We start from the raw sequence: 110,876 nt of genomic DNA on the forward strand, positions 1-110,876 counted from the left end.
GCTTCGTCCCAAGAGTCTTGAGCTGAGCAACATCTGCACCCCAAATAGCCATTCGAAAAAACTCCTTAGTTCACCGGACCCGAAACTCTCGGCATCCCCAGCGGCCCCCGGCTGATCCGGAAGATCCAATGCCTCGAACCTACCCTGCCTCGCAAAAAACTGTCGATGGGCAGGCCTCCCCATTGGGTTACTTGCCGAAGCTGCGCAGCCGCAGCGAGTTGGCCACCACCAGCACGGAGCTGGCCGCCATCGCCGCGCCGGCGATCATTGGGTTGAGCAGGCCCAGCGCAGCAACCGGAATGCCGATGGCGTTGTAGAAGAAGGCCCAGAACAGGTTCGTCTTGATCGTGGCCAGGGTCCGGCGGGACAGCTCGATGGCCTGCGCGACCTGCCCCAGATCGTTGCCCATCACGGTCAGGTCCGCGGCTTCGATGGCGACGTCGGTGCCGGAGCCCATTGCGATGCCCAGATCCGCCTGGGCCAGCGCTGCGGCGTCGTTCACGCCGTCGCCGGCCATGGCCACCGTGGCGCCGCCGGCCTGCAGCCTCCGCACGGCGTCGACCTTGCCCTCCGGCAGGACCCCCGCGAAGACGTCCTCCGGCGGGATGCCGACGGCGGCGGCCACCTGGCCGGCCACCGCGGCGTTGTCGCCGGTCAGCAGGATGGGCCGCAGCCCCAGCTCCCGAAGCCGGGCGATTGCCGCAGCGGAGCCGGGCTTCAGCGTGTCGCGCAGGCTCACGATGCCGGCCGGTTCGCCGTCCACGGCCACCCAAATGGCGGTGGCCCCGGACTGCTCGGCGGCGGACAAGGCTTCGCGCTGCGCTCCGGAGACCGCAACGCCGTTCCCCTGCAGCCAGCCGGACCGGCCCACCGTAACGAGGCGGCCTTCCACGCTGCCGCGGACACCGCCGCCCGGGGCCGAGTGGAAGCCGACGACGGCGGGCAGCCGCGCGTCGTCGCCGCGCCCACGCTCCGCGCTGAGCGCCGCTGCCGCGATGGCCCGGGCGACGGGGTGTTCGGACGCGGCCTCCGCTGCGCCGGCGAGCCGCAGGACCTCGTTTTCGCTGAACGGGGCGAACGCGCTGGTGCCGGCGACGGCAAGGTGCCCGGTGGTGACGGTGCCGGTCTTGTCCAGCAGGATGGTGTCCACGGTGCGGGTGTCCTCGAGCACCTGCGGGCCCTTGATCAGGATGCCCAGCTGGGCGCCGCGGCCTGTGCCAGTGAGCAGGCCGACCGGGGTGGCGAGCCCCAGGGCGCACGGGCACGCGATCACCAGCACCGCGACGGCCGCCGTGAAGGCGGCGCGAAGCTCGGCGTCGCTGACCTCCGGCCCGGCCAAGAGCAGCCACGCACCGAAGGTGAGCGCGGCGATGGCGAGGACCACGGGGACGAAGACGGCGCTGATGCGGTCTGCGAGCCGGGCGATCGGGGCCTTCCCCGACTGCGCCTGGGAGACCAGCCGGCCCATCTGGGCCAGGGTGGTGTCGGCGCCGACCCGCGTGGCGCGGACCAGGATCCGGCCGGAGGTGTTGATGGTGGCCCCCGTGACGGGGCTGTCCGGACCGACTTCAACCGGCACCGATTCCCCCGTCACCAGGGAGGCGTCAACGGCGGAGGCGCCCTCGATGACCACGCCGTCGGTTGGGATCTTCTCGCCCGGGCGGACCACGACGACGTCCCCGACCCGGAGCCGGTCCGCGGGCACCGGGAACTCGGTGCCGTCGCGGAGCACGGTGGCATCCTTGGCGCCCAGATCCAGCAGGGCCTTGAGCGCGTCACCGGCCTTGCGCTTGGCGTTCGCCTCCAGGTAGCGGCCGAGCAGCAGGAAGGTCGTGACGACCGAGGCGACCTCGAAGTACAGGCCGGCCGAACCCATGCCCTCCATGCCCGGGTGCTCGGTCAGGCGGGGATCGGCCAGGAGCTGCCAGGCCGAGAAGATATAGGCAGCCGATACGCCGATCGACACCAGCGTGTCCATGGTGGATGACAGGTGCCGGGCGTTCACTGCCGCGGCCCGGTGGAACGGCCACGCCGCCCAGCTGACCACCGGCAACGCCAGCGCGGCGGCAACCCAGCCCCAGTTCGGGAACTGGACGGCCGGGAGCATCGAGAGCACGAAAACCGGGACGGTGAGGGCGGCCGCGACAACCAGCCGGGGCTTCAGCGTCGCCGCAGGTCCTGCGGCAGCCTCCTCGGCCGGGGAGGCAGGCTCCCGCAGGGTCCGCACCGTGGCCTTGTAACCGGCGGCGTTCACTGTCGCAGCGATCTGCTCGTCTGAGATGTTGGCCGGGACGGTGACCCGGGCGGACTCCAGCGGGAGGTTAACCGAAGCCTGCACGCCGTCGAGCTTTCCCAGCTTGCGCTCGACCCGGCCGACGCAGGAGGCGCAGGTCATGCCCTCGATGTCGAGTTCAATCACCCGGCTTCCGGACTGGTCCAGCAGTTGCGCGTTGCTCACGGTATGTTCTCCTCGGTCGTGTTCGGTGAAGTCCTGCTCAGGTCCTGCTTCCGGGAGGCCGCCCGGCGCCGGGCTCAGGCCTCGTTCGCGACCACCAGGTAGCCCGCCTCGGCGACCGCTTCGCCGATTTCGGCGGGCGAGAGTGCCTTGTCGGAGGTGATGGTGACGGTGGAGATCCCGCCCGCGTTGAGGTCGACGTCGACGCTTTCGACGCCCGCCAGCGCTTCAAGTTCTTCGGAGACGGAGGACACGCAGTGCCCGCAGGTCATCCCGGATACCTCGACGGTGGTGGAAACGGTGCTCATGGCTTGCTCCTTGGTGGGGGACTGGTTTACCAGTCCGGTCGTGTTGTGGGAGGTGTGGTGAGTGGTGTTGCCGCTACCGCAGCAGGCGCCCGATGGCATCGGTGGCCTCCTTCACTTTGAAGTCGATGGCTTCGGCGCGAAGTTCCGGATCCGGTTCCGCGGCCGCCCCGACCACGCAGTGGCCGATGTGTTCTTCCACCAGACCGAGGCTGACGGCGTGCAGGGCCTTGGTGACGGCGGCGACCTGGGTCAGGATGTCGATGCAGTACTTGTCCTCATCGACCATCCGGGCAATGCCGCGGACCTGGCCCTCGATCCGCTTGAGCCGCTTGAGGTAGGCGTCCTTGTTGGCGGTGTAGCCGTGCTGCTGGGGCAGTGCGCCCTCCAGGGGTGCCACGCTGGAGGCTTCGGACTCGTTCATCCCATCAAGTTATACCCCCCAGGGGTATCTGGCAAGTACCCTCCGGGGGTACCGTGCCGGGAAAGGGAATTCTGTCCGGAAATTAAAGAGCTCCGGAGTGCGTTATTGGGGGATACGCACTCCGGAGCAGCTATGGGGTAGGGGTTTCCCGCCTACGAATACAACCTTACTTGGCAGTAGAGACCATGCGCCAGCACCTCGAATAACTACTTTCGCTTTATTTTCCCGGGCCGGTCAGGAGCCGCGGCGGGGCCTGCCCGCCCCGCTGGATCGCACCGGGACGATGAGGACCGGGCGGTCCTGATGATGGCTGAGCCAGGCGGCCACCGATCCGTTGAGTGCAGCAGTGAGCCGGTGCCCGAGTCCGGGTTCGGGAGTACCGACGATGATCATGGCCGCACCGGCGTCCGCCGCCAGCCGGCCGAGCGCCCGGGCGGGATCCCCGGCCAGGGTCCGCAGGTTCCATTCCACCCCCGGGACATCGCAGACGGCGGCGATCTCGGACCGCAGCCGCTCGGTGGCTGCCCGGATCTCCGCATTGTCGGCCTCCGGGTGGAGCGAGAGCCGGTGCGCGGACCGGGCCGGATCCCACTCCACGAGGTAGCTGGCCTCGTCCACGTAGGCACAGACCAGCGGGGCGGAAAGGCTTCTCGCCAGTGTCACCGCCGTTTCAAGCACCTCCGGGGGCTGGCCCGGGAGGACGCCGACAACCAGAGGTGCTGGGCTCATGCGCTCTGCGGGCATACCCAATTCTTGCCCCGGCTCTTCCGGCCCGGCTAGGGCCTTCCTCCCTTGATCGACTCCGGCGCCGGGCCTACGGTTGGAGGACACGGGAAGGGCGGCAGCGGTGGAAATCTTCATGTGGTGGCTGGACCTGGATCTTGCCAGCAAGGAATGGCTGCGCGGCAACCTGCGGGCCGAGGAGTTACCGCTCCCGGTGCTGCAGGGCATCGCCGAGGCCGGCGGCCCGCATCCGGACAAGGCCACCGGCGTCCTGAGCGCCGCGGACTGGGACTTCGTCGAAACCCAGTCTGAATTCGTCGATTGACCCCCGAAAAACCATTGCGGCGGCCGGGCCGCGGTGGTTGCATGTAGGGCATGGCTACCGCAGAAAGTTATGTCCTGGCGATCGGCACCAAGAAAGGGCTCTGGCTGGCCAGCAGCCCGGACCGGCAAAACTGGTCCCTCTCCGGACCGCATTTCCTGATGAGCGAGATCCCTAGCATCGGAATCGACACGCGCGAAGGCCGGACCCGCATCCTCGTCGGGGTCCGCTCGGAACACTGGGGACCCACCGTCTTCCACTCTGACGACCTTGGCGAAACCTGGAACGAGCCGGAAAACGGAGCCATCCGCTTTCCCGAGGACACCGACGCCGCGCTGGAGCGCGTCTGGCAGATCCACCCCGACGCGGAGTCGCGCCCCGGCGTCGTCTGGGCCGGGTGCGAGCCGATCTCGGTCTGGAAATCCACCGACGGCGGCGAACACTTCGAGCTCAACCGCGGCCTCTGGGACCACCCGCACCGCAGTGAATGGGGGGCCGGCTACGGCGGGGCGGCGGCACATTCGATCGTCGTCAACCCGGACGGGGAGAAGGTGCACGTCGCCATGAGCACCGGCGGTGTCTACCGCTCGCTCGACGGCGGGACGTCCTGGGAGCCGCGGAACAAGGGGATCTCGGCTTACTTCATGCCCGATCCCAACCCCGAATTCGGCCAGTGCGTCCACAAGATTGCCGCCGACGCCGCGGTGGACGGGCGCCTGTACGCGCAGAACCACCACGGCGTCTACCGCAGCGATGACGACGCCGAGAACTGGGAATCGATTGCCGAGGGCTTGCCGGCGGACTTCGGCTTTGTCATGCTGACGCACCCGCGCCGCGCGGGCACAGCCTGGGTCATCCCGCTGAAGGCCGACGGCGAACGGATCCCGCCCGGCGGAAAGCTTGCCGTGCACCGGACCGACGACGCCGGCGCGAGCTGGAAGCGGCTGGACGCCGGCCTGCCCGGGGCAGAGTTCAATTCCGTGCTCCGCGACGCGGCCTGCGTCGACGCCGCCGAACCCGCCGGAGTCTATTTTGGGACCCGCGGCGGCAGCGTCTACGCCAGCGCCGACGAAGGCGAACACTTCACCGAGGTCGCCTCGCACCTGCCCGACGTGCTGTGCGTGCGGGCCGCGGCTGTTGTCGGCGCCCCGGCGCCTGCGGCGCGCGTTGCCGCGGCTTCCGCTTGAGGCTAACTGTGCCTGAGATCAGTGTGCTGCTTCCCAGCGTCCTCCAACCGCTGGCCGGCGGGCAGTCCATCCTGACTGCGCCCGCGGACGGGGCCGTAACGGTCCAATGGGTGCTGGATACTGTGGCCGGGGACTTCCCCGCCCTGTCCCGGCGGCTGCGGGACGAAACCGGAGCCGTCCGCCGCTACGTGAATATATACGTCAACGGGAATGAAATCCGGCGGCTGCAGGGCCTCGGCACGGAAGTGGCGCCCGGCCAGGAGGTCCTGATCATCCAGTCCGTCGCCGGCGGCTAGCTCGTTAGGCCACGCGCCAGAGGGTGCACTCGTCGGCGTTGACCGCCTTGCGCGTGCCCGATTGCCGGTCCAGGATCCAGACGACGCCGATCCCCGGCGCCGTTTCCTGCACGCTGCCGCGGCGGATCACGACGTCGTCGTAGTTGGGGCCGACGCGCAGGCGGGCCTCGATCTCGTCGCCGCGGTGCAACTGATCGAGGGCGCGGATGCGGGTGGTCTGGGCTTTGGCTTCCTTCAACATGGCGGGCCTCCTGGACTGGAGCTGGTGCCTGCTCTTGCCGGCACTTCCAGTGTCCTGCGCCATTGTTGCCGCTGCGTTTCGGCCCGGTAAGCGGTGGGTTAGTTTTCCGGGCCGTCCTGATTTCCGCGCCAGGGCCGCCGGCCCAGGCGCACGCAGGCTCTGTCGTGGAAATCCGCACGAAGGCCGGCCGCTAGCCCCCGACTGGCCGCTAGCCCCCGGCTGGCCGCCCGGGGGTCGACGTCGGCGGCCGGCCCGGACAGAATGGGCCGTATGCGACTGCCGCTGATGCCCCCGATCGCGCCGATGCTGGCGAAAGCCGTAAGCGCCCTGCCGGAGGGTTCGATGAGTTTTGAGCCCAAGTGGGACGGATTCCGTTCCATCATCTTCCGCGACGGCGACGAGGTGGAGATCGGCAGCCGCAACGGCAAACCCCTGACCCGGTACTTCCCGGAGCTCGTGGAGTCACTCAAGGCAAACCTCCCGCCGCGCTGCGTTCTCGACGGCGAGATCGTCCTGGTCGGCGCCGCGGGGGACCGCCTGGACTTCGATGCCCTCCAGCAGCGGATCCACCCGGCCGCGAGCCGCGTCCGGCTGCTCGCCGCCCAGACCCCCGCAAGTTTCGTTGCTTTCGACCTGCTGGCCCTCGACGACGAGGATCTCACCGGCCGGCCCTTCGGGGAGCGCCGGGCGGCCCTCGAGCGGGTACTCGCGGACAGCTCCGCGCCGGTGCACTTGACCGCCGCCACCGCGGACCGGGACACCGCGGCGAGGTGGTTCCGGCAGTTCGAAGGCGCCGGCCTGGACGGGATCGTGGCCAAGGCGCTGGACTCCAGCTACCAGCCGGACAAGCGCACCATGTTCAAGGTCAAGCACGAACGCACCGCTGACTGTGTCCTCGCCGGTTACCGGGTGCACACCTCCGGCCCGGACCGGATCGGTTCGCTGCTGCTGGGGCTCTACGACGACGACGGCGTGCTCGCCAACGTGGGTGTGGTGGGTGCGTTCCCGATGCAGCGCCGCAAGGAGCTGTTCGAGGAACTCCAGCCACTCGTCACCGATTTTGCCGACCACCCGTGGGCGTGGGCCAGGCAGGAGGAGGGGGCCCGGACGCCGCGCAACGCCGAGGGAAGCCGGTGGAGCGGGGGCAAGGACCTGGGCTTCACGCCCCTGCGCCCGGAGCGGGTGGTGGAAGTGAAATATGACCACATGGAGGGCGCGCGTTTCCGGCACACCACCCAGTTCGTCCGCTGGCGGCCGGACCGGGAGCCGGGGTCCTGCACCTACGCCCAGCTGGAGGAGCCGGTCAGCTACGACCTGGCCGCCGTGCTCGGCGCCGGCCAGGGCTGAACTCCCGCCGTCGGGCGGTCCACACGACGCTCCCGCCCGGTTCTTCCGCCCGCAACACCGCCGACACGCGGAAAAGCCCGGCGTGTTCACCGAACACGCCGGGATTTTCCAATAAGAACTGGGCGGGAGCGTCGCGGATGCCCTTGCCCGTCGGGGGCCTTAGCGTAGGCCGAGCTCCTTGGTGGGAACCTTGAAGGTTTCCTTGGCGGTCAGCGCGGAGATGGCGGCGATGGCGCAGATGATCCCGGTGAAGATGGTGATCTGAACCCAGCCACCGGGCTTGATGCCGCCCATGGCCGCCACGATTGCCGGGGCGAAGCCTGCCATCAGGAAGCCGAGCTGGGTGCCGATCGCCAGGCCGGAGAAGCGGACCCTGGTGCTGAACATTTCGGCGTAGAAGGACGGCCAGACGGCGTTGGAGGCCGCGTAGCCGAAGGAGAAGAAGCCGATTGCGGCCAGGAACATCAGCGGGACGCTGCCGGATTCGAGGCTGAGCAGGAATACCGGGGTCAGCAGCGCGCTGGAGAGAGCGCCGTAGATGAAGACCGGCTTGCGTCCGATCCGGTCGGCCAGCTTGCCGAAGAGCGGCTGGGTACCGAGTGCCACGAGGTTGGCGCCCACGACCAGCCACAGCGTGACGGTGCCGTCCACGTTGGCGACATTCTTCGCGTAGCTGATGGCCAGGGTACCGAACACGGTGGAGACGGCGGCGATGAAGGCGCATGCGACAACGCGGAGCACGTCGCGCCAGTGGTGCTTCAGCAGGTCGGCGACCGGGAGCTTGGAAATCTGGGCGCTCTTCTGGGCCTCCTCGAAGGCCGGCGGCTCGTGCAGGGTGCGGCGGATGAAGAAAGCAACCACGACGACGACGGCGCTGAGCCAGAACGGGATGCGCCAGCCGATGCCGTACTTGACCTCGTCAGGCAGGGCAAGGACGGGGATAAAGACGAGGGCGGCAAGGATCTGGCCGCCCTGGGTGCCGGTCAGGGTCCAGGAGGTGAAGAACGAACGGCGGTTGTCCGGTGCGTGCTCCAGGGTCATGGAGGAGGCGCCGGCCTGCTCACCGGCGGCGGAGAGGCCCTGGCAGAGCCGGGCAATCACCAACAGCACGGGGGCCCACCAGCCGACGGTCTTGAAGTCCGGCAGGCAGCCGATCACAAAGGTGGAGGCGCCCATCAGCAGCAGCGTGAACATCAGGACCTTCCGGCGGCCCACCCGGTCACCGAAGTGGCCCAGGATGACGGCGCCGACGGGACGGGCCACATAGGCGAAGCCGAAGGTCGCGAAGGACATGATGGCGGCGTTGGCGTCCGCGTCCGGGAAGAAGACCTTCGGAAAAATCAGGGCGGCGGCGGACCCGAAAATGAAGAAGTCGTAGTACTCGACGGCGCTGCCCAGGAAGCTGGCGAGGGCCGCCTTCTTAGGCGTCCCGGCCGGTGCGGCAGTGCCCGGCGTCGTAGACGGGAGTGTCTGGCTCATGGTGTTCCTTTAATGTGACGACGTTGTCGCGGATGGATCGGGAGGGTCCTGCCGGCCGGTGGCTTCAAGTGTGCGGCAGCCGGTGGACCGAGGAAAGACCCGGACTAGTAGCCACATGGTGGGAGCTACTTGTGCGATGTAGCAAGCATGGCTGTGAGCGCGGTCACTTGTCAAGAAAAATAATCACGATCTAGCAATAGCTCTCACTATGTGAGAACATCGATGCATGAGTGTGAATCAAGACACAGAGCCGGACCTCGCTGCCGGGGCCCCCGATGAAGAGACCGCGAAGCCTGCGCGCCCGGCCAGGGAGGACTCGCGCACCGATATGGTGGGCAAGGCTCTGGGCCTGCTGGTCCTGCTCGGCGATGAACCCCGCGGAGCCAGTGCCGCGGAGCTCTCGCGCCGGGCGGAACTGCCCTTCAGCACCACGTACCGCCTGCTCGGTTCGCTGACCAGGGACGGCTTTGTGGACTACGAGCCGGACGGCCGCCGCTATCATCTGGGCCTGCGCGTCTTCCAGCTCGGCCAGCGGGTATCCAACCACCATGGCTTCGCCGGCACGGCGCTTCCCATCCTGCGGCGCGTCACCGAGGAGACCGGCGAGGCCACCATCCTTTCGGTGCGTGACGGAAACCACCACCTCACCGTCAACAAGGTCGACGGTCCGCAGACCTTCCGCGTCACCTCCGATCCGGGCCACCTCGGCGCGCTGCACACTACCTCGGTGGGCAAGGCGCTGGTTGCGTTTGCCGACGATGCCACCCGGGACCGTCTGGTGCAGGACCTCGAACTGGAGCCCCTGACGGAACTCTCCATCACGGACCGGGATGCGTTCCGGGCCGAAATCGAGCTGGTCCGGAAGCGGGGCTACGCCACCATGGACGAGGAAAACGAGCTGGGCATGCGCGCCGTCGCCGTCCCGGTCTTCAACTCCCAAGGCCATGCCTTCGCCTCGCTGGCCACCGCTGTGCCCGTCTTCCGGATGAGCATGGAGGCCCTTGTGGCCCTCGTGCCGCTGCTCCAATCCGCCGCGGCCGAGCTCTCTGCCCGGCTGCCCCAGCAGTGAAGAAATATATGTTCGTAATAAGAACATCAGTGCAATATGTGAACACTTGCGGTAATGTAATCCCTACCACCCGGCCTGCCGCCCACATTGCGGCCGCCGAGTGCCGTTGTCAAAGGAGCTAGACGGATGAGCAATCGAGCAGAGTCCTTCCTCGTGGGCCTCGTAGGCGATGGCGTGACGCCGTCCCTCACGCCCCCCATGCATGAACGCGAAGGCGATGTGCAGGGCCTCCGGTATCTTTACCGCCCCATTGACCTCACCGAACTGGGCCTCCCCGGCCAGGCCGTCGGGGAACTCCTGACCGGCGCCCAGCGGCTCGGCTTCAACGGATTGAACATCACCCACCCGTGCAAGCAGTTGGTGCTGGAACACCTCGACGAGATCTCGCCGGACGCCCGGCGCCTCGGTGCCGTCAACACCGTGACCATCCGCGACGGCCGCTTCATCGGCCACAACACCGATTTCTCCGGCTTTGCCTCCGCCCTCGCCTCCGGCCTGCCCGGGGCGAAGCTGGACCGCGTCGTGCAGCTCGGCGCCGGCGGCGCCGGGTCCGCTGTCGCCTACGCACTGTTGACTGCCGGGGTCCGGCGGCTGGACCTCGTGGACACCGACGCGGCCCGCTGCGCGGACCGGGCGGCCGAACTGGCCGGGTTCTTCCCGCACAGCCAGGTCACGGCCCGGACGACGGCGGAGCTTCCCGGGCTCATGCCGCTCGCCGACGGGCTGGTGCACTGCACCCCGGTGGGCATGGCCGCCCACCCCGGTGTCCCGCTGGACATGTCCCTGCTGGAACCCCGGCACTGGGTCGCGGACATCGTCTACCGGCCGATCGAGACCGAACTGGTCCGCGAAGCCCGCGCCAAGGGCTGCGAGGTGCTCGACGGCGGCCGGATGGCCGTGGGCCAGGCAGCCGACGCGTTCCGGATTTTCACCGGCCTCGAAGCGGACGCGGACCGGATGCGGGCCCACTTCCTGGAGCTCGTGGCTGCCGAGGAGGTGGCCGCCTGATGCGCACCGGAATCGCCACCGTCTGCCTCTCCGGCACCCTGAAGGAGAAGATGCACGCCTGCGCCGTCGCCGGGTTCGACGGGATCGAGATCTTCGAGCAGGACCTCGTGACGTCCTCGCTGAGCCCGGAGGAGATCCGATCGATGGCCGCGGACCTGGGCCTCGGCCTCGACCTGTACCAGCCGTTCCGCGACTTCGACAGCGTGCCGGAGGAGCTGCTCGCCGCCAACCTGCGCCGGGCGGAGGCCAAGTTCCGGCTGATGTCCCGGCTGGGCATGGACACCATCCTGGTCTGCTCCAACGTGGCCACCGCCAGCATCGACGACGACGAGCTCCGCGCCGGGCAGCTGTCCCGGCTCGCCTCGCTCGCCGGCGAGCACGGTGTGAAGGTCGCCTACGAGGCCCTGGCATGGGGCAAATACGTCAACGACTACGAGCACGCCCACCGCCTCGTGGAACTGGTGGACCACCCGAACCTGGGCACCTGCCTCGACTCGTTCCACATCCTGTCCCGGGACTGGGACACGGCCCCGATCGAGCGGTTCAACCCCGAGAAGATTTTCTTCGTCCAGGTGGCGGACGCCCCGAAGCTGTCCATGGACGTGCTGTCCTGGAGCCGGCACTACCGGGTCTTCCCGGGCGAGGGGCAGTTCGAGCTCGCCAAGTTCATGGGCCATGTGGTCCGTGCCGGCTACTCCGGCCCGGTCTCGCTGGAGGTGTTCAACGACGTCTTCCGGCAGTCCGACGTCGAGCGCACTGCGGTGGATGCCATGCGTTCGCTGATCTGGCTCGAGGAACAAAGCGCACAGTGGCTGGAGGCGCACCCCTCGGCGCCAGAGGCGGCCGAAACGGCCGCCGGGACCGCCGGCCGCCGTCGTCATCCGATGGAACTGGCCACGCTGCCGCAGGTGGCCGAACCGGCGGGCTTCAACTTCGCCGAGGTGCGGGCCGCCGACACCGCCGCCCTGGAGACCCTGCTGGGCCAGCTCGGCTTCGCGTTCAACGGCCGGCACCGGACCAAGAATGTGCAATTGTGGACCATGGGCCACGCGCGCGTGATCATCAACGAGGAAGCCCCCGCCGCGGCGGAGACCGCCATTGCCGCGGTCGGCTTCGACGTCGACTCACCCGTGATCGCCGCCGCCAGGGCGCAGCAGCTCAAGGCCCCCGCAGTGCCGCGCAAGAGCCAGGCGAACGAGGAAATCTTCCAGGGCTTCGCCGCCCCGGACTCCACCGAAATCTTCCTGTGCCAGGGCAGTCCGGACGGGACCGCCGCCTGGGTCAACGAGTTCGGCACGCCCGCCGGAACTGGAAACGGCACTGGAGACGGCGCTGCCGGCGCAGCCGCAGGCAGGGCTGCGGGGCCGCAGGCCGTGATCGACCACGTCAACCTCGCCCAGCCGTGGCAGCACTTCGACGAGGCCGTGCTCTTCTACACCAGCGCCCTGGCCCTCGAGCCGCAGCCGTACGCCGAAGTGGCCAGTCCCACCGGGCTGGTCCGCTCCCAGGTGATGACCACCCGGGACCGCGGAGTGCGGCTGGTGCTGAACCTGGCCCCGCTGCACCAGCAGGAGGGCGGCCAGGACGCAGCCGGCGGCGCACCCACCGGAATCCAGCGCCGGACCTACCAGGAACACATCGCGTTCGCGGTGGATGACCTTGTGGCCGCGGCCCGGGCCGCCCGCGGCCGCGGCCTGGACTTCCTGCGCATCCCGGCGAACTACTACGAGGACCTGGACGCGCGTTTCGACCTGGATCCGGGGTTCCTCGCCACCCTCCGCGAGCTGAACCTGCTCTACGACCGTGACGCCGACGGCGAATTCCTGCACTTCTACACCGCGACCGTCGGCAGCGTGTTCTTCGAAATGGTGGAACGCCGCGGCTCCTACGACGGCTACGGGGCCCCCAACGCCCCGGTCCGGCATGCCGTGCAGTACGACCATCTGCACCAGCTCAAACTCACCGCCTGACCGCTCCCGGCCAGGTTCGACCCACCCCAACGAAAGGAGGCTGCTGTGCCTGAAGAAATCAACCTCGAAATTTTCAACGCGGACCCGATCACCGAAGACGTGTCCGACGCAGCACCCGAGGCCACACCGCAGGCCGCCGCGCAGGCTGTTCCGGCCCTGGACACTGCCGCGGAATCGCAGCAGATCCTCAGCGACGAGATGAAGGCACTGGGCGACGCCTACGCGCAGGCCCGCCTCAACGGCGCCGCGGCGGAAACCCAGCCGCGGCTGGACTACCCCCCGTACCGCAGCAGCATCCTCCGGCACCCGACCAAGAGCCTGCAGCACGCGGACCCCGAGACCATTGAGCTGTACTCGCCGGCCTTCGGACACATGGACGTGCACGCCCTCGAATCCGACCTCACCATCCAGCACAACGGCGAACCGATGGGCGAGCGGATCATCGTCTCCGGCCGGGTGCTCGACGGCGACGGCCGGCCGGTGGCGGGCCAGCTGGTGGAAATCTGGCAGGCCAACTCCTCGGGCCGCTACATCCACAAGCGCGACCAGCACCCGGCCCCGCTCGACCCGAACTTCACCGGCGTCGGCCGCTGCATCACGGGCGCGGACGGGTCCTACAGCTTCACCACGATCAAGCCCGGCGCTTACCCGTGGAAGAACCACCTGAACGCCTGGCGGCCGGCCCACATCCACTTCTCCCTCTTCGGCCAGGAGTTCACGCAGCGGATCGTCACGCAGATGTACTTCCCCGGCGACCCGCTCTTCGCCCTGGACCCGATCTACCAGTCGATCGTGGACCAGGACGCGCGGGACCGCCTGGTCGCCAGCTACAACCATGATCAGACCAAGCCGGAGTGGGCGCTGGCCTACAACTGGGACATTGTCCTGACCGGTTCGAAGCGGACCTGGACCGAGAACGAGGCGCTGGGCGCAGAAGGAGACGACCATGAGTAAATTGACCCCCACACCCGGCCAGACGGTGGGCCCGTTCTACGGCTACGCACTGCCCTACGCGAAGGACCGGGAGCTGCTGGCCCCCGGGTCCGCCGGCTCGATCCGCCTGCAGGGCACCGTGTTCGACGGCGCCGGCCATCCGGTCCCGGACGCCATCCTGGAGATCTGGCAGGCCGACGCCGAGGGCCAGGTCCCGCAGCGCACCGGCTCCCTGGTCCGTGACGGCTACACCTTCACCGGCTTCGGCCGCAGTGCCGTCGGCAACACCGGCGTCTTCACCTTCACCACCGTCAACCCGGGCCCCACCGCGCCCGGCGCCGCACCGTTCATCTCCGTGGTCGTGTTCGCCCGCGGCCTGATGAACCGGCTCTTCACCCGCGTCTACCTGCCGGAGAACGAGGAGGCCCTCGCCGCCGACCCGCTGCTGTCCGCCCTGGAGCCGGCACGCCGCCGCACCCTGATCGCCCGGCGCGATCCCGACGGCGGCCTCAGCTGGGACATCCGGCTGCAGGGCGAGGGCGAGACGGTGTTCCTCGATTTTGAAGGCGACGGCGCTGAAGCCAGTAGCATCGAGGATGCCGGCGTTCAGGACGCTTCGCAGTGACGATTCCCAACGGTGACGCAGCTGCCGGCCGGGACGGCGATTTCGGCCTGCTAAGCCCCGTGTCGGCGTCGCCCCGGGTGGCGGCGCTGACCGGGGACCGCGCGGTGCTCGCCGCCATCCTCCGGGTCGAAGCCGGCTGGGCCGCGGTCCTCGAGGAAGCGTCCCTGGCCCCGGCCGGGTCCGCCGCCCTCGTGGCGGAGGCCGCCGACGTCGGACGCTACGACATCGCTTCAATCGCCGTCCGAGCCCAGGGCGGCGCCAATCCGGTGATCCCGCTGCTTGCCGACCTCCGCAAGCAGGTCACGGCCCTCGACACGGCCGGCATCGGCGCCGGACGCGCCGTGCACACCTCGCTGACCAGCCAGGACGTGCTCGACTCCGCCCTGATGCTGCTGGCAGCCGGAACCGTTGGGGAACTGCTCACCGACGTCAAACGCACGACGGCGGCCCTCGCCGCCCTCGCGGAGCGGCACCAGCAGACGCTGTGCGTGGGCCGGAGCCTGACCCAGCACTCGCTGCCGTTCAGCTTCGGGCTCAAAGCCGCGCAGTGGTTCCACGGGCTCGCCGCTGCCGCGCGCCGGCTCGAGGCACTGGAGCTGCCGGTGCAGACCGGGGGAGCCGCCGGAACCCTGGCGGCCGGCACCGTGCTGACCGAAGGCTCGGCCCTCGCGCCGCTCGACCTGGCCGACCGCCTGGCCGCCCGGCTGGGACTGGCCGCTGCCCCGGCGCCCTGGCACACCAACCGGCTCGCGGTCACCGCGCTCGGCGACGCCCTGGCAGCCGTGACGGACGCCGCTGGCAAAATCGCCGCCGACGTGCTCTTCCTGAGCCGCCCGGAGGTGGCCGAACTCGCCGAACCGCGGGCCGCGGGCCGGGGAGGCTCCTCGGCCATGCCACAAAAGCAAAACCCGGTGCTGTCCGTGCTGGTCCGCAGCGCCGCGCTGCAGGCACCGGCGCTGGCGGCGCAGCTGCACCTCGCGGCGGCCAATTTCAACGACGAACGTGCCGACGGCGCCTGGCACAGCGAGTGGCCCGCGCTGCGTTCCCTGCTCCGGCTGGGCCTGGGCGCCGCCGGACAGCTCCGCGAACTGGCCGAGGGCCTGCAGGTCTTCCCGTCGGCGATGCGCCGGAACCTGGACCTGTCCGGCCCGCTGCTGCTCTCCGAGGCGGTGACTGCCGCCGTCGGCCCGCTGCTGGGCGCGGACGGCCCACGACGGCTCCAGGACGTGGTGGACCAGACCCTGCAGGCGCCGGCGGCCGAACAGCCAAGCACCTACCGCAAGCTGCTCCGCGCGGCCGTCCCGGCCGAACTGCTCTCCGACGAGCGGCTTGAGGAGTTGCTGGACCCGGCCAACTACCTCGGCCAGGCCGCCGAAATCTCACGACGCATCCTCGCGGCGTGGCCCGACTTCGCTGCGGCCCTGCCCCCTCATATCGAACCGAACCAAGCGACCGAAGAGAACGGAGCCCACCGTGGCTAGACCAACCGTCAAGGCCGTACTGCTCTCGCCCGTGCGCGAGCTCGGCGATAAGCCCCTCCTCGTGGTGGGCCCGTCGCTGGGCACCTCCACGCTGCTCTGGAGCCAGGCCGGCGCACTGCTAGGCAACGACGTCGACGTCGTCGCCTGGGACCTGCCCGGCCACGGCGTCTCCCCGGCCGCCGCCGAATCCTTTTCCGTCGCCGAACTGGCCGACGCCGTCATCGAACTGGTCGACTCGATCGCGCCCGGCGCGCGGTTCCACTACGCCGGAGTCTCCCTCGGCGGGGCCACTGGCCTGCAGCTGGGCATCAGGCACGGCGAACGGCTCAAGAGCCTGTCCGTGCAGTGCAGCGGCGCGAAGATCGGCACCCCGGAAGGCTGGCTGGAACGGGCCGAAACCGTCCGCAACCAGGGCACCGGAGTGATGATCGAGGGCTCCGCCCAGCGCTGGTTCGCGCAGGGCTTCATGGAGCGTCAGCCCGAGCTCAGCAGCCGACTGCTGCACACCCTGCGGGACGCGGACCGGTTCAGCTACGCCTTCTGCTGCGAGGCCCTGGCCGGCTTCGACGTGCGGGACGAACTCGGCAGCATCCGGGTCCCCACCCAGGCCCTGGCCGGCGCCGAGGACACCGTCGCCCCTCCCTCGTTCGCCGAGGAGATCGCCGCCGGCATCACCGCCGGCGGGGGCACGGCCAGCGCCGCGACGCTGGAGGGCGTATCCCACCTGGCACCCTTCGAGGCCCCGGGGCACGTGGCCGAACTGCTGCGCAGCCTGATCAGCTGGACCGAATCCCGCGGAGCCGCAAAGTGACCGGCCCCAGGCCCGGCGGCCCGCAGGCCGGCCCGGAACGGAACGGCGTCGTGCAGCCGGACGCCACCAGCCAGGAGATCTACGACGGCGGCATGAAGGTCCGCCGCGAGGTGCTCGGCGCGGCCCACGTGGACCGGGCCAACGCCAACAAGGATTCCTTCACCGAGGACTTCCAGGACATGATCACCCGGATCGCCTGGGGCGGGATCTGGACCAGGCCCGGGATCAGCCGCCAGATGCGCTCCGCCGTCACCATCACCGCGATGGTGGCCCACGGCCACTGGGAAGAACTCGCGATGCACATCCGTGCCGCCATCACCAACGGCCTGAGCAGGGACGAGATCAAGGAAATTTTGCTGCAGACCGCCATCTACTGCGGCGTTCCCTCCGCCAACACCGCCTTCAAGACCGCGCAGCAGGTCTTCCACTCCATGGACGAGGCCGCCCCACCCAACTAGCTCGCAATAGTTGTCGTTTTGAGGGCTGAAAACGACAACAACTGCCAGCTACTTGGGCCCCACCGAGAATTCAGAGGAAATCATGATTCAGGCTTTTGTTTACGACGCCGTGCGGACCCCGTTCGGCAAGTTCGGCGGCGGACTTGCCGGCGTGCGCCCGGATGATCTGGCCGCGCACGTGATCGGCGAGGCGGTCAAGCGCGCCCCGGGCCTGGACGCGGCGCGGATCGACGAGGTGGTGTTCGGCAACGCGAACGGCGCCGGCGAGGAAAACCGCAACGTGGCCCGGATGGGCACCCTGCTGGCCGGGTTGCCGGTCTCGGTCCCGGGGACCACGGTCAACCGGCTGTGCGGTTCCTCGCTGGATGCGGCGATCATCGCGTCCCGGCAGATCAACACCGGGGACGCGGAGCTGATGCTGGTCGGCGGGGTCGAATCGATGTCGCGGGCGCCGTGGGTGCTGCCGAAGACCGAGAAGCCCTACCCGGCCGGGGATCTGACCCTGGTCTCCACCACGCTGGGCTGGCGGCTGGTGAACAAGGACATGCGCCCGGACTGGACCATCTCGCTGGGCGAGGCGACCGAACGGCTGGCCGAGAAATACGGGATCACCCGCGAGGCGCAGGATGAGTTCGCGGCGGCCTCGCACAACCTGGCCGCCGCGGCCTGGGACGAGGGTTTCTACGACCGGCTCGTCACCGCGGTCCCGGGCACGGACCTGGTCCGGGACGAGGGCATCCGGCCCGGATCCTCGGCGGAGAAGCTCGCCTCGCTCAAGACCGTGTTCCGGAGTGAGGCCGGGACCGTGACGGCCGGGAACGCGTCGCCGCTTTCGGACGGCGCCTCCGCGGCGTGGCTCGGGTCCGAGGACGCCGCCGGGCTCCTGGGCCTGGAGCCGCTGGCCCGGATCGCCGGGCGCGGCGTGCATGCGAACGATCCGCAGTTCTTCGGCTACGCCCCGGTGGAGGCCGCGAACAAGGCCCTCGCCAAGGCCGGGATCGGCTGGGACCAGGTCGGCGCCGTCGAGCTCAACGAGGCGTTCGCCGCGCAGTCCCTGGCCTGCATCAACGCCTGGGGCATCGACCCCGCAATCGTGAACCGGCACGGCGGGGCGATCGCGATGGGCCACCCGCTCGGCGCCTCCGGCGGACGCATCCTCGGCACCCTGGCCCGGTCCCTGCAGGCCTCCGGCGAACGCTGGGGCGTCGCCGCGATCTGCATCGGCGTCGGCCAGGGCCTCGCCGTCGTCCTCGAAAACATGACCGTTGCCGGAACCAACACAGGAAAGGCCTAAGGGAATGCTCAACTTCGTAGATACCGTCGGCGAGGCCGTCGCCGGGATCCAGGACGGTTCCACCGTGATGATCGGCGGTTTCGGCAACGCCGGGCAGCCGTTCGAACTCATTGACGCCCTGATGGACTGCGGGGCCACGGACCTCACAGTGGTCAACAACAACGCCGGCCAGGGCGACCAGGGCCTTGCGCTGCTGATCAAGGAGGGGCGGGTGAAGAAGATGATCTGCTCCTTCCCGCGTCAGTCCGACTCCTGGCACTTCGACGCCAAGTTCAGGGCCGGGGAGATCGAACTTGAACTCGTGCCGCAGGGCAACCTGGCCGAACGGATCCGCGCCGCCGGCGCCGGGATCGGCGGCTTCTTCACCCCCACGGGCTACGGCACCATGCTGGCCGAGGGCAAGGAAACCCGCTTCCTGGACGGAAAATGGCAAGTGTTCGAGACCCCCATCCACGCCGACGTCGCGCTCATCAAGGCGCTCACGGCCGACGGCAAGGGCAACCTCGTCTACCGCAAGACGGCCCGCAACTTCGGCCCGATCATGGCCGCCGCGGCCAAGCACAGCATCGTCCAGGTCTCCGAGATCGTCCCGACGGGCGGCCTGGACCCGGAGGTCATCGTGACCCCCGGAATTTACGTCAACAGCATCGTGAAGGTGGCCTGATGAGCAGCGCGACGAGTATCCAGACGTCCGACAAGCCGCTGGGCCGCGACGACCTCGCCCGCCTGGTGGCCCGGGACATCAGCCCCGGCTCCTTTGTGAACCTCGGCATCGGCCAGCCCACGCTGGTGTCCAACTATCTCGAACCGGAGCAGAACATCACGCTCCACACCGAGAACGGCATGCTCGGCATGGGCCCGGAAGCCACCGGCGACCAGATCGACGGCGACCTCATCAACGCGGGCAAGATCCCCGTGACCGAACTGCCCGGCGCCTCCTACTTCCACCACGCCGACTCCTTCGCGATCATGCGCGGCGGCCACCTGGACATCTGTGTGCTGGGCGCCTTCCAGGTCTCCGCAACCGGTGACCTCGCCAACTGGCACACCGGCGCACCGGACGCGATTCCCGCCGTCGGCGGCGCCATGGACTTGGCGACCGGAGCCAAGGACGTCTTCGTGATGATGACGCTGCTGACCCGCGAGGGTGTGTCCAAGCTGGTGGAGTCCTGCAGCTACCCGCTGACCGGGATCGGCTGCGTCACGCGGGTCTACACCGACAAAGCCGTCTTCCTGACCGGCCCCGACGGCGTCCAGGTCCGGGAGACCTTCGGCTGCACCCTCGAGGAACTGCAAGCGCTCGTGCCGGTGCCGCTCGCCGCCGCCGCCTCAGCCTGACCACCCACGTGCGAACGAACGCTTGGTGCCCGGCCGGAGAGCCGTTTCGGGGCCTCAAGTGTACGTTCGCGCGTATAAAGTGATGCGTGATCGAGAGGCGTGAAATGACTGAGGCAGCAAAGGCCACCCGTGCCGACGGGGCGCCCGCAGCCAGCGACCAGTACGTGCAGTCGCTGGCGAGGGGACTGGCGGTGATCCGGTCCTTCGACGCGGAGCACCCGCTGATGACCCTGACCGAGGTCGCGGCCCGGACCGACCTCACCCGTGCCACTGCGCGGCGTTTCCTGCACACGCTCGTCGAGCTCGGCTACGTCCGGACCGACGGCAAGGCGTTCGCGCTGACCGCCAAGGTGCTGCAGCTCGGTTACGCCTACCTCTCCGGGCTGTCGCTGCCGCAAATCGCCCAGCCGCACCTGGAGGAGCTGTCCCTGAAGCTCGGGGAGTCGACGTCGGCCGCCGTGCTGGACGGGACGGACATCGCCTACATTGCCCGGGTGGCGACGCGGCGGATCATGACCGTCGGCATTACCGTGGGAACCCGCTTTCCGGCCTACGCCACCTCCATGGGCCGGGTCCTGCTGGCCGCCCTGCCGCCCGCGGAGCTCCAGGAATACCTGGACGCGGCCCGGATCCGGCCGCTCACCCCGCGCGCCATCGGCACCCGCGAAGAACTGCTGGCGGAGCTGGCCACCGTCCGGGCCCAGGGCTGGTGCCTGCTGAACCAGGAACTGGAGCTCGGGCTGATGTCCCTGGCGGCGCCGATCTACGACGGGCCGGACAAGGTGGTCGCCGCCATTAACGTCTCCCTGCAGGCGCAGGCCGTTGCGGCGCAGCCGGACCCGGAGGCGTACTTGGATTCGGTGCGCGAGGCCGCCGTCGCCACCGCGGAACTCATCTCCGCGGACCTCTCCGCCGGACGCTGACGCTGCCGGACGCTGACTGGTCCTAGCTTCGGCGGGACTGGGCGAACAGTTGCCGCAGCGTGAAGAAGCAGCCCAGGGCGCTGAACAACAACGCCATCAGGAACTCGCCCTTTAGGCCCTCGACCAGGTGCGTGTTGTTGGCGAAACTGTAGCCCAGCAGGTCCCAGGCCTGCGGTTCGAACAGCAGTGCCAGCGGTGAGCCTCCAAGGTAGTCGGCCAGATCCAGCCAAATGGTGCCGAGGAACGAGAGCAGCACCGTCGCCACTGTCACGGCCACGACAACCCAGGCGCCGCGCCTCGTCATGGCGCCGCCGCTGCCCACGGTGCTGCCGGCGACATACAGCCGGGCGGCGCCGGCCGCCGTCACGAAGGCCACAATCGAGGCCATCCAGCCAAGCTTCCACAGGATCAGCCACAGTCCGACGCCGACCGGGATCACGGCCAGGGCAAAGACTGCGCCCCGCACCGAGTGTTCCAGGGACTCCGTCCGGATCCGGGGAAGGGGCAGCGGTGGCAGCTGCGCCTGCCGGCGTTCGGAGGAATCCGGCCAAGGGGCCCCGTCCGGCCAGCGCTGACTGTAAGACGGCTCGGCCCTGCCGAAGGATTCGGATTCTTTTCTGGCGTCAGAATTTGCGCGCTCTGTCATCATTCCCCCAAATGAGATGAGTGTCCCGGCCCACTGTATGCCGGTAAATCCCGCTTAGTCTGGCACACAAAGGGAGGGAATTGATGATTTGAGCGGCTTTATTTCCGCCCGGGCGTCAGCCGGCGGACTCCGCCGTCGTCGACACCGTGATCGTGACCCCCGCCGCGTCGTCACGGATTCTGAGGTGCAGCGGCCGGTCCACGAGGCTGGCGTGCATGTCTTCGCTGTCTTCCGGGGCAAGTTGCTCCGCCAGCCGGGTCAGGGCCAGCGCCATCGCCCGGCCCCAGTCGTGCGGATCCCTGCTTGAGGCTTCGGCTTCGGCTGAGTAGTTTTCCTCTGGTTCGGTCATGTGGCCGCCTTCCGCGCCTGGAACGCGGCCACCCCGGCGGTTCCGGGACGGCATCCGGCCAGGCCGGCACGCTTCAGTTCCTAAACATGGCCAGTGTAGTGACCCGCCGGACAGCGCGTCCATGATTCGCTGCCATGGCGCGCAAGTTATGCCGCCCCACCCCGATAAGATTTCCTTGCGGGGCCTATCCCGCCACATGCCCGAAGGACGCCATGCCCCAGACCAATGCCGCCCAAGACAATGCCGCCCAGGACAGTTCCGTGCAGCCCAAGCGCGCCGCCGTGATCATCAACCCCATGAAGTCCTCCGGCGAGGATTTCAAGGCTGCGTTCTACCGGCTCTGCGAGACGCAGGGCTGGAAGGAGCCCCTCTGGCTCGAAACCACGGCCGAGGACACCGGACTGGGCCAGGCGCGTGAAGCGCTCGAAGCGGGGGTCGACGTCGTGATTGCCGCCGGAGGTGACGGAACCGTCCGCTGCGTGGCCGAGGTCCTCGCCGGCACCGGCACGCCGATGGGCCTGGTCCCGATGGGCACCGGCAACCTGCTGGCCCGCAATATCGGCGTCGACATCACTGACCCCGTGGCCGCCAGCTACGACATCCTGAACGGCTCAGACATCAAGGTCGACGTGGTGAAGGCAAGCCTGGACCACGCCCGGGACGAACAGCTTTTCCTGGTCATGGCCGGCCTTGGCTACGACGCGGCGATCATGGCGAACACCGTGGACGAACTCAAGGACCGGGTGGGCTGGCTCGCCTACGTCGAGGCCGGCATCCGGCACCTGCCCGGCAAACCGGTGAAGGCGCAGATCAGCATCGACGGGCAGCACCCGGTCCGGCGCCGGATCCGCAGCGTGATGGTGGGAAACTGCGGCCAGATCACGGGAGGAGTGGAAGTATTCCCCGACGCCAAAATCGATGACAACATTCTCGACGTCGTGGTTCTGGCCCCGAAAGGCAAGCTCGGCTGGTTCAGCGTGCTCGCCGGCATGTTCGGCCGCAAGAACGCCAAGAACAAGTCGGTCGAGTATTTCGCCGGCAAATCCGCGGAAATCACCCTCGACCATGAGCAGGAATTCCAGCTCGACGGCGACCACATTGGCAAGGCCAAGCACCTCAAGGTCGCGGTGGAGCACGAGGCGCTGACCATCCGGATGACGAAGGCGGCCTAACCGTTCCGGGCCCGGGACCCGGAGCTACCGCCAGGTAGTATCCGGGCCGTGCCAGGCCGTTGGGTGAAGGCCTCGGCGGGTTCGGCCGGCCGGTGCGGCCGCCCGAATTAGCGGCTGTGTTTCCCCGAGAGCTCGACCGTGCGACCGCCGGGGAGTTCGGATGTGTCTTCGCCGCGGTCGGGATGCCCGGCGGTCCCGCCGTCGGCGTCGGGATGCCCGGCGGTCCCGCCGGTGCCGGCCAGCCCGGCCAGCAGGTCGCGGATCTCCGCCAGCAGTGCGGTGTCGGCCGGGACCGGGTTCTCCTCCGGCTCCGCGGCGGCCAGCCGGTGCTTGACCATCCTGTTGATCCGGTTCATCGGAGCCACAAAGATGAAGTACACCACCGCCGCGGTGATGAGGAAAGTCACGAATGCCGTGAGGACGGCACCGATATTGACGAAGGTCTTCGCATTTCCGGGCCAGACGTAAAAACCGAGCCCCTGGGTTTCGACGCCGCCGGCTGCCGCGATGATCGGGTTCACGATGTTCGTGGTGAACGCCGTGACCAGGGCGGTGAACGCCGTACCGACGACGACGGCGATGGACAGTTCGATCACGTTGCCGCGCAGGATGAAGTCCTTGAATCCTTTGAGCATGGGTCCTCCGGAAGATGCCGTGTGGGTGGTTCAACCGATAGACGCTACCACCATGCCGATCCCCCGCTTGTTCCGTTGAATGGAATTCGAAGCCTGCCGGCCGCGGTTGCCGGCGTACGATTCAGCTGGATGCCAGTGCCGCCGTCGTTCTCAACCGACTGCAAAGGAAGACCCATTCCACCTGTGAAACCCGCGACATTGTTCGGCGAGATGTTCACCATGGCTCCAGCCAACAAGGACCACCAAGCCGCGGTCCGTTGCGCCGTCGGCGTCTTCGTCCCGCTGATCACCCTCGTGCTGCTGGGCCGGCTGGATCTGGCCATCTTCGCCTCCTTTGGGGCCTTCGCCGGGATCTACGGCCGGAACGAGCCCCACGGCCGCCGCTTCGTGCTGCAGTTGCGCGCCGGCACCCTCATGCTCGCGGTGATCCTGCTCGGCGCCTTGGCGGCCCGCGCCGGGGCGGCGTTGGCGCTCACGCCGTCGGGCACCGTCTGGCTGCAGGTCCTCGCGACCACAGTGGTGGCCGGCGGCTGCTCCCTGATCGTCGCCTGGTGGCGGCTCCGCCCGGCAGGATCGCTTTTCCACATTTTCGCCTTCGCTGCCATCGCCTCCATCCCCAGCCAGCCACCGCTCTGGCAGGGCATGCTGGTGGCCGTCCTGACCGTCGCGCTCTCGCTCCTGATCGGCTTGTCCGCCCGGGTCGCCCCGAGCCGCCGGAAGCCGTGGTCGTGGCCCCGGCCGGTCCGGCTGACCACAGCGGAGCGCCGCGTTGCCAAGCTCGAAGCCGTGGGCTACCTCGTGGCGGCCGGCCTGGCCGGCACCCTCGCGACCCTGGCCGGCGAATGGCTCGGCTTCGGCCACAACTACTGGGCCATGGTGGCCGCCGTCGTGCCGCTCGTGGGGCACAGCACGCGTCACCGCGTCAGCCGCGGCGTTCAGCGCATCATCGGCACCGCGCTCGGGCTGGTGCTGCTGGCCGCCATCCTGCTGCTGCAGCCGGCCCCCTGGCAGACCGTGCTGGTGATTGCCGCCTGCCAGTTCGGCGCCGAGATGTTCATCGCCCGCCAGTACATGCTGGCCCAGGTCTTCGTCACCCCGCTGGCGCTGATCTCGACCCTGCTGGTGGCGCCCGTGCCCGCGGGGACCCTGCTGGGCGACCGGTTCCTGGAGACGGTCATCGGAGCCGCCGTCGGCGTCGCCGTCGTGCTGGCGCCGGCCCTCTGGTGCCGGGTGGCCGCCGGCCACCGTTCAATGGAAGACTGATCCCAGGCAGTCAACAATTCGGGGAAGCGGGAAGCGTGGCCAATTCCGGGTCGGGGGACTCCGTGGTGGACCGCGTGGTGCGCCTGATCGAGGCCTTCCCCGAGGGCTCTGCCGCCCTGCAGCTCTCCGAACTCGCGGACCGGGCCGGCCTGCCCCTGACCACCGCCCACCGATTGGTCCGGCAGCTGGCCGGGCACGGGCTCCTGGAGCTCGGCAGCGGGGGGTCGGTCCGGCTGGGGCTGCGGCTGTGGGAGCTGGTCAACCGCAATTCGCCGACCCTGGCCCTGCGGCAGGCGGCGATGCCGTTCATGGAGGACATCCAGCAGGTGCTCAACCAGAACGTGAACCTGGCTGTCCTGGACGGCTGGGACGCCTTGTTCGTGGAGCGTCTGTCGCGCCGCGGCTCGGTCGCCAACCGGGCGAAAGTCGCCGGGCGGATGCCGGTGCACCTGTCCTCGGCCGGGCTGGTGTTGATGGCCCACCAGCCGGCCTCGGTGCAGGCGGCATACCTGCGCCAGTTCAACGACCCCGCAGGCAGGCTCCGCGCCGGGGACCTCCGCTCGCTCCTGGCCGAGGCCGCCGAGGAAGGCTACGCCCAGCTGGCCGGCGTCGTGGACCCCGACACCTGGGGGATCGCCGTCCCGGTGCGGGACGCGAGGAAGCGGACCGTCGCTGCCCTCGGCGTCGTGGTTCCGCTGCGGGAGATGCGGCTGCAGGCGCTGGTGCCGGCGCTGCAGACCGCGGCGCGGGGCATCGGACGCCGGCTCGGGGACTCCCGCGCGGCGGCCGAATTCCGTTCAACGGAAGACCTGTAACGCAGATCACTGCTCCGGGCGCACACTGTTAGCCAGAAGACCGATCCGGTCCGGACCCGCGGCGTGCGGCCGACAGCTTGGCACGCCGCTCCGGGCCCCGCAACGAAGCGAGGACAACATGGCAGCCCGAAAAGTCATCACCACCCAGGTGGCCATCGTGGGCGGGGGCCCAGCCGGGCTCATGCTCTCCCACCTGCTGGCCAAAGAGGGCATCGAGTCCACCGTGGTCGAACTGCGCAGCCGGCGCGAAATCTCGGAAACCGTCCGTGCCGGCATCCTCGAGCACGGCACCGTCAACCTCCTCGTGGACACCGACGTCTCCGATCGCGTGCTGCGCGACGGCGACCGGCACGACGGGATCGAGCTGCGGTTCAACGGGGAAAGCCACCGCATCGACTTCCAGGAGCTGGTTGGCGAGTCGGTCTGGCTCTACCCGCAAACCGACGTCTTCATGGACCTCGCCGCGCGCCGGGAGGCCGACGGCGGCGACGTCCGGTACAGCGTCACGGACACCAGCGTCCATGACATCGAGGGTTCGCCGAAGGTGTGGTTCACGGACGCGGACGGCACCGAGTTCGAGCTTCAGGCCGACTTCATTGCGGGCGCGGACGGCTCGCGCAGCCACTGCCGTGTCCAGATTCCCGAGGCTGACCGTAAGTGGTACTTCCACGAGTACCCCTTTGCCTGGTTCGGCATCCTGGCCGAGGCGCCGCGCAGCTCCGACGAGCTGATCTATGCCAACTCGGAGAACGGCTTCGCCCTGATCAGCCAGCGGACCGAGACGGTGCAGCGGATGTACTTCCAGTGCGACCCCGGGGAGGACGTCAACAACTGGGACGACGAGCGGATCTGGGAGGCGTTCCGCAGCCGCGTGAACGGCAACGGCTTCGAGCTCAAGGAGGGCCCGGTCATCGACAAGACGGTCCTGAAGTTCCGCAGCTTCGTGCACGCCCCGATGCGGCACGGCAAGCTGTTCCTGGCCGGGGACGCCGCCCACACCGTCCCGCCCACCGGAGCCAAGGGCCTGAACCTGGCCATCCACGACGTCAAGGTGCTGTTCGAAGGCCTGGACAGCTTCTACAAGACCGGCTCCACGAAGCTCCTTGACCTGTACAGCGACCGCGCCCTGGACCGGGTCTGGAAAGCGCAGCACTTCTCCTACTGGATGACCTCCATGCTGCACACCCCGACCGGAGCCGACGACTTCGCCCGCGCCCGCCAGCTCGGCGAACTCAATTCGGTGGTGTCCTCGCGGCACGGCCGCGCTTACCTTGCCGAGGCCTACACGGGCTGGCCGGCAGGGAACTAGGACGTCCTCCGGGACTCCGGCAGCTCCGCATCTTTCCATCGACAGCACCCCGGGCCAGGACTAGCCTTTAACCGTCCCAGCATGACCCGACAAGGACGACGGAGAGGTGTCCGATCATGGGAAACGCAGAGAATGTTGAACTGGTCCGGCGGGGGTACGAGGCCTTCAACGCAGGGGATATGGCGACCCTCAGCGAGCTGTTCGCGGAGGACGCAGTCTGGCACGTGGCCGGAAGCGGCGTGCTATCGGGGACGAAACAGGGCCGCGACGCCATCCTGGCGTATTTCGGCGAACTGGGAGCGCGCACGCAGGGAAATTTCCAAGCCAAGGTCCAGGACATCGTGGGCGGGGAAAGCCACACGGTCGCGATCCAGCAAACCCACGGGGAGGGCAACGGCAAGACCCTGGACATGGGCACCGTCATCACTTTCGTGGTCCGCGACGGCAAGATCGCCGAGGGCCGGGAGTACTTCGAGGACACGGCCAAGTCCGACGATTTCTGGACCTGACGGTCCGGGCCCGGCGGCCCTGGCAACGCAGGCACTGACAGCGCATGCGGCACGCAGCGACGCGCGGCCTCACGCCATGGCGGTGTGCGCGGCGCTGTGCGAATCGATCGGCTTCGCGTAGCAGTACGAGTGCTCCACGCCGATGTATGGGCCGAAGTTGGGCACGGCCACAAAGCCCGAGTTCTGGTAGAACTGCCGCCCGTCGGTCTGCGCCGACCCCGCCTCAGCGGTCAGGGTGGTGACGCCGAGGGCATGGGCGTGCCCCTCCAGCGCCGCCAGGATGGAACTGGCCACGCCCGAACCTCGCGTGTACGGCAGCACGTAGAGCCGCTTGATCTCGGCGGTGTGCTCGTCCAGCAGGCGCAACCCGCCGCAGCCCACCGGCTGGCCCGACGCCTTGTCGTGCGCCACCAGGAACACCGCGGTGTCGACTTCCGACGGCGGTGGCCCGGACTCGTGCCCGCGGTGGCCGAAGCGGGCGTCCAGTTCCGCCTGCTGGGCTGCCCGCAGGTCGGCTCCCACCGGGTTGGACCAGGGGACCTGCCGGATGTTGAGCCGCGGGTTGGTCTGCATCGCTGCCTCGATTCGCCGAAGGGTTATGCAGACCAAGGCTATGGAGCGGCGGTTTCCGTGGTGTTTCGGCCACGTAAGGGCTTTGAGAACTCGGTTTCCGCGATTTCGACGAGTCCGCGCACATTCGGCGTCCGGAAACGCCCGTCCGGCAGGGAAACGTCTAAGCGGACGGTTCGGCGGGGCGGCCGGTGGGGTCCTCCGCCGTCGGGTCCGCCAGGGCCAGTCCGCCCACCGGGCTGTCGTCCCAGTGGATCAGCCGCCAGCCGGCGTCGGGATCGCCTTCCAGCGCCACGATGCCGGTGTTGGCGAGCACGTGCCGCGCGGCGAACTCCGCCTCGACATTGGCGGCACGCAGGCCGGTCCAGACCCGGATCGCGGCGCCGTGGCTGACGACGGCGACGGCGGCGTCCCCGGCGGCGGAGGCAGCGGCGGCGATCCTCGCGATCGAGTCGTCGTAGCGTTCGAAGAAGTCGTGGCCGCTGGGGCCGGAGGGCATCCGCCGGTCCAGTTCGCCCGCCGTCCAGGCGAACACTGTGCCGAGGTAGCGCAGGTGGGATTCGCGGTCGGTGAGCTTCTCCAGCGCCCCGGCTTCGATTTCCCGCAGCCCTCCCAGCACCTCAATCTCCAGCCCGCGGGTGGTGGCGAGCGGTGCGGCCGTGAGCTGGGTGCGGACCAGGGTGGACGCGTAGAGCAGTCCGATCTTTTCGTTCGCCAGGGAGCGGGCCAGCGCGGCCGCCTGGCGTTCGCCCAGCTCGGTCAGTCCGGGGCCCGGATGGGCGGTGTCCAGCTGTCCCAGGACGTTGCCCGGGGTCTGGCCGTGACGGATCAGCAGAAGCCTCATGGCAGCGATTTTACCGGCTGGGCCGGGGCCCGGCGCGGCCCCGCTTGCCGCCCGAGATTCCGGCGGTCAAGGGATCCGGACCGTGGCCTGGATCGGGGCGTGGTCGCTGGGGTACCGGTCGTCCAGCCGGAAGGTGTTGACCGCGGCCTCCGCGACCTGGATCTCCGGCGTGACGGCGATCCAGTCGATGCGGCTTTCGCCGATGACCGGGTCCTTGTAGTTCGGGAACGTCCCGTACTCCGGAGTCAGCCGCTGCTTGGCCGCGGTCCAGGAGTCCCGGAAGGTGCCGCTCCCAACCAGGGTGCTGTACGCGCCGGAGGCACCGGCGTCGGCATTGAAGTCGCCCATCAGCACGGTCGGCAGCCCCGGCTCGAAGCGTGTTGCGTGCTCCACGATGGCCTCGGCGCTGCGCAGCTGCGCGTTCTCGGACTCGTGGTCGAAGTGGGTGTTGACCACCATCAGCTCACGTCCGGTGTGGTTGTCTTCGAACCGGCCCCAGGTGGCGATCCGGGTGACGTGGTTGCCCCACGTCGCCGAGCCGGCCACCGTGGGCGTGTCAGAGAGCCAGAACTGGTCCCACGTCCGCAGCTTCAGGCGGCGGGCGTCGTAAAAGATGCAGGAGTGCTCGCCCCGGCGGCCACCTTCGCGGCCGTGGCCGATCATCCGGTAATGGTCCGGAAGGGCCTCGCCGATCACGGCCAGCTGGTGCTCCAGGCCCTCCTGGATGCCCAGCACCTCGGGCAGCTCCTCGGCTAGTACGGCCTGCAACGCCGGAACGCGCTCCGGCCAGTAGTCGGCCTGGCCCGGCAACGTCGCCGCGATGTCGCAGCGGATGTTGAAGCTCATCAGGCTCAAGGCAGCCGGGTCGGCCGCGGCGTCAGCAGCCGCGCCGGCTCCTGGGCCGGGGTCGGCGTCGGGACCGGCCGCTGGGCCGGGGTCGGTCAGAACGGTCCGTGCTGTCGACGGTGCGTCGCTCGGCAAGGGGTCTCCTCGGGTCGGTAACAGCCCCAGCTTCCTTTCTGAAGCTGGCCAGTCCTCGACGGCCGCGTAAACGGCGGCCTGCCGGAAGGTGAATTCGGGGCGAGCACGGCTAGGCCAGGTGGTCGACCAGCTTGTCCGCGATGCCGGTGTACTTGCCCGGGGTGAGCGCCAGGAGGCGGGCTTCGGCATCGGCTGACAGGCCCAGGCCCTGGACGAATTCCCGCATCCGGGCGGCGTCCACCCGCTGGCCGCGGGTCAGGTCCTTGAGCCGCTCGTACGGGTTTTCCATGCCCGCGACGCCGGCGATCGCCTCGGCCCGCATGACCATCTGGATCGCCTCGCCGAGGACCTCCCAGTTGGTGTCCAGGTCCCTGGCGAGCACGTCCTCCGCCACGTCCAGGCGGTCCAGTCCCTTGGCCACGTTGGAGATGGCCAGCAGGGAGTGGCCGAAGGCCACGCCGATGTTTCGCTGCGAGGAGGAGTCGGTGAGGTCTCGCTGCCAGCGGGAGGTGACCAGCGTGGAGCCCAGTACGTCCAGCAGGCCCGAGGAGATTTCCAGGTTGGCCTCGGCGTTCTCGAAGCGGATCGGGTTGACCTTGTGCGGCATCGTGGAGGATCCGGTGGCTCCGGCAACCGGGACCTGCGCGAAGTAGCCGATCGAGATGTAGCTCCAGATATCGGTGCACACGTTGTGCAGGATCCGGTTGAAGCGCGCGACGTCGGCGTACAGCTCGGCCTGCCAGTCGTGGCTTTCGATCTGCGTGGTCAGCGGGTTCCAGCCCAGGTCCAGGCCTTCTACGAAGCTCTTGGCGACCTGCTCCCAGTCCGCCCCCGGCACGGAGGCGACGTGGGCGGCGTAGGTGCCGGTCGCGCCGTTGATCTTGCCGAGGTACTCGGTCCGGGCAATGCGGTCCAACTGGCGGGTCAGCCGGTGGGCGATCACGGCCAGTTCCTTGCCGAGCGTGGTGGGGGTGGCGGGCTGGCCGTGCGTGCGGGACAGCATCGGGACCGCGCGGTTGGCCTCGGCCATCGCGCTGATCTGCGCGACCAGCTTGCGGGCCGCGGGCAGCCAGACGTCCTCCACGGCGCCCTTGACGCCGAGCGCGTAAGAGAGGTTGTTGATGTCTTCCGAGGTGCAGCCGAAGTGCACCATGGCGGTCAGGTGCTCGATTCCGATGCCCGGCAGTCGGCGGCCGATGTAGTACTCCACGGCCTTGACATCGTGCACGGTGACGGCCTCGATTTCGGCCAGTTCGGCGACCGACGCGGCGTCGAACTCGGTGACGATGGCCCGCAGCTGCTCCTGCTGCCCCGCGCTCAGCGGTCCGGCCCCCGGCAGGACGTTGTTGTTGGTCAGGTGGATCAACCACTCAACCTCGACGGCGACCCGGTCACGGTTGAGCGCGGCCTCGGAGAGGTAGTCCACCAGCGGCGCGACCGCCGACTGGTAGCGGCCGTCGAGCGGGCCGAGCGCGATCTGGTGGTCGGACGCGGCGAGGGCCAGGCGTCCGGACGGCGTGCGGGTCTCAGCTGTGGCGGCAGTTTCAGGCATGGTCCGATTCTTTCACGAAGTGCCGCCGGGCCTTAAGCGGGCAGTTCCTTATGACATTTCCCCCCGCGGACGGGACCGTTCCGCCCCCTGCGCGGACGGCTGCTTTTCCACATAGCTGTCCCGGCCGCTTCCGGCGCCGCTGGCCGGCCCCTAGCGTCGAACCCGGGACTGAACTGCGAATGAAAGGGGCCCGGACCATGAGCGGCACGTTGACAGCGGCGGAGGCGGCGGCGTGCGCCTCACGCAGCTACGAGGTCCAGCAGCTAGCTGCCAGGGTCGCGTCATGTGCGGACCAGGGCGGTGCCGCCTTGGCCGCACTGAGCCGGCTGGAACTCCACGGCTGGCAGTCCCCGGCCGGCCGCGCCTACCGCTCTACGCTGTCGCTTCAGTCCGCAGCCTTGCGGCGGGGCCGGGACGGGCTGCAGGACGCGGCAGCGGTGGTCCTGCGGCACGCCCAGAACGTGACGCTTTCGTCGGGACGGCCGGGGTACTGATGGCGGAGGCGACCCCGGCGGGCTCCGGAGGCGTCCCCCGCCCCTCCGCGCCGCCCCCGGACGGGATGCTCCGGATCCGTGGCGGGATCGGCGGCCTCAGCTTCCAGTTCGAGGAACTGCTGGCGGGCGCGGCGGCCCTGGATGGGGTGGTGCGCCAGCTCTACGCCCTGGAGGCGGAGGCCGACGGCGTCCGCCGCGCTCTGTTCGACTACCAGCCCGACTCTTACCGCAGCGGCAGCGACGCCATCATCGCGGTGGGGGAGGCCGGCCGTGACGTCAGCCGCGTCAGGGCCGAATTGGAACACATCGCCGCCCAGGTCCGGGCCAGCCACCGGGAGTACGAATTCACCGAAGCCCGGAACGCCTTGCTGCTTCGGATGGGGCTCTCCGCCCCCGGGTACGGCTCCCCGCAAAGTCTCTTCGCGCTTCCCGGGATCCGCGACCAGGTCGAACACGGCGTGGCCATGGCTCCGCGCAGCCTGGCGCTCCTGTTGGGCCTGCCCGTTCCCCTGGCCGGGGCCGTCGGCGCGCTCAGCGGGCCCACTGACGTCCGGCGCGCAATCCGGGACCTGGCGGCCGCGCCGGGACTGGGGTTCCTGAAACCGCGGCCGGTCACAGTGATCGGCAGCGAAACAGCCGCCGCGGACGTGGACCTCTCCCCGGCGGGCCTGTTGCGGCGGGCGGACGCGGTGGGCCGGAACAGCGGCGACATTGAAGTCATCCGGGTCGAGGGCGGCAACCGGCGCGCTTGGGTGGTCATCATCCCGGGAACCCAGCTCGGCGGGCTGCCCGCGGGAACCAACCCCTTCGATACGTCAGGCATCGCCGAGGGGCTCGGCTACGATTCGCAGGCAACCACAGCGGCCATCAGGCAGGCACTGCGCGAGGCCGGTGTGGAGGCGGGCGAGCAGCTCGCCGTCGTCGGCTACAGCCAGGGCGGCATCCACGCCATGAACCTCAGCAGGGACAAAGCCTTCCTGGCCGAATTCGACCTGAAGTTCGTACTGACCGCCGGTTCCCCGGTGGGCGGCATCACCCCTGAGCCGGGCATCGGCAGCCTGCACCTGGAGCACCAGCACGACTGGGTGCCGGGAGCCGACGGACTGGCCAATGCGGACACCAGGGACCGCGTGACCGTGACCTTGACCAATGACCTGGTCATGCCGCCGCCGCAGGATTTCGGTCTCGGTCCCGGCCATCGGCTGGAAAACTACACGGCCGGCGCGGAGGCGGTCGCGGCGAGCCGGGATCCCTCGCTGCGGGCATCCACCGCCGCACTGGCCGCCGTGGTCGGTGCCCGCGGCATCGCAACGGTGAACCGATTTTCCCTGCGGCGCGAACCGCAGCCGGCGCAGGGCGTGGTCACGGCTCCGGGGCCCAACCGCTCGACCGGCGTATTGCCCTCAGCCCGCGTCGCGACGGACGCACGACCCGCTGCGGCCCCGGCTGCGGCGGGGATGTCCGGCTAGGGACTGGGCCGGGAGTGCCGGCGGGAGTGTCCGCGGAGGGCCGGCTAGCGGCGCCGGCCGCCCGGGAGCCGCCCGGCGACGAGGGACACCACGGTGATGATGATGGCTGCGAAGACCGCGGTCCAGAAGAAGGAGTCGATGGTGAAGTGCACCGGCGTGTAAGAGCTCAGCCAGGAGGTGAGGTACAGCATCGCGGCGTTGATGACGATCGTGAACAGCCCCAGCGTGAGGATGGTCAGTGGCAGCGACAGCAGGCTGACCAGCGGCTTGACGAGGGCGTTGACGAGGCCGAAGATCAGCCCGATAAACAGGTACGCCAGGATGATCCCGATCGTGTCCGTGCCCTGCGTGACGCCGCTATTGGCCACGGCCCCGGTGGTGGCGGACGTGGAAATATCCAGCCCGGGGAGGATCCAGCTGGCGATCCAGAGGGCCAGAGCATTGACGATGACCCGCACGAAGAGTGAGCGCATGGCCCCATGCTGTCACATCACCGGTCGTACCGGCAGGAGGGCGAAGTAGGCTAAGACGCATGACTTCATCAGACAACCAGGCCGGAGGGATCCGCCCGCGGCCGGTAGTAGACCTCCTTCCCCGTTACGCAGCCGGAAAACCGCCGGTCCCGGTCGAGGGGCTAGTGAGCTACAAGCTTTCCTCCAACGAGAACCCGCTGGCTCCGATCCCTGCAGTGCAGCAGGCCATCGCGGCGCAGACCGACTTCAACCGCTACCCGGACCCGTTGAGCAGCAAGCTGCGCGGTGCGCTCGCGGGCTTCCTGGACGTCCCCGCCGAGGACATCGTGACCGGCGCCGGCAGCCTCGGTGCGCTCAACCAGCTGCTGGCCACCTTTGCCGGCCAGAACGACGACGGCAAGGCCGACGAGGTCATCTACGCCTGGCGTTCCTTCGAGGCGTATCCCATCAGCGTGGGCCTGGCCGGCGCCGAGAGCGTGCAGATCCCGCTGACGGCCGACGGCCGGCACGACCTGGACGCGATGGCTGCCGCGGTGACGGCCCGCACCCGGATGATCCTGCTGTGCACCCCGAACAACCCCACCGGCCCCATTCTCATGACCGAGGAGACCGAGCGGTTCCTCAAGACCGTCCCCTCGGACATCGTGGTGGTCATCGACGAGGCCTACCAGGAGTTCGTCCGGGCCGAGGATGCCGTCGACGGCATCGAGATGTACCGCAAGTACCCGAACGTCGTCGTCCTGAGGACCTTCTCCAAGGCGCACGGCCTGGCCGGACTGCGCGTGGGTTACAGCGTGTCCCAGCCGGACCTCACCCAGCACCTGCGCGTCACCGCGACGCCCTTCGCGGTTTCCCAAATCGCCGAGGCGGCGGCTGTCGCCTCGCTGCAGCACTTTGGCGAGGTTGTAGAAAGGGTACAAAGCCTGGTCGATGAGCGGGACCGCGTGACCGAGGGCCTGCGTGAGCTCGGCTGGTTCGTACCGGACGCCCAGGGCAACTTCGTCTGGCTTAATCTGGGTACCAACAGTGCGGAATTTGCCGCACTGGCGGGGGAGCGGGCACTGTCGGTCCGGGCCTTCGGCAACGAGGGGGTGCGGGTGAGCATCGGCGAGGCCGAAGCCAACACCCGTTTCCTCGAATTGTGTGCGATCTATACAAAACCCCCACAGCGTTCCTAGCGCTTAACACGAAGTCCGCCGAAGGTACGCTGCGGATAAAGTAGGGACGAGTAAGCCAAAATATATGCCGGACCTGGAATGCATGCCCGGTCCGGCATATATCCCAGCGATTGCGGCGCATTCGGATGCGGCAGGCAAGGAGACGGTATGGGCGCCACACATCTGCCCTCTACCGAGTTCGACGGAACCGACGTGGATGACCAGCTCGAGGCGCAGGCCGAGGCGGTGCTGGGCGACCCCGCTGTCCCGATGGTCCAGCTGCTGGGTCCGGACGGCACCCTGGGTTCGGATCCGGTGTTTTCCGAGTACGCCGCGCGGCTCGACGCCGGGAAGCTCCGCGGTTTCTACGCGGACATGGCAAAGATCCGCCGTTTCGACGTCGAGGCCACCGCGCTGCAGCGGCAGGGCCAGCTGGCCCTGTGGGTCCCGCTCACCGGCCAGGAAGCGGCGCAAATCGGGTCCGGCCGGGCGAGCCAGCCGCAGGATTACATCTTCCCGACCTACCGGGAGCACGGGGTCGCGCTGACCCGCAACGTCGACCTGGCCGAGCTGCTGCGGCAGTTCCGCGGGGTGTCCAACGGCGGCTGGAACCCCAAGGACACCAACTTCCACCTCTACACGCTGGTCCTCGCCGCCCAGACGCCGCACGCGGTCGGTTACGCAATGGGCATCCAGCGCGACCAGAAGCTCGCCGCGGCCCAAAAGGCAGCCGGGGAGGCGCCGGCCGGTTCACAGGCGCCCAAGGCCGCCGTTGTGGTCTATTTCGGCGACGGTGCCAGCTCCGAGGGCGATGTCCACGAGTCCATGGTCTTCGCCGCCTCCTACAACGCCCCCGTGGTGTTCTTCTGCCAGAACAACCACTGGGCCATCTCGGTTCCCACCGCCGTCCAGACCCGCATTCCGCTCTCCAACCGCGCCAAGGGCTACGGCTTCCCGGGCATCCGGGTGGACGGCAACGACGTGATCGCGGTCCACGCCGTCACCGAGTGGGCCCTCGAACGCGCCCGCGAAGGCAAGAGCCCGGTGCTGATCGAGGCCTTCACCTACCGCGTCGGCGCGCACACCACCGCCGACGATCCGACGAAGTACCGCGGCTCGGATGAAGAGGCGCAATGGCGGGCGAAGGATCCGCTGGAGCGGCTCGAGAAGTACCTGCGCGCCGAAGGCCTCGCCGACGACGCCTTCTTCGAGCAGGTCAAGGCCGACGGCGACGAGCTGGCGGCGTACGTCCGCAGCACCATCCACGACCTGGGAACCCCGGACATCCGGACAGCCTTCGCCAACACCTACGCCGAGGCACACCCCCTGGTGGCCGAGGAGCTGGCGTGGTTTGAGGAATACAGTGCGGGCTTCGCCGACGAGGCAGACGGAGCCGAGGCAGGCGCTGCCGGGTCCGAAACGGCCGCGGCACACACAGAGGGGGCGGTGCGCCGATGACCACCATGACCATTGCCAAGGCCATCAACGAGGGCCTGCGCGCGACGCTGAGCAGCAACCCCCGGACCCTGCTGATGGGCGAGGACATCGGCCCGCTCGGCGGCGTCTACCGAGTCACCGACGGCCTGATCGGGGAGTTCGGCGCCGACCGCGTCGTGGACACCCCGCTCGCCGAGTCCGGCATCATCGGCACCGCGATCGGCCTGGCGCTCAGCGGCTACCTGCCGGTCTGCGAGATCCAGTTCGACGGCTTCGTCTTTCCCGGCTTCAACCAGATCACCACGCAGCTGGCGAAGATGCATTCGCGCAGCAACGGCAACCTCACCGTCCCCGTCGTCATCCGGATCCCCTACGGCGGCGGCATCGGCTCGATTGAACACCATTCCGAGTCCCCCGAGGCGCTGTTCGCCCATACCGCCGGGCTGCGCATCATCACCCCGTCCAACCCGCACGACGCCTACTGGATGATCCAGCAGGCGGTCGACTGCCTGGACCCCGTGATCGTCTTCGAGCCGAAGCGGCGCTACTGGCTCAAGGGCGAGGTCGACACCGGCTCCCCGGGCCAGTCCGCGGACCCGTTCAGGGCCCATGTGCTGCGTGAGGGGTCGGACGCTACCGTCGTGGCCTATGGCCCGCTGGTTCCCGTGGCCCTCGCGGCCGCCTCCGCGGCGGCCGAGGACGGCCACAGCGTCGAGGTGATCGACCTGCGTTCCATTTCGCCGATCGATTTCGACACCGTCACGGCCTCGGTCCGGAAAACGGGCCGGCTGATCGTGGCGCATGAGGCGCCGACCTTCGGCGGTATCGGCGGCGAGATCGCGGCGCGGGTCAGCGAGCGGGCCTTCCATTCCCTCGAAGCCCCGGTCATCCGCGTCGGCGGCTTCCACATGCCCTACCCGGTCGCCAAGGTGGAGGAAGACTACCTGCCGGACATCGACCGCATCCTTGAGGCGCTGGAACGCGCCCTCGCCTACTGACGGGGACCTCCATGACCGTGAACAAGTTCAACCTTCCTGACGTGGGCGAGGGCCTGACCGAGGCCGAAATCGTGTCCTGGAAGGTCAAGGCCGGTGACACCGTGGCCGTCAACGACGTGCTGTGCGAAATCGAGACCGCCAAGTCCCTCGTGGAGCTTCCTTCCCCCTACGCCGGAACTGTCACCGAGCTGTTAGTCCCGGAGGGCGTGACGGTCGACGTCGGAACGCCGATCATCAGCGTTTCCGACGCCGCCGCGCCGGCCGGGACCCCGGCGGTTGCCGCCGCTGCCACAACAACTCCGGCGGCTACTCCTGCTGCCGCTGCGCCGGCGCCCGAGGCGCCGATGTACGGAAAGCTGGAGCAGGACGCGTCCGACACCGCCGAGCCGGCCGGGCCCCCGGCCGGCGGCCCGCTGGTCGGTTCCGGTCCGAAGGCCGACGCCGTCAAACGGCGCCGCCGGATCTCCGCGCCGGTTGCGGCGGCCTCCGCCCCCGCCGTCGAACGGGCCGGGATCGAGGCGCACGACATCTGGATCAGCCCGTCCGCGGCCACCCAGGCTGAACCGCCCGTCGCGGCGGAAGCCGAAGCTGTCGACCAGCGCCCGACGCTGGGCGGGGCCATCACCGGCCTCGTCAACCGTGTCCTGGCCAAACCCCCGGTCCGGAAGATTGCCCGCGACCTCGGCATCGACCTGGCCGACGTCGTTCCCACCGGCGCGCGCGGCGAAGTGACCCGTGAGGACCTCGTCAGCTATCAGGCCCAGCGCGACGCCGAGCTGGACCAGGCGGATTCGTTCTGGGGCAAGACCGGCCGCCCCCAGGAGCAGCGGATCGAGCGCATTCCGGTCAAGGGCGTCCGCAAGGCCACCGCACGGGCGATGGTCGAGTCCGCCTTCGCGGCCCCGCATGTGAGCATCTTCGTGGACGTGGACGCCAGCCGCACCATGGAGTTCGTCAAGCGGCTCAAGGCTTCCCGCGATTTCGAGGGCATCAAGGTTTCGCCGCTGCTGATCCTCGCCAAAGCCGTCATCTGGGCCGCGGCGCGGAACCCCAGCGTCAACGCGAGCTGGGTGGATGCCGAGGACGGCAGCGACTCAGCCGAGATCCACGTTAAGCACTTCATGAACCTCGGCATCGCGGCCGCGACCCCGCGCGGGCTGATGGTGCCCAACATCAAGAACGCCCAGGATCTCTCGCTGAAGGAACTGGCGCTGGCCCTCAATGAGCTGGCCACCACCGCCCGGGCGGGCAAGACCCAGCCGGCGCAGATGCAGGGCGGCACCCTCACGGTCACCAATATCGGCGCCCTGGGCATCGACACCGGAACGCCGATCATCAATCCCGGCGAGGTGGCGATCGTGGCTTTCGGCACCATCAAGCAGAAGCCCTGGGTGCTCGACGGCGAGGTGATCCCGCGCTGGATCACCACGCTCGGCGGTTCGTTCGACCACCGGGTGGTGGATGGAGACCTGTCGGCCCGCTTCATGGCCGACGTCGCAGCCATCCTCGAAGAGCCCGCACTACTGCTGGACTGAGCTGGGCGGCCGCCGGTCCGGCCGCCGCTCCGGGGCGCTGGCCGCCGACGCTCCAGCCCAGTTGTTCCCGGCCAGTTCCTGGCCAGTACCCGGCCGGGCGGCGGGATCCCGCGGTTCTCCGGCGCCGGCGCGGACCCCGCTGCAGTGGAGATGCCCAAGAACCGGGCGGGAACGCGGGGTCCGGGCGTGTTGCGCCTAGTTCGACCCGTAGGCGGCGAAGGTCGAGAGCAGCTCGGTCATGCCCGGGTCGCTGCCCCAGCCGGCAACGGCGGCCGCTGCGGCAAACACCACGCCGGCGAAACCGAAACTGCCGGCCGTGACCGCGCCCAGGAACTTCCAGTCCTCGCGCAGGATGCTCCGGACCGTATCGGGCATCCGCAGCGCCGGGGAGATCAAATTGGGGGCGCTGTCCACCGAGCCGTCGTCGAGGTACGCGACCACCCGGCCGGCGGCACGGTCGACCCGCATCGTGCTGATGTGGTTTCCATGGCGGGCCAGCAGAATGTCGTGGCCGACGAGCTGGCGGCGCTGAAGAACAGGCATGGTTTCTCCCCGGGAGGTGGCGGATAGGTCTGTCCGCACCATCGGGGGCACCTCCAATTTTACCGCCGCGCGCCGCGCCGTCGCCGGTAATTCCGGGTGAGGCTGCCCACGACAGAGGGTGACCGCGGTCAAATCCAGGCGAATCCTGTCCCGGAACCGCGCGGCGGCACTAGAGTGGCACCAGCCGCCGCCGAGCCGGCGAACGCCGATCAAAGGAGATTTTGCGTGTTCTCGAGCCCGTTCCCCGCTGTAGAAATTCCCGACGTCAGCCTTTACGAGTACCTCTTCGGCGGCCTGGAGGAGGCGGACCTGGACCGGGTCGCCGTCGTCGACGGCAGCAGCGGAGCCGAAACCAGCTACCGCGAGCTGCGCGACCGGATCAACGCCCTCGCGGGCGCCGTCGCCGCCCAGGGGCTGGGCATCCACGGCGTCGCCGCCATCCTATGCCCGAACATCCCGGCGTTCACTGTCGTGTTCCACGGCCTGCTGCGGGCCGGCGCCACCGTCACTCCCGTCAATTCGCTGTACACGGCCGATGAGATCGCGAAACAACTCACCGACGCCGGAGCCAGCTGGCTCTTTACGATCTCGGCCCTGCTGCCCGCCGCCCGGGAAGCGGCCGGCCAGGTGGGCATCCCCGCGGAGCGGCTGGTGGTGCTCGACGGCGCCGAGGGTCACCCCTCGCTGACGGAGCTGCTCGCCAGCGGCGCACCCGCCCCGGATGTCAGCTTCGACCCTGCCACCCACCTCGCCGTGCTGCCGTACTCCTCGGGCACCACCGGACGGCCCAAGGGCGTGATGCTGAGCCACCGCAACCTCGTGGCGAACGTGGAACAGTCGCGCGGGCTGCTCAAGGTCCGGCCGGACGACCGGCTGCTGGCACTGCTGCCGTTCTTCCACATCTACGGACTCACGGTGCTGCTGAACCTGGCCCTCCGGGAACGCGCAAGGCTGGTCACCATCCCGAAGTTCGACCTCGCGGAATTCCTGCGGATGGTCCAGGACCACAAGTGCAGCTATCTCTTCATTGCCCCGCCGGTTGCCGTGGCACTGTCCAAGCACCCGCTGGTGGCGGAATACGACCTCAGCTCCGTGCACACCACGTTGTCCGGCGCGGCGCCGCTGGACGGCGAACTGGGGGCGCGGCTGGCCGAGCGGCTGGGCTGCCGGGTGCTCCAGGGTTACGGCATGACCGAGATGAGTCCCGTTTCCCACCTGATCCCGGTCGACGCGACGGAGGTTCCGGTCAGCTCGGTGGGCTACACCGTCCCCAACATGGACTGCCGGCTGGTGGATCCGGCCACGGGCGAGGAAATCGAGGTCCCCGCGGAGGGAACCAGCGCCCCGGGCCACCTGCTGTGCCGGGGGCCCAACGTGATGCTCGGTTACCTGAACCGGCCGGATGAGACGGCTGACACCCTCGACGCGGACGGCTTCCTGCACACCGGGGACATCGCCACGGTGCGGGCGGACGGCGTGGTGTCGATCGTGGACCGGCTCAAGGAATTGATCAAGTACAAGGGGTACCAGATTGCGCCGGCCGAGCTTGAGGCGCTGCTGCTTACCCACCCCGGCATCGCCGACGCCGCCGTGGTCGGAACCGCCGACGCCGACGGCCAGGAGGTGCCGATGGCTTTCGTGGTGCGCCAGCCGAACGCCGAGGGCGAGCTGCTGGACGAAGCCGGGGTGCAGGAATTCGTAGCCGCCCGGGTGGCGCCGTTCAAGAAGATCCGGCGCGTGGAATTCATCGAGGCGGTGCCGAAGTCCTCGTCCGGCAAGATCCTGCGCCGGATGCTGAAGGCAGTGGATGCCTAGGACAGCAAAGCCGGCGCAGCAGCCCTAGGGCTGCTGCGCCGGCATCTGCAGTTGCGCCGCTACTCGGGGCTGTCGGTCTTGGCGATGTAGACGTCGCAGGGGGCGCCGTGGGCCACGCTGTTGGCAACGCTGCCGAGGACGCGCCCCAGGCCGCGCATCCGGCGGTTGCCGACCACGATCATCTGCGCGTCGGAACGTTCCGCCTCGTGGATCAGCGCTTCCGCGGGCTTGCCCCGGGCTGCCGCGTAGGTGACGTTGATCCCGGCCGTCCGGAGACTGTCGGCTACACCCTTGGCCACCTTCTCGGCGTCGTCGGCGTCGGAAACAATCCACCGGTCGCTGCCGCTGCCGAACACCTCGGTCCGGTCGCTATCGAACGCGCTGACCACGTGCAGCGTCGCGCCGAGCGAGACAGCCAGGTCCCGGGCCGTTTGGGCCGCCTTCAGGGCAGTCTCGCTGCCATCGACGCCGACAACGATGATTCCGGTCATAGGGGACTCCTCTGGTCAGGCATGAATACGTCAGGCGCCGTTCAGTCAACAGCAATAGTTCAGGCTACAACGCCGCGACTGCTTCCCGCAGTACCGGCGCCAGACGCCGGACGCCTTCCTCGATTGCGTCCGGCGGCACCGCACTGAAAGCGAGCCGCAACTTGTTGGAGGGCTCGTCCGAGTGGGTAAATGCTGCACCGGGAATGAACACCACTCCGGCATCGATGGCCTTCTGCAACAGCGGGTAGGTGTCGATGCCCTCGGGCAGCGTGACCCAAATGAAGAAGCCGCCCTGCGGGCGTGTCCAGTTCAGCCCCTCGGGCATGTACTTCTCGAGGGCTGCGAGCATGGCCTTGCACCGCTCCTGGTACAGCCCGCGGTAGGTGGCAATCTGGCCGCGCCAGTCGTAGTCGCGCAGGTACGCGGAGACCAGCATCTGGTTGAGCGTCGGCGGGCACAGGGTGACGGCTTCCGAGGCGAGGTAGTAGCGGCGCTGCAGGTGCGCCGGGACCAGGGCCCAGCCGATCCGCAGTCCCGGGGCGAAGATCTTGGAGAAGGAGCCCATGTAGATCACATCGTCCGGGTTGCCGGCCCGCAGCGGGGTCAGCGGTTGGCCGTCGAAGCGCAGCAGGCCGTACGGATTGTCCTCCAGGACCAGAATATTCGCGTTGCGGCATATATCGACTACCTGCTGCCGGCGTTCGGCGGCGAGCGTGATACCGGACGGATTGTTGAAGCTTGGGATCGTGTAGAGGAATTTGACGTTCTTGCCCGCGGTCTGCAGGGCCGCGATCCTGGCCTCGAGGAGGTCCGGGATGATCCCGTGCTCGTCCATCGGCACCGTGGCCACCTCGACCTGGTAGGCCTCGAAGGTGTTCAATGCACCGACGTAGGTGGGATCCTCCACGAGGACGACGTCGCCCGGGTTGCAGAAGACCTTGGTCGCGACGTCCTGGGCGGACTGCGAGCCTGCGGTGATGACGACGTTTTCGGGCTTCGCGTCGAGGATCCCCTCGGCGGCCATGACCTCGCAGATCTGCGCGCGGAGCTCTTCGGTACCCTGCCCGCCGCCGTACTGCAACGCCGTCAGGCCGTGTTCGGCGATGATTTTCGCGGCGGACTGGCCCAGCCGCTCCAGTGGAAGGGACTGGAGGTAGGGGCTGCCGCCGGCGAGGGAGACCAGGCCCGGACGCAGGGAGATGTCGAAGACGTCCCGGACGGCCGACTGCTTGATATTTGCTGCGCGCTCCGAGAAAAGCCTCTCGTGGCGGTGGGCGGACGTAGCCGCACGTTCGATTGCGTCAATTGCCTCGGCCGGAAGGAGCTCTGCGGCGGCATCAAGTGTTTCGTGGGTCACAATCCTAGGATACAGGCCCGCGTTGTCACGGGGAAAACTTTTGTTCACAAGAACGGCAAGGGGATCCCGGACACAGGACACCCCCGGCAGTGGGGGGGCGCTGCCGGGGGTGTCGGTCTGTGATGAGCCTGCTTAGGCGGCGTCGGCGGTACGGGCTTCGGCCAAGGCTTCGAACACGCCCTTGATCTGCTCCACGACCTCGGCGTCGTCCTTCGGGTGGACCTCGGCGAAGCGGACCATCGAACCGGGGACGGCAAGCTTGACGTCTTCGAGCACCTTGGCACCGGCGATGCCGACGGCCTTTCGGGCCTCGTCCTGGGCCCAGACGCCGCCGTACTGGCCGAACGCGGTGCCGACGACGGCGGTGGGCTTGCCGCTCAGGGCGCCGGCGCCGAAGGGCCGGGAGAGCCAGTCGATGGCGTTCTTCAGCGGTGCGGGAACGGTGCCGTTGTATTCCGGGGTGACCAGGAGCAGGGTGTCGGCGTCGTTTGCGGCGGCACGCAGCGCTGCGGCGGCGGCGGGAACCTGGCCCTCGACGTCGATGTCCTCGTTGTAGAACGGAATGTTGCCGAGGCTCTCGTGGATGACGACGTCGACCTGCTCGGGAGCGTTGAGCTGGATGGCTTCGGCCAGCTGGGCATTCGTGGAGCCGGCGCGCAGGCTGCCGACCAGGGTGAGAACGGTGTTGGTAATCATGTGAACTCCTTGAAACGCGCCGCGGAGATTCCGGCGGCTGGATGGTCGCGGAGGCTTTGATGGCCTTCACCAAAGCTAAACGGACTGCGGTCCGCTTATTATTCCCCCGGGGCTAGACTGGGCGTTGTGAGCCTCATCCCAATTCGGCCCGGCGGGCAAGCAGACGACCCTCCGGCCCACCCCGGCAATCGTCCCGGCGTCCGGGGCGCGGCCGAGTCTGAACGCCGGGATGCCGCCCGCAACCGTGAATTGTTGCTCCGGGCCGCCCGGGAATTGATTGAGGAGTGCGGGGCGGACGGCCTCACCATGGCGTCCCTGGCCGGGCGCGCCGGCGTGGGCAAGGGGACCGTCTTCCGGCGCTTCGGCAGTCGGGCGGGACTCATGATGAGCCTGCTCAGTGATGCCGAGGCGCAGTTCCAGGGCCGGTTCATGTTCGGGCCGCCGCCGCTGGGGCCCGGTGCGCCGCCCCTGGAACGGCTGATTGCCTGTGGCGCGGAACGGATTGCCTGGGTGCTGGAATTTGGTGAGCTCGCCCGCGCCGCGGATGCGTCCGCCCACAACCGGTTCGATGTGCCCGCCGCCGTGCTCTGGCACCGGCATCTGGAACTGCTGCTGCGCGAAGCCGGGGTCAGTGCGGATCCCTGGCTGATGGCGGGCGCCCTGAGCGTGACCCTCGAGCCGGAGCGCATCCTGCATGCGGTGCGGGTCCACGGGGTCGCCCCGGACCGGCTGGTTGAGTCCTGGCGGGAGCTGGCCACCCGGGTGGTGCGCGGCGCGTAGGCTAGCCGACCCGCGCGGAGACTGCCAAGTCAAATCAATTCAAATGAGTTATTCATAACGATCTGGTAGTGGGCATACCGTTTCGCCCCCTTTCGCGCGCCTCCCCGCAATTTCTATGTGGTAGTTTCCTCTGGAATGTGACCCGCAACATAGCCCGGCTGGGCTGGCCGCAAGGCCTGCGGGGGGCCAGGCACCCGCTGGCCGAGATCCCGGATCGGCAGCGGACACCCCGCTGCCTTATGGGGGGACGACGGAAGGAACCACGCTGTGAATGTTGTAACGACCCCGGCCTGCGGACAGGCTGGTCCAGCCCGTCCGGTGGCCTCCGGAACCGCGCAGACCACGGCGATCCTGAACTAGCCCCATGCTCCGATACCTTGCCAAACGTGCCGTCACGTATGCATTCATGATTTTCCTGACCACCAGCGCCGGGTATTTCCTGGCGGTCACCAGCCTGCAGCCGGCGCTGCTGGAGCAGGAAAAAATTCCGCGCCCCACGCCGGAACAGGTTGCCAACTCCTTCCGACTCAAAGGACTGGACCCTGCCCTGAGCCCTTGGGAACGCTACGTGGACTGGCTCACCGGAATCGTCACGCGCTGGGACTGGGGACGCAGCCCCAACGGCGCCTTCGTGAACGCCGAGTTCGGCGACCGGGTCTGGATCTCCACCCGGCTGTTCCTGGCTTCGATCATCCTCACCCTGATCATCGGCGTCGCCCTCGGCGTCTACACCGCGGCCCGGCAGTACAAGTTCTCCGATCGCGCGATCACCTCGTACAGCTACCTCGTGTACATCGTGCCGGCCCCGATCGCCTACTTCCTGGTCCAGCTCGGCGCCATCAACATCAACGAAACCGTGGGCGACCGGATCTTTTTCGTCACCGGCATCTCCACACCCGGGCTGGACGGTGACGGCTGGGTGCAGTTCGTCGACATGATGGCCCACTACGCCGTGCCGACCTTCGCCATCACGATCGTGGGCTGGGGCGCCTACCAGATCGCCCAGCGCCAGTACCTGCTGGACAACGTCAACGCCGACTTCGTCCGCACCGCCCGGGCCAAGGGCCTCACCCGCAACCAGGCCATCAGCCGGCATGCCCTGCGGGTCTCGTTCATCCCGGTGGCGCAGAGCATCGCCTTCACCATCCCGGCCATCTTCGCCGGCGGCTTCTTCGCCGAGAAGATCTTCGCCTGGCACGGCGTCGGCTCCTGGAGCATCGACGCGATCGCGCTGCAGGATGTCAACGCGGCCACGGCGACACTCGCCTACGGCTCCGTGATCTTCGCGATCGGGGCGATCCTCGCCGACTTCGCCACCACCCTTGTCGACCCGAGAGTGCGGGTGCAGTAGCCATGACGAACTTGAACGCCATCGATCCGGCCGCCGTCGCGGAAGAAGCCAAGATCAAGAACAACGACGTCGTGATCGCGAAGTCGCGGATCATCGTGCGGCGCTTCCTGCGCAACAAGACCGCCGTGACCGGCCTGGCGATCTTCGTCCTGCTCACCGTGCTGTCCCTGATCGGCGGGATTTTCTCCAGCTGGGACAAGGAGACGATCGACCCCTTCAACATCGGCATGGGCCCTTCCTCGGAGCACCTGCTGGGCACCTCCCAGGCCGGCATCGACCTGTACGCCCTGACCGTGGAAGGGACCCGGGTCTCGATCCTGATCGGCCTGGTCGTCGGCCTCGTGTCAGTGCTGATCGCCGCGGTGTACGGCTGCACCATGGCCTACTTCGGCGGCAAGGTCGACAAGGTGATGCTGTTCATCCTGGAAGCCCTGATCATGATGCCGGCCCTCCTGGTCGTGGCCGTGGCCACGAGCGGCGGCGGCAACGGGCTGCAGCAGAACCTCCCCAGCTGGCTGCTGCTGATCATCGTCCTGCTGATCTTCAACTGGATGGGCACCGCCCGCCTGATCCGCTCGCTCTCGATGTCGCTCATGCAGCGCGACTTCGTCAAAGCCGCCCAGTACATGGGCATCCCCGCGCGCCGCATCGTCTGGCGCCACCTCGTGCCGAATATCGGTTCGCTGCTGGTCCTGGACATCACCCGCGGCGTGACCGGCGCCATCCTCGCCGAGGTCGCGTTCTCCTTCATCGGCATCGGCATCAAGGTCCCGGATGTGAGCCTGGGCGTGCTGATCGGCCAGGCGACCTCCCAGGTCTCCACTTTCCCGTGGATGTTCTGGGTGCCGCTGACCGTGATGTTCCTGCTGACCGGTTCGCTCGCCATGATGAACGACGGTCTCCGTGACGCGTTCGATCCCAGCTCCAGCTCCATTGGCAGCGCCAAGAAAAAGAAGAAGACCTCATGAGCAGCGATACCACCGCCACCGACCTCAGCACCGCCGAACGGCTGCACGTGGCCGGCCTGCACACCGCCGGCGGGCACTACGCAGATGCGCCGGCGGGTGCCGTGCTCTCCGTCCGCGACCTCAACGTCCGCTTCAACACCGAGAACGGCGTGGTGCACGCTGTGCGCGGCATCGACTTCGACCTGATGCCGGGAAAGACCCTCGGGATCGTCGGCGAATCCGGCTCGGGCAAGTCCGTCACCTCGATGGCCATCATGGGCCTGCTGCCGGATACCGCCGAGGTCACCGGCTCCGTCCGGCTCAAGGGCCAGGAACTGTTGGGGCTCAGCGACAAGGCCATGTGCCGCTACCGCGGCAACGAGCTGGCCATGGTCTTCCAGGACCCGTTGTCCTCGCTGACCCCGGTCTACACCGTAGGCAACCAGATCATCGAGGCGCTCACGGTGCACAACCCGACCATGAGCAAGCAGGCCAAGGAGGCCCGCGCCGTCGAACTCCTGGGCATGGTGGGCATTCCCAGCCCCAAGGACCGGCTCAAGGCCTTCCCGCACGAATTCTCCGGCGGTATGCGCCAGCGGGTGATGATCGCCATCGCGATTGCCAACAACCCGCGCGTTCTGATCGCGGATGAGCCGACGACGGCGCTCGACGTCACCATCCAGGCGCAGGTGCTCGAGGTGCTGCACACCGCGCAGGAGGAAACCGGCGCCGCCGTCGTGATGATCACGCACGACCTGGGCGTCGTGGCCGGAATGGCCGACGACATCATGGTGATGTACGCCGGCAAGCCGGTGGAGACCGGCAGCGTCGACGACATCTACTACAACCCCAGGATGCCCTACACCATGGGGCTGCTGGGCGCCGTTCCCCGCGTCGACGTGGCCGAGAAGACCTCGCTGGTGCCGATCGAGGGCATCCCGCCGAACCTCATCCACGCGCCCACCGGCTGCTCCTTCGCCCCGCGCTGCCCGCTGGTCAGCGAGGCCTGCCTGCAGGGCGAACCCGAGCTCTGGCCGGTCAGCGGCACCGGCGACGGCACCCTGGAGCACAAGGCCGCCTGCATCAAAACCGATTCCCTTGCCACCGAGGTGGACGTCCACGAAATCTTCCACGCCCCCGCGGTGCCCGTCTCCCGGTTCGACGCGGTGCCCCGGGCCGAGCGCAAGGCTGTCCTGGAGCTCAAGGACGTCAAGAAGCACTTCCCGCTGATGAAGGGCGCCCTGCTCAAGCGCCGGATCGGCACGGTCAAGGCCGTGGACGGTCTGAGCTTCGACATCCGCGAGGGCGAATGCTTCTCGATCGTGGGCGAGTCCGGCTGCGGCAAGACCACCACGCTGCTGGAAATCATGGAATTCCACCGCGACCAGGACGGCGAGGTGACCATCGGCGGCCTGAGCAACAAAGCCGCCTCGGACGCCAAGACCAAGGCCGCCATGCGCAAGGAACTCCAGATGGTGTTCCAGGACCCCACCGGCGCCCTGGATCCGCGCTTCACCGTCTACGAGGTGCTGGCCGAGCCGCTGGAGAACTCCGGGATGGCCAAGCCTGCGATCCGGAAGCGGATCATGGAGCTGATGGAGCTCGTGGGCCTCCAGCCGGACCACGTCAACCGCTTCCCGAACCAGTTCTCCGGCGGCCAGCGCCAGCGCATCGGCATCGCCCGCGCCCTGGCGGTGAACCCCAAACTCGTGGTCCTGGACGAGCCGGTGTCCGCGCTGGATGTCTCCGTCCAGGCCGGCGTCATCAACCTGCTCGACCAACTCCGCGCCGAACTCGGGCTGAGCTACCTGATGGTGGCCCACGACCTGTCCGTGGTGCGCCACATCTCCAACCGTGTGGCCGTGATGTACCTAGGCAAAATCGTGGAAATCGGGGACGTCGACAGCGTCTTCGACAACCCGCGCCACCCCTACACCCGCGCCCTGCTCTCCGCCATCCCGGTGCCGGACCCGCAGCTGGAGCGCACCCGCGAACGCATTATCCTGCAGGGCGACCTGCCGTCGCCGCTCGATGCGCCGAAGGGCTGCAACTTCGCCACCCGCTGCCCGGTCTTCGCCGCACTCCCGGCCGCCAAGCAGGAAAAGTGCCTGACCCTGGAGCCGCCGCTGGAAACCGCGACGGCGCCTGCCCCGGCCACCGGCCCCCGGACCGACGCCTCGCCGTCGGCCTCCACAGACCAGCAATTCGCCTGTTTCTACCCGGACGGCGAACTGGACGCGGACATGTTGGTTGTCCACGAGTCCCTCTGACGCACCAAACCGCACCTGAACCACAACTCGCACCAAAAATGAAGGGGATCATTATGAAGAATCTGACCAAGATCGGCGGGGTGGCCGCCGTAGTGGCAGCCCTCGCGCTGACCGGATGCGGCGGAGGCGGCGCCACCACGACCGCCGAGAGCGCCAAGGCCCAGGACGCCAACGGCGACCTCAACAAGCTCGTCAGCGTCAACGCCAAGAAGGCCGACGAACTGAAGCAGGGCGGCACCGTGACCCTGCCGGTCGGCAACATCGGCCCGGACTTCAACGGCTTCTCCAATGCGGGTAACTCCGCGGACAACACCGAGCTGCACTACCCGATCGACGAAGCCGGTTACGTGGGCTGCTGGAAGCTCGACTTCGACGGCACCGCGAACCTGAACAAAAACTTCTGCGAAGACTTCAAGAGTGAGGTCAAGGATGGCAAGCAGACCATCACCATCAAGATCAACCCGAAGGCCGTGTACAACGATGGCACCCCCATCAACGCCGCTACCTTCGTCAACACCTGGAAGATGCTCAACGGCAAGAACAAGGACGTGGACATTGTCTCGTCCGGTGCCTACGAGTTCATCGACTCCGTCAAGGCCGGCAGCAGCGACAAGGAAGTCATTGCCACCACCACCCAGCCGGTCTACCCGCTGAGCGACATCTTCGGCGGCTTCATCCCGCAGACCGTCAACACGCCGGAGCTCTTCAACACCGGGTTCTCCGGCCAGATGCACCCCGAGTGGATGGCCGGCCCGTTCAAGGTCGACAAGTTCGACTCCGCGGCGAAGACCGTCACCATGGTCCCGAACGACAAGTGGTGGGGCGAAAAGCCGGTCCTGGAAAAGGTGGTCTTCCGCCAGCTCGAGGCCAGCGCCGAGATCGCAGCGTTCAAGAACGGCGAGATCGACATGGCTGACGGCCGCACGCTGACCAAGTACAAGCAGCTCGAAGGCTCCAAAAACTCCGAGGTCCGCCGCGGCCAGCGTCTGTTCGCCGGCGGCCTGAACCTCAACGCCCTGAAGGCCCCGCTGACCGACGTCGCCGTCCGCAAGGCGATCTTCACCGCCGTCGACCGCCCGGCCATCCGCGCCGTGCGCTTCGGTGGCTTGAACTGGGAAGAGGAAAGCTCAGGATCGATGATGCTGATGCCGTTCTCCAAGTACTACCAGGACAACTACCCGGTCAAGGATGTTGGCGCCGACGCGGCGAAGAAGGCCCTGACCGAGGCCGGCTACGCCCCCAACGCCAAGGGCATCATGGAGAAGGCCGGAAAGCCCGTCTCCTTCAAGATCACCAACTTCGGTGACGACCCCACCTCGCTCGCCACCGTTCAGACCCTGCAGAAGCAGCTCCAGGCCGCCGGCATGGACGTCGGCATCGACCAGCGCGGCGACGCCGACTTCGGCAAGGTTGTGGGCAGCCGCGACTTCCAGCTCACCATCAGCGGCTACACCGTAGGCTCGGACGCAACCTCGGGTGTGAAGCAGTTCTACGATTCCAAGACCAACGAAAACCAGCTCGGCGACGCCGAACTGGACAAGGAAATCAAGGACCTCGCTTCCATCCAGGACGATGCCCAGCGCAACAAGGCCGCCATGGAGGTCGAGAAGAAGCACATGGCGAAGTACTTCTCCATGGGCGTCATCATGAACGGCCCGCAGATCTACTTCGCACGCACGGGCCTTGCCAACTATGGCGCGTCCCTGTTCCAGACCCCGGACTGGAGCCTCGTCGGCTGGCAGAAGTAAGCCTTCCCTTCCGACGCTCCCTCACCTAGGGCAGCAATCCAGGCGACCCTCCCCACTCTGCGGGGGAGGGTCGCCTGCGTTGTTGCCGGGCCTGAGGGAGCCTCGGGCGGGCGGGTAACGTGGACGCATGGCACCTTCCTCCCCGCCCATCCGCACCGCAGTCGCCGGCTTCGGCCTCTCCGGCAGCGTGTTCCATGCGCCGCTGATCGCGGCCAACCCGGCTTTTTCCCTCGACGTCATTGCCACCTCCGACGCGGGCCGGAAGGCGACGGCCGCCGCGGCCTACCCGGCGGCCAGGATCGTCGATACCCCGGCCGCCGTCCTCGAACTCGCCGGCGGGCTGGACCTGCTGGTGCTGGGGACGCCGCCGGCCACCCACTACCCGCTGGCCAAAGCCGCGCTGGAGGCGGGCCTCGACGTCGTCGTTGACAAGCCCTTCACGGTGCGCAGCGCCGAGGGCCGGGAGCTGATGGACCTGGCCGCACGGCTGGGCCGCGTACTCACCGCCTTCCAGAACCGGCGCTGGGACGGCGATTTCCTGACCGTGCGCGCCCTGCTGGAGAGCGGCGTCCTGGGCACGGTCACGCGCTTCGAATCACGCTTCGAGCGCTGGGCGCCGAAGGTCACGAAAGCGTGGAAGGCGGCGGCCACCCCCGACGACGGCGGCGGGGTGCTGTTCGACCTCGGCACGCACCTGCTGGACCAGGCGCTCGCGCTCTTCGGCCCTGCCGCCGTGATCCACGCGGAACTGGCGGCCCGGCGGCCCGGGGAACGGGCGGACGACGACGTTTTCGTGGCCCTGCGGCATGATTCCGGGGTGACGAGCCACCTCTCGATGAACCTGCTGTGCGCCCAGCAGGGGCCGCGCTACCGCCTGTTGGGCAGCGACGGCGGCTTCACCAAACACGGCGTGGACCCGCAGGAGCCTTATCTCGCCGCCGGCGGGAGTCCGCTCGACGCAGCCTACGGCGTGGAGGACCGCGAGTGGGCCGGCCTGCTGGGCCGCGACGGCCACCTGGACCGCCTGCCCACCGAACGCGGCGCGTACCCGGAGTTTTACCGGATCCTCGCCGAGAAAATCATCGACGGCGGCACGTCCTCGGCTCTGCCGCTCCCGGTGGATCCCGCCGACGCCGTCGAAGTGCTGCGGCTGATCGAACAGGCCCGGGAGCTCGTTTAAACACCCATCGACTGCTCCGATAACGCCGTTTGGGGGGTCCAAAAGGGCGTTTACGGAGCAGCCGATGCCGGTGGAACTTACGCGGAGACCAGCTCGTGCCAGTCCGCGACCAGGGGCAGGTTGTGCGCCTCGGAGACCGAGCGGTGCGCAACCTGGCCGGCGGCGATGTTGAGGCCGGCAGCGAGGGCGGCGTCGCGCTCAAATGCGGCCTTGACGCCCAGGTTGGCCAGCGAAACCGCGTAGCGCAGCGTGACGTTGGTCAGGGCGTAGGTGGAGGTGTTCGGCACGGCGCCGGGCATGTTGGCGACGCAGTAGAAGATCGTGTTGTGGACCTTGTACGTCGGTTCCTGGTGTGTGGTGGGGTGCGTGTCCTCGAAGCAGCCGCCCTGGTCCACGGCGATGTCCACCAGCACGGAGCCGGGCTTCATCCGGGAGACGAGCTCGTTGGTGACCAGCTTCGGGGCCTTGGCGCCGGGGATCAGCACGGAACCGATCACGAGGTCGGCGTCGACCACGGACTTCTCGATCTCGTAGGCGTTGGAGGCGACCGTCTTCAGGCGGCCCTGGTACTGGGCGTCGAGTTCGCGCAGCCGGTTGATGTTGATATCCAGGATGGTGACGTCGGCGCCGAGGCCCAGGGCCATGGCGGCGGCGTTGGTGCCGGCCACGCCGGCGCCCAGGACTACGACCTTGGCCGGGCGGACGCCCGGGACGCCGCCGAGCAGCACGCCCTTGCCGCCGGCCGGAGCCATCAGCGAGGTGGCGCCGACCTGCACGGACAGGCGGCCGGCAACCTCGGACATCGGGGCCAGCAGCGGCAGCGTACGGCCTTCCTGCACGGTCTCGTAGGCGATGGCGGTGACGCCGGAGTTGATGAGCTCCTGCGTCAGTTCCGGCTCGGCGGCCAGGTGCAGGTAGGTGAAGAGGATCAGGCCCTTGCGGAACCGGTGGTATTCGGCCTTGACCGGCTCCTTGACCTTCATGACCATGTCGGCGCGGGACCACACGTCGTCCGCTTCGGCGACGATCTCGGCACCGGCAATGGCGTATTCCTCGTCCGTGATGCCGGAGCCCAGGCCTGCGCCGCGCTCGACCAGGACGGTGTGGCCGTGGTGGCGGAATTCGTGCACGCCGGCGGCCGTGATGGCGACGCGGAATTCGTTGTTCTTGATCTCTTTGGGGACGCCGATGATCATTTTTGGGCTCCAGTGGTGGTGGCCGCGCGGGCCGGGTGTGCGGGGGAAGTCGTGATTCCAGAATAGAACCGGCTGTGAGGCAGGCGACAGGGCCGCCGGTCCCGCCCCACGCCGCACCCGCGTGTTTCCGGGAATTTCCAAAAGCTCGGCTCGACAACTGTCGAGTCAGGGAACGTCAGGTGTCGCCTCTTGTCCGTCGCCGTTCCGTTCGGCCCCGGGACCCGCGGGGCAGTAATGTGGCAGCATGCAGCAGCAGGACGTAGAGCAGCTCGTGGAGCGGGTGGCCCAGCGGCTCGGGCGCGGGCTCTCGCTCGAAGACCTCGACGGCGTCCTGCTCGCCTACAGCTCCAACCAGTCGCACGCGGACCGGGTCCGGGTGAACTTCCTGCTCAGCAAGCGCGTCGCGGCGGACGTCAGCGCCTGGCAGCTCTCGCACGGCATCGCGACGGCGGTGCGGCCCGTCGTCGTGCCGGCCAACGAGGAACTGGGCATGCTGGGGCGCGTCTGTGTCCCGTTGCTGGTCCGCGGATTCCGGGTGGGCTACCTCTGGGTCCAGCTCGACGCCGCGGAGCCCACCGCGGGCACCGTCCTGGCCCAGTTGCCGGAGGTGGCGCGCGAGCTGGAGGAGCTCTCCGCCCTGCTGCTGGACTCGAACACGGCCGAATCCGAGTTCCGCCGCCGGCGCGAACAGGAGTTCCTCGCCGCCTGCCGGGGCGAGGCGAACGCCGTCGCCGCCGTCGCGGGCTGGAAGGAAGTGCAGGGCCGCGGGCCGTGGCAGCTGGTGACCGTCCTCGACGCCGACGGCTGGGCGGAGGGTTCGGACCCGATCGCTTCCACACTGATCCACAGGTCCGCTGCGCTGCAGGCCACCATCGGTGTGGACGCGGCACTGTTCAGCGCGGGGACCGAGACACACGCCGTCGTGCTGTTCAAGGAATCCACCGGACGGGCCAACCACGCCCAGGTGCTGGTCCACTACCAGCTGGAACTGGCCAAGCGCGCGGGCCGACCGGTCCGCCGGATCATCCTCGGCACCTCCGAGGGCTTCTCCCGGCCGCGGGAACTGGCCGAGGCGTACCGGCAGTCCCGGCAGGCGGCGCAGGCCGCGGCCGTGGACCCCCAGCTGGGCGAGCTGGTGGACTGCCGTGCCACCGGTCTCTACCAGTTGCTGGCCTCGGCCGGCGGCGGGGCCGGAGCCTGGGCGGATGCGGGCTCGGTGTACTTCCGGATGCTGGAGGACCACGACCGGAACGGTGAACTGCTGCCGGTGCTGGAGCTTTTCTACGATAACGACAGTTCGGTCCAGGAGGTGGCGGCCAAGCTGCACCTGCACCGGAGCAGCATCTACAACCGGCTCGGCAGGATCCGCCAGGTGCTGGGCGTTGACCCGCTCAAGGGAATGGTCCGGCTGGAACTGCACGCGGCGCTGAAGGCGCGGCGCTGGGCCCAAAGGCCAAGGATCTAGGCTGCCCCGGCTAGCGGTCGTCGCGGAGGGCGGAGTCTTGCTCGCTGTCGGGGCGGGAGGCCAGCGGCCGCGCCGCCTCCCGAAGCGCATCGGGCGCAGTCTCCCGCGCTGTGCGCCTCCGGCGCGATATCCGGCTGTCCATCCACAGGGCGACGGCCACGAACGCGACGCAGCTGGCCATGAACGCCGCGGTGTTGTTCAGCCCCATCACCGTTCCGAGGATGCCGGTGAGCACCATGGCGGCGATGCCGGCCAGGATGTGCCACCCTCTGAACTTACCCACAATTCAAGCGTAACCCCGGCCTCTGCCGCGTTTCCGCGCCGGGACGGGATCGTTGTTTGATCCTTATCACGCCGTCACGAAGCATCCGCGCCGCCGCTGTCATTGCTGTCAGCTGAGTCGCCGACGGCCTCGGGTGCCGCATTTTCCGCGGCGGTTTTCTTCTTTTGCGTCTCCAGCCACGCCATGATGTCGGCCAGCCGGATCCGCCGGTGCGTGCCGCGGTACTCGACCGGGATCTCGCCGCGGTCCGTCATGTTCCGCAGGTACGTGTGCGAGATGCCCGCCAGCTCCGCCGCCTTCGACGTGGTCAGCATCTCCTCCACGCTGCTGACGGTGACCGACTCGCCCCGGCTGAAGCGGCCCAGCAGGTCGACGACGGCGTCCCTTGCCGCGGGCGGCAGGCGGTGCACGGTGCCGTCGACGAAGACCGTGATGTCGTTGCTGCCGTTGAGCGCGTACTTGAGTTTTTGTGCGTCTTCGGCAGGAAGCCCGGCGGTCACCCGGGGAGCAATCAGTGTCATGGAGTGCATCCTAGCGCCCCGGGTAGGGCCTCACGTTCCGGTTACAGACCCAGTTCTTCCAGCACCGGCAGCTTGGCCCGGACCCAGGCGCGCGCCTCTGTGGCGCTCGGGGCGGAAAGTGCCAGCTTGGCCAGCTCCTGCGCCTCGGCCAGGGTCACGGTCTTCAGCACCGCTGCCACGGCCGCGATGGAACGCGCCGTCATCGACAGGGTCGTGACGCCCAGCCCGGTCAGCACGACGGCGAGGGCAGGATCCGCCGCGGCCTCACCGCAGACGCCCACCGGTTTGCCGTGGCCTTCGGCGGCGGAACCTTCGACCGTCAGGCCCACGAGCCGGAGCACGGCCGGCTGCCACGGGGTGTTCAGCGCGGCGAGCGGGCCCAGCTGCCGGTCCGCGGCCATGGCGTACTGGGTCAGGTCGTTGGTGCCCAGGCTCGCGAAAGACACTTCCCGCAGGATGGCCTCCGCGGTCAGCGCCGCGGACGGCACCTCCACCATGACGCCGGGGGTCTTGATCCCGGCGGCAGCGCACAGGGACGCGAATCGTGCGGCTTCCTCCGCCGTCGAAATCATCGGTGCCATCACCCAGACGTCCGCCTCGGATTCCTGCTCCGCCAGGGCGATGGCCTGCAACTGGCGTTCCAGCACTCCCGGGGTGGTGAAGTCGGTCCGGTAACCGCGGACGCCAAGGGCCGGGTTGGGCTCGGTGGCGTCGGTCAGGAACGGGAGCGGCTTGTCCGCGCCGGCGTCGAGGGTGCGGAGCACCACTTTCTTGCCGGGGAAGGCGTCGAAGACGCCCTTGTAGGCGGCGGCCTGCTCCTCCACGGTGGGTTCGGTATCCCGTTCGAGGAAGCAGAACTCGGTCCGGAACAGGCCCACGCCCTGGGCGTTGAGCCCGGCCGCGGCCACGGCATCCTTCGCCCCGCCCACGTTGGCCAAGAGCGGCACGAGGTGGCCGTCCGCCGTCGCACCGGTACCGTCAAAGTCCGCCAATAGCGACGCGGTCGCGGCCCAATGCTCCGCGGCGGCGCGCTGGGCGTCGTCCGGTTCAGCCGTGATGGTCCCGGCGGCCCCGTCGACGTAGACCTCCGTGCCGTCCGGCAAGGCGTCGACGCCGGCGGCAGCGACGACGGCGGGCAGGCCGAGGGAGCGGGCGATGATCGCGGTGTGCGACTGCGGGCCGCCGCCGGCGGTCAGCAGTGCGAGCACCTTTTCGGGATCGAGCGTGGCCGTGTCCGCCGGCGCCAGGTCCTCCGCAATCAGGATGAACGGGGTGGCGGCGGAGGGGATGCCCGGGGCGGGCACGCCACGCAGCTCGGCCACGATCCGCGCCCGCACGTCCAGGACGTCGGTGGCCCGCTCAGCCATGTAGCCGCCGAGGTTGTGCAGCATCTCCGAGACGGACGCGCCGGCTTCCCAGATGGCGCGCTGGTTGGAGGTCCCGCGGCCAATCAGCTTGGCGGCGGACTTCAGCAGCATGGTGTCGGTCGCCATCAGCGCGGTGGCCTCCAGCACGGCCTTGCCGTCGCCGCTGACCGTCTCGGACCGCGCCTTGAGCTCGTCGTGCACGGCCTTCGCCGCCGCCTTCAGGGCCGCCGTGGCCTCCTCGGGGGAGACGCCGGCCGGAAGCTGTTCGCCCGCCGGCGGCTCACTGACCGGCCTCGGCATCTGCCGGATGGTGCCGATGATCCGGCCGGGGCTGACGCCTACTCCTTGGAAGTTCTGCACTGAAAGTCCTCATTCTCTGCCGTGAGCCAGTAAGTCAGTCCAGGTGCCGCCACTGAACCGCTAGATCCTAGATTTCCTGCGGCTGTCCACTACGTCAACCGGCAACTTGCGGTACCTGAAAAAAGTGTATGTGATGCACTTCATATAGCGTTGCTATAGGTGCTAGGGTAGCGGTTATGAGTATCGAAGGCCAGCTACCGCCCAAAATCCGGCTGCTGCGTGCAGCTGCGGGATTGCTGGCCAAGTCCGGGGGAGCCGCGGTTTCCACGCGCCAGATCACGCAGCTGGCGGGGGTGACTGCCCCCACCCTGTATCACCACTTCGGTGACAAGGAGGGGCTTTTCGACGCCGTTGTGGCGGCAGGATTCGAGGAGTACGTGGCCGGCGAGCGAGACTTCGCTCCGTCCGGGCAGCCGCTGGAGGACATCCGGCGGATGTGGGACCAGCACGTGCAATTCGGGCTGAAGCAGCCGGAACTGTACCTCGTCATGTTCGGCAACATCCGCCCCGAGAGCCGTCCCGCCGTTGTGGCTGACGCCGAGGCGCTCATGGAGGAAATGCTGAACAAGGCCGCGGTCGCCGGCCAGCTCAACGTCCCGCCCCGGGAGGCGGCGAGGAGCATCCTGGCTGCGAACGTGGGCGTGACCCTCATGCTGATCACGGAGAAGGCACCGGAGCGCAACCTCGAGCTCTCCGCCATGACCCGCGACGCGATGATCTTCGCGGTCTCCACGGAACAGGCCCGGCAAGCCGGGCCGGAAGACTCCGGGAAGTCCCCGGTAGTGGTAGCGGCCATCGCCCTGAATGCGGCGCTGCAGGCCTCGCACTCGGACCAGCTGTCCAGCTCTGAACTCAAGCTCTTTCTCGAATGGCTCCACCGGATCTCCACCAGTTCCACCAGCTAGCTCGTCGAAAATATCGGACAATCCTGCGGTGCAGCAGGAATCACGGTTAGGAAATCACATGGCAACAGAGACCGTTGCGAAACCCCGGACCAGTATCAGGGTCGGTGTGCAGAAATTTGGCACCTTCCTGTCCGGAATGATCATGCCCAACATCGGCGCCTTCATCGCCTGGGGCATCATTACCGCCTTCTTCATCCCGGCGGGCTTCACCCCCAACGCCGACCTGGCCAAGCTGGTCGGCCCGATGATCACCTACCTGCTGCCGCTCCTGATCGGCTACACCGGCGGCCGCATGGTCTACGGCGTGCGCGGCGGCGTGGTCGGCGCGGCGGCCACCATGGGCGTGATCGTCGGAACGGACATCCCGATGTTCATCGGCGCCATGATCATGGGGCCGCTGACGGCGTGGATCATGGAGAAGATCGAAAGCCTCTGGGAGAACAAGGTCAAGCCCGGCTTCGAGATGCTGATCGACAACTTCACCGCGGGCATCGTCGCCGCCGTCATGGCCATCTTCGGCATGCTGGTGATTGGCCCGGTGGTGAAGGCCTTCAGCAACGGCGCCAGCGCCGTCGTCGAGTTCCTGGTCAACAACGGCCTGCTGCCCTTCACGAGCATCTTCATCGAGCCCGCGAAGGTATTGTTCCTGAACAACGCCGTGAACCACGGGATCCTGACCCCGCTGGGCACCGAACAGGCGCTCGCCCAGGGCAAGTCCATCCTGTTCCTGCTTGAGGCCAATCCCGGCCCGGGCGTGGGCGTCCTGCTCGCTTACATGATCTTCGGCAAGGGCATGGCCAAGGCTTCGGCCCCCGGCGCCGCCCTGATCCAGTTCGTCGGCGGCATCCACGAAATCTACTTCCCGTACGTGCTGATGAAGCCGATCATCATCCTCGCCGCGATCGGCGGCGGCATGACCGGCATCTTCACCCTCGTCCTGACCGGTGCGGGCCTGCGCTCCCCGGCCGCCCCGGGAAGCATCCTCGCGGTCTTCGCCGCGACCCCGCCGGACAGCTACTTCGGCGTGGCCTTGTCCGTGCTGCTGGCCGCGACCGTGTCCTTCCTGATTGCCTCCGTCATCCTCAAGTCCAGCAAGGACGTCGAGGGTGACGAACTTGGCGCCGCGACCACCCGGATGGAAGCCATGAAGGGCAAGAAGAGCTCCGTCTCCTCCGCCCTCGTGGGCGGCGGTGCGGGCGCCGGCGGCGTCGCGGTGCTGGCCGGTCCGGTCAAGAACATCGTCTTCGCTTGCGACGCCGGCATGGGCTCGAGCGCCATGGGCGCCTCGGTGCTCCGCAACAAGATCAAGGCCGCCGGCTACCCGGATGTCAAGGTCACCAACTCCGCGATCGCGAACCTGAGCGACACCTACGATGTCGTCATCACGCACCAGGACCTGACCGAACGGGCCAAGCCCGCGACGTCCAGCGCCGTCCACGTCTCGGTGGACAACTTCATGAACTCGCCGCGGTACGACGAGATCGTGGAACTGGTCCGGACCAGCAACGCGCCGGCCGACGCCTCCGGTGCGATGGCGGATGCGGGAACGGGTGTGGCCGTGGCAACGGCATCCGCACCGGAAGCGGAGCCCGAAGCCGGGCCGTCCGGCATCCTGGTGGCCGACAGCGTGATCCTCAGCGGAACGGCAACCACCCGTGACGCTGCGATCGACGAGGCGGGCCGGCTGCTGCTGGACCGCGGCGCCGTCGACGCCGGCTACCTCGACGCCATGCATGAGCGCGAGGAATCCGTCTCGACCTACATGGGCAGCTACCTCGCGATCCCGCACGGCACCAACGCCGCCAAGGACCACATCATGAAGTCCGCGGTCTCGGTGATCCGCTACCCGAACGGCATCGACTGGAACGGCAAAGAGGTCAAGTTCGTCGTCGGCGTCGCCGGCATCAACAACGAGCACCTCCAGATCCTCTCCTCGATCGCCAGGGTCTTCACCAACAAGGCACAGGTCGCGCAGCTGGAGGCGGCCACCACCGTCGACGAAGTGCTCGACCTGTTCGGAAAGGTAAATTCCTAGTGAAGGCTGTTCATTTCGGAGCCGGAAACATCGGCCGTGGATTCGTCGGACTGCTGCTGCACGAGGCCGGGTATGAGGTGGTGTTCGCGGATGTCGCGGATGCCCTCATCACCCAGCTCGCCGCGGCGGACAGCTACCAGGTCCACGAGGTGGGGGACAGCCCGGCCGTGCGCACGGTGGACAACTTCCGCGCGCTGAACTCCGGCACCCAGGAAGCCGACGTCGTCGCGGAAATCGCGACGGCGGACATCGTCACCACCGCGGTGGGCCCGCACATCCTCAAGTTCGTGGCACCCGTGATCGCCAAGGGGATCGCGGCCCGGCCGGCCGGGCTGGCGCCGCTGCAGGTGATGGCGTGCGAGAACGCGATCAACGCGACCGACATCCTGAAGTCCGAAATTTCCGCCCAATGGGATCCGGCCGCCGGTTCGCTGGATGCCGCCGCCGTGTTCGCCAACACGGCGGTGGACCGGATCGTGCCCAACCAGGAGGCCGGGCAGGGCCTGGACGTCACAGTGGAGACGTTCTATGAGTGGGTCATCGACCGGACCCCGTTCGCGGGGAAGGAACCAGCCATTCCGGGGGCGACCTTCGTGGACGACCTGGCGCCCTACATCGAGCGGAAGCTCTTCACCGTGAACACCGGGCACGCCTCGGCCGCGTACTTCGGCTTCGAAGCCGGGCTGTCCAAGATCTCCGAGGCCATGGCGGACCAGGACGTCGCCGCCGATGTGCGCGCAGTGCTCGACGAGACCAAGGAACTGCTGGTGGCCAAGCACGGCTTCAACCGCGAGGAGCAGGAAGCCTACGTGCAGAAGATCCTCGGCCGGTTCTCCAACCCGCACCTTCCGGACACCGTGAACCGGGTGGGGCGGGCACCGCTGCGCAAGCTCAGCCGGCACGAGCGCTTCATCGGTCCCGCTGCGGAGTTGGCCGAGCGCGGGATTGTCCCCGAGGCACTGCTCGGTGCGATCGCCGCCGCGCTGCGCTTCAACGACCCGGCCGACGCCGAGGCCGTGGAGCTGGCGCAGATCCTGAACTCCTCCACCCCGGAGGACGCCACGACGAAGATCACCGGCCTGGACTCGGGGCATCCGCTGTTCCCGGCCGTCTGTGCCCTCGTCGAGGAAGCCAAGGCCGCCGTCTAGCCGGACGCTTCCTCACCTTTCGCGGAAAAACAACGGGCCCTCCCTCACACCAGGTGAGGGAGGGCCCGTCGTTTAGGCCGTGGATCTGCGCGGGCGTCGCCCCAGGACCGGCAGGCCCGGCAGGACCGGCAGGAGCTGCGGAAGCGTCAGACGCGGCTGGCGGCGGCGGTTTCGCCGTCGGCCATCGCCTTCCATTCGGCCACGCGCGCCTGGTGCAGCGGCGAGCGGCGGACGACGGCGAACGCGGCACCCAGGACCGCGAACCAGAGCGGAGTGACCAGCAGGGCCACAAGGGTGTCCGGCTGCGTGGTCAGCGCCCAGACCAGGAACGCGAAGAACGCAAACACGACCCACACCATGGGAATGCCGCCGGGCATCTTGAACGTCGAGGCCGCGTGGAGTTCCGGCCGGCGCTTCCGGAACACGAGGTAGCTGGCCAGGATGATGCTCCAGACAAACATGAAGCAGACGGCGGACACGGTGGTGACCATGTCGAAGGCCACGCCCACGTCCTTGCCCGCATACAGCAGCGCGACGCCGGCCAGCAGCAGCACGCAGGACAGGAACAGCGCGTTCTGCGGGACCTTGCGGCTGGAGAGGCGGCCGAAGAGCCTGGGGGCGTCGCCGTCGTTGGCCAGGCCGTAGACCATCCGGGAGGTGGAGTAGATGCCGGAGTTGGCCGAGGACATCGCGGAAGTCAGCACCACGAGGTTCACCACCGTGGCGGCCATGCCGAGCCCGGCGAGGGAGAACATGGCGATGAACGGGCTCTGGCCCGCCTTGAAGCCGGTCCACGGGGTGACGGACATCAAGATGATGAGGGCGCCGACGTAGAACAGCATGACGCGCAGCGGGATCGCGTTGATGGCGCGGGGCAGGTTGTGCTCCGGGTTCTTGGTTTCGGCCGCGGCGGTACCCACCAGCTCGATGCCCACGAAGGCGAAAACAGCGATCTGGAAACCGGCCACGAAGCCCATGAACTCCTTGGGGAACAGGCCGCCATGGCTCCACAGGTTACTGAAGCCCGCGGTGCCGGCGTTGGAATGGAAGCCGGTGAAGATCATAACCAAGCCCACAGCGATCAGCGCCACGATGGCCACGATCTTGATCAGGGCGAACCAGAATTCCGTCTCACCGAAGGCCTTGACGGTCGGAAGGTTCAGCAGGAGCAGGATGATGATGGTCGCGATCCCCGGGACCCACAGCTGGATGCCGGGCCAGAGCTGCTCGGCGTAGCCGGCAATCGCGATCACGTCCGCCACCCCCGTGACCACCCAGCAGAACCAGTAGGTCCAGCCGGTGAAGAACCCGGCCCAGGGGCCCAGCAGGTCGCCGGCGAAGTCGCTGAAGGACTTGTAGTTCAGGTTGGACAGCAGCAGCTGGCCCATGGCGCGCATGACGAAGAACAGCATGAAGCCGATGATCATGTACACGAAGATCACGGACGGTCCGGCCACGGAAATGGTCTTGCCGGAGCCCATGAAGAGGCCGGTGCCAATGGCGCCGCCGATGGCCAGGAGCTGGATGTGCCGGTTGCTCAACGAGCGTGCAAGGTGGGGCTCGGTGTCCCGGCTGGAGGCAGTTCTCTGCTCCGCGGTTGTCTGTTCGGGCATGTCAACAATCCTTCGTGTGGTCCGCCGCATTGGTGACGGCGGTTACAAATCAGCCTTTCTAAGGTACAGCTTCGAAGGCCGGGCCCCCTGCCGAACGTTTCATCGTTGCGTCATGGCAAGCTGGGCGGGTGACTACAAATTCGGCGGACCAGGCCGCCCTGCTAACATTCGGCGTCGACGGCGGGACGTTCCGGCTGCGCCCCGCCGCCCGCGCGGACCTGCCCGCCATTCTCCGGCTGCTCGCCGACGACCAGCTGGGCTCCTCGCGCGAGGATGCTGCGGATCTGGCGCCGTACCAGACGGCCTTCGACGCGATCGACGCCGATCCGGCCCACCTGCTGCTGGTGGGGGAACTGACACCGGAGCGCGGCGCCGGGCCCCGGGTGGTGGCGACCTTCCAGCTCAGCTTCTTGCCCGGGCTGTCCCGGCGCGGGTCGTGGCGTGCCCAGCTCGAGGCCGTGCGGGTCGCCGGCGAACTGCGGGGCCAGGGCGTCGGCGCCGCGATGGTGCAGTGGGCGCTCGGGGAGTCGCGGCGGCGTGGCTGTTCCCTGGTGCAGCTCACCACGGATAAGTCGCGGACAGCGGCGCACCGATTCTACGAGCGGCTGGGGTTCGCGACCAGCCATGAGGGCATGAAGCTGCTGCTCTAGCGGCCGCGCCGGCGGCAGCCGCACCGTTGACTCTTAGGCCGCCTAACTGTTAGGCTCCCTAAGTATGAGTGAACACCCGCTGCCGGATCCCGTACTGCTCGCCCTCTCCCGGGATTTCCGGGAAGCCCTGCGCCACAGCATCTACCTGGTCCGGCGCTTGGACGCCGACGGCGAACTCAGCGCCGCCCAGCTCAGCACTCTCAAGATGCTGCTGGACAGCTCCGAAGACAGCGCCGGGGCCAACGGCGTGCGGGTGGGTGAGATTGCCCGCAACCTCGGGGTCAAGGTTCCCAGCGCCACCGAGCAGATCATCAAGCTCGAACGGGCCGGGCTGGTCCGGCGTGAGGCGGATCCGGCCGACTCCCGGGCCGTCCGCGTCAAGCTCACCGCCGAGGGCCACGCCGCCGTCGAATCGGCCAACACCCGCCGCAACGCGGTCATGGCAGGGATCCTCGGCTCACTCACCGATGCGGAACGGCAGGCCCTCGCGGCCGCCATCCCGGTGATCGGCAAGATCAACGAGAGCCTGCAGCCCTGACAGCCAGGCCACTGCCTGCCAGGAACAACGACAGCAAGAACCCACAACCTTAGGAGCGCCCTCCATGGACGGCCAGCTCACGGCCCCCGCGCCGGAAGCAACATCAACCCTTGGGGCCGAAAAAGCCTCGCTACTCAAGCAGCCCAAGGCGGTCTGGGCCACGGCCCTGGCGGCGGTGTTCGCGTTCATGGGCATCGGGCTGGTGGATCCCATCCTGCCCGCCATCGCCAAGAACCTTGACGCCACCCCCAGCCAGGTGTCCCTGCTGTTCACCAGCTACTTCATGGTCACCGCCATCGCCATGCTGATCACCGGCTTCGTCTCCTCCCGGATCGGCGGCAAGCGCACGCTGCTGGCCGGCCTCGCCATCATCGTGGTGTTCGCCTCGCTGTCCGGCCTCTCCGGCAGCGTGACCGAACTTGTCGGCTTCCGTGCCGGCTGGGGGCTGGGCAATGCCCTCTTCGTCGCCACCGCCCTGGCCGTGATCGTCGGCGTCGCCAGCGGCGGCGCCGGGACCGCCATCATCCTCTACGAGGCGGCGCTGGGCCTGGGCATTTCACTCGGCCCGCTGCTGGGCGCCTTGCTCGGGGGGTGGCAGTGGCGTGCCCCGTTCTTCGGCACCGCCGTCCTGATGGCCTCGGCCTTCATCGCCCTGATCGCCCTGCTGCCCAAGACCCCGCTGCCGGAACGGAAGGTCCGGCTCCGGGACCCGCTGCTGGCGCTGGGCCACAAGGGCCTGCGGACGACGGCGGCCAGCGGGCTGTTCTACAACTACGGCTTCTTCACCATCCTCGCCTTCACCCCGTTCATCCTGGGGATGGACGCCTACGGGATCGGCGGCGTGTTCTTCGGCTGGGGTGTCGCCGTCGCCGTCTTCTCGGTGTTTGTCGCCCCCGCGCTGCAGCGGCGCTTCGGGGCTGTCCGCGTGCTGAGCGGCACGCTGGCGCTGCTGCTCCTGGACCTGGCCGGCCTCGGCCTGGCCGCGGGGCACTCGGTGCCCGCCGTCGTCGTCCTCGTGGTGGCCTCCGGCGCCCTGCTGGGGATCAACAACACGATCTACACCGAGCTGGCCATGGGCGTCTCCGACTCGCCGCGGCCCGTGGCCTCGGCCGGGTACAACTTCGTGCGCTGGATGGGCGGCGCACTGGCGCCGTTCGCCGCGGCGCAGCTGGGTGAACACTTCGGGCCCCAGGTTCCGTTCTTCGCCGCGGCGGTCGCCATGGCGCTGGCGATCGCGGTGGTCCTCGGCGGGCGGCGGTACTTGAGCACGCACGAGCCGCACCTGGTCTAACCCGCCGGACCTACAGTTGAGGCCCATGTTCCGCGGAACATGGGCCTCAACTTTTTGTTCGTGCAATGCCGCGGGGGCTACTTCTTGGCGGAACCCTTCGGCACGAACAGCGTCTCCGCGTGCTCCAGCGCCATGCCGTTGGTTTCCGGCACCTTGAACATCACGAAGAAGAACGACGCCGCCGCGAACAAGGCGTACATGGCGTAGGTCAGCGGCAGCGAGGCTGCCGCCATCACGGGGAAGCTCAGCGTGATGGCGAAGTTCGCGATCCACTGGGCGGCCGCGGCCAGGCCCAGGGCGCGGGCGCGGATCCGGGACGGGAAGATTTCACCCAGCAGCACCCAGACCAGCGGGCCCCAGGAGGCGCCGAAGCTGATCACGAAGACGTTGGCGGCCACCAGGGCGGCGGGGCCCCAGGCGCCCGGGAGCGTGATCGCATCGCCGGATCCGGTGGCGGATCCGAAGGCGAAGGCCATGGTCGCCAGCGAGACGGCCATGCCGATGGAACCCGCCAGCATGATGGGGCGGCGGCCGATCCGGTCCACCAGTGCGATGGCGACCAGGGTGACCAGGATGTTGGTGATCGCGGTCGCCACGGAAATCGTGAGCGAGTCCTTCTCCTGGAAGCCCACAGCTTTCCAGAGCGTCGTGGAGTAGTAGAAGATCACGTTGATGCCGACGAACTGCTGCAGCACCGACAGGATGATGCCGATCCACACCACCGGCTGCAGGCCAAGCGCCTTGCCGCGCAGGGAGCCCTTCTGGCCGGCGAGCTTGTCCTCCTCGATGGCCTTCTTGATGTCACGCAGGTGGCGGTCGGTGTCCTCGTCCGGCGCGATGGATTCGAAGACCTTGAGGGCGTCCTCGTCCTTGCCCTTGAACACGAGGAACCGCGGCGATTCGGGAAGCGTGAAGGCGATCCAGCCGTAGACGACGGCCGGGACGGCGCCGGCAATGAACATCCAGCGCCAGGCCTCGATGCCGAACCACAGGTTCTGGTCGGCGCCGCCGGCGAAGTTGGCGAACACGGCGTCGGAGAGCAGCGCCGCGAAGATACCGGTGGTGATGGCGAGCTGCTGCAGCGACGCCAGCCGGCCGCGCACGTGGCGGGGTGAAATCTCGGAGATGTAGGCCGGGGCGATCACCGAGGCGAGGCCGATTCCCAGGCCCCCGACGAGGCGCCAGAAGATCAGGTCCCAGACGCCGAACGCGAAGCCGGTGCCGAAAGCGCTGACCAGGAACAGCAGCGCGCCGAGCTTCATGGCGGGGATGCGGCCGTAACGGTCCGCGACCTTGCCGGCCAGGTAGGCGCCGGCCGCGCAGCCAAGCAGGGCGACGGCGACGGCGAACCCGGTCACGGCCTCGCTGAGCGCGAATTCTTCCTTGATGGCGTCGACTGCGCCGTTGACAACCGAGGAATCGAAGCCGAAGAGGAAGCCGCCAACGGCGCCCGCCACGGCCAGCCAAATGACCCGCTTGGGGATCTTGGCGACGGTCTGGTCTTGGGTGGTGGTCATGTGGCTCCCTCGGCAATTCGTGGTCAGCGGCTCACGCCGCAGCTACCCAGTCTGACACCGGGGATGCCGCGATGCACGTCACAGGACGGGAAAATGAGAGCAAGCTTACAATTCCTGAGGAGATGCGCCGCGCGGCCCACCGGCGGCGTCACGCCGGACCCACTTTCGACGTCGGCGGCCCTGGAAGGCCGCGTCCCGGCGGCCAAAAGCGTGGGCAGGCAGTCCAAAAGACTGCCTGCCCTGACGTGCTGCGGCGTGTGCCCTAGTGCGCGGGGACGGCCTCCTTGGCGGCGGCCTTCGGGTCCGTGAGCTTCTTGTTCGGCAGCGCGAAGCTGATCAGGAAGGCGACGCCGGTGAGCACGGCGGCGGTGAGCATGACGGCGTCGATCGACTGGGCGAATCCTTCGGTGATCGGCCGTGTCAGGCTGGCGTTCGCGGTGTGCAGCCAGCTTGTGTCGTTCAGCGAGTCGTTGCTGGCGCCGTTCTTGAAGAACTCGTAAAGCTTGGCGTTCGCGGGGTCGGCGGCAACGGCCGGGTCCTTGAGCACTTTGAGGTAGTCCGCGTTCTGCGCGGCGGCTTTCATGCCGGTGGCGATCTTGTCCGCCGCGAGGCTGAACAGCATCGAAATGAACACCGCGGTCCCCACGGCACCGCCCATGGAGCGGAAGAACGCGGCGGAGGAGGTGCCCACGCCCATGTCCTTGGCCGGAACGGAGACCTGCATGGCGAGGGTGAGCGGCTGCATGCAGAAGCCCAGGCCCAGGCCAAAGAACACAGCAATCGCGCCGGGGACCCAGAGCGGCGTATCCACGCCCAGCGAGAGTCCCATAACGACGGCGGCCGCGGTCAACACGGCGGTGCCCAGGATCGGGAAGATCCGGTAGGTGCCGGACGCCGAAATGGTCCGGCCGGCCGTGATGGACCCGGTGAGGATGCCCACCGTGAAGGTGATCATCATGAGCCCGGCCTCGGTGGGGGTGAGGCCCTTGACCAGCTGGAGGTACATCGGCAGCATCGCGATCGCACCGAACATGCCGACGCCGATGATGAAGTTCAGCAGCGAGGAGAGCCCGAAGGTGATGTTCTGGAACAGCCGGAGGGGGATCAGGGCGTAGTCGCCGGCGCGCTTCTCGGCCAGCAGGAACGCGACGATGCCGATGATGCCGAGTCCATAGCAGAGGAAGGCCCCGGTGGAGCTCCAGCCCCAGGTCCGGCCCTGTTCGGCGACGAGCAGCAACGGCACAATCGCCAGGGTGATGGCGGCGGCGCCCCAGTAGTCGATCTTCTGCTTCAGGTGCTTGGCCGGCAGGTGCAGGTACAGGAAGACGACGGCGAGGGCGGCCAGGCCGATCGGGATGTTGATGAAGAAGACCCAGCGCCAGCCGTCAAAGCCCAGGATGTTGGCGGAACCGGCAAAGGCGCCGCCGATCACCGGGCCCAGCACGGAGGAGATGCCGAAGACGGACATGAAGTAGCCCTGGAACTTGGCGCGGTCCTTCAGCGCCACGATGTCGCCGATGATGGTCAGCGCGAGGGCCAGCAGGCCGCCGGCGCCCATGCCCTGGATGCCGCGGGCGATCGCGAGCTCGGTCATCGAGTGGACCGAGCCGGCGTAGAGCGAGCCGGCCAGGAAGATCAGGATCGCGGCGAGGTAGAGCGGCCGCCGTCCGAAGATGTCGCTGAGCTTGCCGTAAAGCGGCGTGCTGACGGTGGAGGTGATCAGGTACGCCGTCGTTGCCCAGGCCTGCAGCGAGAGGCCGTCCAGGTCGTTGGCGATGGTGTAGATCGACGTGGACACGATCGTCTGGTCCAGGGAGGACAGGAACATGCCGAGCATGAGGCCCACCATGACGGTGATGGTCTGACGGTGCGTCAAGACCTCTCCGGGCAGGCGTGAGGACGTGGTTTTGGACATAACCGCTCCAAGGGGAAGTTTTTTGGGGTCAAGCAGGAAGGTTGCTTTCAGTAACTATCTTAGGGCCTGCTTTGTTCCCGCCCGCACCGGCTCCTTGGGCGTTGCCGTCCAGTTCCCGCCCACCCGCTCAGCGTTCCAGCAGGATGCCGTCCGGGTCGCACCAGATCAGCTGGCCGGGCCGGACGGCGACGCCGTCGATGTCCAGCTCGACGTCGGCCTCCCCGGCGCCTGCCTTGGCGCTCTTGCGCGGGTTGCTGCCGAGCGCCTTAACCCCGAGCGGCAGGCCGGCGACCGCCACCCGGTCCCGGATGGCACCGTTGATCACGACGCCGGCCCAGCCGTTCTCCACGGCGCTCGCCGCGATCAAATCCCCCATCAGCGCGGTGCGCAGCGAGCCGCCGCCGTCGACCACCAGCACGGCGCCGTTGCCCGGCGTGCCCAGCATGGCCTTGACCAGGGCGTTGTCCTCGAAGCAGCGGATGGTCCGGACCGGTCCGCTGAAGTGGGTGTGGCCGCCGAGCGACTGGAACTGCAAGGAGATGGAGTCCAGCTCCTCGCCACGCTCGTCGTAGAGGTCGGCGGTGTTGACGGGATTTGAGGGCTGGTCTGGCACTGGTTCTCCTTGGCTGCGTGAATAAGCGGTGGGCGTTGCTGCCCACGATAGTCTGGGCCCACACTGATCATCAGCTTCAGTCACCAGTTCCGGGGGGAACCACATGAGCCTGTCCAATGCCGCGGCACCGGCCCTTGCCGAGCCGGAACGCCGTGTCCGCCCGGTCTGGACGGCGGGTGTGGTCTTGGTCAACGTGGGCATTAATGCGGCCTTCTTCGGCCCGCTGCAGGTGCTGCTCGGCCAGCAGGCGGCGGCCTTCAACGAGGGCGAAAAGGAGGCAATCCTGGCCCTCGTGACCGGGGCGGGGGCGGCCGTCTCGCTCGTGGCCAACCCGTTGTTCGGCGCCTTGAGCGACCGGACGGTTGCGCGCCGCGGCCGCCGCGTGCCGTGGGTCCTCTTCGGTGCCATTCTTGGCGCGGCCGCCCTCACGGCGCTCGCCGGCGCCCCGAATGTCGCCGTCATGACCATTCTCTGGTGCCTCGTGCAGGCCGGCTGCAACGGAGCCTACGCCGCCATCACCGCCGCCATCCCGGACCGGGTGCCGGTACCGCAGCGCGGCACCGTGGGCGGGCTCGCCGCAATGGGCCAGACCGTGGGCATCCTGATCGGCGCCGTGATCGCCGCCGTCGTCTCCGGCAACTTCGCGCTCGGCTACGCGTTCTGCGCCGTGGCGCTGCTGGCCGGCGTCGGACTGTATTTCTTCCAGAACGACGACGTCGCGCTGCCGCGGCACGGCCGCCCGCCGTTCAAGCTGGGCGAATTTGCCAGGAGTTTCTGGATCTCCCCGGCCCGATACCCGGATTTCGCCTGGGCCTGGCTCACCCGCCTGCTCGTGAACATCGGCAACCACATGGTGACGCTGTACCTGCTGTTCTTCCTCACCGACGCCGTGCGCCTGCCCCAGACGCAGGGCATCGAGGCGGAGTTCGGCGTCCTGATCCTCACCGGCCTGTACGCGGTCATGGTGATCATCACGAGTGTGATCGGCGGCCGGCTCAGTGACCGGATGGGCCGGCGCAAGCCGCTCGTTATCCTCTCCTCGGCCGTCATCGCGGCGGCCGCGCTGATCCTCGCCTTCGCACCGACCTGGCCGGGGGCGCTGATCGGCGCCTCGGTGCTGGGCATCGGCTTCGGCTCCTACCTCGCCGTGGACTTCGCCCTGATTACCGAGGTGCTGCCGACGGCGCTGAACCGAGGCAAGGACCTGGGGGTCATCAACATCGCCAATTCGCTGCCGCAGGTGATCGCGCCGCTTATCGCCTACCCCTTCGTGGCGCTCTGGGGAGGGTACGTTTCGCTGTACGTCGCGGCCGCGGTGATCGGCCTGCTCGGCGCTGTCTTCGTGGTCAAGATCAAGGGCGTGGACTAGGCGTTCCGGGGGTCCGTGTGACTGGCAAACGGCCCCACACCGTGCCGTATAGTGGACGGGATCGCCGAGGCAGTGCTGTGGACTAACCCTCCCGGCTGCCGAGAAAAACGACCCCGGAACGCTGCTGATGCCTGAATTTCCTTCAGATCTTCCACCAATGGCCCCGCCGCCCACCCTGCCCCGGCAGCGCCTGCGCTATGCGCGGATCCTCGACGTCGCAGCCGGCTTTGCCCGCAAGGGACTCGACTCCGTGGTTCTCTCCGAGGTGGCAGCCAGGGCGGACGTACCGCTGGGCACCCTGTACCGCTATTTCCCCTCCTCGGCGCAGCTGATGCTGGCCCTGTACCGCAAGCAGCTCGGCGAGCTGCACCTTGGCGAATGGCCGGCGGGGACCAGGGTGCCGGTGCACGCCCTGGTGGGCGCGGTGATGGAAATCTTCCACATGCGCCTCATGCAGCCTGCAGTGGAGCAATGCCTGACCCGCGCGGTCTACGCGAAGGACACGGACACCACCCGCCTGCTGCGGGACATTGACGCGACGGCGGAGAAAGCAGTGACCGCGGTCAGCGGCGACCCCGCCGTCTCGCGGGTCCTGCTGCTCACCGTCACCGGCCTGGTGCAGTCCGTCCGCTGCCGCCGGCTCTCGCTCTTCGAGGCCGAAGAGGACCTGAAGAAGGCCTGCTCCCTGCTGTCCCGGGGGCGCCAGGCCGCCCAGCCGGTCTAGACCAGTTACCGGAATGTGTCCGGCCGAATCTCCGGCCGGCGACCGCGTTGCTTACCATGGCAGAACCGGAGCGGCGCGAGCGCCAGCACTTCCGGAGCTTCACCCGCAGGCCCGCCACCCCGGGGCCGCCGCCGGAGTTCCGCCAGACCATCTCGGGCACCCTGTGCCCCAGCAGCCAAGTGCCGTATGCCCACGGTGAGCCCCAGGAGACAACGACGTGTCCATTGAAACGACCATTCCCGCCGAACCCACTGCCCCCGAAGGGGCCGCAGAAGCGCCGGTAGCGGCGCTTAGCGACGAGGAGATCTTCGCCTCCCACCAGGGCGGCAAGCTCTCGATTTCCAGCACCGTCCCGCTCGCCAGCAAGCGCGATCTGTCCATCGCCTACACGCCCGGCGTCGCCCAAGTTAGCCGCGCCATCGCAGCCAACCCGGAACTGGCCAAGACCCTCACCTGGGCCCAGCGCCTCGTGGTCGTGGTCAGCGACGGCACCGCAGTGCTCGGACTTGGCAACATCGGCGCCAGCGCCTCGCTGCCCGTCATGGAAGGCAAGTCCGCCCTCTTCAAGGCGTTCGGCGACCTCGACTCCATCCCGCTTGTCCTCAACACGACCGACGTCGACGAGATCGTCGAGACTCTGGTCCGGCTGCGTCCCAGCTTCGGCGCGGTTAATCTTGAGGACGTTTCGGCGCCGCGCTGCTTCGAACTCGAGGAAAAGCTGATCGAAGCCCTCGACTGCCCTGTCATGCACGATGACCAGCACGGCACCGCCGTCGTCGTCCTCGCCGCGCTGACCGGTGCCGCGAAGGTGACGGCCCGCGAGCTCAAGGGACTCCGCGTGGTGGTTTCCGGTGCCGGCGCGGCCGGGATTGCCGTCGCCGAAATCCTGCTGACCGCCGGCATCGACGACGTCGTGCTGCTGGACTCCCGCGGCGTGATCAACCGGGACCGCGCGGACATCGCCGCGGACCCGGCCAGCAAGAAGGCCCAGCTGGCCGTCCGCAGCAACCCCCGCGGCGTCTCCGGCGGCCCCGGCGAGGCGCTCCTCGGCGCGGACGTGTTCATCGGCGTCTCCTCCTCCCGGCTGGACGAGGAGCACTTGAAGCTGATGAACCACAGTTCGATCGTTTTTGCCCTTTCCAACCCGGATCCCGAAGTGCTGCCGGAGGTCGCGTCCAAGTATGCGGCCGTCGTCGCCACGGGCCGCAGCGACTTCCCCAACCAGATCAACAATGTGCTTGCGTTCCCAGGCATCTTCCGCGGCGCCCTCGACGCCGGTGCCCGCCGCATCACTCCGGCGATGAAACTCGCCGCGGCCCGCGCCATCGCGGACCTGGCCGAGGACGATCTCTCTGCCGACTACATCGTGCCGAGCCCGCTGGACCCGCGTGTGGCCCCGGCCGTGTCGGCGGCCGTAGCCGCGGCGGTGGAGGCGGAATAACCAGCCGCCGCCGTGGCCAACCCTAAACTGGGGGCATGAACCCCGAGATCATCGTGACCGTCCTCTGCGGGCTCGCCATTCTGGTGGGCGTGGCGGGCATCGTCATCCCTGTGCTCCCCGGCAGCATCCTGATCGGCCTCAGCCTGCTGGCCTGGGCCCTGTGGGGCGGTGCCGGAACCACCGGCTGGGTGGTCTTTGGCGTTGGCCTGGCCTTGGTGCTGGCGGGAATGGCGGCCAGCGCCGTGCTGACCGGCCGCAAACTCAAGGAACACCGCATTCCCAGCCGCAGCGTGGTGACAGGCCTGGTCTTTGGGGTGGCGGGCATGTTCCTCATCCCGGTGGTAGGACTCTTCGTGGGGTTCGCCGCCGGCCTGCTACTCAGCGAATCCCACCGCACCCGGGATTTCCGGTCCGCCATGACCACCAGCTGGGCGGCCTTGAAGGCCACCGGTGTGGGCATGCTGGTGGAGTTCGGTCTGGCTTGCCTTGCCGCGAGCACCTGGGTGATCGGCGTCTGGGTGGCTGCCGCCAGTTAGCCCTTCCACCGGCTGCCAAGGGTGCACTACTAGCATGGAAGAATGAGCGCCGGACAGTCCCCAGGACCCATCTATCGCGACACCCGTGACCTCACCCCGTTCGGCGTCCCGCAGGTCCGCACGCCGGTGCGGGACATCGCAGACGGCGTCGGCGGCATCCTGCATACCGCCCTGGGCGGCCGGAACGGGGCGCTGCTCAGCGTGGACGGCGCCACCCCCCGGCTCAAGCGGATGCCCGGAAAAGCGGCGAAGGCGGTGTACGAGGCGACCTTCCACAACACCGACCCCAACCGGCTGATCGCCTTGGGCCGCGCCTACCCGGGCTGGGCCGGGCTTTGCTACGTGCTGGCTGGTCTCCTGGCGCACAAGCAGGGCGGCTACCTGCGGGCCTCGGAGCTCCTCCAGCGCGGACTCACCACCGGGAACGACGACGACGCCAACCGGTTCGCGTCCGGCTATCTGACCCGTGTGGTCACCCGGGTCGAAGTAGCCGAGCGCATCGAGGTTCCGGTTCTCTTCAGCGAGGAAGCGGTGTTCCTCGCACTTTCGCACTCCCTGCGGGAGACAGGCCACCTGGAGGCAGCGCTGCAAACCGTGGCCTCGCTTCCGCCGTCGCTGCCCGCGGCCCTGGCCCGGTGCTCGGTGGCGTTCTCGATGGGCCGGGACAAGGAAGTGATGGTCTGGACGGAGGGGCTGCTGAATGCCGACGACCTCTCGGCCGCGCTGCTGCTGATCCGCGCCCGGTCACTGCGCCGCCTTGGTGCCGCGGCGGCCTCCCAAGCGGCGGTGAAGGAAGTTCTCCGGCGGCGGAAGACCCACCTGGCACTCCGAAATGATGCCCTGACCGACCGCGCCTTGCTGCTCCTGGACAACGGCCGCAAATCACTGAATCCCCGCGACTGGCTGCGCGGCCGGCCCGCCCAGCTGGAAACTTTCGAGGTCATCCGCAAGGACGTGGAGGAACGCAGGCTTTGGGAACAGGAATGGAAGCAGTTGAACGGGGAATGATGCCGTCCTGGCGGTTGCCGGAAGGCTACTGCCAGATGGTCTGCGCAGCCAGCGGCACCAGCTGTTCGCCCAGCAGCACCAGGCCCAGCGCCACCATGATGATTCCGCTGGCCAGCGTCACCCGGCGGGCAGCGCCGGGCCGGGTGTGCAGGAGCTTCCGGGCCAAGAGCGCCACGCAGCTGTAGACCACGGCCACCAACAGGACAAAAGTGAGCCCCAGCAGGCCGGACTGCAGCGGCACGGACAAGGCGGCGTCGGTGCTGACGAACTGCGGGACCAGGGCAACGAAGAAGAGCAGCCCCTTAGGGTTGATGCCGCTGGTGCCCATGCCCTGCAGGAAGACCCGGAACTGGTTGGCCTGGGCCGGCGCGGTGGCGGCTTGGCCGCCGAAGCTGGCGCCCCGCCAGGAGCGTACCGTGCTGACGCCGAGCCAGAGCAGGTAGCCCGCGCCCGCCACCGTAAGCCAGCCCAGGAGCCCGGGCATGCCCGTGATCACGGCGGCCAGCCCGGCGGCCAGGAGTGCGGTGTGTACGACGTAGCCGCCGCAGAGGCCGGCCACTGCGGGCACGAAACTGCGGTCCTTGAGCCCGGCGGCGATGGAGTAGGCCCAGTCGACGCCCGGGGTGCAGGCGAGGGCCACGGCGACGCCGATGAAGGCGAGGAACAGCTGGGGGTTCACGACGGACTCCTGACGGTGGGCTCTAGGAGTAAGCCTAGGAATTTTCGGGCCAAAAGTGCTTACTGATTTCGCCCGTAAAGCCGTGCCGACGGTAAGGTTATTGCGTGATTGACCATATTGACAGAAGTATTTTGCGCAACCTCCGTGAAGACGGCCGGATGACTGCCACGGCGCTCGCGGCGAAGGTCGGGCTCACCGTGGCGCCGTGCCACCGGAGGCTTCGCGAGCTGGAGACGTCCGGCGTCATCCGCGGTTACCGCGCCGACATCGATCCGGCCGCCGTCGGGCTGGGCTTCGAAGCGATTGTGTTTGTCACGCTGCGTCAGGTGGACCGCGCCACCATGGAGATCTTCGAGAACCGCGTGGCGGAGAACCCCAACATCGTCGAGGCCCAGCGGCTCTTCGGCGAGCCGGACTATCTGCTCAAGGTCATTGCAGAGGACCTCCCGGCGTACCAGCGCTTTTACGACGCCGAGCTGACCTCGCTGCCCGGCGTCGAGCGTCTAACCTCGACGCTGGTCATGAAGAACCTGAAAGCGAATACCGGCCCGCCCGTGTGATCCGGGCGGTTAGCCTTCCAGCAGCCCTGTGGTCCGGTAGGGGATGACCTCGCGCAGGAACATGCTGGTGGACGTCCGCACAATCCCCGGACACAGCCGGATTTCCTCGGAAACCCGGTAGAGATCGTCGGGGCTCGTGGCGACCACCCGGATCAGCAGGTCGGTGTCGCCTGCGGGCGCATGGCATTCGAGCACCTCCGGGATGTTCCGTAACGCGGCGATCGCCTCATCCAGGTGGCTCTGGTCCAGTTCGGCGCTCACCGCCGCTGCCACTCCGCGACCCAGTGCGGAGGGCAGTACCAGGCTGCTGTTCGGGCGGAGCGCGCCCGACGCCGTCATCCGCTCGAGCCGGGACTGGACAGTTCCGCGGGCCAGGCCCAGTTTCTGGGCCAGCACCATGATGGGGACCCGGGGGTCAGCATCCAGGGCCAGGAGGATCCGGCGATCCGTCGAGTCGAGCTGCTGCAATCTGACCACTTCCTGCCAATAGTCGAAGCTCTCAATGGTCAATCTGACCAACGAGCGCGGTGCCTGTTGCACCAACTGTATGGCTACTGCTCAAATAGTGGCAACAAGGGATGCGGGCCACCGCCGGCACCCGAAGGCTACAGATCCCCCGGCACACCTCCCGGACCCTGGATGAGGCATCCCGCAAGGAGCCCGCCGCTGATTGACTCTTGTTCACGCATCGTCTTTCCGCACACCCTTAACGGCAAGAGCCCCTGAGCCCCCGACGTCGGATGTCCGAAGTCATCGGTGGCTGAGGGGCTCTTGTGTTGCGCCGCATAGGCTTGTCCCATGACATCAGCCGGACGCTTCGCCCCCAGCCCCTCCGGCGAGCTGCACGTGGGCAACCTCCGTACGGCCATCCTCGCGTGGCTCTTTGCCCGGTCTACCGGCCGACGCTTCCTGATGCGGGTCGAGGACCTGGACCGCGCCCGCGCGGGTGCCGAGGCCGGGCAACTCCGTGATCTGGCGGCGATCGGCGTGGACTGGGACGGCGGCGTCGTCCGTCAGACGGACCGGGAGCACCTCTACGCCGCCGCGATCGACCGGCTGACCGCGGCCGGGCTGACCTACGAATGCTTCTGTGCCCGCCGCGAAATCCAGGAGGCGCCGTCCGCCCCGCACGCCCCGCAGGGCGCGTACCCGGGCACCTGCCGGAACCTGGGCGAGGCCGAGCGTGCGAGCAAACGGGCGGTCCGGCCTGCGGCGGTCCGGCTCCGCGCGGCCGTCGCCGAGGCGACTGTTCGGGACGTGCTGCACGGCAGCTTCACCGGCGTGGTGGATGACTTCGTGCTCCGCCGCAATGACGGGGTCACCGCCTACAACCTGGCCGTGGTGGTGGATGATGCCGCGCAGGGGGTCGACCAGGTGGTCCGCGGCGATGATCTGTTGCCATCCACTCCGCGGCAGGCCTACCTGGCCTCCCTCTTGAATATTCCCGTTCCGGAATATGCCCACGTGCCGCTGGTGTTGAACGCCGACGGCGCCCGGCTGGCCAAGCGTGACGGTGCGGTGACGCTCGCGGATCTTGCTGCCGTGGGGGTCGCCGTCGATGAGGTGCGGGACGCGCTGCTGGAATCCCTGGGTTTGCCTGCGGGATCCCTGCGGCAGGCGCTGGCCGTGTTCGATCCCGCGGGCCTGCCGCGGGAGCCGTGGGTGTGGCCGGGGATGGGCGGCCCCGACGCGTAGGCTGGAAGCATGTCAGAACCAGAGTTCATGGAAGCGGCCGCGCCGAAGACCGGGTTTACCGTCGAGACGGCCAGGGTCCTCGCCGAGGTGGCCCACAACCGGCAGAAGGACAAGCTCAAGCGGCCCTACCGCGAGCATGTGATCGCCGTCGGCGATGCGCTGGCCGACTTCGATGACGACATCCGGATCGCCGGATACCTGCACGACATCGCCGAGGACACTCCGATGACGCGGCAGGCGCTGCTGGAGATGGGGGTCCCCGAACGGGCCGTGGACATCATCGAGCGGGTCACGAAGCGGCTGCACGAGAACCCGGACGACTACCAGGCCGGCATCCGCTATATCGCCGAGGACCACGATGCCACCCTGGTCAAGATCGCCGACAATGCGCACAACTCCCTGCCCGAACGGGTCAAGGCGCTGGCGGAGAAGTGGCCGGACAAGCCGCCGGTCACCCGCTACGACGAGGCCCGGCCGGTGCTGTACGCCGCGGTTCCGGTGGAGGAAACCCGCAAGATCCTGGCCCGGATCAACCCGTGGTTGCTCGAGGAGCTCGATGACATGCTCGACGAGGCCGACGACACCGACTACGAGAACCTCTCCTACGACGGCAACCCGGAGGGCTAGACCCGGCCCAGCAGGTCGATGTCCTCGAGGAACTCCTGCTGCACTTCCGCGCTGACGGTGGTCCGGGTGTCCGCGATCGCGTCGAGGTAGTCCTGCGTCGCCGGGCCCTTCCGGACCGCCTCGCGGACGGACGCGCCGCCGTCGTCGTACACGGCTTTCTCAAGCGCACGCTGGGAGGCGCTCCGGGCGGCGTATTCGATGTCGGCGGGAGAGAAGCCCTCAGTGCGATCCACCAGCAGCTCCACGTCCACATCGTCCACGACGGTGGCGGGGATGAAGCGCTGCCACATGGCCTCGCGGGCCAGGCGGTCCGGCAGGCCGATCGGGATGACGTAGTCGAAGCGGCCGTGGCGCAGGAACGCGGAATCCAGGGCGCGGATGAAGTTGGTGGCGCAGACCAGCAGCCGGCCGGGCTGTTCGCGGAAGGCCGGAATGATCTTCAGCAGCTCGTTGGTGACGCCCTGCAGCGGCGACGGCGGCTCGCCGGAGCGCTGCGAGGCGATCTCCTCCACCTCGTCGATGAACACGACGGCATGCTCCAGCTCGGCAATCTCCAGGAAGGTCTCGCGCAGGGCCCCGGCCAAGCCCAACGGGTCGGCGGCGAGCCGGGAGGGGAAAACCTCCACAAAGGGCCACTCCAGCCGGGACGCAATCGCCTTGGCGAAGGTCGTCTTGCCGGTGCCCGGAGGGCCGAACAGCACGACCGCGCGCGGCGGGACCACGCCATACTCGTCGGCCAGGTCGGCTTCGGCCAGCGGCAGGACGAGGCGGCGCTCCAGGAGTTCCTTCTCGTTGCGCATGCCGGCGACGTTTTCCCAGAGGTCGCGGGCCAGGATCCGCCCGCCCAGCTGGCTCAGCGGCTCGAGTTCCTGGCGCTGCACCGGGATCTTGCGTTCAAAATAGCGCAGGTTCTTCTTCAGCACGAAGCCGCGGCTCAGGAAGGCCTCGACGCGGGTTTCGGACTCCGGCATGAGGGCGGAGAGCTTGTTCAGCCCGTGCGGGGCCATCCGGTTTTCCACGGAGGCCAGCAGCGAGGTGCCGATTCCGCGGCCGCGGAACTCGGGCAGGGTGGCCAGGAAGACGATCCAGCCCTGGTCGTGCGCGGCGCGGCCGACGGCGGCACCCACCACCTGCTCGCCCTGCACCGCGACGACGGCGTGGTCCTTCTCGCACGAGGCCAAGACCTCGGAGAGTGCGTAGACCGGCTCGACATTCGTGGCCTTGAGGGATTCCCAGAGGTGCAGGATCCCGTCCAGGTCGGCCGAATGGAAATCCCTGATCCGCCAGTTGGTCATGAGGTGTCTCCCGGGTGGTTCGTCGCTGAGCCAAGTGGAACTGTTGTTCCGAGCTTAGGCGACAGGCACCCGGCGGGAGCGCTCCGGTACTCTCCGTTACGCCGCCCGTCCACCCAACTAGCTCGCAGTTGTTGTCGTTTTGAGCCCTGAAAACGACAACAAGTGCGAGCTAGTTGGGCGGCGGCGGCCCGGTTCTATTCGTTCCCGGAGTTCCCGGAGTTCCCGGAAGGCCGGTTGGCCACCAGCGGGTACGGCCCGGTGAAGCCGTCGCGGACCGCGGCGATCTCCAGGATGCGGTGCCGGCAGAGGCGCCACCCGAGCATCAGGAGCGGGACGATGACCACAAGGGACGCGATGGTCCAGGTCCCCACCGGCGAGTCGAACGCCATCAGGACCAGCACGGCGAGCAGGAACGCGAGCGTAATCCAGCCTGTGACGGGTGCGCCGGGCATCCGGAACGCGGGCCTGAGCAGTTCCCCGCGGGCTGCGAGCCGGGCAAGCTGCATCTGGCACAGGACGATCATGGCCCAGGTGCTGATGATACCCAGCGACGCCACGTTCAGGACGATCTCGAAGGCCTCGGCCGGGACCACGGCGTTCAGGATGACGCCCAGCACGGCCACGCCGGCAGTGAGGGCGATTCCGCCGTAGGGCACGCCTGCCTTGTTCATCCGGGCGGCGAACTTCGGCGCGGACCCTGAAACGGACATGGACCGCATAATCCGGCCGGTGGAGTACAGGCCGGCGTTGAGCGAGGAGAGGGCCGCGGTCAGGACCACCAGGTTCATGATGGCGTCCACGCCGTCCACACCAATGGAACCGAAGAACGTCACGAACGGGCTTTCACCGGCCTTGTAGGAGCTGTAGGGGAGCAGCAGCGAGAGCAGCACGAGTGAGCCGACGTAGAACACGGCGATGCGTACGATCACGGTGTTGATGGCGCGCGGCATGATCTTTTCCGGGTTTTCCGTCTCGCCCGCCGCCGTGCCGATCAGCTCGATCGATGCGTAGGCGAACACAACGCCCTGCATCACCACGATTGCCGGCAGCAGGCCGTTGGGGAACAGGCCGCCGTTGTCCGCGATCAGGGTGAAGCCGACCTCCTGGCCGGCGACGGGGGTGCCGAAGATGACGAAGTAGATGCCGACTATCAAAAAGGACACGAGCGCCACGACCTTGATGAGCGCGAACCAGAATTCGAGCTCGCCGAACACCTTCACGCTGATGAGGTTCAGGCCCAGCACCAGGATCAGGGCGGCAAGGGCCCAGGTCCATTGCGGTACATCGGCGATCGGCGCCCAGTACTTCTTGAAGAAGTTCATGTACAGCGCGACGGCGGTGATGTCCACGATCGCGGTCATGGCCCAGTTCAGCCAGTACAGCCAGCCGGTAACGAACGCGGCCTTCTCGCCGAAGAATTCGCGGGCGTAGGAGACGAAGGAGCCTGATGACGGCCGGTGCATCACGAGTTCGCCGAGTGCGCGCAGGATCATGAACGCGAAGAACCCGCAGAGGGCGTAGCTGATGATCAGGGCCGGTCCGGCGGTGGCGAGTCGGCCGCCGGCGCCCATGAACAGGCCGGTGCCGATGGCGCCGCCGATCGCGATCATCTGGACCTGCCGGGGTTTCAGGCCTTTGTGGTAGCCCTGGTCTTCGGCATGGAGTGCGGCCTCGGAGGCGTGGGCATGCGCCGGAATGGTGTGGTCGGAGATGCCCTGCTGCGGGGTTGGCTGTTCCTGGGCCGGCGGTTTTTGGGCGCGGGCAGTTTCTGGATAGGTCATGGGGGTCCTTCGGGGTTCGAGGGGCGCTACTTGCTCAGGTTGGCCAGTCGCTGCGGGCTGAGCAGTTCGGTGAGCTGCTCGGCGGTGAGCAGCCCGTGTTCGAGTACGAGTTCCGCGACTCCCTTGCCGGTGGCGAGGGCTTCCTGCGCGATCGCCGTGGCGGTCGCGTAGCCCAGCTGCGGGTTGAGGGCGGTGACGAGGCCGATTGACTGTTCCACCGTCAGGCGGAGCCGTTCGGTGTTGGCGGTGATACCCCGGACGCAGCGGGCCGTGAGGGTGCGGCAGGCGGCTTCCAGGTGCGAGATGCTCTTGTGGAGGCTGTGGACGATGATCGGTTCGAAGGCGTTGAGCTGGAGCTGGCCGGCTTCTGCGGCCATGGTGATGGTGACATCGTTGCCGATGACCTCGTAGGCCACCTGGCTGACCACCTCCGGGATGACCGGGTTGATCTTGCCGGGCATGATGGAGGAGCCGGACTGCACGGCCGGAAGGTTGATTTCGCCGAAGCCGGCGCGCGGGCCGGAGGAGAGCAGCCGGAGGTCGTTGCAGATCTTGGACAGTTTCACGGCCACCCGCTTCAGCACCCCGGAGAGGTGCACGAAGGCGCCGACGTCCTGGGTGGCCTCGATCAAGTCCGCCGCCGTGACCAGCGGCAGGCCGGTGATCTCGGCAAGGTGCCGACAGGCGGCCTCTGCATAGCCCGCCGGGGCGTTCAGGCCGGTGCCGATCGCCGTGGCGCCGAGGTTGATCTCGTGGATCAGCAGGTCGGCTTCGGCCAGCCGGAGCCGGTCCTCGCCGATCGTGACTGCGTAGGTGCCGAACTCCTGCCCCAGCGTCATGGGGACGGCGTCCTGCAACTGGGTGCGGCCCATCTTCACCACCGTGCGGAATTCGACGGCCTTGGCGGCGAAGGCCTCTTCCAGCTCGGTGAGGGCTTCCAGCAGTTCCCGGGCGGCGAAGATCGTGCCGAGTTTGACCGCGGTGGGGTAGACGTCGTTCGTGGACTGGCTGAGGTTGACGTGGTCGTTGGGGTGCAGCCGTGCGTAGTCGCCCTTCGGGTGTCCAAGGATTTCCAGGGCCCGGTTGGCGATTACCTCGTTGGCATTCATGTTCGACGACGTTCCGGCACCGCCCTGGATGACGTCCACCACGAACTGCTCGCTGAGTTTACCGCTCATGACATCGGTGCAGGCGTCCTCGATGGCCCGGGCGCGCTCGGCGTCGAGCAGCCCGAGCTCGTGGTTGGTGCGGGCGGCAGCCAGCTTCACGGCGGCCAGCCCTCGGACCAGGTACATGTTGGAGGACAGCGGCTGGCCGGTGATGGGGAAGTTCTCTACGGCCCGAAGGGTGTGGACACCCCAGTAGGCGTCAGCGGGAACATCCCGGTCGCCCAGGAGGTCATGTTCGGAGCGGAAGTCGGCTGGTTCGTCGAGCGGGGTCATGGCGGTCCTTATAGGGCGTGGGGATCGTTGAAAGTTACGGGGGCGGCGAGGAAATCGGTGGCCTGCAGCAGTCCGACGGGCCGGCCGCCGCCCAGCACAGCTGACGTGGCGAGCCCCGTCAGAGGCGAGGTGTCGACGTCGAGCGCCTCCAGCAGGCGCACGGTGACAGGCATCCGGGCGCGGTCCCCGCCGTCGGAGATTTTGACGGCGACGGCGCGGCCGTCCGGAAGGCCCACGAGCTGGACGCCCTCAAAGCCGTCCTTCGCGAGGAGGCCGGGGACCAGGCGCATCAGTGCGGTGACATCCCGGTCCTCGCCCGCCACCATCCCGGGGTGGCGGCGCATGGCGTGGGCCACGGCAGCCTCCGCGCTGTCGGATCCCTTTGCCGAGGCCAGCTGGCCGAAGGCGCGGGCCATGCCGCGCAGGGTCAGGGCGAACAGCGGGGTGCCGCAGCCGTCGGTGGAGGCGCGCTCCGGCTGCTCGCCGGTCAACTCCGCCACGGTCCGGGCCACGAGTTGCTGCAACGGGTGCGCCGGGTCCAGGTATCCCCGGACGGGCCAGCCGTTGACGAGGCAGGTGGCAACCATCGCGGCGTGCTTTCCGGAGCAGTTCTGCGCCAGCCGGGTGGCCTGGCCGCCGCCGCCGAGCCATTCCTCGCGTTCGCGGACGCCGTAGGGGAGGTCGGTGCTGTTCTCAAGGTCAGCGGGGTTGAGGCCGTACCGGTCCAGGATGCGCAGCGCGCCGTCGCGGTGGACGGTGGCTCCGGAGTGGCTGGCGGCGGCTAGGGCGAGGAGTTCCTCCGGGAGGTCGAGGCCGGCGCGAACCATGGCGACGGCCTGCAGGGGCTTAAGGGCGGAGCGCGGGTAGAACGGGGCGAGCGGCTCGCCGGCGGCCAGGAGGGTGCGGCCGGACGCCGCGGTGGCGATGGCCGAGCCGTAGTGGACGCTCTCGGCCACGCCGTCGCGGGTCTGGACCGCAAGGGGGACGTGCTCCGGGAGCCTCGCGGGGGCCGCTGGAGTTGGAATGTGCGCGACGGCAGGGGAAATCATTGCGTCCTTAGCAGTGGAGGTGTTCGTTGCTGGTCAAGGTGCTGTTGCTGGGTCTGCCCGCTGGGCCGGATCACACGCCGGAGTTGGGATGCAGGATCGAGGCGAGGGCAAGACCAACGGCGTGCAGGTGCTGGCTCATGGCGATTCGCGCCGTTGCTGCGTCGCCGGCCTCGATGGCGGCCAGGATGCGCCGGTGCTCTTCATCCGAGGCGTGCTGGCGGTCCGCCACCATATTCAGGGTCTCCGACTGATGTGCCAGGGCCTCGCGGATGTCCGCGACGACGTTCTCGAAGACCTTGTTCCGGCTGGCCTTCGCGATCAGGGCATGGAAATTCGAATCCAGGCCAACCCACACCTCGGGGTCGTCCTCGGCGGTCATGGCCGCGACGATGTCCCGCATGGTGTCCAGTTCCTCCGGCGAACGGCGTTCCGCGGCGAGCCCGGCGGCCGGAACTTCGATGTGGGGGCGGGCCTCGGTGAGGTCCAGGGCGGAATACTGGCCCAGGACCAGGTCTTTGGCCACATGGTCGGCGACGACGAAGGTGCCCCGCCCGGTCCTCGTGACGGTAAGCCCCAAGGCGTTGCAGGAACGCAGGGCCTCGCGGATCACGGAGCGGCTCACGCCGTACTGCTGGGCGAGCGTGGCTTCGGAACTCAGTTTGGCGCCGATGCCGAGCTTGCCGGATTCGATCTCGGAGCGCAGGACGTTAAAGACGGCCTCGGCCGCGCTGAGGCGGGCGAGTGGTTGTCCGGCTGTCCGGCTGTCTGACAGGTTCACCTCTCAAATATGGCAGAGGTCACACTGGGGTGTCAACCGGCTCCCACGCCCGGGAGCCGGCCGAGCGGACACTTGGGCTCACTCCGAGGGCCCGGTCAGGGCTACAAGTGTCCGCTCGGCCCCGGCAGCTGAGCCTAGAGGCCGGCCAGCAGTCCCTTCATTTCCTTGATTTCGTCCGTCTGGGAGGCGGCGATGTCCCTGGCCAGTTTGATCGCGTCCGGGTTCTTGCCGCTTCGGACCTCCGCGTTGGCCATCTCGACGGCGCCCTCGTGGTGGGCGATCATTTGGGTGAGGAACAGCTTCGCGGCCTCGGTGCCCGTGGCGGCGTCGAGCTGGCGGATTCCGTCATCGCTCACCATGCCGGACATGACGTGGCCTCCCGGCATTTGGGTGGATTCGTTCCAGCTCCGGAGCCAGCCGGTCATCCGTTCGATCTCCGGCCCCTGGGCAGCCTTGATGCGGCCGGCCAGGGCGGTCACCTTGGGGTCGATGCCCTGCTCCTTGAGCATCATCTCGCTCATTTCGACAGCCTGGGCGTGGTGCGGGATCATCCCCTGGGCGAACATGGTGTCCGTGCCGTTGTGGTCCGCGGCTGCGGGCGCGGAACTCGATCCCGCGCTGCCGTGGTCCATGCCGGGCATGCTGCTGCCGGAGCCGGTGCTGGCGGAGCAGCCGGCCAGGGCGATGATCGCGGCGAGGGCGGTGGCGGAGATTGTCAGTGCTTTGTTCATCAAAATTCTGTCCTTTGGGAATCCGGCGTGCGCCGGCGGCGGACGATGCGAGCCTAAGGGGTGCGCACCGTGTGGGGGCGTGGGTGCCGGCGAAGCGCGGCACGGATCCCCTTTACGTCCGGCTAATGGACAGCTCGTTCGGCGTTGGCGTGGAGGGGAGGTAGGAGTTGGCGGCGAGCTGGTCCACTTCCGCCGCGCTCCGTGGCCGGAACGTGAGCAGTGTTGCCCCGGGCAGGGGCGCGCTCAGGGACGCGCCCGAGGGGGCCGGGGTGCACGACGTGTGTGCCGCGTGCTGTTCGCCGCAGCCTCCACCGCAGACGCACGACGGCGGCGTCGGAGTTTCGTGATGGATCGCCTGGCCGGTGTGCGCGGGTGCAGTATGGCCGGCAGCTGCGTGGAGGGATGCAGAATGGCCGGACGCTGGGGCGGTCTGGACGTGCTCAGCCGAGGCGTGCGCTCCCTGGGTGCCAGCGAGGACGTGCATGCCGAGAAGCCCGGCAAGCACGGCGAGGATGCCGGCCAGCAGGGCGAAGCGGAGGAGGCAGGCGGCCGGATCATGCTTCGATGCTTCGGTCACGTCGCACCTCCTTTCAGGCTGATGTCCCGCAGTTCAGGCTACCGGTGATCAACGATGGCTCCGCTGATTGTGTTCCAGCCACCCGCGGCCAGCCCGGTTAACAGTTGGACCGACGCGGCAGGTGTGAAAGTATCTGCGTATGAATGCAGATATGCGGGTTGATGTCGACAGCCCCCACGTGGAGCTGGCCGTCGAAGTATTTTCCATGCTGGCCGACGCCACGCGGGTCCGGCTGATCCTCGCTCTGGGGAACGGTGAGCTGCCGGTTAACGCCTTGGCGGAGCAGGTCGGGAAACCGGCCTCTGCCGTCTCGCAGCACCTGGCCAAGATGCGGCTGGGCGGTATGGTCGCCACCAGGCAGGAAGGCACCAAGGTCTTTTACCGGTTGCAGAATGATCACGCCCGCCAGCTGGTGATGGATGCGATCCACCAGGCCGAGCACGCGCTAGGCACTGCCCCGGGACACGGCGCATGAGCGGGCCGGGGAACGCTGTGGGCCACAACCGCCACGGGGAACACGACGGCCACGATCATCCGCACGATCACGACCACCCGCACGAGCACGACCACGCGCACGATCACGACCACCCGCACGATCACGACCACGCCCCCGGGCTGAAGGGTTGGCTGCACGAGCTCTTCGTCCCGCATTCCCATGACGCCGCGGACTCCATCGACGAGGCACTCGAGTCCAGCGCCCAGGGCATCCGCGCAGTTAAAGTCTCGCTGCTGGGCCTGGGCGCCACCTCGCTGTTCCAGCTGGCGATTGTGCTGATCAGCGGATCGGTGGCGCTGCTGGCGGACACCGTGCACAATTTCTCCGATGCGCTTACCGCGGTGCCATTGTGGATTGCGTTCCTGCTCGGCCGGCGCAAACCGACGCGTACCTACCCGTACGGCTTCGGCCGCGCCGAGGACCTGGCCGGACTCTTCATCGTCGCCATGATCGCCCTCTCCGCGGTCGTGGCCGCCGTCGAATCCATTCGCCGCTTCTTCGAACCGCAGCCCGTGCAGAACCTCGGCTGGGTCCTCGCTGCAGGCCTCGTCGGCTTCGCGGGCAATGAGCTGGTGGCGATCTACCGGATCCGGGTCGGCCGGCGGATCGGGTCCGCGGCGCTGATCGCCGACGGCGTGCACGCCCGGACTGACGGCTTCACGTCCCTCGCCGTGGTGGCCGGTGTCATCGGCGTCTGGCTCGGCTTCCCGTTGGCGGATCCGATCGTGGGGCTGCTGATCTCGGTGGCGATCATGGTGCTGCTCTGGGGCACCGTGCGCGACGTCGGGCGGCGACTAATGGACGGCGTCGACCCCCAACTGAGCGATGCGCTCGCTGGCGTCGTCCGGGAGCGCTCGCCGCTGGGCGGGACCTCCCGGCTGCGCTGGTCCGGCCACCGGCTGCACGCCGAGATCACGGTCCCCCTCAGTCCGGACGCCCGGCTGGCCGATCTTTCCTCGGTGGCCGCGGACCTGGAAGAGGGCGCCAAGGCGGCGCTGCCGCACCTCGGCTCGGTGACGGTGGTGCCGTCCATAACGCAGTCCGCTTAGCCGGGGTCAGATCCCCAGGGAAGCGAGGCTCTGCCGCAGGGTCTCGGCCGAGTGGTGGAGGGAAGCGAGTTCGCCCTCGTCCATGGGTGTCTCCAGGACCGCGCGCACGCCGCCGTTTCCCACGATGCTGGGCAGTGAGAGGGCGATTCCGTCGATCCCGTACTGCCCGCCCAGCACCGTGGAGACCGGGAGCACCGCGTTTTCCGAGCGCAGCAGCGCCTCCACGATCCGGGCACCGGAGAGGCCGATCGCGTAATTCGTGGCGCCCTTGCCGGCGATGACTTTGTAGGCGGCCTGCGTGACTTCGCGGGCGGTTTCGGTGAGGTACCCGGGGGTGAAGATGCGCTCGCCGTCGACCTTCCAGTCCCGGATCGGCACCGGGCCGATGGTCGCACCGGACCAGACCGGGAATTCGGTGTCGCCGTGTTCGCCGACCATGCTGGCGTGCACGCTGGTCACGGACACGCCCGCGCGGTGCGCCAGCAGCCAGCGCAGCCGCGAGGTGTCCAATACGGTGCCGGAGGAGAAAACCCGGGCGGTCGGCAGCCCGGTGATCTTTTGCGCGGCCACGGTCAGCACATCACAGGGGTTGGTGACAAGCACGTAGACCGCGTCCGGGGCGTGTTCGAGCAGTTGCGGCATGAGCTGCTCGAGGATGCGGACGTTGGTGCCGGCCAGGTCCAGGCGGGTCTGGCCGGGCGCCTGTTTGGCCCCCGCGGTGATGACGACGACGTCGGCGCCTTCGGTGACGCTGATGTCCCCGCCGCCGTTGACGGTTGCCGCCGCCGCCGTGAACTGGGTGCCGTGCGCCAGGTCCAGGACCTCGGCCTCGGCCTTGGCCGCGTTGACGTCAAAGAGCGCGACGTGGCTGGCCGAGCCGCGGATCAGGGCGGCGTAGGCCAGCGACGTGCCGACGCTGCCGGCGCCGACGACGGCCAGTTTGGATCCGGAGCGTGCGGTCATAAGCCTCTCCATCTTGCGCGGTCAGCTGCCGGGCGGCACGACGGTGCCCGCGGTTTCGCCGCCATCAATGACGAATTCGGCACCCGTGACGAAGGAGGATTCCTCGCTGGCCAGATAGACGGCGAGCTGCGCGATCTCGGCGGGTTGGCCGATCCGGTGCAGGGGCACATGGCCGGTGTCGAAGGTCATGCCCTCGGTCATGGGGGTCTGGATGACGCCGGGGTGGACGGAGTTGACCCGGGTCCCGTCCCGCCCAAGGTCGAGTGCGGCCGCCTTGGTCAGGCCGCGCACGCCGAATTTCGACGCGGTGTAGCCGGCGAGGTTCTCGTAGCCGCGCAGTCCGGCGATGGAGGAGACGTTGATGATGGAGGAGGAGCCCGCCCTGGCCAGCGCTGGGGCGGCGGCCTTGATGCCGTTGAAGACCCCGGTGAGGTTCACCTCGATGATCCGGGCCCACTGTTCGTGCGGGTAGTCGTCGATCCGCCCGAAGTTCACGATGCCGGCATTGTTGACCAGGATGCTCAGGCCGCCGAAAGCGGACACGGCCTCGTTAACTGCTGCGTCCCAGTCCGCCGGGCTGGTCACGTCCAGGTGAACGTAGCGGACGCCGTCGCCGAGTTGAGCCAGTAGCTGGGCGCCGTCGTCGTCCAGCACGTCGCCGACGACGGCCGTCGCCCCTTCGTCAAGGAAGCGCTGCGCGATCGCGGCGCCAATGCCGCGGGCGCCGCCGCTGATCAGTGCGACTTTGCCGTCCAAACGTCCCATACCGTTGTCCCTTCGAGCTGCACCAGTCAGCGCTGTATCCGTCTGCGCTGCATCCGTCTGCGACGGGCCGGCCGTGATGCGGTCAGCTATCCCAGCTTGGCTGGAGGAGACGTGGTTGGGCAGGGCCGTTGGGCCCAAGGGCGACGTCGGCAGGCGGCGGCGAGCCGGAGTCGTGTGGCGCCTAGAGGTGCTGGATCCCCGCCCGCTGCATGGCGTCCTTGTAGACCGCGACGTTCTTGGCCAGGAGTTCTTCCTGCTTGGCCGGCGATACGGCAAAGGCGCGGCCACCCAGCGCGGTGGCTTTGTAGATTTTCACGCCGCGGTTCTTCAGTGAGGAGTGGTAGGTCTTTTCGAACAGCGTCAGGAAGGCGTGGGCGTCGGCACCGTGGGCGATGATCGCGGAGGTCCGCTTGTTGATCTTCATGAACTGGCGGAAGGGCCGCAAGCCGTCGGTCTTTTCCTGGACGTTCAGGGCTGACGGGAGCTCCGGGTCGCGGACCCAGGGATAGGCGTTCCACGGCATCACATAGCGCGGGTCGAGTTCGACGGCTTCGTAGATGGAGGTGGCGCGGCGGGCTGCCTCGTCCTCGTTGAAATGCGAGACGAACCCCGATTCGCAGCCCTTGCCGGGCGCAATATGGAGAGTCACGATGCGGCACTCGTCCTCATCATGGACGGGGTCGATGTACGGGACCACAGATCCCGGCTTCTTCTCCATCAGTTCGTCGCAAAGTTGGGTCACGGCCGCGATGTTCGGTTCCTGCAGCAGAGTCTTCTTTTCGTCCCAGTCAATCGTCACGATTTCTCCCTCAGCACTCGGCGTCCAGAATCAGGCGTCTTGTTCCACTCTACGCTTCTGTGCCGGAGGGTGTTTTCGTGCGGCCCGGAAGAGGCAACGGACCCCTAGCCTCGGCTTCTGGGCAGGCGTACGCTTAAAGCGCCTGCAGGTAACCACTTGATTAAGCCGGGTCGTTCTGGACATGAAAATGTCCGAGCCGTCTCATAGCGAGATCGCGAAGGTACCTGCAGGTCCTGTGTTTAACGGATTTTTGGCCTTTAGCGGATACATGGCGGCCTGCCGCCCTCCCCGAAGTCCCTCAGCAAGCCGCGGACGGCCAACCTCGTCCCTAAGTCTCAGGCCGCTCTCAGTCCTGACCCGCCCGAGCTTCAGCACCTTGACGAGGTGTCGAATTTCCCGACGCTGGCCGAATGTCGCAGTCGACCCATATGCCCCTCCCGGCAGCGGCGGGGCGGTGGAGTGGTAGCTGTGGCCGGTGGGTGTGGTGAGTTGGAGGGTGTGCCGGGGTCCGGGTCGTGGTTGTGCGTTCCAGCCGGGGGTTTCTTTGGTGTGGTTGCAGGCTTCGCAGAGCCCGGCGCCGTTGGCTGCTGTGGTGGTGCCGCCGGTGTGCCAGGGGATGATGTGGTCCAGGTGGCGGATGGGTGCGTCGCAGTACGGGGTCCGGCAGGTGTCGTCCCGGGCCTGGATTAACCGGCGAAGCCCGGGCGGGAAGATCCGGGCGCGGGAGTCCATGGCCACGAGTTCGCCGGTGGCCGGCGCGGTGTAGAGCCTGCGGAGCCAGAGGGCGAAGGCGCGTTCGTCGGCCGAGCCGCCGGCCGCGTCCGCAGTGCCGGTGCCCGCGTCCCTCAGCAGGGCCCGGGCCCACCCTGCTGGGACGATGCCGTAGCCGGGAAGACGGGCGGGTTCGCTGTCGGCCTGGAAGAGGGTGCGGTCGGTCATGATGAGCTGGATGTCGATGCCGCTGATCCCGCCGGCTTTGCCGGTGGTGCGTTCGACCAGGGCGTCGGCCATCAGCTGGCCCCGGGAACGGGGATCCCCGGCGGCCCGGGCAGCGTCTGCGTACCGGGTGAGCGCCGCGTGCACGGCCACTCCCTGGCCGACCGACAACAACGCCGTCAGGTAGCACATGGTGTCGGGGGCCGGGCGGAGGCTGACGTGGCGTTCGGTTTCGGCGTGGCCGGCGAGCTGGGTGATGGAGCGCGGGTCCCGCCGGTACGCGGCGGCACGGGCCGCGGCGATGATGGCGCGGCCGCCCGCGCCGTCGAAGGTCCCGGCGTCGGGGGCGAGTTCTTCGTCGACGGCGGCCCGGTCGGCGGGGGACAGGCAGGCGGTTTCGCGGGCCAGGAGGGTGGCGCGCCATTCGTTGAGCTGGCCGGTTTCCAGGGCGGCGAGGGTGTGCGGCATTTCGGTGACGAGTGCCTTGGCGAGGCCGAGGAGTCTCCCGCCTTTGGCCGGGGATTCGCGGCGGGCGAGGGCGAGCTGCGCAGCAATGCCGGTGCCGAGCTGGTCGGCGGGAACCCCGGCCAGGGATTGTTCGCGGCGCTGGGCCAGGTCGAAGGCGACGGCGTCCCGGGCCTGCCGGGCGGCCAGGGCGGACTTCAGGTCCTCCAGCTCGCGTGTTTCGTCGATGAGGGCCGCTGCGCTGGCCGGGGCCGGGATTCCGGCCAGGATCCGCGCGAGGTCCGCGACCGTTGCGCTGTCCGCCGGAGCCACGTCGGGCCCTTGCTTGCCGTCCATGGAATCCAGTCAATCAGGCACCTGTGACAATTAAGGCGGCCGAGAAACCGCCGCCTCCGTAGGCACCAAGAGCACCGCCACGCCTAAAAGCCCAAGCCAAGGAACCCATGCCGATCAACAGACAGTCACTGAAGCAGGACGGCTTCACCGGGTTCCGGGCGCTAACGGAGTTGGACATCAACCGGATCCCCCAGAAACCCGGCATCTTCGCCGTGCTGCTGCCCGAGAGCCCCGGGCCGGGTAGCGCCCGGCCTCAGTTCCTCGCCAAGAGCACGGCTGGCATCTTCAAGAAAAAGGATCCAACCCTCAAGCCCGAGGCGCTCGACGTCGAATGGGTCGATGGTGCCGACGTCCTCTACGTGGGCAAGGCCGGGCCGGGCAGCAAAGGCAACCGGGGGCTGCGCCGGCAGATCCAGGAGTTCGTGGACTTCGGGAAGGGCAAGCCGCCGGGCCACTGGGATGGGCGGCTGATCTGGCAGCTCGCCGCCGCCAACAAGCTGATCATCGCGTGGAAGGAGCTACCCGTGGACCAGCTCGCCGCGGCCGAAGCCGGCTACCACGCCGCGTTCATCGCAGACCACGGCAGGCTGCCTTATGCCAACATGGTCCAGGCCCGCGTCAAGGGCGCCTAGTCGTTAAGGGCGCCTAGGCGCACCCAGCTAAAACCCGACGCGGTGCGTGAACCGCCCCGCCACCAGCGTCGCGGCCACCGGCATCGCGGCAAACTCGGCGTCGGAGGCGGCCAGCGGGTCGGCGTCGAGCACGACGACGTCGGCAGGGTCGCCGACGCTGATCCGGCGCCGTCCGCGCGACGACGCAGCCAGCGCCTCCTGCCGGGTCAGCGCCTGCTCCGGGTGCCACGGACCGCGGCCGTCCTGCCGGGCCCGGGTGGTGGCGGCAGACATGGCCGTCCAGGGTTCCAGCGCCGCGACCGGAGCGTCGGAGCCAAGTGCCAGCGTGGCCCCGGCGTCGAGCAGGGAGCGCAGCGGGAACGCCCGCTCCGTCCGGCCGGCCCAGTTGGAGTCGGCCGCGTCGCGGTCATCGAGGGCGTGGGCAGGCTGCACGCTGGCGGTGAGGCCGAGTTCGCCGAACCGTGCGAAGTCCTGCTGCCGGACAAACTGCGCATGCTCTATCCGGCCCGGTATCCCGGCTGCCGCGAAGGCGTTCAAAGCCACCTCGTTGGCGCCGTCGCCGATCGCGTGTACCGCGGGAACGAACCCGGTGTCGCGGGCCCGCACCAGCAGCTCCAGCAACTCCGGCTCGCTGACCGTGAGCAGTCCGCGGCCGCCGTGCGGGTAGGGGTCCACGCAGTACGCCGTGCGCGTGTTCAGTGAGCCGTCGATCAAGACCTTCAGCGGACCCACCCGAAGGAGTCCGCCGCCCTCCGGAACCTGCTGGCCGGTCCGCATCCCCGCGCCGACGGCTCGGTCCAGATCCTGCGGATAGACCCCCGCATCAACGCGGAAGGAATCGAACCCCGCCGCGATCCGCCGCAGCCACGTATCCCGGTTCCAGACCATCTCGAAGTCGACAATCCCCACGATGCCTCGCGCAGCGGCTGCCCTCCCGGCGTCGCGGACCATGGCGTCGACCGCGGCGTCGGGCAGTCGGCCCAACTCCCTGGTGAGTTCAAAGGCCGGATCCTCGCGGAGCAGTCCGTCCGCACCCACGGCCACGCCGTAGCGCCCGGCGGCCGCGGTGTTGAGCCACACGCAGTGCAGATCGTGGCTGATCAGCGCCGTGGGGACGCCGGCGGTTGCGCCGTCGAGCAGTTCAAGACTGGGCATGTCCGCCCAGACAGCGTCGCGGAATCCGACGCCGACGAGCGTCCGGCCGCCGGCCGCGGCGCCGCCGTAGCCTCTACCTTCGGCCGCCCCGGAACCCTTTTCATTCAGCTGGGATTGCACGACGGCGGCCGCTTCCCGAGCGGAGCCTGCGCCGGAAAGATCGATCCGGCCCGCGGCGAGGGCCCACTGGGTCATGTGGACATGCTCGTCCCACAGGCCCGGAATCACGAAGCGCCCGTCCAGGTCCACCACGTCGAGACCGCCCGCCGATGCCTCCGCCGACGGACCCCGCGAGCCCGCGGGCACAATCCGAGCAACAATGCCGTCCGTAATGAAAATGTCACACAGCGTCATTTCCCCCGGCTGCCGGACCGAGGTGAGGGCAAGACCCGGCTGAGCGGCGGAAACGGCATTTTTCGGCATAGGAACAGGCTAGGGCCACCTGGGGGTGGCAACAATTCGCGCACCACTGGTCACTGCCAACACACGCCTCCCAGTCGCCCGAGCCCCGGCGCGTGCAAGGGACTTTCGCCCCCTTGCCCGCGAACAGCACGGAGGTCATTCTGGAATTGGGGCGGTTCCTGCACGGCCATGGGGGATGAACCGCCTGCAAGCATTTTCGGTCTCGCTAGGACCCTGGGGTGAGGAAATGGCATTTGCACTTTCCAGCTTGGGCAGGAAAGGCAGGAGACCATCCAACATGTCTAGTCAATATTCTGTCGCAGCCGATGCGCACACGACGACCGCCACTACGGCTGCGCAGCGGGGGAGCTCTGAGAACGCATGAGCCCGCTGCGACACTTGAACCAAGCCAGCCGCGCCCGGTCTTTCCACGCACACCCCTCCCACGGCGATCCGCGGATTAAGGTGGTCATCCGGATCGACCCCGCGGAGGAGTCCGCGCGCGTCGAGGTTCGCGGCGTCGTCACGACCGCCAACATCCGGGCTCTCTACGTGGTGTGCCGCCGGGTGACTTCCAGACTCGCAGGCTACGAGATCATCGTGGACCTGGCGCACGCCCGGGTCACCGCGGCAGCTTTCGAGGAACTCCGCGAGCACGCCCGCCAGTCCATCGTTTCTTCCGGCATTGACTCGTCTGTCACCCCCTGCCGCCTGCGGATCGTCGATCCGCACGTCATCCTCAGAACCAAGGAGCTCGCATGAAAGCCCTCGTGTACGGCGGCCCCGGCCAGAAGTCCTGGACGGACGTCCCGGATCCGAAGATCCAGAATCCCAGCGACGTGATCGTCAAGGTGGATACCACCACCATCTGCGGCACGGATCTCCACATCCTCAAGGGCGACGTGCCCGCCGTAACCAAGGGCCGGATCCTCGGCCACGAGGGCGTAGGAACCATCACCGAGACCGGGTCCTCCGTGACCGGACTGAAGGTGGGGGACCGCGTCATTATTTCCTGCATCAAGTCCTGCGGGCACTGCGCCAACTGCAAGACCGGGCTCTACTCGCACTGCATGGGCGAGGAAGGGCAGTCCGGGATCGGCTGGATCTTTGGACACCTGATTGACGGCACACAGGCCGAATACGTCCGCGTCCCCTACGCCGAAAACTCGCTCCATCTACTGCCGGAGGGTGTGAGCGACGAGCAGGCAGTGATGCTGTCCGACATCCTGCCCACCGGGTTTGAGATCGGGGTGCAGTACGGCCGGGTCAAGCCCGGCGACACCGTGGCCGTGGTGGGTGCCGGCCCGGTCGGGCTTGCAGCAATCGCCACCGCGGGTCTCTATGGCGCCGCCACCATCATTGCCATCGACCTCGACGCGAACCGACTGGAAAAATCACGCGAGTTTGGCGCCACTGACGTCGTGCTTTCCGGGGACGCCGACTGGAAGGACCAGGTCATGGTGCTCACTGACGGGCAGGGCGTGGACGTGGCGATCGAGGCTGTCGGTATCCCGGCAACCTTCAGCATGTGCACCGACATCGTCCGTCCGGGGGGCAACGTGGCCAACGTGGGAGTGCACGGAAAATCCGTGGAACTTCACGTGGAGGACCTCTGGATCCGGAACATCAACATCAGCATGGGTCTGGTCAATGCCAACACCACCCCGATGTTGCTCAAGCTGGTAGCCCAGGACAAGGTGCCGGCAGACAAGTTCGCCACCCACCACTTCAGTTTCGACCAGTTCATGGACGCCTACGACACCTTCGCCAGAGCCGCGGAAACGAAGGCCCTGAAAGTGGTGATCACCGCATGAAAGCCCACGTTGTCTACGATTCGGCGTTCGGCAACACCAAATCCGTGGCGGAAGCCGTCGCCGGCTCGCTCGGCGAACTCCACGCCACACCCGTGCCGGTCAACGAGTTTTCCCCCGACGACCTGGCTGCGGGGGACCTGCTCGTACTTGGAAGCCCCATCAACGGCTGGCGTCCGACGCCGAAGATCACGGAGTTGCTCTCGACGCTTGGGGACGGCCATCTTAACGGGGTCAAAGCGGCAGCTTTCGACACCCGCGTCCGGATGTTCGTCCACGGCGACGCGGCGAAGAAGATGGCGCACGCGCTCCGGGACAACGGCGCCGACATCATTTCCGAGCCTATGCCCTTTTACGTCCAGGGCAGCGAGGGGCCGTTGCGGCCCGGCGAAATCGAGAAGGCCGCACGATGGGGCAAGTCACTGCTGGAGGCGTTGGAACGGCCATGAAACCGGGCCGGATTGTCATGCTGGTGCTCGGCACGCTTGCGGCGCTGCTGGGACTGGGACTTCTCGCCGGGGCCGGCTTCACCGGTTGGGCCAATTACCAGCAGCGCGACGGCGGCTATTTCACCACCCCGTCCGAGCGCTACACGGTGGACTCTTACGCGTTGACCTCGCCGCGGCTGAACGTCATGACCGACGCCGGACCCGCCGGAGTCGACCCGGCCGCGGCGGCCGGCAGCGTGATGCTGCGCGGCTCCGCTGCGGACTCGGCGCAGCAGATCTTCATCGGCATCGCTCCGCAGGCAGATGTGGCCGCCTATTTGAGCGGCGTCAAACATTCCGAGCTGACCGAGGTCCGCTTCTCGCCTTTCCGGGCCGAGTACCGTGATGTGTCCGGAACCAAGCCTCCCGCCCGGCCTGCGGATCAGAAATTTTGGACGGCGTCCGCCACCGGGGCCGGCAGCCAGGAACTCAAGTGGGACCTGCGCTCCGGGAACTGGGCGGTCGTGATCATGAACGCCGACGCGAGCAGCCCGGTTTCTGTCGACCTCCGCGGCGGTGCCCGCTCGGACCTCCTCTGGCCAATCTTCCTCGGGCTACTGATCGGCGGCATTGTGTTGCTGGCGGTGGGTGTCCCCCTGATTGTGGCCGGCGCAGCCGGGCTGGGACGCGGCAGGCCGCCGCAGGGTCCCGGGCAGCAGCCTGGGGCTCCTTACACAGGTGCTTCCTACGCCGGCGCTCCCTACGCAGGTGCCCCGTACTCGGCGGGACCGCTGCCGTCCGGCGCCCCTCCCGGGGGTTATGTCTATCCGGCCCGGCTCAGTGGCTATCTGGACCCGCAACTGTCCCGCTGGCTGTGGCTGGTCAAGTGGTTCCTGGCCATCCCGCACTACATCGTGCTGTTCTTCCTTTGGTTCGCCTTCGTCGTCACCACAATCGTGGCCGGCTTCGCGATCCTTTTCACCGGCCGCTATCCGCGCTCGCTGTTCAACTTCAACGTGGGCGTGATCCGCTGGAGCTGGCGGGTGGCCTTCTACTCCTACGCGGCGATCGGCACGGACCAGTACCCGCCATTCACGCTGGCCCGCACCGGCTATCCGGCGGACTTCGACGTCGACTACCCGGAGAAACTGTCCCACGGCTTAGTGCTGGTGAAGTCCTGGCTGCTGGCCATCCCGCATCTGCTCATCGTGGGGGTCCTCACCGGCACCACGAGAGTCTGGGGCAGCCGCGAGGGTTACTGGGACGACGGGCAGTGGGTCCAGCAGAACGCCGGCATCTCGCTGATCGGGCTGCTGGTGCTCATCGCGGGCGTCATCCTGTTGTTCACCGGCCAGTACTGGCGCGGGCTGTTCGACCTGCTGATGGGCCTGAACCGCTGGATCTACCGCGTCATCACCTACGTGGCCCTCATGCGGGACGAATACCCGCCGTTCCATCTGGACATGGGGCCCACCGATCCGGGCGACCTCCAGCCGGTGCCGACCGCCGGCCCTCCGCCGGCCCCCGCGTACGGCCAGCAGGCACCCAGCCCGGGCCAGACTGCGGCCCAGGCCGGAACGCCCGAGCAGCAACCCGGGCCGCCGGGCTTCTATGGGATCGGCGGCCCGTCCGCGGCTGTTCCTCCGGAAGTTCACGAGGGGAGAGGCGGCCCGGAGGTCCCTCCGCGTCCCTAGGCCACCCCAGATCGTCTCCTGCGGCAGCCGGGCACCTCACTGAGGAACCCGGCTGCTGGACTACGTCCGCTGGGCACGCACAGTCCTCCTGCAAAACATTTCTACATGCATCTGCATCCAAACGGCCCCACGCGCCGGTAGTAGGGGTGTAAGCAAATAATCGCCCGCTCCCCGGGCCGTTGAAGGAGATGTAAATGCGTACCAGCCTTTTCAGTGCAGGCGCCGTGGCAATCGCGGCAGCACTCACCCTTGCCGGCCCCGCCCAGGCAGCCGAGCCCGACGCCCAGCTTTCCGTCCTCCACGGAGTGCCGGGGTTGACCGTTGACGTATGGGTCAACGGCGAACGCACCTTGGATGACTTCGCCCCGGGGACCCTGGCCGGTCCGCTGGCCCTTCCTGCCGGGGCCTATGAACTTGCCATCACCGCCGCAAATGCCAAGGACGCCTCTGCCCCCGTAATCGGTCCCGTGAAGGTCAACCTCGCCGCCAGCGGCAACTACACGGCCGTTGCCAACCTCGACGCTGCGGGCAAACCGACGGCCAACTTCTTCACCAACGACGTGTCGCAAATCGGTCCCGGCAAGGGCAAGCTCACTGTCCGCCATACGGCAGCGGCGCCGGCCGTGGACATCCTTGCAGGCGGCGCCCCCGTCATCTCAAACCTGGCCAATCCCAAGGAGAAGACGCTCACCCTTGACCCCGGGACCCTGTCCGTTGCCGTTGCCGCCGCCGGCACCACGGCTCCGGTGATCGGCCCGGCCGACGTGACTGTCGCCGAAGGCACCCACACCGTGGTCTACGCATGGGGCAGCCTCGCGGACAAGAACCTGAAACTGGCCGTACAGAAGATCGAGGGGCTGCACTCCGCTCCCGGCGGCGTTCCGGGCGGACGCTCCGGCGCCGCCGACGCCGGCACCGCACCCTTCGGTCAGACAGCCGCGACTGTGGGCATCGGTGCCGCGGTGATGCTGCTGCTTGTCGGCGGTGTTGCTGTGGCCCGCAGGCGGCCGGCGTTCCGCCGCACCCGCTAGGACGCGAACGCCCACGCCGGCCGCCCGGACACCCCGGGCGGCCGGCCCTTGGGCTCCCCACGGGAGGAGGAAGAATATGCTGCGCAAGACGGCGAAGGCCACCTGGCGTCTCCACGCCGATGTTCCGCAAAGGTCCGCCCAGCGCTCCGCCGCGCGGATCGCGGCATCCGCCGCCACGGTGGCGCTGCTGATCGCCGGTTGCGCCGCCCCCCGGTTGAGCTCCGCTCCGCTGCCTTCGGAGACAGCCGGCCTGGGGACTGCAGCCCCCGGCGCCGGCCAACCCGGCGTCGAAATACCGCCGCAAACCCGGCCCACGCGGCCTGTGCAGGTCGCGCCGGCTCCCGCCCCAAAGTCAGCGGTCCCGAAGTCACCCATCCCGGTCCGGCCGGCGGCCCCGGTGGCCAGCCCGGCCAAGGACCCGGCCCCGCGCTTCCTGACTGTCGCGGGAACCACCATCAACATGGCCATTGTGGAGGTGGGGGTCAGCCCCGACGGGGCCATGGAGATCCCGGAGCCCTTCAACCAGGCCGGCTGGTACCGCTTCGGGCCTGCTCCCGGGGCCGCCGCCGGCACTGCTGTGGTGGCGGCGCACGTCGACACCACCTCCGAGTCGGCGCCGTTCTCCCAGCTCAAGTCGTTGCCGGCCGGCTCCATCGTCACAGTCCAGCGGCACGGTGCCCCGCCCCTGGCCTACCGGGTGATCCGGGTGGAGCTGATGGCCAAGGACGCGTTCGACGGCGCCTCCGTGTTTCGGCGCGACGGGCCGCCGCAGCTGAAGCTCGTGACCTGCGGGGGCAGATGGCTGGACGAACAACAGGACTACGGCGACAATGTGATTGTCACGGCGGTGCCGGCGTGATCCAGGACGCAGCGCTCATTGTCGCCGCCAGCAGGGGGAAGGAGCCGGGCTTGGCACCTTTCGAGTCCCCCTCCGCCTGGGACGCGCGACTGAACGAGGCGTTCGCTGCCGGGGACGAAACCGCGCTGGCAGAGGCGTACCGGCAATTCTCACCCCTGGTGCACACCCTGGCCTTGCGCTCGCTGCGCGACAGCGCCGCGGCCGACGACGCCACCCAGGAAGTCTTTATCCGGGTCTGGCGCTCGCGGTCCGCGTTCGATCCCTCGAAGGCGCGGCTGCCGGCGTGGATCGTCGGCATCACGCGGAATGTCATTGCGGACGCCCAGGCGGCTACAACGCGGGAAACCCGGAAGGTCCTGGCCGCCGTCGAACACTCACCGGACCCGGGCCAGGCCGCCGGGCACGCGGCGGCCGAGCTGCTCGCCGACCGGCTGCTGCTGGATGGGGAACTCGAGCGGCTGGGCGAACCGCAAGGATCCATCCTCAAGCTCGCTTTTTACGACGACCTGACGCACTCGCAGATCTCACAGAAACTGGACCTGCCGCTTGGTACCGTCAAGAGCCACATCCGCCGCAGCCTGTCCGTGCTCAGAAGCCGATTGGAGGTAGACCGTGCAACATCTTGATCCGGAGTCCCTGAGCCTGCTGGCACTTGGCGAGGAGCTCGGGGACGACGCCGCGGACCACCTCCGCTCCTGCGCCGGCTGCGCAGCGGACTTTGCGGGGCTCCGCCGTGCCGTGGTCGCGGCCAAGCCGGGACCGGACGCCGTCGCGCTCGAAGCGCCGGGACCGCAGGTGTGGGCAGGAATTCACAGCGCGCTGGGGCTTTCCCCCGCCGTCGCCACAAACCCGCTCGCGGCCTCCGATTCGCCGTCGCCGTCGGCGTCGTCGGAGTCGCCGGTGTCACCGTCACCGGCGCCGCTGCCCTCCAGGGAGGAGCGCGCCGCCCGGAAACGGAAGCCCGGCGGGGGCGCGGGCTGGATGCGCCGCCCCGGGGTGTGGCTGGCGGCCGCCGCCGCCACAGTCCTTCTGGCGGCGGGAGCCTTCTGGTCCGTACAGCAGAACCAGGCACAGGTGACCCCGTTGGCCCGCGCCGAGCTCGCCCCGGTCGATCAGCACTCTGCCACCGGATCGGCCCGCGTCGTCGAGGCCAAGGACGGTCAGCGCACCCTGGAAGTTCAGGTCAACAAGAATGAGGCCCGCGGGTACCAGGAGGTCTGGCTGATAGCGCCGGACCTGTCCCGGCTGGTGAGCCTGGGGGTCATGACCTCTGATTCAGGCACCTTCCCGGTGCCGGCGGGCCTGAACCTGAGCGAGTACCCGATCGTGGACGTGTCCGACGAACCGGTCGACGGCAATCCCGCGCACTCCAGCGTGAGCATCGTGCGCGGAACCCTCGTGTCCTGAGCCGTTCGTCCCGTTGCCACCTGACCCCTTGTCACCTGACCCCAGCGAGAACATAGTTGAGGGAATTCACCACTCCGCGGCGGGAGGCAGGGAACGATGCTCACTAACCAAGTGCCGGCTGGCGGCCTACTGCAGGGCAAGACCGCGCTGATCTACGGCGCCGGCGGTGCGATCGGCGGAGCGGTGGCACGGGCCTTTGCGGGCGAGGGCGCGACGGTGTATCTCGCAGGCCGCACGGAATCCAGGCTGGAGAAAGTCGCGCGGGACATCAGGGAGCAAGGTGGAACGGCGGAAACCGCCGTCGTCGATGCCCTGGACGAGGAGCAGGTGGACGCCTTTGTGGACTTCGTGGCGAAAAAGTCCAAACGGATCGACATCTCGTTCAACGTCATTTCCTTCGGCGATATCCAGCAGCCCCTGATGGAAATCGACGTCAATGACTTTGCCCAGCCCATCACACTGGCCACCCGCACCCACTTCCTCACCACCAGGGCCGCAGCGAGCTACATGATCAAGCAAAAGTCTGGCGTCGTGCTGATGTTCGGCGGCTCGGGCCCGCAGACCCTCGCCGGCCTCGGCGGCTTCAAGGTGGCCTTGGATGCGATGGAGGGCCAGCGGCGGCAATGGGCCCTGGAACTGGGGAAGTCAGGGGTGCGCGTCGTCACCATGGTCACCGGCGGCATCATCGAGACCATTCCCTGGCAGGTGGAGGAGCGCGAGGAGATCGTGGTGGAGATCGCCAAGGCCGCGCACCTGAACCGCACCGCCACCCTGGTGGACGTCGGCAACGTGGCGAGCTTCATCGCCTCGGACAAGGCCGGCGCCATCACCGATGCCACCATCAACATCTCTAGCGGCGCGATCGTGGACTACTAGCGGTTCCCGTCCCGATCGTCAGGATCGGTGCGGACTCGTCCGGCGGCTATTCCACCGTGACTTTGACCCGCTGGACCACATTGTTGCCCATGCCCTGGTAGTTCCAGACCGGCTCGAGCGGCTGGGTGGCGCCGCTGGAGTCCGTCGCGCGGCAGGAAAGTTCGTGCTGTCCAGGGTCCGCCACCCACGGCATCGACCATGCGGACCAGGCGAATGGCGCCGCGGGATGTTCCAGCTGCGCGGGGGCCCATTTACCGTCGATTCCCACCTCCACCCGCTGGACGGCGCCGTGGCCGGACCAGGCCCGTCCGGTCAGCATCACCGGGCCCGCGGGCAGGAACCGCTGCCGGGTGAAGAAGTCCGGGATGCCCGGCGGAACCATGAGCGAACGCACCTTGATCCACCTGACCGGAGTGCCGGCGTCGTCCGCGTCTTGCTGGTAGCGGTACGCGACGGACTGCTGGAACCCGTCGAAGGGCTTGGTCAGCACCTTGATAGCAGACAGCCACTTGACGCTGGCCATGCCGTACCAGCCGGGGACGACGAGCCGCAGCGGGTAGCCGTGCTGCGGCGGCAGCTCGGCGCCGTTCATCCGGTACGCCAGCACGACGTCGGGCCGCAGCGCTTCGCTGACCGGCAGGCTGCGCGCGTACTGCTGGCGCACGCCGCCCTGGATCCCGGCGTCGGCCCCGGTGAACGCGACCTCGACGGCGTCCTCGTCCACGCCGGCCTGGGTCAGCAGGTAGGCCAGCGGCACCCCGGTCCAGACGGCGGTGCCGACGCCCTCCATCATCCAGGGCTGGCTCAGCGGCCGCGGTTTGAGCAAGGCCCGGCCGTTGCCGGCGCACTCCAGCGTGACCGGGACGCTGATGCTCGGTGCGCGGCGCAGGGCCCGGAGGTTCAGTTCCAGCGACCGCTGCACCGCGCCGCCAATCCGCAGGTGCCAGCTGTCCGCGTCGATGGCCGGGATGTCGAAGTGGTCCAGCAGGTAGTGCAGCCCGGGCGGTGTCACGTCGTTCCGGAGGGCCTCCAACGGCATCGAGTGGTTCCGCACTGCAAGCTGCAGCTCTTCGGCCGTGAGCGGCCCATGGCTGGGCTCACCGGAGTGCGCCGCCAGCTTTTGCGTTCGCCGGCGCCGTGCCATGACCGGTGAAGTGTGCTTGGACAGTTGTTTGGGCATGGGACTGCGATTCTGTGTGCTCTTCGCGTTCCTTCAGGTCTACGCCGCCGCCCGGTAGGCGTCAATACCGGGCCGCGCGCCGGCCCGCCTAGGGCCTGCCGCCTAGAGTGAGTGCGCTTCGGCGAGGAAGTCCGCCAGTCCCAGCGGCTCCCGCCCGGTCAGTTCGTGCACGGCCGACGTCGGCCCCGCGAGCTCGCCGGCGGCGATGGCGGTGTAGGTGCTGACCCAGGCGTCCACTTGCCAGGGCGGCGCTCCATAGGGTTCCCGGGAGGCGTACGCCTCTTCGAGGGTCTCGTTGTGGTACCTGATGGTGTGGCCGGTGCCGGCGGTCAGCAGGACGGCTGCCGCGGTCAGCGAAAGGTCCTTCGGGCCGGTCAGGTCATAGCTCCGGCCCACGTGCAGCGCTGGGTCCCGCAGCACAGCCAGCGCGGAACGGGCAACGTCCGCCCGGGCCACGGCTGCCATCACGCCGTCCCCGGCGGGGCCGCGGATCACACCGTCCGCGCCGGCCAGCAGCGGCAGGAAGTCCAGGTAGAAGTTGTCCCGCAGGATCGTGTAGTCCATTCCGGAGGCCTTGATCCGCTCCTCGGTGGCATAGTGGTCCCGTCCCAGCGTGAAGGTGCAGTCCGGGGCGGCGCCGAAGAACGAGGTGTACACGATGTGCTGCACGCCGGCCTCAGCCGCCGCGTCGACGAAGGTGTAGTGCTGCTGGAGCCTGTCCTCGGCCTCCGCCGCGGAGACCATGAAGAGGGTCTTCACCCCGGCCAGGGCGGTTCGTGCCTGTGCGGCGTCCGCGTAGCTGGCGAGGACGGGAACGGCGCCGTCCAGTTCCGGTGCCCGGCCGAGGTCGCGCACGAGCAGCCGTTGTGCGCTTCCCGCGGCGGCCAGCAGCCGGGCCACCTGGCCGCCGAGGTGGCCGGTGGCACCGGTGACAGCGAGATCCGGCAGAGTCTGCACGGGCTAGGCCTCGCGGGAGGCCGGCGACTTGGTCTGCGCCGGGTCCCGTTCGGCGAGGGAACCGATGGCGGCGTCGATCTTGTCCATGATGGCCGGGTCCAGTTTCACGCCGGCGGCGGCCACGTTTCCGGCGATCTGCTCCGGCCGGGACGCGCCCATGATGGCGGATGCCACATTCTTGTTCTGCAGCACCCACGCGATGCTCAGCTGTGCCATGGTCAGCCCGGCCTCCTCCGCGATCGGCTTGAGCTGCTGCACTCCGGTCAGCACCTCGTCGGACATCCAGCGCTCGATCATCCGGGCGCCGCCCTTGGCGTCCGTGGCGCGGCTGCCCTCGGGCGCGGGTTTGCCGGGGTGGTACTTGCCACTGAGCACGCCCTGCGCCATGGGGGACCAGACGATCTGGGACAGGCCCAGCTCCTCCGACGTCGGGACCACCTCGGCCTCGATGACCCGCCACAGCATGGAGTACTGCGGCTGGTTGGAGATCAGCTGGAAGCCAAGGTCCTTGGCGAGGGCATGGCCGTCGCGGATCTGGTTGGCCGTCCACTCACTGACGCCGATGTACAGCGCCTTGCCCTGCCGCACGATGTCGGCGAAGGCCTGCATGGTTTCTTCCAGCGGCGTCTCGTAGTCATAGCGGTGGGCCTGGTAGAGGTCCACGTAGTCCGTCTGCAGCCGGGACAGCGAGCCGTTGATGGATTCCATGATGTGCTTGCGGGAAAGTCCAAGATCGTTATGGCCCTTGGGCCCGGTGGGACCGAATACCTTCGTGAAGATTTCCAGCGACTCCCGGCGCTCGTCCTTGAGCGCCGCACCCAGAACCGTCTCGGCTGCGGTGTTGGCGTAGACATCCGCCGTGTCAAAGGTGCTGATCCCGGCGTCGAGCGCTGCCCGCACGCACTGGGTCGCGACGTCGTTCTCCACTTGCGAGCCGTGGGTGAGCCAGTTGCCGAAGGTGATTTCCGAAATCTTGAAGCCGCTGTGCCCGAGGTATCTGAATTCCATGGGTTCCAACGTAGCCCAGATGCCTGCCGGGGGTAAGGGTTCAGCTGGCCTTGCGTTCTGTGTTCTGCCCCTGGGCCGGCCGCGGGCTTTGCCGCTGGCCCGGCTTGGCCGGCTGGTGTTTGAGCATGGCGAGCGAGCCGGTGTCCAGGATTGGGCTCGTGGCCGGAACCGGGGGCTTCTTAAGGGCCAGTGGCGCGGCAGCCGGGACGCCGTTCCGGTCCATCGCGGACTCGACCAGGGGTCCCACTTCCTTGATGTCGCGAGCCGGGGCCTTGGGGCTCGGGAGCTCGCGGACTGAGACCTTGATTTCCGGAGCGGCTTCGGCCTTGGCCCGCGCCCTGGCACGGGCATCGGCACGCTCGACGGCGGCGGCCCACTCCGGGGACAGCTGGGGCTCCTTGCGGGCCGGTTTGGCTGGCTTAGCCGGCCTCGCGGCCTTGCCGGCGGCGGCACTAGGTTCGACGGCGATCGTCTGGCCGGCCGGTTCGCGTGCTGACTTCAGGCCGCTGGCGAGGGCCGCGACGGCGATGGCCAGCAACCGGCCGATTCCGGCAAGCAGCAAGGTGATGACGAGGGCAAGGAAGAGGCCGAAGAACATGACGAGGGCAACACCAAGGGTGCCGAAGAAGGTCAGGTTCATGGCGATCGTTGTCGGGTCTTCCACTTCGCCTCTCCAATCCAGCCTGCAGTGAGGTCCGTGCCGCAATCGTTCCGCCGGGCAACAGCCCTTCTTAACCATACGGACAATTTCGAACTGACACGCAGGTAATGGCCTTACCGGGCACTATGTGTCCAAGCTGATACCTTCGGCAACCCGCACGGGGACTCCCGCGTCCCCGCCGCTGCGAATGCCGCCGTCGGAATCTCAAATCCGGCCGGGCGTCTATAGTCGGAAACAGACCACGCCGGACCCGCCCGGCCCGCCGGAAGGATCCCTTTGACGCACGCCCAGGCCGCCAGTTCGGAGCCCCACGACGCCCCGTACCAGGGCAACTGCCCGTGCCTATCCGGCGAGCAGTATGGCGACTGCTGCGGCCGGTTCCACCGCGGCGACGCGGAGGCCCCCACCGCGGAGCAGCTGATGCGTTCCCGCTACAGCGCGTTCGTGGTGCTTGATGCGGCCTACCTGCTGCGGACCTGGCATCCGGACACACGGCCGGCCCAGCTGGAGCTGGATCCGGCCGTGGGGTGGCGGCGCCTGGACATCGTGTCGACGGGCCGCGGCGGCCCGCTGGACACCGAGGGGACCGTCGAGTTCAAAGCGTATTACCGGCACGACGGCGAACGCGGGGTCCAGCACGAAACGAGCCGTTTCCTGCGCGAGGACCGACGCTGGTACTACGTCGGCGCGGTCACTCTCGCCTAGCGCTCCTCGACGGTTTCTATCGGGGCGAAGCCTGCGCGGTCCACCTTGCGGTGGAAGCGCATGCCGGCAAGGCCGCCGAGCATCGCGCCGATGAGGGCCACCACGGCAATGACGACCGCGGCGATCATGCTCGTGGCGGTGAGGTCGCCCTCGTTGACCGGGATGCGCGGGAAGCTGTTCAGGTTTGCGAGGACGTTGAACTGCTGTCCGGCGGTCATGGCAAGGATGGCGACGACGATGGCCGCGATCAGTGCCCAGATCCACACCATCAGGCCCTGGCGGGCGCCGTTGAAGCGGGCCATCCGGCCGGCCACGTAGCCGCCGCAGTAGTAGGACACAAAGAGGATCACGAGCAGGGCGATGATGCCTGCGATTCCCACACTCTGGTTCTGCGAGGCCTGGTTGACCGCCTCGTTGACGTTGGTGTTGGTGGCCAGGCCGACGGCGGTGCCGGCGGCGGCGACCAGGGCGGTGAGCAGCACGGCCATGCCGGTGGCGGCAAGCCAGCCGAAGAACGCGGAGCCGATCTTGACGCCGCCGAACTGCTCCTTCTCGCGGGCCACCACGGTTTCGCGGGTGGGCACCTCTTCAACGACGGTGTCGTCTGCGAGGCGGTCATCGCGAGTCCCGTGGACCACCCGGTCGTCGCGGCTGGCTGTGCCCGCTGCGGCGGCGCCGGTAGCAGCGGTGCCCGCGAGCGGAGCGGCGGGGAAGGCGCGGGTGTCGTTCGCGCGCTCGGCCCGTGCCTCCGCCCGGTCCTCGGCGCGGTTTTCGGCTCGCGCCTCGGCGCGGCGTTCCGCCTGCCGGTCGGCCGTGACGGGCTGTTCCGCAGTCACGCCGTCCTGGCGGGCGTCGTGGATCCGGGGATCCCGGTCAACGATTGCGTCTTCCTCGCGTGCGCGGCGGGGAAGGCGGTCTTCGGGGCCTGCTGTGCTGCTCATGATGGCTGCTCGCTTTCATTGGTTGACCCGAACCCATAATTTGAACCGGGCACTGCAATGCTTCGACCGTCATCAGGTCTTGATTCCACCTAACCACGGCAGCCGCGCCAATAGCAAGGATGCTTACTATTCATGCCAGAGCGTGGCCGCACCGGCATCGCCCCACGTCAGCGGTACTTTCGGTGCAGGTTCTCCTTCACCGAGGCGCGCGGGCTGGCATCCGCGATCCAGGGGCCGGTCCCCTCCGATTGGTCCAGCACGCCCGCCTCAAGCCATTCGAAGTCCCCGGCGAGGACCTGGCGCGTGAGGGCGCGGTCGCCGTCGTCGGTGTTGCGCCAGAGTTGGTCGAAATACTCCTCGACGCGGACCCGCGCCTGCTCGCAATAGGCGTCGGCGAGCTCGTAGGCCGAGGCGCCTCGTTCCGGGGAGGTCCGGAGCAGCATCTCCGCCCGCGAGCAGCAGGCGGCCATCGCGAACAGCTCCGCTCCGATGTCCACGATCCGGCCCAGGAACGCCTGCTTGTGTTCCAGCTTTGCCTGCCAGCGGCCCATTCCGTAAAAGGTCTGCCGCGCCAGCCGCCGCGACGCGCGTTCCACGAAGCGCAGCTGCCTGGCGAGCCGGCCGAAGTCGCCGTAGGAGCGCGGATCCATCCCGGTACCGGCCACCAGCTTCGGCAGCCAGCGGGCGTAGAAGCCGGAGGCGCCCACCGCGGCCTTCGCCTTTTCGGACAGACTGGCGTCCTCGGAGGCGAGCGCACCCGCGGCGGCCAGATGGGCGTCCACGGCCTCACGTGCGATCAGGAGCCGCATGATTTCCGAGGAGCCCTCGAAGATCCGGTTGATCCGCAGGTCCCGCAGCTGCTGTTCGGCCGGTACGGCGCGCTCGCCGCGCGCCTCCAGCGAATCGGCGGTTTCGAAGCCTCGACCGCCGCGTATCTGCACCAGTTCGTCGGCGATCCGGCAGCTGATTTCGGTGGACCACAGCTTGGCGAGGGCGGCTTCGATCCGGACGTCCTTCTGCCCGGCGTCGGCCAGCTCCGCGGACAGCTCGAACACGGCGTCCAGCGCGAAGGCGCTGGCGGCGATGAAGGCGATCTTCTTGCCCACCGCCTCGTGCTCGCCCACCGGGCGGCCCCACTGGGTGCGGGCGTTGGACCATTCCCTGGCGATTTTCAGGCTCCAGCGGCCGGAGGCAACACAGAGTGCGGGAATGGAGAGGCGTCCGGTGTTGAGCGTGGTGAGGGCGATTTTCAAGCCCTGTCCAACACGCCCCAGCCGGTTGGCGGCCGGCACCTGGACCTGGTGGAAGCGGGTGACGCCGTTTTCGATGCCGCGCAGGCCCATAAACGCGTTGCGGTTCTCCACCGTGATGCCGGGAGAGTCCATTTCCACCACGAAGGCGCTGATGCCGCCCTTGTGCGCGGTTCCGTCCGCGTCGGTGTGCGCGGGGACGAGCGCCATCACCACCACGAGTTCGGCGATCACGCCGTTGGTGGTCCAGAGCTTCACGCCGTCCAGCGTGTACGACCGGCCGTCCTCGGAGGGGACGGCGGTGCTGCCCATCCGGGCCGGATCGCTGCCGACGTCGGGCTCGGTGAGCAGGAACGCCGTCACAGCGCCGGAAGCGCAACGCGGCAGGTACTCGCGCTTTTGCTCCGGCGTGCCGAACACCTTGACCGGTTCCGGGACACCGATCGACTGGTGCGCGGACAGGAGGGCACCGAGGCTGGGGTGGACCGAACCCAGCAGGGCCAGCGCCCGGCCGTAGTACACGAGGGAAAGGCCCAGGCCGCCGTATTCGCGGGGGATCTTCATGCCAAAGACGCCCAGGGCCGCCAGCCCGGAGAGGTATTCGTCGGGGATCTTGGCGTCGCGCTCGATAGTTCGGCCGGACATGGTCCGGCAGAATGTGGTGAGCCGCTCCATGAACGCTTCGCCGCGTTCGACGTCGTCCGCCGGCGCCTGCGGCCAGGGGTGGATGAGACTGAGGTCGAAGCTGCCGAGGTAGAGACCCTTGGCGAAGCTGGGGCGGTCCCAACTGGTTTCGCGGGCGGCTTCGGCGATGGCCCGGGCATCTGCCGCGGTGGCCTCGGGACCGATCTTTTGCGCGGCCACCGGAACTTCGGCGGCGGGGCTGTCGGTGGCCGGATCTTCGGTGGCTGGGTTGTCGACGGCGGAGCTCATTGGGCATCTCCTCTAACCGGGTTGTCCGGCTCGAGCCCTGGATCCGCCGCGGGTGGAGGACCCTTCAGCTGTCCCGCAATACTACCCGCGGGTAGGTGCCCGTACTAGGGGAGGACTGCCCTATTAGTTCGCCGGGGAATTCTCCCGGGAGCTCCACCGTGGCGGCGTGGTGCAGCAGCCGGTCCCAGCCGGCGTTGATGCCGTGGACCAGGCCGAGCAGCACACTGGCAGCCACGAACCAGGACAGCCGGGCTGCACCCACCAGCATCAGGGCCGCGAAGGCCGCGGCCATGATGAAGAGGGCTATCACGAGGGCGAAAACCAGCGTCCCGACGAACACCATGGTGGCCGTTTCCACTGCGCTTAAATCGAACTGCATTCTTCCTCCTGCACCGACGCTCCGGCTGAACCAGTAGCCCGAGCGTAGGGTGCCGGAGGGGAACCCAGCCAGAGTCTTGAGGCGCGTCGTGAGGCCTTGATACGGGATCGAAATGCTACCCGGGCGTAGGTCACGGAGTGGTCGCGGAAACCTCACCCGCAGCCCGGTCCTCGCGCCTGCTGACCCGCTACGCGAGCGGTTCAGCAGGGATCAGGGATTGGGAGGCCCTGCGTTAACCTTGTAGTTGGCAGTTTTCTTAGATCCGCTGCCCGACCCCACCCTCGGCAGCGATTGGAGAATTGCGTGTCCCGTTCCGCTGTGTCCTCCGCCGACGCCATCAGCGCCCGGCTCCGGGACCTCGAACTTCTTACGAAGGGGCCTGCCTGGGCGCTGACCCGGTCGGCGCCGTGGGTGATCGCCGTGTTGCAGGCATCCTTCACCCGCACCCGGCCGCAGCTGCCGCTGGAACAGTTCCACGCCGACGTCGACGCTTTCCTTGAGCAGCTCCGGCGCCAGGAGCCGGGTCTGGGCGGATCCGCCAACGGCAAAGGCTTTGGCGACGAGTGGACCCGCAAGAACTTCCTGGCCCGGCGGAACCAGTCGGGCCAGATCGTGTACGAAGTCACCGAGCCCGCCGCCCGCGTCCTTGCCTTCCTGGACAGCCTGTCCAGTGAACGCTCCACGCTCAACGGCTCCCGGCTCGGCACGCTGCTGGGCGACGTCGAGAAGCTCGCCAACGAGACCAACCCGGACCAGAGCGCCCGGCTGGAATCGTTGGAGGAGGAGATCGGCGAACGCCGCCAACTGATCGAGGAGATCAGTTCCGGCGAGTTCGACGGACTGCTCGACGACGAAGAGGCCGTCGAAGCGGCCGGCAACATCCTGGACCTCGCCGCGAGCCTGCCGGCGGACTACAAGAAGATGCGTGACCGGATCGAGGAGCTGGTGGGCGAGCTCCGGAACCAGATCATCGA

At 68.2% G+C, this 110,876-nt stretch carries 110 protein-coding genes (1 of these 110 running past the window's edge); 63 read left to right on the forward strand and 47 right to left on the reverse strand.

Annotated features, from left to right (window positions below):
* Positions 1 to 187: 187 nt before the first annotated feature.
* The 4 genes from AB4Y91_RS14760 to AB4Y91_RS14775 form a co-directional block, all read right to left on the reverse strand.
* Positions 188 to 2,458 (reverse strand): heavy metal translocating P-type ATPase, encoded by a 2,271-nt coding sequence (locus AB4Y91_RS14760; protein WP_441419186.1) that lies wholly within the window; start codon positions 2,456 to 2,458, stop codon positions 188 to 190.
* 74 nt (positions 2,459 to 2,532) lie between these two features.
* A complete protein-coding gene (locus AB4Y91_RS14765) occupies positions 2,533 to 2,763 on the reverse strand; it encodes a heavy-metal-associated domain-containing protein (RefSeq protein WP_175323461.1) in 231 nt (76 codons plus the stop codon).
* 73 nt (positions 2,764 to 2,836) lie between these two features.
* Positions 2,837 to 3,184, reverse strand: coding sequence for a metal-sensitive transcriptional regulator (locus AB4Y91_RS14770; RefSeq protein WP_441419187.1), 348 nt, complete (start codon positions 3,182 to 3,184; stop codon positions 2,837 to 2,839).
* Between the two features lie 234 nt (positions 3,185 to 3,418).
* Complete coding sequence (locus tag AB4Y91_RS14775; RefSeq protein WP_441419188.1) at positions 3,419 to 3,928, reverse strand: universal stress protein; 510 nt, start codon at positions 3,926 to 3,928, stop codon at positions 3,419 to 3,421.
* Between the two features lie 103 nt (positions 3,929 to 4,031).
* Between AB4Y91_RS14775 and AB4Y91_RS14780 the strand changes: the two genes are divergently transcribed.
* From AB4Y91_RS14780 to AB4Y91_RS14790, 3 genes are read left to right on the forward strand one after another with little or no spacing between them, the layout of a single operon-like run.
* A complete protein-coding gene (locus AB4Y91_RS14780; RefSeq protein ID WP_441419189.1) occupies positions 4,032 to 4,232 on the forward strand; it encodes a hypothetical protein in 201 nt (66 codons plus the stop codon).
* Between the two features lie 50 nt (positions 4,233 to 4,282).
* Complete coding sequence (locus AB4Y91_RS14785) at positions 4,283 to 5,416, forward strand: WD40/YVTN/BNR-like repeat-containing protein (protein WP_441419190.1); 1,134 nt, start codon at positions 4,283 to 4,285, stop codon at positions 5,414 to 5,416.
* An 8-nt stretch (positions 5,417 to 5,424) separates the two neighbouring features.
* Positions 5,425 to 5,712: a MoaD/ThiS family protein gene (locus tag AB4Y91_RS14790; protein ID WP_441419191.1), complete on the forward strand. Its 288-nt coding sequence runs from the start codon at positions 5,425 to 5,427 to the stop codon at positions 5,710 to 5,712.
* A gap of 4 nt (positions 5,713 to 5,716) precedes the next feature.
* On the opposite strand, the gene AB4Y91_RS14795 is transcribed toward AB4Y91_RS14790, so the two are convergent.
* Positions 5,717 to 5,953: a hypothetical protein gene (locus tag AB4Y91_RS14795; protein WP_441419192.1), complete on the reverse strand. Its 237-nt coding sequence runs from the start codon at positions 5,951 to 5,953 to the stop codon at positions 5,717 to 5,719.
* Between the two features lie 270 nt (positions 5,954 to 6,223).
* Here AB4Y91_RS14795 and AB4Y91_RS14800 point away from each other — a divergent pair, with 270 nt between their 5' ends.
* Entirely contained in the window at positions 6,224 to 7,300 is a 1,077-nt protein-coding gene (locus AB4Y91_RS14800; RefSeq protein ID WP_441419193.1) for an ATP-dependent DNA ligase, read from the forward strand.
* Between the two features lie 159 nt (positions 7,301 to 7,459).
* On the opposite strand, the gene AB4Y91_RS14805 is transcribed toward AB4Y91_RS14800, so the two are convergent.
* The gene (locus AB4Y91_RS14805; RefSeq protein ID WP_441419194.1) at positions 7,460 to 8,779 is read right to left on the reverse strand and encodes an MFS transporter; all 1,320 of its coding nucleotides are present in this window, start codon (positions 8,777 to 8,779) and stop codon (positions 7,460 to 7,462) included.
* 226 nt (positions 8,780 to 9,005) lie between these two features.
* On the opposite strand from AB4Y91_RS14805, the gene AB4Y91_RS14810 reads away from it, so the two are divergent.
* The 12 genes from AB4Y91_RS14810 (at position 9,006) to AB4Y91_RS14865 (ending at position 20,689) form a co-directional block, all read left to right on the forward strand.
* The gene (locus AB4Y91_RS14810; protein WP_441419195.1) at positions 9,006 to 9,848 is read left to right on the forward strand and encodes an IclR family transcriptional regulator; all 843 of its coding nucleotides are present in this window, start codon (positions 9,006 to 9,008) and stop codon (positions 9,846 to 9,848) included.
* A 126-nt stretch (positions 9,849 to 9,974) separates the two neighbouring features.
* Positions 9,975 to 10,856, forward strand: a complete 882-nt coding sequence (locus AB4Y91_RS14815) for a shikimate dehydrogenase (RefSeq protein WP_441419196.1) — start codon at positions 9,975 to 9,977, stop codon at positions 10,854 to 10,856.
* Entirely contained in the window at positions 10,856 to 12,826 is a 1,971-nt protein-coding gene (locus AB4Y91_RS14820) for a TIM barrel protein (RefSeq protein ID WP_441419197.1), read from the forward strand. The genes AB4Y91_RS14815 and AB4Y91_RS14820 overlap by 1 nt, the downstream gene beginning before the upstream one ends.
* Before the next feature lie 45 nt (positions 12,827 to 12,871).
* Complete coding sequence (pcaH, locus tag AB4Y91_RS14825) at positions 12,872 to 13,780, forward strand: protocatechuate 3,4-dioxygenase subunit beta (RefSeq protein ID WP_441419198.1); 909 nt, start codon at positions 12,872 to 12,874, stop codon at positions 13,778 to 13,780.
* Positions 13,773 to 14,384, forward strand: coding sequence for a protocatechuate 3,4-dioxygenase subunit alpha (gene pcaG / locus AB4Y91_RS14830; protein WP_441419199.1), 612 nt, complete (start codon positions 13,773 to 13,775; stop codon positions 14,382 to 14,384). Before pcaH ends, pcaG begins: the two co-directional genes overlap by 8 nt.
* Positions 14,381 to 15,865 carry a lyase family protein gene (locus AB4Y91_RS14835; protein WP_441419200.1) on the forward strand — a complete coding sequence of 495 codons (1,485 nt, stop codon included), beginning with the start codon at positions 14,381 to 14,383 and terminating at the stop codon, positions 15,863 to 15,865. Before pcaG ends, AB4Y91_RS14835 begins: the two co-directional genes overlap by 4 nt.
* Positions 15,858 to 16,676 carry an alpha/beta fold hydrolase gene (locus AB4Y91_RS14840; RefSeq protein ID WP_441419201.1) on the forward strand — a complete coding sequence of 273 codons (819 nt, stop codon included), beginning with the start codon at positions 15,858 to 15,860 and terminating at the stop codon, positions 16,674 to 16,676. Before AB4Y91_RS14835 ends, AB4Y91_RS14840 begins: the two co-directional genes overlap by 8 nt.
* Positions 16,673 to 17,134 (forward strand): 4-carboxymuconolactone decarboxylase, encoded by a 462-nt coding sequence (pcaC, locus tag AB4Y91_RS14845; RefSeq protein ID WP_441419202.1) that lies wholly within the window; start codon positions 16,673 to 16,675, stop codon positions 17,132 to 17,134. Before AB4Y91_RS14840 ends, pcaC begins: the two co-directional genes overlap by 4 nt.
* Before the next feature lie 82 nt (positions 17,135 to 17,216).
* A complete protein-coding gene (locus AB4Y91_RS14850; protein ID WP_441419203.1) occupies positions 17,217 to 18,428 on the forward strand; it encodes a thiolase family protein in 1,212 nt (403 codons plus the stop codon).
* 4 nt (positions 18,429 to 18,432) lie between these two features.
* Entirely contained in the window at positions 18,433 to 19,092 is a 660-nt protein-coding gene (locus AB4Y91_RS14855) for a 3-oxoacid CoA-transferase subunit A (RefSeq protein WP_175323478.1), read from the forward strand.
* The gene (locus AB4Y91_RS14860; protein WP_441419204.1) at positions 19,092 to 19,766 is read left to right on the forward strand and encodes a 3-oxoacid CoA-transferase subunit B; all 675 of its coding nucleotides are present in this window, start codon (positions 19,092 to 19,094) and stop codon (positions 19,764 to 19,766) included. The genes AB4Y91_RS14855 and AB4Y91_RS14860 overlap by 1 nt, the downstream gene beginning before the upstream one ends.
* 104 nt (positions 19,767 to 19,870) lie before the next feature.
* Positions 19,871 to 20,689 (forward strand): IclR family transcriptional regulator domain-containing protein, encoded by an 819-nt coding sequence (locus AB4Y91_RS14865; RefSeq protein ID WP_441419205.1) that lies wholly within the window; start codon positions 19,871 to 19,873, stop codon positions 20,687 to 20,689.
* 22 nt (positions 20,690 to 20,711) lie between these two features.
* Here the strand turns inward: AB4Y91_RS14865 and AB4Y91_RS14870 are convergent, their stop codons facing one another.
* Both AB4Y91_RS14870 and AB4Y91_RS14875 read right to left on the reverse strand, forming a co-directional pair.
* Positions 20,712 to 21,155, reverse strand: a complete 444-nt coding sequence (locus AB4Y91_RS14870) for a hypothetical protein (protein ID WP_441419206.1) — start codon at positions 21,153 to 21,155, stop codon at positions 20,712 to 20,714.
* A gap of 295 nt (positions 21,156 to 21,450) precedes the next feature.
* Positions 21,451 to 21,684 carry a hypothetical protein gene (locus tag AB4Y91_RS14875; RefSeq protein ID WP_441419207.1) on the reverse strand — a complete coding sequence of 78 codons (234 nt, stop codon included), beginning with the start codon at positions 21,682 to 21,684 and terminating at the stop codon, positions 21,451 to 21,453.
* A gap of 212 nt (positions 21,685 to 21,896) precedes the next feature.
* On the opposite strand from AB4Y91_RS14875, the gene AB4Y91_RS14880 reads away from it, so the two are divergent.
* Positions 21,897 to 22,856: a diacylglycerol/lipid kinase family protein gene (locus tag AB4Y91_RS14880; protein WP_441419208.1), complete on the forward strand. Its 960-nt coding sequence runs from the start codon at positions 21,897 to 21,899 to the stop codon at positions 22,854 to 22,856.
* Positions 22,857 to 22,963: 107 nt separating this feature from the next.
* Here the strand turns inward: AB4Y91_RS14880 and mscL are convergent, their stop codons facing one another.
* A complete protein-coding gene (gene mscL / locus AB4Y91_RS14885) occupies positions 22,964 to 23,491 on the reverse strand; it encodes a large conductance mechanosensitive channel protein MscL (RefSeq protein ID WP_441419209.1) in 528 nt (175 codons plus the stop codon).
* Between the two features lie 210 nt (positions 23,492 to 23,701).
* Between mscL and AB4Y91_RS14890 the strand changes: the two genes are divergently transcribed.
* The 4 genes from AB4Y91_RS14890 to AB4Y91_RS14905 all read left to right on the forward strand — a co-directional run bounded on the left by AB4Y91_RS14890 (position 23,702) and on the right by AB4Y91_RS14905 (position 27,387).
* Positions 23,702 to 24,754 carry an FUSC family protein gene (locus tag AB4Y91_RS14890; RefSeq protein WP_441419304.1) on the forward strand — a complete coding sequence of 351 codons (1,053 nt, stop codon included), beginning with the start codon at positions 23,702 to 23,704 and terminating at the stop codon, positions 24,752 to 24,754.
* A gap of 35 nt (positions 24,755 to 24,789) precedes the next feature.
* Entirely contained in the window at positions 24,790 to 25,569 is a 780-nt protein-coding gene (locus tag AB4Y91_RS14895; RefSeq protein ID WP_441419210.1) for an IclR family transcriptional regulator, read from the forward strand.
* A 118-nt stretch (positions 25,570 to 25,687) separates the two neighbouring features.
* Positions 25,688 to 26,878 carry a 4-hydroxybenzoate 3-monooxygenase gene (locus AB4Y91_RS14900; RefSeq protein ID WP_441419211.1) on the forward strand — a complete coding sequence of 397 codons (1,191 nt, stop codon included), beginning with the start codon at positions 25,688 to 25,690 and terminating at the stop codon, positions 26,876 to 26,878.
* Positions 26,879 to 26,994: 116 nt separating this feature from the next.
* Positions 26,995 to 27,387 carry a nuclear transport factor 2 family protein gene (locus AB4Y91_RS14905; RefSeq protein WP_441419212.1) on the forward strand — a complete coding sequence of 131 codons (393 nt, stop codon included), beginning with the start codon at positions 26,995 to 26,997 and terminating at the stop codon, positions 27,385 to 27,387.
* A 69-nt stretch (positions 27,388 to 27,456) separates the two neighbouring features.
* Here the strand turns inward: AB4Y91_RS14905 and AB4Y91_RS14910 are convergent, their stop codons facing one another.
* From AB4Y91_RS14910 to purB, 4 genes are all read right to left on the reverse strand, one after another.
* Positions 27,457 to 27,960 carry a GNAT family N-acetyltransferase gene (locus AB4Y91_RS14910; RefSeq protein ID WP_441419213.1) on the reverse strand — a complete coding sequence of 168 codons (504 nt, stop codon included), beginning with the start codon at positions 27,958 to 27,960 and terminating at the stop codon, positions 27,457 to 27,459.
* Between the two features lie 160 nt (positions 27,961 to 28,120).
* Positions 28,121 to 28,801 (reverse strand): histidine phosphatase family protein, encoded by a 681-nt coding sequence (locus AB4Y91_RS14915; protein ID WP_441419214.1) that lies wholly within the window; start codon positions 28,799 to 28,801, stop codon positions 28,121 to 28,123.
* 66 nt (positions 28,802 to 28,867) lie between these two features.
* Positions 28,868 to 29,782 carry an endonuclease/exonuclease/phosphatase family protein gene (locus tag AB4Y91_RS14920; protein ID WP_441419215.1) on the reverse strand — a complete coding sequence of 305 codons (915 nt, stop codon included), beginning with the start codon at positions 29,780 to 29,782 and terminating at the stop codon, positions 28,868 to 28,870.
* A 109-nt stretch (positions 29,783 to 29,891) separates the two neighbouring features.
* Positions 29,892 to 31,334, reverse strand: coding sequence for an adenylosuccinate lyase (gene purB, locus AB4Y91_RS14925; protein WP_441419216.1), 1,443 nt, complete (start codon positions 31,332 to 31,334; stop codon positions 29,892 to 29,894).
* A gap of 197 nt (positions 31,335 to 31,531) precedes the next feature.
* Here purB and AB4Y91_RS14930 point away from each other — a divergent pair, with 197 nt between their 5' ends.
* Together AB4Y91_RS14930 and AB4Y91_RS14935 are read left to right on the forward strand one after the other, a co-directional pair.
* Positions 31,532 to 31,828: a hypothetical protein gene (locus AB4Y91_RS14930; protein WP_441419217.1), complete on the forward strand. Its 297-nt coding sequence runs from the start codon at positions 31,532 to 31,534 to the stop codon at positions 31,826 to 31,828.
* On the forward strand, positions 31,828 to 33,297 hold the full coding sequence (locus AB4Y91_RS14935; RefSeq protein WP_441419218.1) for a hypothetical protein: 1,470 nt from the start codon (positions 31,828 to 31,830) through the stop codon (positions 33,295 to 33,297). The genes AB4Y91_RS14930 and AB4Y91_RS14935 overlap by 1 nt, the downstream gene beginning before the upstream one ends.
* A gap of 44 nt (positions 33,298 to 33,341) precedes the next feature.
* On the opposite strand, the gene AB4Y91_RS14940 is transcribed toward AB4Y91_RS14935, so the two are convergent.
* Positions 33,342 to 33,770 (reverse strand): phage holin family protein, encoded by a 429-nt coding sequence (locus AB4Y91_RS14940; protein ID WP_441419219.1) that lies wholly within the window; start codon positions 33,768 to 33,770, stop codon positions 33,342 to 33,344.
* 59 nt (positions 33,771 to 33,829) lie between these two features.
* Between AB4Y91_RS14940 and AB4Y91_RS14945 the strand changes: the two genes are divergently transcribed.
* From AB4Y91_RS14945 to AB4Y91_RS14960, 4 genes are all read left to right on the forward strand, one after another.
* Positions 33,830 to 34,948: a histidinol-phosphate transaminase gene (locus AB4Y91_RS14945; protein ID WP_441419220.1), complete on the forward strand. Its 1,119-nt coding sequence runs from the start codon at positions 33,830 to 33,832 to the stop codon at positions 34,946 to 34,948.
* A 147-nt stretch (positions 34,949 to 35,095) separates the two neighbouring features.
* The gene (locus AB4Y91_RS14950; protein ID WP_441419221.1) at positions 35,096 to 36,385 is read left to right on the forward strand and encodes a thiamine pyrophosphate-dependent dehydrogenase E1 component subunit alpha; all 1,290 of its coding nucleotides are present in this window, start codon (positions 35,096 to 35,098) and stop codon (positions 36,383 to 36,385) included.
* The gene (locus AB4Y91_RS14955) at positions 36,382 to 37,362 is read left to right on the forward strand and encodes an alpha-ketoacid dehydrogenase subunit beta (protein WP_441419222.1); all 981 of its coding nucleotides are present in this window, start codon (positions 36,382 to 36,384) and stop codon (positions 37,360 to 37,362) included. The genes AB4Y91_RS14950 and AB4Y91_RS14955 overlap by 4 nt, the downstream gene beginning before the upstream one ends.
* Before the next feature lie 11 nt (positions 37,363 to 37,373).
* On the forward strand, positions 37,374 to 38,897 hold the full coding sequence (locus AB4Y91_RS14960) for a dihydrolipoamide acetyltransferase family protein (RefSeq protein ID WP_441419223.1): 1,524 nt from the start codon (positions 37,374 to 37,376) through the stop codon (positions 38,895 to 38,897).
* Positions 38,898 to 39,092: 195 nt separating this feature from the next.
* Here AB4Y91_RS14960 and AB4Y91_RS14965 read toward each other — a convergent pair whose 3' ends face one another.
* Entirely contained in the window at positions 39,093 to 39,440 is a 348-nt protein-coding gene (locus AB4Y91_RS14965) for a hypothetical protein (RefSeq protein WP_441419224.1), read from the reverse strand.
* 225 nt (positions 39,441 to 39,665) lie between these two features.
* Between AB4Y91_RS14965 and AB4Y91_RS14970 the strand changes: the two genes are divergently transcribed.
* The gene (locus AB4Y91_RS14970; protein WP_441419225.1) at positions 39,666 to 41,255 is read left to right on the forward strand and encodes an AMP-binding protein; all 1,590 of its coding nucleotides are present in this window, start codon (positions 39,666 to 39,668) and stop codon (positions 41,253 to 41,255) included.
* Between the two features lie 59 nt (positions 41,256 to 41,314).
* On the opposite strand, the gene AB4Y91_RS14975 is transcribed toward AB4Y91_RS14970, so the two are convergent.
* The 3 genes from AB4Y91_RS14975 to AB4Y91_RS14985 form a co-directional block, all read right to left on the reverse strand.
* The gene (locus AB4Y91_RS14975; RefSeq protein ID WP_175323500.1) at positions 41,315 to 41,746 is read right to left on the reverse strand and encodes a universal stress protein; all 432 of its coding nucleotides are present in this window, start codon (positions 41,744 to 41,746) and stop codon (positions 41,315 to 41,317) included.
* A gap of 64 nt (positions 41,747 to 41,810) precedes the next feature.
* Positions 41,811 to 43,103: an aminotransferase-like domain-containing protein gene (locus AB4Y91_RS14980; protein ID WP_441419226.1), complete on the reverse strand. Its 1,293-nt coding sequence runs from the start codon at positions 43,101 to 43,103 to the stop codon at positions 41,811 to 41,813.
* Between the two features lie 132 nt (positions 43,104 to 43,235).
* Entirely contained in the window at positions 43,236 to 43,799 is a 564-nt protein-coding gene (locus AB4Y91_RS14985; RefSeq protein WP_441419227.1) for an NAD(P)H-dependent oxidoreductase, read from the reverse strand.
* A gap of 126 nt (positions 43,800 to 43,925) precedes the next feature.
* Between AB4Y91_RS14985 and AB4Y91_RS14990 the strand changes: the two genes are divergently transcribed.
* The 6 genes from AB4Y91_RS14990 (at position 43,926) to AB4Y91_RS15015 (ending at position 52,075) form a co-directional block, all read left to right on the forward strand.
* A complete protein-coding gene (locus tag AB4Y91_RS14990) occupies positions 43,926 to 44,579 on the forward strand; it encodes a TetR/AcrR family transcriptional regulator (protein WP_441419228.1) in 654 nt (217 codons plus the stop codon).
* Positions 44,580 to 44,943: 364 nt separating this feature from the next.
* Complete coding sequence (locus tag AB4Y91_RS14995) at positions 44,944 to 45,930, forward strand: ABC transporter permease (RefSeq protein WP_441419229.1); 987 nt, start codon at positions 44,944 to 44,946, stop codon at positions 45,928 to 45,930.
* Between the two features lie 2 nt (positions 45,931 to 45,932).
* On the forward strand, positions 45,933 to 46,898 hold the full coding sequence (locus tag AB4Y91_RS15000; RefSeq protein WP_441419230.1) for an ABC transporter permease: 966 nt from the start codon (positions 45,933 to 45,935) through the stop codon (positions 46,896 to 46,898).
* Positions 46,895 to 49,147: a dipeptide ABC transporter ATP-binding protein gene (locus AB4Y91_RS15005; RefSeq protein ID WP_441419231.1), complete on the forward strand. Its 2,253-nt coding sequence runs from the start codon at positions 46,895 to 46,897 to the stop codon at positions 49,145 to 49,147. Before AB4Y91_RS15000 ends, AB4Y91_RS15005 begins: the two co-directional genes overlap by 4 nt.
* Before the next feature lie 53 nt (positions 49,148 to 49,200).
* Positions 49,201 to 50,895: an ABC transporter family substrate-binding protein gene (locus AB4Y91_RS15010; RefSeq protein ID WP_441419232.1), complete on the forward strand. Its 1,695-nt coding sequence runs from the start codon at positions 49,201 to 49,203 to the stop codon at positions 50,893 to 50,895.
* Between the two features lie 127 nt (positions 50,896 to 51,022).
* Entirely contained in the window at positions 51,023 to 52,075 is a 1,053-nt protein-coding gene (locus tag AB4Y91_RS15015; RefSeq protein WP_441419233.1) for a Gfo/Idh/MocA family protein, read from the forward strand.
* A 77-nt stretch (positions 52,076 to 52,152) separates the two neighbouring features.
* Here AB4Y91_RS15015 and ald read toward each other — a convergent pair whose 3' ends face one another.
* The gene (gene ald / locus AB4Y91_RS15020) at positions 52,153 to 53,271 is read right to left on the reverse strand and encodes an alanine dehydrogenase (protein WP_441419234.1); all 1,119 of its coding nucleotides are present in this window, start codon (positions 53,269 to 53,271) and stop codon (positions 52,153 to 52,155) included.
* Positions 53,272 to 53,515: 244 nt separating this feature from the next.
* On the opposite strand from ald, the gene AB4Y91_RS15025 reads away from it, so the two are divergent.
* Positions 53,516 to 54,736: a PucR family transcriptional regulator gene (locus AB4Y91_RS15025; protein ID WP_441419235.1), complete on the forward strand. Its 1,221-nt coding sequence runs from the start codon at positions 53,516 to 53,518 to the stop codon at positions 54,734 to 54,736.
* Between the two features lie 10 nt (positions 54,737 to 54,746).
* Here the strand turns inward: AB4Y91_RS15025 and AB4Y91_RS15030 are convergent, their stop codons facing one another.
* The 3 genes from AB4Y91_RS15030 to ptsP all read right to left on the reverse strand — a co-directional run bounded on the left by AB4Y91_RS15030 (position 54,747) and on the right by ptsP (position 57,267).
* Positions 54,747 to 55,019, reverse strand: coding sequence for a hypothetical protein (locus tag AB4Y91_RS15030; RefSeq protein WP_441419236.1), 273 nt, complete (start codon positions 55,017 to 55,019; stop codon positions 54,747 to 54,749).
* A gap of 74 nt (positions 55,020 to 55,093) precedes the next feature.
* The gene (locus AB4Y91_RS15035) at positions 55,094 to 55,540 is read right to left on the reverse strand and encodes a helix-turn-helix domain-containing protein (protein WP_441419237.1); all 447 of its coding nucleotides are present in this window, start codon (positions 55,538 to 55,540) and stop codon (positions 55,094 to 55,096) included.
* Between the two features lie 41 nt (positions 55,541 to 55,581).
* Positions 55,582 to 57,267: a phosphoenolpyruvate--protein phosphotransferase gene (gene ptsP / locus AB4Y91_RS15040; RefSeq protein ID WP_441419238.1), complete on the reverse strand. Its 1,686-nt coding sequence runs from the start codon at positions 57,265 to 57,267 to the stop codon at positions 55,582 to 55,584.
* A gap of 176 nt (positions 57,268 to 57,443) precedes the next feature.
* On the opposite strand from ptsP, the gene AB4Y91_RS15045 reads away from it, so the two are divergent.
* From AB4Y91_RS15045 to AB4Y91_RS15055, 3 genes are read left to right on the forward strand one after another with little or no spacing between them, the layout of a single operon-like run.
* A complete protein-coding gene (locus tag AB4Y91_RS15045) occupies positions 57,444 to 58,172 on the forward strand; it encodes a TetR/AcrR family transcriptional regulator (RefSeq protein WP_441419239.1) in 729 nt (242 codons plus the stop codon).
* A gap of 58 nt (positions 58,173 to 58,230) precedes the next feature.
* Positions 58,231 to 60,207, forward strand: a complete 1,977-nt coding sequence (locus tag AB4Y91_RS15050) for a PTS mannitol transporter subunit IICBA (protein ID WP_441419240.1) — start codon at positions 58,231 to 58,233, stop codon at positions 60,205 to 60,207.
* Positions 60,207 to 61,355 (forward strand): mannitol-1-phosphate 5-dehydrogenase, encoded by a 1,149-nt coding sequence (locus AB4Y91_RS15055; protein ID WP_441419241.1) that lies wholly within the window; start codon positions 60,207 to 60,209, stop codon positions 61,353 to 61,355. Before AB4Y91_RS15050 ends, AB4Y91_RS15055 begins: the two co-directional genes overlap by 1 nt.
* Positions 61,356 to 61,501: 146 nt before the next feature.
* Here the strand turns inward: AB4Y91_RS15055 and AB4Y91_RS15060 are convergent, their stop codons facing one another.
* Positions 61,502 to 62,968: an amino acid permease gene (locus tag AB4Y91_RS15060; RefSeq protein WP_441419242.1), complete on the reverse strand. Its 1,467-nt coding sequence runs from the start codon at positions 62,966 to 62,968 to the stop codon at positions 61,502 to 61,504.
* 128 nt (positions 62,969 to 63,096) lie between these two features.
* Here AB4Y91_RS15060 and AB4Y91_RS15065 point away from each other — a divergent pair, with 128 nt between their 5' ends.
* The 3 genes from AB4Y91_RS15065 to AB4Y91_RS15075 all read left to right on the forward strand — a co-directional run bounded on the left by AB4Y91_RS15065 (position 63,097) and on the right by AB4Y91_RS15075 (position 65,447).
* A complete protein-coding gene (locus AB4Y91_RS15065) occupies positions 63,097 to 63,618 on the forward strand; it encodes a GNAT family N-acetyltransferase (RefSeq protein WP_441419243.1) in 522 nt (173 codons plus the stop codon).
* Between the two features lie 64 nt (positions 63,619 to 63,682).
* A complete protein-coding gene (locus AB4Y91_RS15070) occupies positions 63,683 to 64,156 on the forward strand; it encodes a MarR family winged helix-turn-helix transcriptional regulator (RefSeq protein ID WP_441419244.1) in 474 nt (157 codons plus the stop codon).
* A 64-nt stretch (positions 64,157 to 64,220) separates the two neighbouring features.
* Positions 64,221 to 65,447 carry an MFS transporter gene (locus tag AB4Y91_RS15075; RefSeq protein WP_441419245.1) on the forward strand — a complete coding sequence of 409 codons (1,227 nt, stop codon included), beginning with the start codon at positions 64,221 to 64,223 and terminating at the stop codon, positions 65,445 to 65,447.
* A gap of 77 nt (positions 65,448 to 65,524) precedes the next feature.
* Here the strand turns inward: AB4Y91_RS15075 and AB4Y91_RS15080 are convergent, their stop codons facing one another.
* The 3 genes from AB4Y91_RS15080 to rraA form a co-directional block, all read right to left on the reverse strand.
* Positions 65,525 to 66,964, reverse strand: coding sequence for a sugar porter family MFS transporter (locus AB4Y91_RS15080; protein WP_441419246.1), 1,440 nt, complete (start codon positions 66,962 to 66,964; stop codon positions 65,525 to 65,527).
* Between the two features lie 262 nt (positions 66,965 to 67,226).
* A complete protein-coding gene (locus tag AB4Y91_RS15085) occupies positions 67,227 to 68,879 on the reverse strand; it encodes an MDR family MFS transporter (protein WP_441419247.1) in 1,653 nt (550 codons plus the stop codon).
* A 127-nt stretch (positions 68,880 to 69,006) separates the two neighbouring features.
* Positions 69,007 to 69,492, reverse strand: coding sequence for a ribonuclease E activity regulator RraA (gene rraA, locus AB4Y91_RS15090; protein ID WP_441419248.1), 486 nt, complete (start codon positions 69,490 to 69,492; stop codon positions 69,007 to 69,009).
* A gap of 103 nt (positions 69,493 to 69,595) precedes the next feature.
* Between rraA and AB4Y91_RS15095 the strand changes: the two genes are divergently transcribed.
* The 5 genes from AB4Y91_RS15095 (at position 69,596) to AB4Y91_RS15115 (ending at position 74,570) form a co-directional block, all read left to right on the forward strand.
* Positions 69,596 to 70,861: an MFS transporter gene (locus AB4Y91_RS15095; protein ID WP_441419249.1), complete on the forward strand. Its 1,266-nt coding sequence runs from the start codon at positions 69,596 to 69,598 to the stop codon at positions 70,859 to 70,861.
* A gap of 127 nt (positions 70,862 to 70,988) precedes the next feature.
* The gene (locus AB4Y91_RS15100; RefSeq protein WP_441419250.1) at positions 70,989 to 71,585 is read left to right on the forward strand and encodes a helix-turn-helix domain-containing protein; all 597 of its coding nucleotides are present in this window, start codon (positions 70,989 to 70,991) and stop codon (positions 71,583 to 71,585) included.
* 235 nt (positions 71,586 to 71,820) lie between these two features.
* Positions 71,821 to 73,026, forward strand: coding sequence for an NAD(P)-dependent malic enzyme (locus tag AB4Y91_RS15105; protein WP_441419305.1), 1,206 nt, complete (start codon positions 71,821 to 71,823; stop codon positions 73,024 to 73,026).
* Positions 73,027 to 73,061: 35 nt separating this feature from the next.
* On the forward strand, positions 73,062 to 73,562 hold the full coding sequence (locus tag AB4Y91_RS15110) for a DUF456 domain-containing protein (protein WP_441419251.1): 501 nt from the start codon (positions 73,062 to 73,064) through the stop codon (positions 73,560 to 73,562).
* 42 nt (positions 73,563 to 73,604) lie between these two features.
* On the forward strand, positions 73,605 to 74,570 hold the full coding sequence (locus AB4Y91_RS15115) for a hypothetical protein (protein ID WP_441419252.1): 966 nt from the start codon (positions 73,605 to 73,607) through the stop codon (positions 74,568 to 74,570).
* Between the two features lie 25 nt (positions 74,571 to 74,595).
* Here AB4Y91_RS15115 and AB4Y91_RS15120 read toward each other — a convergent pair whose 3' ends face one another.
* A complete protein-coding gene (locus AB4Y91_RS15120; protein ID WP_441419253.1) occupies positions 74,596 to 75,249 on the reverse strand; it encodes a LysE family translocator in 654 nt (217 codons plus the stop codon).
* Between the two features lie 104 nt (positions 75,250 to 75,353).
* Between AB4Y91_RS15120 and AB4Y91_RS15125 the strand changes: the two genes are divergently transcribed.
* Positions 75,354 to 75,809 (forward strand): Lrp/AsnC family transcriptional regulator, encoded by a 456-nt coding sequence (locus AB4Y91_RS15125; RefSeq protein WP_175323527.1) that lies wholly within the window; start codon positions 75,354 to 75,356, stop codon positions 75,807 to 75,809.
* A 9-nt stretch (positions 75,810 to 75,818) separates the two neighbouring features.
* Here the strand turns inward: AB4Y91_RS15125 and AB4Y91_RS15130 are convergent, their stop codons facing one another.
* Entirely contained in the window at positions 75,819 to 76,277 is a 459-nt protein-coding gene (locus AB4Y91_RS15130; RefSeq protein WP_441419306.1) for an Lrp/AsnC family transcriptional regulator, read from the reverse strand.
* Between the two features lie 330 nt (positions 76,278 to 76,607).
* Between AB4Y91_RS15130 and gluQRS the strand changes: the two genes are divergently transcribed.
* Both gluQRS and AB4Y91_RS15140 read left to right on the forward strand, forming a co-directional pair.
* A complete protein-coding gene (gene gluQRS, locus AB4Y91_RS15135; protein WP_441419254.1) occupies positions 76,608 to 77,504 on the forward strand; it encodes a tRNA glutamyl-Q(34) synthetase GluQRS in 897 nt (298 codons plus the stop codon).
* Positions 77,505 to 77,513: 9 nt separating this feature from the next.
* Positions 77,514 to 78,131, forward strand: a complete 618-nt coding sequence (locus AB4Y91_RS15140) for an HD domain-containing protein (protein WP_441419255.1) — start codon at positions 77,514 to 77,516, stop codon at positions 78,129 to 78,131.
* Here AB4Y91_RS15140 and AB4Y91_RS15145 read toward each other — a convergent pair.
* The 7 genes from AB4Y91_RS15145 to AB4Y91_RS15175 form a co-directional block, all read right to left on the reverse strand.
* Positions 78,128 to 79,426: an ATP-binding protein gene (locus tag AB4Y91_RS15145; protein ID WP_441419256.1), complete on the reverse strand. Its 1,299-nt coding sequence runs from the start codon at positions 79,424 to 79,426 to the stop codon at positions 78,128 to 78,130. The two genes, AB4Y91_RS15140 and AB4Y91_RS15145, sit on opposite strands and share 4 nt — an antisense overlap.
* 194 nt (positions 79,427 to 79,620) lie before the next feature.
* Positions 79,621 to 81,207 (reverse strand): amino acid permease, encoded by a 1,587-nt coding sequence (locus tag AB4Y91_RS15150; RefSeq protein ID WP_441419257.1) that lies wholly within the window; start codon positions 81,205 to 81,207, stop codon positions 79,621 to 79,623.
* A 26-nt stretch (positions 81,208 to 81,233) separates the two neighbouring features.
* Positions 81,234 to 82,649 (reverse strand): aspartate ammonia-lyase, encoded by a 1,416-nt coding sequence (locus AB4Y91_RS15155; protein ID WP_441419258.1) that lies wholly within the window; start codon positions 82,647 to 82,649, stop codon positions 81,234 to 81,236.
* Positions 82,650 to 82,657: 8 nt separating this feature from the next.
* On the reverse strand, positions 82,658 to 83,698 hold the full coding sequence (locus tag AB4Y91_RS15160) for an asparaginase (protein WP_441419259.1): 1,041 nt from the start codon (positions 83,696 to 83,698) through the stop codon (positions 82,658 to 82,660).
* Positions 83,699 to 83,768: 70 nt separating this feature from the next.
* Positions 83,769 to 84,476 carry a FadR/GntR family transcriptional regulator gene (locus tag AB4Y91_RS15165; protein WP_441419260.1) on the reverse strand — a complete coding sequence of 236 codons (708 nt, stop codon included), beginning with the start codon at positions 84,474 to 84,476 and terminating at the stop codon, positions 83,769 to 83,771.
* Between the two features lie 134 nt (positions 84,477 to 84,610).
* Positions 84,611 to 85,207 (reverse strand): DUF305 domain-containing protein, encoded by a 597-nt coding sequence (locus AB4Y91_RS15170; RefSeq protein ID WP_441419261.1) that lies wholly within the window; start codon positions 85,205 to 85,207, stop codon positions 84,611 to 84,613.
* 112 nt (positions 85,208 to 85,319) lie between these two features.
* Positions 85,320 to 85,784 carry a hypothetical protein gene (locus AB4Y91_RS15175; protein WP_441419262.1) on the reverse strand — a complete coding sequence of 155 codons (465 nt, stop codon included), beginning with the start codon at positions 85,782 to 85,784 and terminating at the stop codon, positions 85,320 to 85,322.
* A gap of 139 nt (positions 85,785 to 85,923) precedes the next feature.
* On the opposite strand from AB4Y91_RS15175, the gene AB4Y91_RS15180 reads away from it, so the two are divergent.
* Positions 85,924 to 86,259, forward strand: coding sequence for an ArsR/SmtB family transcription factor (locus tag AB4Y91_RS15180; protein WP_441419263.1), 336 nt, complete (start codon positions 85,924 to 85,926; stop codon positions 86,257 to 86,259).
* On the forward strand, positions 86,256 to 87,329 hold the full coding sequence (locus AB4Y91_RS15185; RefSeq protein WP_441419264.1) for a cation diffusion facilitator family transporter: 1,074 nt from the start codon (positions 86,256 to 86,258) through the stop codon (positions 87,327 to 87,329). The genes AB4Y91_RS15180 and AB4Y91_RS15185 overlap by 4 nt, the downstream gene beginning before the upstream one ends.
* Before the next feature lie 6 nt (positions 87,330 to 87,335).
* Here the strand turns inward: AB4Y91_RS15185 and AB4Y91_RS15190 are convergent, their stop codons facing one another.
* From AB4Y91_RS15190 to AB4Y91_RS15205, 4 genes are all read right to left on the reverse strand, one after another.
* Entirely contained in the window at positions 87,336 to 88,292 is a 957-nt protein-coding gene (locus tag AB4Y91_RS15190) for an L-lactate dehydrogenase (RefSeq protein WP_441419265.1), read from the reverse strand.
* A gap of 21 nt (positions 88,293 to 88,313) precedes the next feature.
* A complete protein-coding gene (locus AB4Y91_RS15195; protein ID WP_441419266.1) occupies positions 88,314 to 89,057 on the reverse strand; it encodes a glucose 1-dehydrogenase in 744 nt (247 codons plus the stop codon).
* Between the two features lie 181 nt (positions 89,058 to 89,238).
* Positions 89,239 to 89,856, reverse strand: coding sequence for a uracil-DNA glycosylase (locus AB4Y91_RS15200; protein ID WP_441419267.1), 618 nt, complete (start codon positions 89,854 to 89,856; stop codon positions 89,239 to 89,241).
* Between the two features lie 201 nt (positions 89,857 to 90,057).
* A complete protein-coding gene (locus tag AB4Y91_RS15205) occupies positions 90,058 to 91,593 on the reverse strand; it encodes an HNH endonuclease (RefSeq protein ID WP_441419268.1) in 1,536 nt (511 codons plus the stop codon).
* A 107-nt stretch (positions 91,594 to 91,700) separates the two neighbouring features.
* On the opposite strand from AB4Y91_RS15205, the gene AB4Y91_RS15210 reads away from it, so the two are divergent.
* Entirely contained in the window at positions 91,701 to 92,225 is a 525-nt protein-coding gene (locus tag AB4Y91_RS15210; RefSeq protein WP_441419269.1) for a hypothetical protein, read from the forward strand.
* Positions 92,226 to 92,252: 27 nt separating this feature from the next.
* Here AB4Y91_RS15210 and AB4Y91_RS15215 read toward each other — a convergent pair whose 3' ends face one another.
* Positions 92,253 to 93,803 (reverse strand): amidohydrolase, encoded by a 1,551-nt coding sequence (locus AB4Y91_RS15215; RefSeq protein WP_441419270.1) that lies wholly within the window; start codon positions 93,801 to 93,803, stop codon positions 92,253 to 92,255.
* Between the two features lie 360 nt (positions 93,804 to 94,163).
* Between AB4Y91_RS15215 and AB4Y91_RS15220 the strand changes: the two genes are divergently transcribed.
* The 9 genes from AB4Y91_RS15220 (at position 94,164) to AB4Y91_RS15260 (ending at position 101,888) form a co-directional block, all read left to right on the forward strand.
* Positions 94,164 to 94,544, forward strand: coding sequence for a hypothetical protein (locus AB4Y91_RS15220; protein WP_441419271.1), 381 nt, complete (start codon positions 94,164 to 94,166; stop codon positions 94,542 to 94,544).
* Positions 94,541 to 95,596 carry a zinc-dependent alcohol dehydrogenase family protein gene (locus AB4Y91_RS15225; RefSeq protein ID WP_441419272.1) on the forward strand — a complete coding sequence of 352 codons (1,056 nt, stop codon included), beginning with the start codon at positions 94,541 to 94,543 and terminating at the stop codon, positions 95,594 to 95,596. Before AB4Y91_RS15220 ends, AB4Y91_RS15225 begins: the two co-directional genes overlap by 4 nt.
* On the forward strand, positions 95,593 to 96,042 hold the full coding sequence (locus AB4Y91_RS15230) for a flavodoxin family protein (protein ID WP_441419273.1): 450 nt from the start codon (positions 95,593 to 95,595) through the stop codon (positions 96,040 to 96,042). The genes AB4Y91_RS15225 and AB4Y91_RS15230 overlap by 4 nt, the downstream gene beginning before the upstream one ends.
* Positions 96,039 to 97,715 (forward strand): DUF4389 domain-containing protein, encoded by a 1,677-nt coding sequence (locus AB4Y91_RS15235; RefSeq protein WP_441419274.1) that lies wholly within the window; start codon positions 96,039 to 96,041, stop codon positions 97,713 to 97,715. Before AB4Y91_RS15230 ends, AB4Y91_RS15235 begins: the two co-directional genes overlap by 4 nt.
* A 194-nt stretch (positions 97,716 to 97,909) precedes the next feature.
* Positions 97,910 to 98,746 (forward strand): DUF4397 domain-containing protein, encoded by an 837-nt coding sequence (locus AB4Y91_RS15240; RefSeq protein ID WP_441419275.1) that lies wholly within the window; start codon positions 97,910 to 97,912, stop codon positions 98,744 to 98,746.
* A 76-nt stretch (positions 98,747 to 98,822) separates the two neighbouring features.
* The gene (locus AB4Y91_RS15245) at positions 98,823 to 99,605 is read left to right on the forward strand and encodes a sortase domain-containing protein (protein ID WP_441419276.1); all 783 of its coding nucleotides are present in this window, start codon (positions 98,823 to 98,825) and stop codon (positions 99,603 to 99,605) included.
* Between the two features lie 50 nt (positions 99,606 to 99,655).
* Entirely contained in the window at positions 99,656 to 100,231 is a 576-nt protein-coding gene (locus tag AB4Y91_RS15250; RefSeq protein ID WP_441419277.1) for an RNA polymerase sigma factor, read from the forward strand.
* On the forward strand, positions 100,218 to 101,012 hold the full coding sequence (locus AB4Y91_RS15255) for an anti-sigma factor domain-containing protein (RefSeq protein ID WP_441419278.1): 795 nt from the start codon (positions 100,218 to 100,220) through the stop codon (positions 101,010 to 101,012). The genes AB4Y91_RS15250 and AB4Y91_RS15255 overlap by 14 nt, the downstream gene beginning before the upstream one ends.
* Positions 101,013 to 101,108: 96 nt before the next feature.
* Entirely contained in the window at positions 101,109 to 101,888 is a 780-nt protein-coding gene (locus AB4Y91_RS15260; RefSeq protein ID WP_441419279.1) for an SDR family NAD(P)-dependent oxidoreductase, read from the forward strand.
* 46 nt (positions 101,889 to 101,934) lie between these two features.
* Here the strand turns inward: AB4Y91_RS15260 and AB4Y91_RS15265 are convergent, their stop codons facing one another.
* The 4 genes from AB4Y91_RS15265 to AB4Y91_RS15280 form a co-directional block, all read right to left on the reverse strand.
* Positions 101,935 to 103,032, reverse strand: a complete 1,098-nt coding sequence (locus AB4Y91_RS15265; RefSeq protein WP_441419307.1) for a sulfite oxidase — start codon at positions 103,030 to 103,032, stop codon at positions 101,935 to 101,937.
* Positions 103,033 to 103,170: 138 nt separating this feature from the next.
* Entirely contained in the window at positions 103,171 to 104,025 is an 855-nt protein-coding gene (locus AB4Y91_RS15270; protein WP_441419280.1) for an SDR family oxidoreductase, read from the reverse strand.
* Positions 104,026 to 104,028: 3 nt separating this feature from the next.
* Complete coding sequence (locus AB4Y91_RS15275) at positions 104,029 to 105,033, reverse strand: aldo/keto reductase family protein (RefSeq protein WP_441419281.1); 1,005 nt, start codon at positions 105,031 to 105,033, stop codon at positions 104,029 to 104,031.
* A gap of 40 nt (positions 105,034 to 105,073) precedes the next feature.
* Complete coding sequence (locus AB4Y91_RS15280; RefSeq protein ID WP_441419282.1) at positions 105,074 to 105,697, reverse strand: hypothetical protein; 624 nt, start codon at positions 105,695 to 105,697, stop codon at positions 105,074 to 105,076.
* 273 nt (positions 105,698 to 105,970) lie between these two features.
* Here AB4Y91_RS15280 and AB4Y91_RS15285 point away from each other — a divergent pair, with 273 nt between their 5' ends.
* A complete protein-coding gene (locus AB4Y91_RS15285; RefSeq protein WP_441419283.1) occupies positions 105,971 to 106,399 on the forward strand; it encodes a YchJ family protein in 429 nt (142 codons plus the stop codon).
* Here AB4Y91_RS15285 and AB4Y91_RS15290 read toward each other — a convergent pair.
* The 3 genes from AB4Y91_RS15290 to AB4Y91_RS15300 form a co-directional block, all read right to left on the reverse strand.
* The gene (locus AB4Y91_RS15290) at positions 106,396 to 107,340 is read right to left on the reverse strand and encodes a YrzE family protein (protein WP_441419284.1); all 945 of its coding nucleotides are present in this window, start codon (positions 107,338 to 107,340) and stop codon (positions 106,396 to 106,398) included. The two genes, AB4Y91_RS15285 and AB4Y91_RS15290, sit on opposite strands and share 4 nt — an antisense overlap.
* Before the next feature lie 167 nt (positions 107,341 to 107,507).
* The gene (locus AB4Y91_RS15295) at positions 107,508 to 109,523 is read right to left on the reverse strand and encodes an acyl-CoA dehydrogenase family protein (protein ID WP_441419285.1); all 2,016 of its coding nucleotides are present in this window, start codon (positions 109,521 to 109,523) and stop codon (positions 107,508 to 107,510) included.
* Between the two features lie 64 nt (positions 109,524 to 109,587).
* Entirely contained in the window at positions 109,588 to 109,902 is a 315-nt protein-coding gene (locus AB4Y91_RS15300; RefSeq protein WP_441419286.1) for a hypothetical protein, read from the reverse strand.
* A gap of 303 nt (positions 109,903 to 110,205) precedes the next feature.
* Between AB4Y91_RS15300 and AB4Y91_RS15305 the strand changes: the two genes are divergently transcribed.
* On the forward strand, positions 110,206 to 110,876 hold the start of the coding sequence (locus AB4Y91_RS15305; protein ID WP_441419287.1) for a DUF3375 family protein. It continues 778 nt past the right edge of the window; only the first 671 of its 1,449 coding nucleotides appear in the window; it begins with the start codon at positions 110,206 to 110,208; its stop codon lies off the right edge, out of view.

Source organism: Arthrobacter sp. YAF16 (genome assembly GCF_052113385.1).
Taxonomy (GTDB): Bacteria; Actinomycetota; Actinomycetes; order Actinomycetales; family Micrococcaceae; genus Arthrobacter.

Excerpts from the sequence above, each read along its gene's own strand:
- AB4Y91_RS14765 (WP_175323461.1), bottom strand. The coding sequence starts at position 2,763 with ATGAGCACCGTTTCCACCACCGTCGAGGTATCCGGGATGACCTGCGGG.
- AB4Y91_RS14770 (WP_441419187.1), bottom strand. The coding sequence starts at position 3,184 with ATGAACGAGTCCGAAGCCTCCAGCGTGGCACCCCTGGAGGGCGCACTG.
- AB4Y91_RS14775 (WP_441419188.1), bottom strand. The coding sequence starts at position 3,928 with ATGCCCGCAGAGCGCATGAGCCCAGCACCTCTGGTTGTCGGCGTCCTC.
- AB4Y91_RS14785 (WP_441419190.1), top strand. The coding sequence starts at position 4,283 with ATGGCTACCGCAGAAAGTTATGTCCTGGCGATCGGCACCAAGAAAGGG.
- AB4Y91_RS14795 (WP_441419192.1), bottom strand. The coding sequence starts at position 5,953 with ATGTTGAAGGAAGCCAAAGCCCAGACCACCCGCATCCGCGCCCTCGAT.
- AB4Y91_RS14800 (WP_441419193.1), top strand. The coding sequence starts at position 6,224 with ATGCGACTGCCGCTGATGCCCCCGATCGCGCCGATGCTGGCGAAAGCC.
- AB4Y91_RS14805 (WP_441419194.1), bottom strand. The coding sequence starts at position 8,779 with ATGAGCCAGACACTCCCGTCTACGACGCCGGGCACTGCCGCACCGGCC.
- AB4Y91_RS14810 (WP_441419195.1), top strand. The coding sequence starts at position 9,006 with ATGAGTGTGAATCAAGACACAGAGCCGGACCTCGCTGCCGGGGCCCCC.
- AB4Y91_RS14815 (WP_441419196.1), top strand. The coding sequence starts at position 9,975 with ATGAGCAATCGAGCAGAGTCCTTCCTCGTGGGCCTCGTAGGCGATGGC.
- AB4Y91_RS14820 (WP_441419197.1), top strand. The coding sequence starts at position 10,856 with ATGCGCACCGGAATCGCCACCGTCTGCCTCTCCGGCACCCTGAAGGAG.
- pcaG (WP_441419199.1), top strand. The coding sequence starts at position 13,773 with ATGAGTAAATTGACCCCCACACCCGGCCAGACGGTGGGCCCGTTCTAC.
- AB4Y91_RS14850 (WP_441419203.1), top strand. The coding sequence starts at position 17,217 with ATGATTCAGGCTTTTGTTTACGACGCCGTGCGGACCCCGTTCGGCAAG.
- AB4Y91_RS14855 (WP_175323478.1), top strand. The coding sequence starts at position 18,433 with ATGCTCAACTTCGTAGATACCGTCGGCGAGGCCGTCGCCGGGATCCAG.
- AB4Y91_RS14860 (WP_441419204.1), top strand. The coding sequence starts at position 19,092 with ATGAGCAGCGCGACGAGTATCCAGACGTCCGACAAGCCGCTGGGCCGC.
- AB4Y91_RS14865 (WP_441419205.1), top strand. The coding sequence starts at position 19,871 with ATGACTGAGGCAGCAAAGGCCACCCGTGCCGACGGGGCGCCCGCAGCC.
- AB4Y91_RS14875 (WP_441419207.1), bottom strand. The coding sequence starts at position 21,684 with ATGACCGAACCAGAGGAAAACTACTCAGCCGAAGCCGAAGCCTCAAGC.
- AB4Y91_RS14880 (WP_441419208.1), top strand. The coding sequence starts at position 21,897 with ATGCCCCAGACCAATGCCGCCCAAGACAATGCCGCCCAGGACAGTTCC.
- mscL (WP_441419209.1), bottom strand. The coding sequence starts at position 23,491 with ATGCTCAAAGGATTCAAGGACTTCATCCTGCGCGGCAACGTGATCGAA.
- AB4Y91_RS14890 (WP_441419304.1), top strand. The coding sequence starts at position 23,702 with ATGTTCACCATGGCTCCAGCCAACAAGGACCACCAAGCCGCGGTCCGT.
- AB4Y91_RS14900 (WP_441419211.1), top strand. The coding sequence starts at position 25,688 with ATGGCAGCCCGAAAAGTCATCACCACCCAGGTGGCCATCGTGGGCGGG.
- AB4Y91_RS14905 (WP_441419212.1), top strand. The coding sequence starts at position 26,995 with ATGGGAAACGCAGAGAATGTTGAACTGGTCCGGCGGGGGTACGAGGCC.
- AB4Y91_RS14910 (WP_441419213.1), bottom strand. The coding sequence starts at position 27,960 with ATGCAGACCAACCCGCGGCTCAACATCCGGCAGGTCCCCTGGTCCAAC.
- AB4Y91_RS14915 (WP_441419214.1), bottom strand. The coding sequence starts at position 28,801 with ATGAGGCTTCTGCTGATCCGTCACGGCCAGACCCCGGGCAACGTCCTG.
- purB (WP_441419216.1), bottom strand. The coding sequence starts at position 31,334 with ATGCCTGAAACTGCCGCCACAGCTGAGACCCGCACGCCGTCCGGACGC.
- AB4Y91_RS14930 (WP_441419217.1), top strand. The coding sequence starts at position 31,532 with ATGAGCGGCACGTTGACAGCGGCGGAGGCGGCGGCGTGCGCCTCACGC.
- AB4Y91_RS14935 (WP_441419218.1), top strand. The coding sequence starts at position 31,828 with ATGGCGGAGGCGACCCCGGCGGGCTCCGGAGGCGTCCCCCGCCCCTCC.
- AB4Y91_RS14940 (WP_441419219.1), bottom strand. The coding sequence starts at position 33,770 with ATGCGCTCACTCTTCGTGCGGGTCATCGTCAATGCTCTGGCCCTCTGG.
- AB4Y91_RS14945 (WP_441419220.1), top strand. The coding sequence starts at position 33,830 with ATGACTTCATCAGACAACCAGGCCGGAGGGATCCGCCCGCGGCCGGTA.
- AB4Y91_RS14950 (WP_441419221.1), top strand. The coding sequence starts at position 35,096 with ATGGGCGCCACACATCTGCCCTCTACCGAGTTCGACGGAACCGACGTG.
- AB4Y91_RS14955 (WP_441419222.1), top strand. The coding sequence starts at position 36,382 with ATGACCACCATGACCATTGCCAAGGCCATCAACGAGGGCCTGCGCGCG.
- AB4Y91_RS14960 (WP_441419223.1), top strand. The coding sequence starts at position 37,374 with ATGACCGTGAACAAGTTCAACCTTCCTGACGTGGGCGAGGGCCTGACC.
- AB4Y91_RS14965 (WP_441419224.1), bottom strand. The coding sequence starts at position 39,440 with ATGCCTGTTCTTCAGCGCCGCCAGCTCGTCGGCCACGACATTCTGCTG.
- AB4Y91_RS14975 (WP_175323500.1), bottom strand. The coding sequence starts at position 41,746 with ATGACCGGAATCATCGTTGTCGGCGTCGATGGCAGCGAGACTGCCCTG.
- AB4Y91_RS14985 (WP_441419227.1), bottom strand. The coding sequence starts at position 43,799 with ATGATTACCAACACCGTTCTCACCCTGGTCGGCAGCCTGCGCGCCGGC.
- AB4Y91_RS14995 (WP_441419229.1), top strand. The coding sequence starts at position 44,944 with ATGCTCCGATACCTTGCCAAACGTGCCGTCACGTATGCATTCATGATT.
- AB4Y91_RS15000 (WP_441419230.1), top strand. The coding sequence starts at position 45,933 with ATGACGAACTTGAACGCCATCGATCCGGCCGCCGTCGCGGAAGAAGCC.
- AB4Y91_RS15005 (WP_441419231.1), top strand. The coding sequence starts at position 46,895 with ATGAGCAGCGATACCACCGCCACCGACCTCAGCACCGCCGAACGGCTG.
- AB4Y91_RS15010 (WP_441419232.1), top strand. The coding sequence starts at position 49,201 with ATGAAGAATCTGACCAAGATCGGCGGGGTGGCCGCCGTAGTGGCAGCC.
- AB4Y91_RS15015 (WP_441419233.1), top strand. The coding sequence starts at position 51,023 with ATGGCACCTTCCTCCCCGCCCATCCGCACCGCAGTCGCCGGCTTCGGC.
- ald (WP_441419234.1), bottom strand. The coding sequence starts at position 53,271 with ATGATCATCGGCGTCCCCAAAGAGATCAAGAACAACGAATTCCGCGTC.
- AB4Y91_RS15025 (WP_441419235.1), top strand. The coding sequence starts at position 53,516 with ATGCAGCAGCAGGACGTAGAGCAGCTCGTGGAGCGGGTGGCCCAGCGG.
- AB4Y91_RS15035 (WP_441419237.1), bottom strand. The coding sequence starts at position 55,540 with ATGACACTGATTGCTCCCCGGGTGACCGCCGGGCTTCCTGCCGAAGAC.
- AB4Y91_RS15045 (WP_441419239.1), top strand. The coding sequence starts at position 57,444 with ATGAGTATCGAAGGCCAGCTACCGCCCAAAATCCGGCTGCTGCGTGCA.
- AB4Y91_RS15050 (WP_441419240.1), top strand. The coding sequence starts at position 58,231 with ATGGCAACAGAGACCGTTGCGAAACCCCGGACCAGTATCAGGGTCGGT.
- AB4Y91_RS15060 (WP_441419242.1), bottom strand. The coding sequence starts at position 62,968 with ATGCCCGAACAGACAACCGCGGAGCAGAGAACTGCCTCCAGCCGGGAC.
- AB4Y91_RS15070 (WP_441419244.1), top strand. The coding sequence starts at position 63,683 with ATGAGTGAACACCCGCTGCCGGATCCCGTACTGCTCGCCCTCTCCCGG.
- AB4Y91_RS15075 (WP_441419245.1), top strand. The coding sequence starts at position 64,221 with ATGGACGGCCAGCTCACGGCCCCCGCGCCGGAAGCAACATCAACCCTT.
- AB4Y91_RS15080 (WP_441419246.1), bottom strand. The coding sequence starts at position 66,964 with ATGACCACCACCCAAGACCAGACCGTCGCCAAGATCCCCAAGCGGGTC.
- AB4Y91_RS15085 (WP_441419247.1), bottom strand. The coding sequence starts at position 68,879 with ATGTCCAAAACCACGTCCTCACGCCTGCCCGGAGAGGTCTTGACGCAC.
- AB4Y91_RS15095 (WP_441419249.1), top strand. The coding sequence starts at position 69,596 with ATGAGCCTGTCCAATGCCGCGGCACCGGCCCTTGCCGAGCCGGAACGC.
- AB4Y91_RS15100 (WP_441419250.1), top strand. The coding sequence starts at position 70,989 with ATGCCTGAATTTCCTTCAGATCTTCCACCAATGGCCCCGCCGCCCACC.
- AB4Y91_RS15110 (WP_441419251.1), top strand. The coding sequence starts at position 73,062 with ATGAACCCCGAGATCATCGTGACCGTCCTCTGCGGGCTCGCCATTCTG.
- AB4Y91_RS15115 (WP_441419252.1), top strand. The coding sequence starts at position 73,605 with ATGAGCGCCGGACAGTCCCCAGGACCCATCTATCGCGACACCCGTGAC.
- gluQRS (WP_441419254.1), top strand. The coding sequence starts at position 76,608 with ATGACATCAGCCGGACGCTTCGCCCCCAGCCCCTCCGGCGAGCTGCAC.
- AB4Y91_RS15140 (WP_441419255.1), top strand. The coding sequence starts at position 77,514 with ATGTCAGAACCAGAGTTCATGGAAGCGGCCGCGCCGAAGACCGGGTTT.
- AB4Y91_RS15145 (WP_441419256.1), bottom strand. The coding sequence starts at position 79,426 with ATGACCAACTGGCGGATCAGGGATTTCCATTCGGCCGACCTGGACGGG.
- AB4Y91_RS15150 (WP_441419257.1), bottom strand. The coding sequence starts at position 81,207 with ATGACCTATCCAGAAACTGCCCGCGCCCAAAAACCGCCGGCCCAGGAA.
- AB4Y91_RS15155 (WP_441419258.1), bottom strand. The coding sequence starts at position 82,649 with ATGACCCCGCTCGACGAACCAGCCGACTTCCGCTCCGAACATGACCTC.
- AB4Y91_RS15160 (WP_441419259.1), bottom strand. The coding sequence starts at position 83,698 with ATGATTTCCCCTGCCGTCGCGCACATTCCAACTCCAGCGGCCCCCGCG.
- AB4Y91_RS15170 (WP_441419261.1), bottom strand. The coding sequence starts at position 85,207 with ATGAACAAAGCACTGACAATCTCCGCCACCGCCCTCGCCGCGATCATC.
- AB4Y91_RS15180 (WP_441419263.1), top strand. The coding sequence starts at position 85,924 with ATGAATGCAGATATGCGGGTTGATGTCGACAGCCCCCACGTGGAGCTG.
- AB4Y91_RS15185 (WP_441419264.1), top strand. The coding sequence starts at position 86,256 with ATGAGCGGGCCGGGGAACGCTGTGGGCCACAACCGCCACGGGGAACAC.
- AB4Y91_RS15190 (WP_441419265.1), bottom strand. The coding sequence starts at position 88,292 with ATGACCGCACGCTCCGGATCCAAACTGGCCGTCGTCGGCGCCGGCAGC.
- AB4Y91_RS15195 (WP_441419266.1), bottom strand. The coding sequence starts at position 89,057 with ATGGGACGTTTGGACGGCAAAGTCGCACTGATCAGCGGCGGCGCCCGC.
- AB4Y91_RS15205 (WP_441419268.1), bottom strand. The coding sequence starts at position 91,593 with ATGGACGGCAAGCAAGGGCCCGACGTGGCTCCGGCGGACAGCGCAACG.
- AB4Y91_RS15210 (WP_441419269.1), top strand. The coding sequence starts at position 91,701 with ATGCCGATCAACAGACAGTCACTGAAGCAGGACGGCTTCACCGGGTTC.
- AB4Y91_RS15215 (WP_441419270.1), bottom strand. The coding sequence starts at position 93,803 with ATGCCGAAAAATGCCGTTTCCGCCGCTCAGCCGGGTCTTGCCCTCACC.
- AB4Y91_RS15220 (WP_441419271.1), top strand. The coding sequence starts at position 94,164 with ATGAGCCCGCTGCGACACTTGAACCAAGCCAGCCGCGCCCGGTCTTTC.
- AB4Y91_RS15225 (WP_441419272.1), top strand. The coding sequence starts at position 94,541 with ATGAAAGCCCTCGTGTACGGCGGCCCCGGCCAGAAGTCCTGGACGGAC.
- AB4Y91_RS15230 (WP_441419273.1), top strand. The coding sequence starts at position 95,593 with ATGAAAGCCCACGTTGTCTACGATTCGGCGTTCGGCAACACCAAATCC.
- AB4Y91_RS15235 (WP_441419274.1), top strand. The coding sequence starts at position 96,039 with ATGAAACCGGGCCGGATTGTCATGCTGGTGCTCGGCACGCTTGCGGCG.
- AB4Y91_RS15240 (WP_441419275.1), top strand. The coding sequence starts at position 97,910 with ATGCGTACCAGCCTTTTCAGTGCAGGCGCCGTGGCAATCGCGGCAGCA.
- AB4Y91_RS15245 (WP_441419276.1), top strand. The coding sequence starts at position 98,823 with ATGCTGCGCAAGACGGCGAAGGCCACCTGGCGTCTCCACGCCGATGTT.
- AB4Y91_RS15260 (WP_441419279.1), top strand. The coding sequence starts at position 101,109 with ATGCTCACTAACCAAGTGCCGGCTGGCGGCCTACTGCAGGGCAAGACC.
- AB4Y91_RS15265 (WP_441419307.1), bottom strand. The coding sequence starts at position 103,032 with ATGGCACGGCGCCGGCGAACGCAAAAGCTGGCGGCGCACTCCGGTGAG.
- AB4Y91_RS15275 (WP_441419281.1), bottom strand. The coding sequence starts at position 105,033 with ATGGAATTCAGATACCTCGGGCACAGCGGCTTCAAGATTTCGGAAATC.
- AB4Y91_RS15290 (WP_441419284.1), bottom strand. The coding sequence starts at position 107,340 with ATGAGCAGCACAGCAGGCCCCGAAGACCGCCTTCCCCGCCGCGCACGC.
- AB4Y91_RS15295 (WP_441419285.1), bottom strand. The coding sequence starts at position 109,523 with ATGAGCTCCGCCGTCGACAACCCAGCCACCGAAGATCCGGCCACCGAC.
- AB4Y91_RS15300 (WP_441419286.1), bottom strand. The coding sequence starts at position 109,902 with ATGCAGTTCGATTTAAGCGCAGTGGAAACGGCCACCATGGTGTTCGTC.